We start from the raw sequence: 115343 nt of genomic DNA, 5'->3' as shown, positions 1-115343 counted from the left end.
GAACAACGGGAGCTGATACATGGCCGTGAAGCCGACGACCGAAACCGACGTCCTGATCGTCGGCGCCGGACCGACCGGACTGCTGCTGGCCGGCGACCTCGCCGCCGCCGGCGTCGGCGTCACCGTGCTGGAGAAGCGGGCCGCCGAGTCCAACCTCACCCGGGCCTTTGCCGTGCACGCCCGCAGCCTGGAGCTGCTGGACGCCCGCGGCCTCGCCGAGGACCTCATCGCCACCGGCCGCCCGCTCGGCGCGCTGAAGCTGTTCGACCGTTTCAAGATCGACCTCGGCTCGCTGCAGACCCGCTTCCCGTTCGTCCTGATCACCCCGCAGTACAACGTCGAACGGCTGCTGCTGGAGCGCGCGGAGAAGGCCGGCGCGACCCTGCTGCGCGGCGCCGAGGTCACCGGCCTGCGCCAGGACGCCGAGGGCGTGACGCTGGAGACCGCGGACGGTCACACCCACCGCGCCGCCTACGCGGTCGGCACCGACGGCGTCCACTCCTCCGTCCGCGACCTGCTCGGCATCCCGTTCCCCGGCGAGTCGGTGGTCGACTCCGTGGTGCTGGCCGACGTCCGGCTGGAGCGCGAGCCCGCCGAGGCGATCACCGTCGGCGCCAACGACACCGGCTTCGCCTTCATCGCCCCGTTCGGCGACGGCTGGTTCCGGATGATCGCCTGGGACCGCAACGAGCGCTTCCAGGACGGCACCACACCCACGCCCGAACAGCTCACCGCCCTCGCCCGGTCCATCCTCGGCGAGGACTTCGGGCTGCACGACGTGCGCTGGAGCTCGACCTTCCACAGCGACGAGCGTCAGGCCCCCAACTACCGCTCCGGGCGGGTCTTCCTGGCCGGCGACGCCGCCCACTGCCACTCCCCGGCCGGCGGCCAGGGCATGAACACCGGCCTGCAGGACGCCGCCAACCTCTCCTGGAAGCTCGCCGCCGCCCTCCGCGGCCGGGCCACCGACGCCCTGCTGGACACCTACCAGACCGAGCGGCACCCGGTCGGGAAGATGGTCCTGCGCACCTCCGGCACCCTGATCCGGCTCGCCCTCGCCGAGTCCGCCCCCACCCGCGCGCTGCGCGGGGCGCTCACCGCGCTGGGCAGCCACCTCGACCTGGTCACCGAGCGCGGCGCCCGGCTGGTCTCCGGCATCGGCATCTCCTACCCCGCCCCCAAGGACGCCCACCCGCAGGTCGGCAAGCGCGTCCCGGACCTGCGGCTGACCGCCCTCAGCAAGCCCGTCGAGGGCGCCCCCGCCGCCCCCGAGCGGCTCTACGAGGCGCTGCGCGCCGGAACGTTCGTCCTCGTCAGCAACGACGAGCTGGCCGCCGCCGAGCCCTGGACCGACCGCATGGTCTCGGCCGCCCCCGCCGACCCGCACGGCAAGCTGCGCGACACCGTCCTGCTGATCCGCCCGGACGGCTACGTCGCCTGGGCCGCCGTCGACCCCGGCCAGCACGAGCTCCGCACCGCCCTCACCACCTGGCTCGGCGACCCGGCCTGACCCCCGGTCCGGGCGGGCCCGCGCGCCCGCCCGGACCGCTCCGTTCGAACGCGGTTCTCCCGACCAGTCATTCGGTCGTCCGTTAACCCCGCGCCTTCTCGTAGTGCCGCGCCGCCTTCGCCCGATTCCCGCACACCGCCATCCGGCACCACCGCCGGCGCCCGTTCTGCGAGGTGTCGAAGAAATACAGGATGCACGCCTCGTGTGCGCACTGCTTGACCCGCTGCGCGCCCTGTCCGAGCAGCGTGAGGAAGTCGTCCGCGACCAGCCAGGGCGCCAGCCACTCCGGCCGGTCGGCCTCGACCAGGTCCTCGGCACCGCCCGGCCCGGCCGTCCGCCGGATCCGCCCGTGCGCCAGCACCGCGTCCAGGCCGTTCCGCGCCGCTGTGCTCAACTCGCCCTGTTCCAGGGCGTCTTGGGAGGCCAGCTGGATCGCCTCGCGGGCCTGCCGGATGGCCGCCAGCCCCGCATCGTCGGCCTCGCAGCGCCCGCCGAGCCCGGCTGAGGAGAGCCAGATCCCGTAGCCATCGACCCCGGCGAGCAGGTCGTTGACGGGCGTTCCGGCCCAGCGGGTGTTGAGCAGGTCGAGCGCGAGCGGCTCGCCGATCAGCGGTCGCGGGTCCCTCGGGTCTGCCTTCACGTCGGTCATCCTTCTCCCTCGGCTCGACCCGATTCTACGTCCGCGGCCCACCACGGTAATTGGTATGGACCGGCCCGGGAATTCGGGGCATTCACTGTATGGAATCACCGAGTTTCCAGCCCTCCACACTTGACTGTTTTTTAGCAACGAATTGCTTGACCATGAGCCAAATCGCACACCGGTTCTGTCATGTTCGAGCCAGCGTTCTCGACCCCGGAACGCCTGGCCCCTTGCCGGCCCCCACAGCCGGCCAGAGGAGGATCCGTTGCGCCCCCGCTCCCTTGCTCTCGCTGCGGCGATAGCCGTGCTGCCGCTGACCGCCGTCTCGCTCGGCGTCGCCACCGCACAGGCCGCCACCCCCAACGCCGCCCCGCGCGTCGCACTGCCGAACACCGTCAACCCGGCCGTGGCCCACTCGGAGAAGAAGGGGGACGTCCCGGCCGAGCAGCAGATCTCGGTGGCCGTCAGCCTGAAGCTGCGTGACACCGACGCCCTGGACCGCTTCCTCACCGCGGTCACCACGCCCGGCGCCCCCGAGTACGGCAAGTACCTGACGCCGGAGCAGTTCACCGCGCGGTTCGGCCCGACCCAGGCGTCCGTCGACCAGGTCAAGGCCTACCTGGCCCAGCAGGGCCTGACCGTCACCGACGTGAGCGCCAACCGCCAGGTCGTCAACGCCCACGGCACCGCCGCGCAGGTCTCGCAGGCCTTCGGCACGCACGAGAGCGCGTACGTCGACCCGCAGCTGCAGCGCGCCTTCTTCGCGAACGACGCCGCCGCCTCGATCCCGGCCGACCTGGCCGCCGTGGTCCAGGGCGTCAGCGGCCTGGACAACCACGCGGTGCGCAAGAACCGCCTGGCCAAGCCCAACGCGATCACCCCGAACGCCGCCACCGCGACCCCGAGCGGCATGTCCCCGGCGCAGTACACCGGCGCGTACAACCTGAACAAGACCGGCGCCGACGGCACCGGCGTGACGGTCGCGCTCTGGGAGTTCGACGGCTACAGCAAGACCAACCTGACCACCTACGACTCGCAGTTCGGCCTGACCGGCCCGGCCGTCTCCACGGTCTCGGTCGACGGTGCCAACTACGACGCCAAGCCCGGCCAGGGCCAGGGCGAGGTCGAGCTGGACAGCGAGATCGTCCGCGGCGCGGCGCCCAAGGCCACCCAGCTGGTCTACGAGGCCCCGAACAGCGACCAGGGCGAGATCGACATGGCCAACAAGATCGTGGCCGACAACCGCGCCTCGGTCATCTCGATCTCCTGGGGCTCCTGCGAGCCGGACACCACCGCCTCCTCGATGACGGCCGTGGACAACGCCTTCAAGCAGGCCGCCGCCCAGGGCATCTCGATCTTCTCCGCCTCCGGCGACGACGGCTCGCGCGACTGCACCCGCTCCACCAGCGGCTCGACCGTCAAGGCCGTCGACTTCCCGGCCTCCAGCCCGCACCAGACCGGTGTCGGCGGCACCAACCTCAAGGTGACCAGCAGCAACACCTACTCCTCGGAGAGCGCCTGGAGCACCGCCGGCGGCGGCGTCTCCACCGTGTTCGCCAAGCCGAGCTGGCAGACCGGCACCGGCATCAGCGGCACCATGCGGACCGTCCCGGACGTCGCCTCCAACGCCGACCCGGCCAGCGGCTTCTCGATCTACACGGCGGGCGGCTGGCAGGTCTACGGCGGCACCAGCGCCGCCGCGCCGCTCTGGTCCGGCTACGCGGCCCAGTTCAACCAGAAGGCCAAGGCCGCCGGGCAGCCGGTCCTCGGCGAGGCGAGCCCGCGGCTGTACACGCTCGCGAACAGCAGCAGCTACGGCAGCGTCTTCCACGACGTGACCACCGGCGCCAACCAGGACTTCTCCACCAAGGCCGGCTACGACCAGGTCACCGGCTGGGGCTCCCCGGTCGCCGACGCCCTGACCACCGCCCTGCTCGGCGGCGGCACCACCCCGCCGTCCGGCGGCTGCACCGCCGCCCAGCTGGTCGGCAACGGCGGCTTCGAGACCGGCACCGCCGCCCCGTGGACCACCTCCAGCGGCGTCGTCGACAACAGCTCCTCCCAGGCCGCCCACTCGGGCAGCTGGAAGGCCTGGATGAACGGCTACGGCTCGGCCCACACCGACACCGTGTCGCAGACCGTCTCGATCCCGGCCGGCTGCACCTCCGCGAAGCTGACCTTCTGGCTGCACATCGACACCGCGGAGACCGGCTCCACCGCGTACGACAAGCTGACCGTCCAGGCCAACAGCACCACGCTGGCGACCTACTCCAACGCGAACGCCGCCTCCGGCTACGTGCAGCGCACCCTGGACCTGACCTCCTTCGCCGGCCAGACCGTGACCATCAAGTTCACCGGCACCGAGGACGCGTCCCTGCAGACCAGCTTCGTGATCGACGACGTCGCGCTGAACGTCAACTGATCACCGACCGGTGATGCCCGCTGACCCCGGGTAGCACCCGGAACCCCCGCCGGGGCGGCGCCGAGAGGGCCCGCCCCGGCGGTGTCGCGTCCCGGATCCGCTCGCCCCGGTAAGGCCCGTGTTTCCGGACTGTTTCAAGATCGCTAACCATCCGGTCGACCTGCCGTGACCACTGTCATACGCACGACTGATGACGTAGCCTCTCGACCGTGCATAGGGTTCCCCAAAGCTCGGTGAAGCCGCTGACGGCGCGCCCCGGCGCCGGCCCGGTGCCATCGAACTCACCTGGTGGGGAGGGTCACCGCATGGCCGCACAGCAGCCTCAGGACGCCGCGCGGCTGCGGCTGGTCGGGTCGCACACGGAGCGCCCCGGACCACCCGCGCCCGCGCCTGCTCCCACGCCCGCGCCGCCCCCCGGCCGGCTCGCCCCGGTCGGCGGCTTCGCGGACACCCTGCACCTGGCCATCGAGGCCAGCGGCCTCAGCCTGGACCGGATCCGCGCGGCACTCGCCCAGCGCGGCGTCAGGGTCAGTGTCACGACGCTGAGTTACTGGCGGCGCGGGCGCAGCCAGCCCGAGCGCGCCAGCTCGCTGCGCGCCGTCCACCTGCTGGAGGAACTGCTCGGCCTGCCGCACAGCGCGCTCTCCTCCCTGCTCGGCCCGCCCCGCCCGCGCGGCCGCTGGGCCGCCACCGCCAACACCCTGCACCTCGGGCTGGAGGACGTCTGGCCGGGCGAGCAGGAGATCGCCTCGATCTTCGCCGAGCTGGACGCCCCGCCGGCCGGCGAGCTGGAGCGTCTGAGCATCCACGACTCGTACTACGTGGACGCCGAGCGCCGCGGCAACCTGCTCCGGATGCGCCAGGTGGTGCGCGCCACCGTCGGCGGCGTCGGCCGCTGCCTCGTCGTGCACAAGGCCGACGAGGAGGCCACCGGCTGCCCCGAGATCACCGCCGTGCGGCACGGCCGGCTGGGCCGGGTCCGCCGCCGCCCGGACGACGGGCTGACCGTCGCCGAGCTGATGCTGGACCGCCCGCTCGGCCTCGGCGACAGCACCGTCTTCGAGTACGAGGTGGAGATCCCGCCCGGCGGCCCGACGCTCGAGTACAGCCGCCGCTTCGCCACCCCGGTGCGCGAGTACGTACTGCAGGTGCACTTCGACCCGGCAGCCGTCCCGGCGCACTGCGAGCGCTACGACCGCGAGCCGGGCGCCGACGTCGACCACCGCCGCGAGCAGCTGTGGATCGGCGCCTCGGCGAGCGCCCACGTCCTGGCCCCGGACCAGCAGCCGGGCCACATCGGCATCCGCTGGGAATGGGCGTAAAACCCCGCCCCCCCCACACCCGTACAGAGCCCCGTCGGACCCGATCCGACGGGGCTCTTCGCATGCCCGGCCCTAACCCTCTCAACTCGATACGCCGGTTGACGACGCATCACATAACCCCTACTCTCATGAGCACCGGTTAGGCAGCAGCCTCGCCGGAAGCCCCAGCCTCCGGGAGTCCAGGCATGTCCAGCACCACCCTGCTCCGCACCCTGCAGACCGGCCACGTCGGCCTGAACGTCACCGACCTGGCCCGCTCGATCGACTTCTACCGCGCGGTCTTCGGCCTCGAAGTCACCCACGAGGGCACCGACCCCGAGCGCCGCTTCGCGCTGCTCGGCCGCGACGGCCGCCTGGTGGTGACCCTCTGGCAGCAGAGCACCGGCGCCTTCGCCACCACGAACCCCGGCCTGCACCACCTCTCCTTCGAGGTCGAGAGCCTCGACGAGGTCCGCGCCACCGAGGAGCTGCTGCGCGAGCTCGGCGCCGAGTTCGCCTACGACGGCGTCGTCCCGCACCGCGAGGGCTCGGCCTCCGGCGGCATCTTCTTCACCGACCCGGACGGCATCCGGCTGGAGATCTACACCCGCACCGGCGTCGACGAGACCGAGGCCGCCGCCCCCACCACCGGCGCCCCGACCTGCGGCTTCTTCTAAAACACCGCCCCCGAAGGAAGCCGACCATGACCACCACCAGCACGCCGTACCACCCCGGCGAGCGGGCCGCCCAGGCCCGGGCCGGCCGGACCGAACGGGCCGACCACGCCGGCCGGTCGATCCGCAGCACCATCCCGGCGGTCGCCGCCCGCTTCCTGACCGAGCGGCGGATGCTGGTCGTCGGCGCCGCCGACCCGGACGGCCGGGTCTGGGCCACCCAGCTGTCCGGCCCGGCGGGCTTCCTGCAGGCACCGGACGAGCGGACGATGTCGGTCGCCACCCGTCCGACCGGCGCCGACCCGCTGGCCGAGGCACTCGCCCGCCCCGCCCGGGTCGGCACCATCGCCCTGGACCCGGCCGGCCGGCGCCGGATGCGGCTCAACGGCGCCTCCGTCCCGGACGGCCGGGGCGGTGTTCTGGTCAGCGCCGACGAGGTGGTCTCCAACTGCCCGAAGTACATCCAGCGCCGCACCCCGACGGACCGTCCGGCCGCCGGCCCGCCCCGCGCGGTCGCTTCGGGCTCCCGGCTGACCACCGCCCAGCGCCTGGCCGCCGCCACCGCCGACACCTTCTTCATCGCCACCACCGGACCGGACGGCAGCGTGGACGCCTCCCACCGCGGCGGCTTCCCCGGTTTCCTTCAGGCGGTGGCACCGGACCGGCTGCGCTGGCCGGAGTACCCGGGCAACAGCATGTTCCTGACCCTCGGCAACCTGGAGCTGGACCCGCGGGCCGGCCTGCTGCTGCCCGACTGGGAGACCGGCGGGGCGCTGCTGGTCACCGGCGAGGCCCGCACCGACTGGTCCGAGGAGGCCCGGCAGGCCGTCCCCGGCGCCGAGCGGATGGTCGAACTGACCGTCACCGGCGTGGTCGAACTCGCCGATGCCACCCCGCTGACCTGGACCGCCCCCGAGTACTCGCCCGCCATCCCACACTGACCGCGCCTCAGGTTCGTACCGGCACTACCCGCTACCGGCCCTCCGTGCCACGCCCGGGAGCCGAACGGTGGTCACCCGCACGGCGCAACCCGCCGCGCCACACTCCGCCCCCAGCCCGGGCAACAGCACCGCCCAGCCGCAGACACCCCAGGGCGAGGTCAGCGGCCTCCACGGCCAGGAATCCGCCGGCGTCCGCGCCTACGCCACCCGACCGGCCACCCGCGCACAGATCATCCAGCGCGCACAGAGCTGGGTCGACCAGGGCGTGCCGTACAGCATGGGCCGCTACTGGTCCGACGGCTACCGCCAGGACTGCTCCGGCTTCGTCTCGATGGCCTGGGGCCTCGGCAGCAGCCAGACCACCTGGACCCTGCCGGACTTCGCCGAGCGGATCGGCAAGAACGACCTCCAGCCCGGTGACGTCCTCATCGACAACAACCCGGCCAACCCGCAGGCCGGCTCACACGCGACGATCTTCGGCGGCTGGACCGACTCCACCCGCACCAAGTACGTCGCCTACGAGCAGACGTCCCGCGCCTACGTCCCGTACCGCTACACCGGCCTGTCCGGCACCAGCAACGACAGCGGCAGTTCCACCGCCTTCCCCGGCGCCGACAACCCGTACGTCACCCAGCTCGGCCGACTCCTGGTGCAACGCGGCGGCGCCCGCTTCTACACCGACGTCCCCGGCCGTCCGGACACCTGGCGCCGTCTCTTCTCCTGACGCCGGGCGCGGTGCCTCACCGTTCCCCGGACTTCCCCGACTTCCAGTGGAACAGCCCCATCGCCACACTGGTCGCCAGATTGAAGCTGGACACCCCCGGCTGCATCGGCACCGCGACCAACCGGTCAGCCCGCGCCTTCAGCTCCGCCGAAACCCCGTGCCGCTCGGTGCCGAAGGCGAGCAGCGCATCGTCCGGAAACGGCAGGTCCCGGATGTCCACACCCTCCGGGTCCAGCACGTACAACGGCCCCGCGGGCAGCTCCGACAGCGCCAACCGCTCCACCGCGGTGGCGAAGTGCAGCCCCGCACTGCCCCGCAGCACGTTGGGATGCCACGGATCCAGATCCCCGGTGGTCACCACCCCGGCGGCACCGAACCCCGCCGCCAACCGGATCACCGCCCCGACGTTCCCCAGATTCCGCGGATTCTCCAACACCACCACCGGCGCCCGCCGCGGCCGCGCCCCCAACGCCGCCAGATTCGCTCCGGCCGAGGGTCGCACCGCCAGCGCGATCACCCCGGTCGGATGCAGCCGGGGCACCAGCGTCCGCAACACCGCCTCCGGCAACTCCACCGCAAGCCCCTCCAACGCCGGCACCACATCCCCCGCCAACTCGGCACCCAACGCCAGCAACGCCCCCCGGTCCGCCGTCAGCACCGACCGAACGTCCCCCCCGAAGCGCAGCGCGTGCTTCAACGCATGGAACCCGTCCAACAGCACCGCCCCCTGCTCCCGCTCAGCCGCCCGCCACGCCCGCACCAGCTCCTCGTCACCCATACCGCCACTCTGCCACCCCCACCGAAACACCCACCCCACCCGCACCACCCCACCCACCCGCACCACACCACCCCCTCCCCACCCTCCCCTCCCTTCCCCCTCCCCCTCCCCCCTCTGGCGAGAGGGACGTGCTGCGGGAGGGGGCGGCGCAGGGGGTGGTCCGGAGAGGGGCGTTGCGGGTGATTTTCAGACTGCCAACGGTCCAAACACCCCACCCACAGCACCGGCAGTCGGAAAATCATCCAGCCCCTCGGAGCGACCACCCCCGGAGCCGCCCCCGGCACCCCCCACCCTCCCGAAAGCCCCCACGCCCCCAGCACCACCCCACCCTCCCGAGAGCCCTCACCCCGAAGAACTCCCCCGCAGAGCCCGCTCCACCTCCCGCAAGGCCCTCCCCACCAACCGAACCCCCGCCCCCACCACATCCCGCTGCACCCCCGGCTCCGCCCCCGCCAACCGCTCCTCCAACCGCGCCTGCGCCTCCCGCACCGCCCCGAACTCCACCGGCCGCCCCGTCAGCAACGCCCCCGCCGCAAGCGCCGTCGCCAGCCGCAACTCCTCCGCGTACTCCCCCGCCCCCACCACCGGTTCGGCATCCGCCGCCGGCAGATGCGCCTCCAGCAGCACCGCCGCCCGTCCCAGGGCCCCGACCGCCGCCCGGGCCCGGTCGATCTGGCGCCGGCTCACCCCGGCCAGCCCGGACTCGTGGCGTCCCGGTTCGGCGTCGGCCCGCTCCATCGCCTGGATCAGCTCGGACCGCGCCTCCCGCGAGTCCAGCAGCGCGCCCCGCACGACCCGTCCGCGCGGCGCCGTCGGCTGCTCGTAGCAGGCGATCACCGCCCCCGCGTACCGCCCGGCCGCCGCCAGCCATTCGGCGAGCCGTTCCCCGAGCCGGGCGGTCTGCCAGGTGGGGAACAGCGCGTACGTGACGAGCGCGAGCGATCCGCCGAGCAGCGTGAGCCCGACCCGTTCGAAGGCCGTGTCCAGCGGGTTCCCCTCCTGCAGCCCGAGCAGGAAGACCACGTACGAGGAGATCCCGACGGTGGTCAGCGCGTAGCCGGTCCGGAACGCGAGGTACGCCCCGCCGATGCACACCACCGCCAGCGCCGCCAGCACCCACTCCCCGGGGTGCACGACCTGCACCACCAGGGTCGAGACCGCGACCCCGACGACCGTCCCGGCCAGCCGCGCGACGCCCCGGCTGTAGGTCTGCGCGAAGTCCGGCCGCATCACCATCGCGGCGGTCATCGGCGCCCAGTACCCGTGGTGGAACCCGACGAGCCGGGCCAGCAGGTAGGAGACGGTGACGACGGCGGCGAGCCGCACGGCGTGCTGGAAGATCGCCGAACGGGGCCGCAACTGCCGCCGTACGATCCGCACCGCGACGGGCAGCATCCGCCCGATCGACGGTTTGTGCAGCGCCCCGCCCGCCCCGATCACCGGTGTGGTGATGGTGTCCTCGTCGCTGCGGTCCAGCGCGTCCGAGGCCTTGCGCAGCAGCCCGCCCAGCCGCCGCGCGGAGCGCCGGGCGGCGCCCTGCAGTCTGGGGCCGTCGTCGTCCGGCCGGACCAGCGTGAGCGAGGGCGCGGACCGGGGGAGCCGGACGGGGTCGCCGGTGCGGATCGCCCGGGCGAGGGCGTCCATGACTTCCGCGGCGGCGGCCAGCACCTCCCGGGCCCGGTCCCGTTCGGGGCCTTCCTCGGGGGCGCCGACCTTGGGGTCGGCGAGCGCGGCGAGGGTGGGCCGGATCCGTTCGGCGATGCCGCGCAGGCCGCGCAGTTCGGGTGGCCGGTGGCGGTCCTGCCAGGGGGTGAGGGCGGCGGCGTGCCGGGCGGTCATGAACGGCGCCGGGTCCACGTGCGCGGTCGGGTCCTGCCGCAACCGGCGTGCGTAGTCGGCGAGTTCTGCGTAGGTGTCGGCGAGCGCGTCCCGCTGGGCGGTCCAACTGCCGATCGGCCAGAGGGTGATGACGGCGGCCTGGACGACTCCGCCGAGGGCTGCGACCAGTCCGTGGCCGAGCGCGGCGGCGGTGCTGACCGGCAGCTGGACGACGATCAGCATCACCGAGACCGTGTTGGTCGCGACGACTCCGGCGGTGGGCCCGATCGACCAGGCGAGCCCGGCGCCGAAGGCCCACACCGCGAGCAGCACCGGGAACAGCCCGTACACCCCGACGGCCAGGTAGCCGAGGAAGGTGCTGACCCCGAGTCCGGCGCCGGCCGCGACGGCGAGGCTGGCCCGGGGGCGGAAGCTGCGCTGGAAGGTCGCCGAGCCGGCGATGAACGCCCCCATCGCGGCGGAGGTGGCGAGCGCGACCCCGCCGAGCGCGAGCGTCGGGAAGAGCACCAGCGCGACGGCGAGGGCCCCGCGCACGGCCCGTTTGGGGTCGGTGAGCGCCCGGTCGAGGGTGAGTCCGGTCCGCGCGGTGTCACGAAGTGCGGCGAACCAGGACATAGCGACATCCTAGGGCGCGGCTTCCCGTCGGATCCGGCCGGTACGGATCCGGCTCGCCCGCGCCGCGAGCCACAGCAGCGCGCCGGTCGGCAGGAACACCGCGTCCGCCGCGATCATCGCGAGCGAGAACACCGGCAGCCCGAGCACCACCGCGATCCCGAGGTGCTCCAGCATCATGACGGCCAGCAGCACGTTCTTGACCCGCCGGTTGAGCAGCGTGAACGGGAAGGCCACCTGCAGGATCACGGTGCCGTAGGAGACCAGGAAGACCGGCAGCAGCGCCGAGCCGACCAGCGCGGACAGCCCGGGCCAGGGGGCGAAGTAGTCCAGGTGCAGCGGGTAGTACAGCGCGGTGCCGTCCTGCCAGCGCGAGCCCTGCACCTTGTACCAGCCGGCCGTGGCGTAGATCAGCACCACCTCGGCGGCGATCACCAGCATCGCGCAGTTGTGCACCATGTTCGCGAGCGCGTCGAGCACCGCCCGCGGTTCGCCGTCCGGCCGCAGCCGCCCGAGCACCCACCAGAGCCCGGCCACCGCCCAGAGCCCCCAGAACAGCGGGGACCAGCCGAGGTACGGGAAGGTCCGGCTGCTCCAGGTCAGGCTGTCGCCGGAGAAGCCGCCGAACTGACCGGCCGCCAGGAGGGCGCCGAGCACGGCCCAGAGCACCACCCCGGTCCGTCCGCCCCGCCCGGTCCGCACCCGGTGGGCGTCCAGCGACCAGACCTCGGCGCAGCGGGTGAAGACCAGGTACACCGCCATCAGGTGGATGACGTTGTCACCGCCGTCGCCGAGGAAGACGTCGCGGTTCTGCAGCGACAGCACGGTGACCAGGAACAGCACCGTGCTCGCCCTGGTCCGCCAGCCCAGCAGCACCGCGAGGGCCGCCAGCACCGCCAGGTGGTAGACCAGCTCGAACCAGAGCCGCCCGCCGAACCAGGGCAGCACGGTGAACGCCCCGTCGTCGCCCAGCAGCCGCTCGGCGAGCTCCATCGACCAGGGGGAGCGGTCGCCGTACAGCACCCGCCGGTTGGGCCACTCGCGCAGCAGGTGGGCGAGCCAGACCAGCCCGAAGCCGATCCGCACCACCGCGGCCTGGTGCCGTCCGAGCACCCGCCCGGTGAAGGCCTCGACGGCCCGCCCGACCAGCTCGACCGCCCCCGGCCCGCGCCGCTCCGCAGCGTCCGGCCCGGCACCGGCCTGCCGCGGGATGCCACCCGACGGCACCACCGCGTCCGGCAGCTCCACCGCGTCCGACCGCACGGAACGGTCCGGCAGCTCCACCTCGTCCAGCCGGGGATCCGACACCTCGCTCATCCGAGCAGCCCCCGGTAGTCCTCGTCCGCCACCGGCCACCACGGCAGCTCCCGCACCTTGGGCGCCGGCGGGGCGGCCTCGCCGCTCCAGGTCGGCGGCGGGACGGTGGCCGTGGTCACCCGGAACCGGATCTCCAGGATCCGCTCGCCGTCCGCCCCACGCCCGATCCGCTGCAGCGCGATCCGCTTCAGGTACTGCTCGGCGAGCTTGCCGCGCTGGTTGGTCGGCGTCTCGTCCTGCGGGTTGTGCGAGCCGTCGTAGAAGTCCCAGGCCCGGCGCAGCAGGTTCTGGTCGACGTGGCTGGGCGCCGGGTTGCCCCGTATCGCGGCGATGTCCCGCGCGGTCAGCCCGGTCCACTCCCGGGTGGTGGTCGCCCCGCCCGGGGCGACGGTCCGCACCTGGGCGTCCACGCTGACGTTCTGCTGCAGCGGGTTGGGCGCGAAGAGCTTCCAGTTCTGCTCGAACTCCGGGTACACCACGCCGTCGATCTCGTCCCGGTACTGCCGGGACAGCGAGTTGGCGGGCGCGACGTGCAGGAACACCGCGGCGAGGAACAGCCCGGTGCCGCCGATCAGGACCGCCCCGGCGAGGCCGAGGACGAGCTGCGCGGGCTTCGACCAGACCCTCCCGAGGGCCGGCCGGTCCGTCGTCTCCGTCATGGCCTCCCCAGCCCGGTCGGCGGGCAGCGCCCGGCCCGGGTACCGGCGCGCACGCGCGCGCCCATCCTGCCCTACCGGGCGGAAGAGACTAGAGGACGAAGGCCTCCTGGCCGGTGCTGCTCACCATCGGACGGCCGGCGTCCTGCCAGGCGTACATGCCGCCGTCCACGTTCACCGCGTCCCGGCCCTGCTGCACCAGGTACTGGACGACCTGCGCGGAGCGGCCGCCGACCCGGCAGAGCACGTACAGCTTCTCGTCGGGCAGCTCGCCGAGCCGGGCGATGACCTGGCCCAGCGGGATGTGCAGCGCACCGTCCACGTGGCCCGCGTCCCACTCGTCCTGCTCGCGCACGTCCAGCAGGACGGCGTCGGCGGGGACGGCGGCGGCGTCGGCGGTGGGGATCTGCGCGAACATCGTTTGGCTCTCCTGGGCGTGGTGGGGGTGGATCGGGTCCGTGCCATTGTCGCCCACCGGCACCGAACCGTCGCCGGCCGCCGGGCTGCCGCCGGCCACCGGACCGTGGGCGCCGAGCAGCCGTTCCAGCTCGGCCTGCCGGTCGGCGGCCTTGGCCAGCAGCTCCTCGGCGAGCTGCTCCAGCAGCCGGTCCGGGTCCTGCGGGGCGAGGGCGAGCAGCTGGCCCATCGGGGTCTGCTCCAGCCGGACCTGCTCGGTGGCGGTCTCGGCGATCTTGGCGGTCAGCCAGTCCAGCCGGCGCCGCAGCCAGTCCGACCGGTCGGGGGAGTCGACGGCGGGCGCGGCCTCCGGCGCGGTGGACCACTCGGCGGCCAGGCCCTCCAGGGCACCGGCGTCCCCGAAGGCGTAGGCCTCGTTGACCCGGACCAGGAAGGCGGCCCGGCGCTGCTGCTCGGCCGGGTCGGTGGTGAGGTCGGGGTGGGCGCGGCGGACCAGCTCGCGGTAGATCCGCTGGGCCTCCTTGCCGGGCCGCACCCGGGCCGGAGCGGCGGGCGGCGGCGGGGCCGCCTCCTCCCCCCGGCCGGAGCGCTCCCGCTGCTCCCGCTGCTCCTGCACCGAGTCGAAGAGCGCGTCCAGGTCCGGCAGCTCCTCGACCTGCTGCCGTGCCTCGGCGGCCCTGCGCAGGTCCTCGGGCAGACCGGTGCGGGCCGCGACCGCCTCGGCGACCAGCGCGTCCAGCTCGTCGAGCCGGGCGTAGAGCGGGCCGAGCAGCTGATGGTGGATCAGGGCGAAGTTGTCGATCTCGACGCGCAGCGTCTGCACGTCCACGTCCATGCTGAGCCAGGCGAGCTCGGCGGCGGCGACCCGTTCCTCCAGCCCTTGCTGCTCCGGGTCCGTCCAGCGGGCGGGGCTCTGCGCGCTCACTTCTCGCCTCTGTCTCGTCCGGCCGGATGCGTCCTGCGGGTCCGCCGCGCGGGCGGTCCGGCCTGCCACCCTACCGTCGCGGGCGAAAGCCCCGTCCGGGTGAACCGGAGGTACGGACCGGCGCGCGCCGCGCGACACGCAACCGATACTGAGGAATCTCCCCGTTTCGGTATCAAGCCCGGCCCGGTCCGTGCTTCGCTGGTATCCGCACAGCGCGCCTTCCTCCGGATAGACGGCCACCTCCAGGCGTGGCGGCCAGGCGGGAGCAGACCGAATCCATGGTGGCCGAGTCCAACTCCACACCGCGTCCGGCGGCCCACGGGTCCGCGCCGGGCGACCACCCGACGGGCGTGGCCGCCCTGGTCCGGCTCGCCCTCGTCCTGGTGGACCGGTCCGGCCGGATCGCACAGTGGGGCCGGGCCGCCGAGGAGCTGTTCGGACACCGCGCCGAGGTCACCCACGACCGTCCCGCCTCCGGCCTGCTGCCCGCCGTGGAGTCACGGGTGCTCGGCCGCTGCTCCGTCCGCCGCACCTGCGACGCGTTCGACACCCTCGCCGAGCTGACCGCCGCTGGCCGTCCCTGGGCCGGGCGGCTGACCGTCACCGACCGCGAGGAGCACCAGCGCGACGTGCTCTGGTGGGCCTACCCGCTGCCCGGCCCGTCCGCCGGGCTGCTCGCCCTGGCCGCCGACGCCCGCCCGCTGCGCACCACCGGTCCCCGGCTCGCGCTCGGCGAGCGGCTGCTGCCGTTCGCCGCCGCCCCTGCCGCCCGGGGCGGCTTCCACGGGCTGACCGCCACGCTCACCCCGCCCGCCGACCGGGTGCCCGAGCCACTGGCCCGGCTGCTGCCCGCCGCGCACCGCGCACCGGTGCTGGCCGCGATCGGCCCCGGCGGACTGCCCGCCCTGCGCGTGGACGCGGTCACCGTGCTCCCGGTGCTGCCCGCGGACGCCCAGACCGGGACGGCGCACGCGGCGGCGGGCCTCGGCCGCCGTTACCCGACGCCGCAGCAGCGCGCCGCCCGGCTCGGCCCGCCGCCGCAGCCCGAACAGACCGCACCCGGCCGCCGCCCCGCCGTCCCCCTGCCGACCCAGCGCGAAGCCGCCCAACGCGAAGCCGCCGAGCTCGAGGCCGCCGAGCTCGTCCACCCCGTCGCCCAGCCCGTCGCCGCCGTGAGCGGCCCCGCGGCGGGCGGCGGCCCATCCGTCCCTTCCCCCACCGGAGGAGGAGCCGCCATCGACCGCGCCGCCGTCGAGTCGTCCGCCAACGGCCACCCGCCGCTGCGCGCCGATCAGGCCCCGCCCGTCACCGCGCCCGTCCCGGTCCCCGCCCCCGCGCGCCCCGAGGTCCCGCCGGGCGGACGACTCGGCCCGTTCCTCACCAACGGGCAGGCCGGCGAGCAGCTGGCCCTGCTGAACGAGGTCGGCGGCAAGGTCGGCACCACCCTGGACCTCGGCTTCACCGCCCACGAGCTGTGCCAGGTGCTGGTCCCGCGGGTCGCCGACTTCGCCTGCGTGGACCTGGTGGACGGGCTGATCTCGGACTCCGAGCTGCCGGCCGGCCGGCCGGACGACGACACCATGCTGCGCCGGGTCGCCCTGGTCTACAACGAGACCGGCGGCGCCTGGGACCACGTGCTCGCCGAGGGCTCGCTGGTCAGCATGCCCCGCCGCACCCCGCCCGGGATGGCCCTGCAGCTGAACCAGCCGGTGCTGGTCCCGGTGATCAGCGCGGACGTCGCGGTGGACTACGCGATCGCCCTCGGCGGCGCCCGGCTGGCCCCGGTGGTCTCCGGCCGCTCGATGCTGGTCGTCCCGCTCTCCGCCCGCGGCACCGTCCTGGGCATCCTCAAGCTGCTCCGATTGCCCGACCGCGACCCCTTCGACGAGAGCGACGCCGCGACCCTCAAGGAGCTGGCCGTCCGCGCCGCGCTGTCGCTGGACAACGCCCGGCTGCACCGCGCCGAGGCGAGGGTCGCCACCACCCTGCAGCGCTCGATGATCCCGACCCGCCCACCGCAGATCCCCGGCGTGCAGATCGCCCACCGCTACCTGCCCGGCGACCCCAAGGCCGAGGTCGGCGGCGACTGGTTCGACGCGATCCAGCTGCCCGGCAGCCGGGTCGCCCTGGTGGTCGGCGACGTGATGGGCCACGGCCTGCACTCGGCGGCCGCGATGGGCCGCTTCCGCACCGCCATGCAGACCCTCGCCGCCCTCGACCTGCCGCCCGGACAGCTGCTGCGTCACCTGGACAACCTGGCCCACAAGCTCGGCGACGACCACCTCGCGACCTGCCTGTACGCGGTCTACGACCCGATCAACCGGACCTGCGAGCTGGCCAGCGCCGGCCACGTCCCGCCCGTCCTGGTGCACCCGGACGGCACCGGCGAACTGCTGGAGATCCCGGCCGGCGCCCCGATCGGCGTCGGTGGCGTCCCGTTCGTCGCCAAGACCATCGACGTCTTGGACGGCTCGATGCTGGTGCTGTGCACCGACGGCCTGGTCGAGGTCCGGGGCGGGGACATAGGAGCGGGCCTGGCCGCGCTCTGCGGCAACCTGATCGACCCGCAGCAGAGCCCCGAGCAGGCCTGCGACGAGGTGCTGCGGCGGCTGCACACGGACGACCGCAAGGACGACGTCGCCCTGCTGGTGGCCCGCTTCGACGGGGTCGCCCCGTCCGAGGTGGCCACCTGGGACCTCACCGTGGACCACCGCGAGGTCCGGCGGGCCCGCTCGCTGGTCCGCGAGCAGCTGGCCGGCTGGCACCTGGAGGCGCTCAGCGACACCACCGAGCTGCTGGTCAGCGAGCTGGTGACGAACGCCGTCCGGGTCGCCCGGGACCGCGTCCAGCTCCAGCTGATCCGGGTGGACAAACTGCTGGTCGAGGTCAGCGACGACAACCACAACCTGCCCTCGCTGGAGCCCGCCGAGCAGCTCGGCGAGACCGGCCGCGGCCTCACCCTGGTCACCAAGCTCGCCGAACGCTGGGGCACCGCCCGCAAGGCGGTGGGGAAGGTCGTCTGGTTCGAGCTCCCCCTGCCACCCGTGTGACGGCTGCGTACGGGCAACGCCCCGTACGCAGCCGGCCGAGCGCGGGCCGACAGGGTGTGGACAGCGTCCCTCAGGGGATGACGGCCCCGGCCGACCGGCGCCGCCGGGCCTCCACCGCGACCTCCCGCGACGCGGCCGCGGCCACCGAGGCGGCGGCGCCGACCCCGGCCAGCACCCGCGGCCAGAAGTCACCGAAGACCTCGACCGAGACGGCGATCAGCAGCGCGGTGATCACCGCGACCACGTGCTCCAGGCCCGCCAGGTTCGGCAGCACGACGGCCTCGCCGACCATCAGGGCGACCACCAGGCCGGCCGTGAACCAGGCCCGGCAGCGGAAGGCGATGCAGATCGCCAGCGCGACCACCGCGGCCGACGGCCCGGTGTCCCGCACGTAGGCGACCCACTTCGGGAAGCCGAACAGGTGGCCGGGCCCGATCGCCACGCCGACCCGGGCGAACAGCGTGCCCGCCAGGGTGCAGGTGTAGGCGACCACCAGGGTCAGCCGACGGCCGAGCACGATCTCGGCGATCGCGAAGACCACGAAGACCTGGGCCAGCGCCCCCCAGACCGGCAGGTCCAGCGCCGGGACGTACAGCGACAGCGGGGTCCGCAGCAGCGAGACCTCCAGCGGCAGCGCCGCCCGCACCACCCCGATGTGGTTGACGAAACGCTCACCGCCCGGCAGGTGCTGGACGATGCTGAACAGCAGGATCAGAAACGTCGCGATCGTCGCCATCGGAACAGCGGCGAACTTCTTTCGCACCACCGTGTTCCGAACCGTAGCGAACAACGTTCCCCACTCGGCGACAGCGGCCGCTCTGGCTACTGCCAGCGGCCCCTTTCGCGCGCCCCCCGCGCGGGTCCTGTGAATCACAACCGTTTCTCCGAATCCCCGAACTCTCGTCTACTCCAACATTAGAAGCCTCTTAACAAAGGCACATCGGCATGGATGTGGATATGGGTCATCCTCTGGGGGGAGGGGAAACCCCCATCTGACCCCCATCCGGCCGAGGGCCCCCCTCCGCCCCCCGGCGGAGGACTACCCCTTCCCGTCCCGGGCCGCCACCGGCACCCGGGGGGCCGCCGCCACGGCGGCCCGGGCGTGCCGGCGCCGGAACAGGGCGGGCAGGCTCGGCGCGACGATGAAACCCTCGGCGCGCGCGCTCGCGATACCGATCCGCGGAATCTCGCTGCTCTTCTCGAACAGCAGGTAGCGCGGCTCCCAGATCGGCCGGTACTTGGCATTCGCGCGGTACAGCGACTCGATCTGCCACCAGCGCGAGAAGAATCCCAGGATGGAACGCCACAGCCGCAGCACCGGGCCCGCACCCAGGCGCGATCCGCGCTCGAAAACGGAGCGGAACATCGCGAAGTTCAACGAAACCCGCTTCAGTCCGACCTCGTCGGCGCGCTGCAGCAGCTCGATCACCATGAACTCCATCAGGCCGTTCTCGGTGTCCCGGGCCCGGCGCATCAGGTCCAGCGAGAGCCCGTCCGGGCCCCACGGGACGAAGCTCAGCAGCGCCTTGAGCTCGCCCTCGCCGTCGCTGCACTCCAGCATCACGCAGCGCCCGTCGCCCGGGTCGCCGAGCCGGCCGAGCGCCATCGAGAAGCCGCGCTCGGTCGCCCCGTCGCGCCACTCGTCGGCCTTGGCCACCAGCTCGGCCATCTCCTCGTCGGAAATGGACTCGTGGCGGCGGATCCGCACCGTGTACCCGGCCCGCTTGACCCGGTTGTACGCCTGCCGGACCACCCGCATCGCGCGGCCGTCCAGCGAGAACTCGTCCAGCTCGACGATCGCCTCGTCGCCCAGCTCCAGCGCGTCCAGCCCGTGCCGGGCGTAGATCACCCCGGCCTCCTCGGAGGCACCCATCACGGCCGGCGCCCAGGCGTGCTCGCGGGCCTCGGACAGCCAGGCGTCGATCGCGCCCGGCCAGGCCTCCGGGTCCCCGATCGGGTCGCCCGAGGCGAGCGAGACGCCGCCGATCACCCGGTAGGTGACCGCCGCCTTGCCGCTGGGGGAGAAGATCACCGCCTTGTCCCGGCGCAGCGCGAAGTAGCCGAGCGAGTCCCGCTCGCCCTGCCTCTCCAGCAGGCCGCGCAGCTTGGCCTCGTCCTCCGGGTTCAGCAGCTCGGTGCCCCGCGGGCTGCGGAAGGCCACGTACAGCACCAGCAGGAAGAGCAGCCCGCCCATCGCGTTGATCGCGGCGTTCACCCAGGTCGGCGCGGCGATCACCGAGCGCAGGTGCTCGGAGGGGGTGATGGTGATCATCCGGCCGACCGAGTACCGGAAGAGGTCCCAGAAGCCCGCGCCGGACAGCTCGTTGGTCGCCCAGACCAGCAGCCCGCCGGCCAGCCCGCCGAACACCAGCCCGCCGAAGAAGGTCGCCACCGCGGTCTTCGGGTTGGAGCGGTCCCCCTTGGACGTGAACTCCTTGCGCCCGACCAGCAGCGCCACCACGAACAGGCAGGTCAGCACGGTGGAGAAGTAGTTGAACGGGTGCATGTGGAACCGCTCGTCCGGCAGCGCCATGGCCGTCAGGTACAGCAGCGCGAACAGGCCGCCGAGCGCCGCGTTGAAGATCCACGCGGCCCGCTTGCGCCGCCGCATCGCGATGGCGAGGAAGACCGACAGCACCGCGCTGGCCAGGCCCGAGGTCATCAGGTACGGGGTGAAGTACTCGCCCTCGTTGTGCTCGCTGACCTGGTCACGGAAGGGCACCAGCAGTACAGTCGCCACATTCAGCAACGCGATCAGGCGCAGGTACCAGACGGAGACCACGGCGGCCCTCGGGCGCCAGCGGTCGAGCACGCCGACGGGCCGGGGCCCGGAGGACGTGGCGGACGGCTCCGACTTCACAGTGGACGACACAGCTCAATTCCAAACGATCAGATGGTGGGGCGCATCCGCGTACGGCCCGGCGCCGGGCGCCCGCACGGGCCCGACGGACTGACCGCCGACTCCCGCCCGGCCCTCCGCCCGGGTGGGACGAGCAGGCCGGAAAGGGTCAGCCAACTCAATGGTTCCGCACCGAGCCTGAGAATTGCGTGAACCGGGTAGCGGATTCCCACCCCCGCCGAACGGCGGGGGTCGGCACCCCCGGGTGTTCGGCGGCCCGCCCCGGCTACCCCTACCCTCGGAAACGACCCACGCGGACCGCCCCCATCCGGCCGCCCGAACCGAGGAGGCACCATCACCACCACCCGCGTGCTGATCGTCGACGACGAGATCCTGGTCCGCTCCGGCCTCGGCCTGATCGTCGGGTCCGCCCCCGACCTCGAGGTGGTCGGCGACTGCTCCGGCGGGCAGGCCGAGGAGCACGTCCAGCGCCTGCGTCCGCACGTGGTGCTGCTCGACATCCGGATGCCCGACCTCGACGGCATCTCGGTGCTGCGCCGGCTGCGCGCCCTGCCCGACCCGCCCGCCGTGGCGATGCTCACCACCTTCGACACCGACGAGTACATCGGCACCGCGCTGCGGGCCGGCGCGTCCGGCTTCCTGCTCAAGGACACCGCCCCCGAGCAGCTGGTGCACGCCGTCCGGGTGCTCGCGGCCGGCGGCAACATCCTCTCCCCGACCGTCACCCGCACCGTGATCGGCGGCTACGTGGACGGCGGCGGCCCGGACGCCGAGGCCACCGCGCTGGCCCGTACCCTCACCGGCCGCGAGCTCGACGTGCTCGCGCTGCTCGGCGAGGGCCTGTCCAACGCCGAGATCGCCGACCGCCTCTTCCTCGGCACCGGCACCGTCAAGGACCACATCAGCGCGATCCTCGGCAAGCTCGGCGCCGCCAACCGGGTGCAGGCCGCCGTCGTCGCCCACCGGGCCGGCCTCGTCCGGCCCAAACCCGGCGACGGGGCATGACGGCCGCCGACCAACTGCCGTCCCGACGGCTGCCGGCCTGGTGCACCGCCACCTGGTTGATGCTGCTGCTGCCCGTCCTGTTCTCCCTGCTGGACGCGGCCCTGGTGGCCAGGGACGCCAGCGGGTGGCAGCTGGCCCTGTCCACGCTGGCCGCCCTCGCCCTGTTCTGGCGCCGCCGCTTCCCGGTCACGGTGCTGCTGCTCACCATGCCCGGCAGCTGGGTGGAGGAGATCTGGCTGGCTCCGATCGCCGCCGTCTACACGGTGGCCGCCGAACGCCCCCGGCCCCGGGTCCTGATCCCCTGCGGTGTCCTCTTCGCCCTGGTCGAGTTCTTCCACTGGCCGCTGCCCGACAACCTGATCGACCTGAGCCGGGCCACCGCCCTGGACGCCATCCAGGCCGTGATGCTGGCCGCCGGCCCGGCCGCCACCGGCCTGCTCGCCCGCACCCGCCGGGAGCTGGCCGCCCGCCTGGACGAGCTCACCCGGGGCCAGGAGCGGGAGAGCCGGCTGCTGGCCGAGCGGGTGCTGATCAGCGAGCGCGGACGCCTGGCCCGGGAGATGCACGACGTGGTCTCGCACCAGGTCAGCCTGATCAGCATCCAGGCCGGCGCGCTCCAGGTCAGCACCGCCGACCCGGCCGCCGTGACCACCGCCCGCACCATCCGCGAACTGTCCGTCCGGACCCTCGACGAGCTGCGCCAGATGGTCGGAGTGCTGCGCGGCACCGGCGGCGGACTGCCGGACGCCCCGCTCGCCCCGCAGCCCCGGCTGGCCGATCTGCCCCGGCTGATCGAGGAGAGCGGCCTGGCCGCCGACGCCGAGCTGAACCCCGGCGACCGCCCCTGGCCGGAGGCGGTGGAGCGGGCCGCCTACCGAACGGTGCAGGAGGCGCTCACCAACATCACCAAGTACGCCCCGGAGGCGGCGGTACACGTGAGGGTCCGGGCGAAGGGCCGCAGGCTGCGGGTCGAGGTGCGCAACGAGGCCCCGCCGGTCCACCCGGCCGAGACCCTCCCGGGCGGCGGCCACGGCCTGATCGGCCTGCGTGAGCGGGCCCAGATGCTGGGCGGCACCCTCACCGCCGGCCCCACCCAGGACGGCGGCTTCGAGGTCCGCGCCGAGCTGCCCGCCACCCGCTCCTGACCCACCGGCACCGGTCGGGGGCAACGCCCACGACAACGACCGGAGCAACAAAAAAGCCCCGCAGATCTTTCGATCTGCGGGGCTTCGCTGTGCGCGAGGGGGGAGTTGAACCCCCACGCCCTTGCGGGCACTGGAACCTGAATCCAGCGCGTCTGCCTATTCCGCCACCCGCGCATGGGTGTTGTCTTCTTTGCCGACCGATCTTCCGAACCGCTCGGTACCATGAGTACTTCGCGTTTCCTTGGACCGGCCTCCCTTCCGGGCGGCCCTTCCGACGTGGAAAACATTAGCACGACCCGGGGGGCAGCTCCGAATCGCTCGTCGGCGAGACGGACCGCATCCGAACGGATGCCCGACGAACGCGTGCACGAGGGACGGGCGGCCGCTCCGACCGGCACACCTGGCGTGCCGTACCCGACATGCGTCACCCTGTGTGTCCGAGCCCACCCCCGGGCACCACACGGTCCGGGAACCGTACGGAAGGGCCCGGCGTGGATACGATCAGTACGGAAGTACCGCAAGTAAGCGCGACCGGTTCCCGGGCGGGATCCGGCCGGCACGCAGGCGACCGAACCCTGGAAGGGGGTGCCCCATGGGAGTGCTGAAGAAGTTCGAGCAGCGACTTGAGGGTCTCGTCAACGGCACCTTCGCCAAGGTGTTCAAGTCCGAGGTCCAGCCCGTGGAGATCGCCGGAGCGCTGCAGCGCGAGTGCGACAACAACGCGAGCATCTGGAACCGCGACCGCACCGTCGTGCCGAACGACTTCATCGTCGAGCTGAGCCCGCACGACTACGAGCGCCTCAGCCCCTACTCCGGGCAGCTCGGCACCGAGCTGGCCGGCATGGTCCGCGAGTACGCGGAGGCCCAGCGGTACACCTTCATGGGCCCGCTCCAGGTGAACCTGGAGAAGGCCGACGACCTCGACACCGGCCTGTACCGGGTGCGCAGCCGCACCCTCGCCGCCGAGGAGCCCCAGCAGTACGCCCCGCCGCCGCAGCCGCAGCCCGGCTACGACCGCCCGCCGGCCGCCCCGGCCCCCGGTGCACCGTGGCAGCAGCCCGGCGCCGGCCAGTACGGCGCGCCGCCCCCGCCGCCGGCCGTGCCCCCCGCGATGCCCTCGGGCCCGCCCGCGACGGCGACCGCCGCCGGCAACGTCCGCAACCTCCCCGGCGCCGGCCACGGCGGTACCTCGGTCCGCCGCTGGGTCGAGGTGAACGGCGCCCGCCACCAGATCTCCGGTTCGGCCTGCGTGCTCGGCCGCTCCACCGAGGCGGACGTGCGGATCGACGACCCCGGGGTCTCCCGCAAGCACGCCGAGATCCGGCCCGGCAGCCCTTCGATGGTGCTCGACCTGGGGTCCACCAACGGCATCGTGGTGGACGGACAGCACACCCAGCGCGCTACGCTCCGCGACGGCTCCCGAATCGTCGTGGGCTCCACCACCATCGTCTACCGGCAGGTCGAAGGGTAGTGTCCGAATTGTTCGCTCGCCTCGCTCACCGACTGGCGGGACGGTCATGTCAGAACTGACCCTCACGGTCATGCGGCTGGGCTTCCTGGCCGTTCTGTGGCTGTTCGTCATCGTCGCGATCCAGGTGATCCGCAGCGACCTCTTCGGCACCAAGGTGAACCCGCGCCCGTCCCGCCGAGGCGCGTCCGCCACGGCGGGCGCCGGTGCGCCCACCCAGGCCGCGAGTCGCCCCGCACCCGCCCCGGCGGCAGCGGCCCAGACCCAGCCCGGCACCGGGCGCCGCCGAGGCGCCCCGACCCAGCTCGTCGTGGTGCAGGGCTCGCTGGCCGGCACCACGGTGGCGCTGCAGGGCCAGACGATCACGCTCGGCCGGGCGCACGACTCCACCATCGTCCTGGACGACGACTACGCGTCCTCCCGGCATGCCAGGATCTATCCGGATCAGACTGGGCAGTGGACGGTCGAGGATCTAGGCTCCACAAACGGCACCTATCTGGACCGGCAGCGCCTGACCGCGCCGACCCCGCTCCAGCCGGGCATGCCGATCCGTATCGGCAGGACCGTCATCGAACTGCGGAAGTAGTAGCGCATGAGGGACAGCATCCCGTCCATGACCCAGAGGGGGGCACAGGTCGCATGACCCTGGTGCTGCGCTTCGCCGCCGGCTCCCACAAGGGACTGATCCGGGAGGGGAACGAGGACTCCGGCTACGCCGGGCCGCGGCTGCTGGCCGTGGCCGACGGCATGGGCGGCGCCGCGGCCGGCGAGGTCGCTTCCTCCGAGGTGCTCGGCTCGATCGTCCGGCTGGACGAGGACGTGCCGGGCGCCGACCTGCTGACCCTGCTGGGCGACGCCGTCCAGGGCGCCAACGACCGGCTCCGGCAGATGGTCGAGGAGGACCCGCAGCTGGAGGGCATGGGCTGCACCCTGACCGCCATGCTCTGGACCGGCCAGCGGATGGGCCTGGTACACGTCGGCGACTCCCGCGCCTACCTGCTGCGCGACGGTTCGCTGGTGCAGATCACCCAGGACCACACCTGGGTGCAGCGCCTGGTCGACGAGGGCCGGATCACGCCGGAGGAGGCCGAGACCCACCCGCAGCGCTCGCTGCTGATGCGGGCGCTGGACGGCCGCGGCCAGGTCGAGCCCGACCTGTCGATCCGCGAGGTCCGGGCCGGCGACCGCTACCTGATCTGCTCCGACGGCCTCTCCGGCCCGGTCAGCCACCAGACCCTCCAGGACACCCTCGGCAGCTACTACTCGCCCGAGCAGACCGTGCAGGAGCTGATCCAGCTCGCGCTGCGCGGCGGCGGTCCGGACAACATCACCTGCATCGTGGCGGACGTCATCGACGTCGGCGCCACGGACACCATGAGCGGCCAGTTCAACGACGTCCCGGTGGTCGTCGGCGCGGTCGCCGAAGCCCCGCCGTCCTCGGCGGCCGCCGACCGCTCGATCGCGGACACCCCGGCCGGTCGCGCGGCGGGCCTCGGCCGCGGTCCGCAGGGCGCCTTCGGCCCGGCCGAGGGCTACGAGGGCGAGTACGGCGGCGAGCCGGGCGGCTTCGGTCCCGCCGAGGGCTACGAGGGTGGCGGGTACGGCTACGGCTCCGCCGAGCCCTCGGTCTACGGGACCGAGGACTTCGAGGAGGAGCCGCCCCGCAAGCGCAAGCGCAAGGGCCTGACCGTCTCGGTGGCCGTCCTGGTCGCCCTCGGCTTGCTCGGCGGCGGCGCCTTCTTCGGCTACCAGTGGACCCAGGACCAGTACTACATCGGCGAGGACGGCGACCACGTCGCGGTCTACCAGGGCATCAACCAGAACCTGGCCGGCCTGAGCCTGTCCTCGGTGCACGACTCGTACAGCAAGATCCAGCTGAAGTGGCTGCCCGAGGACCAGCAGGCCCACGTGAAGAAGACCATCTCGGTCGGCAGCATGAAGGACGCCCAGACGACCGTCAACGAGCTCGACGGCTGGGTCCAGCTCTGCCAGAAGGCCGCCTCCGTGAAGGCGGCGGCCCCGGCGCAGGCCACCCAGGCGACCCAGGCCGTCCACGCCGCGTTCCTGGCCACCGGTCCCACCCCGAGCGAGAAGAACCACGCTCCGGCCGCGGCGGCGCCGAGCACCGCGCCCTCGGCCACGGCGACCCCGACCGCCCCGGGCACGACTGCCCCCGGCACGACCGCCCCGAGCGCACCCGCCCAGACGCCGAACGCCACTCCTCCGGCGGCCGGCACGCAGGGCGGCGACCAGTTGACCGACGACGAACTCAACCGGGCCAACGCCTGCCCGAAGCAGTGACGTCCGTGAACCGACATAGCAGCGCCCCGAGCGGGCTTGCCGGCCGTCAGGGAGCGGTCACCACGTGAGCAGCTACAACGTGAGCGAAGACACCGGCCGGGCCGGCCGACGGCGGGGGATCGCCGAGCGCGCCGTCCCCCGTCGCCGGGGCAACACCACCATCTCTCCGCAGGAGACGCCCAACCGGCGCAACACCGAGCTGGCCCTACTGGTCTTCGCGATCCTGCTGCCGGTCCTCGCGTACGCGAACGTCGGCCTCGCCATGGACGACAAGCTGCCCGCCGGCATGCTCGGCTACGGGTTCGGCATGGGCGCCCTGGCGCTGGTCGCGCACCTGCTGATGCGCCGCTTCGCGCCGTACGCGGACCCGCTGATGCTGCCGATCGCCACCCTGCTCAACGGGCTCGGCGTGGTGATGATCTGGCGCCTGGACAAGGCCGGGAAGCTGCTGCACAACAACTACCCCGCGGCTGCCAACCAGCTGATGTGGTCCGGTCTCGGCGTGGCCTTCTTCATCGCCGTGATGGTCTTCCTGAAGGACCACCGGGTGCTCCAGCGCTACACCTACATCTCGATGGTGGCGGCCCTGGTCCTGCTCGCCGCGCCGGCCTTCTTCCCGTCCCGGGCGGAGGACTTCGGCGCCAAGATCTGGATCCGGTTCGGCAGCTTCTCCATCCAGCCCGGAGAGTTCGCCAAGATCATCCTGACGGTGTTCTTCGCCGGCTACCTGATGGTCAAGCGGGACGCCCTGGCGCTGGCCAGCCGCCGCTTCATGGGCCTGTACCTGCCGCGCGGCCGTGACCTCGGCCCGATCATCGTGATCTGGCTGCTCAGCCTGCTGATCCTGATCTTCGAGAACGACCTCGGCTCGTCCTTCCTGTTCTTCGGCCTGTTCGTGGTGATGCTCTACGTCGCCACCGAGCGGACCAGCTGGATCCTGTTCGGCCTGCTGATGTCGGTCGGCGGCGCGGTCGCGGTGGCCTCCACCGCCAGCCACGTCAAGGTGCGCATCAACGCCTGGCTCGACCCGATGGCGGCCTTCAGCCCGAAGCCCCCGCCGGGCGCCACCGAGCAGATCGGCCAGTCACTGATGGCCCTCGGCTCCGGCGGGGTCACCGGCTCCGGCCTCGGCCAGGGGCGCTCCTGGCTGATCGACTTCGCCGCGAAGAGCGACTTCATCCTCGGCTCCTTCGGCGAGGAGCTGGGCCTCACCGGCCTGATGGCGATCTTCATGCTCTACGCCCTGCTGATCCAGCGCGGCCTGCGCACCGCGATCGCCGCCCGCGACCCCTTCGGGAAGCTGTTCGCGGTCGGGCTCGCCTCGGCGATGGCGCTGCAGGTGTTCGTCGTCGCCGGCGGTGTGACCGGGCTGATCCCGCTGACCGGTATGACCATGCCGTTCCTCGCGCAGGGCGGTTCGTCCGTGGTCGCCAACTGGGCGCTGGTCGCGATCCTGCTGAAGATCAGCGACAGCGCCCGCCGCCCCGGGGTCGAGCCGACCCCGGCCACCGAGGGCCCGGGAGGACCCGCCCGATGAACAAGCCGATCCGCCGGGTCTCGATCTTCTGCCTCGTGCTGATACTGGCCCTGATGGTGCGCACCAACTGGGTGCAGGGCGTCCAGGCCGACTCCTGGGCGAGCAACAAGAACAACAAGCGCCAGCTGTACGACCGGTACGCGCACCCGCGCGGGAACATCATCGCGAGCGGGCAGCCGGTCACGAAGTCCGACTTCGTCAACGGCCTGCGCTTCAAGTACCAGCGCTCCTGGATCGACGGTCCGATGTGGGCCCCCGTCACCGGGTACGCCACCCAGTTCCAGAACGTCGGCCTGGAGGCGCTGGAGGACGGCGTCCTCTCCGGGACGGACGACCGGCTGTTCTTCCGCAACACCCTGGACATGCTGACCGGCGAGCCCAAGCGCGGCGGCGACGTCGTCACCACGGTCAACGCCAAGGTCCAGAAGGCGGCCTGGGACGCCATGGGCAACAAGAAGGGCGCCGTCGTCGCGCTCGACCCGAAGACCGGCGCCATCCTCGCCATGGTCTCAACGCCCTCCTTCGACCCGGGTAGCTTCGCCGGCTTCGACGGCGCCTCGACCAAGGCCTGGAACGACCTCAACGCCGATCCGAACAAGCCGCTGGACAACCGGGCGCTGAAGCGGACCTATCCGCCCGGCTCCACCTTCAAGCTGGTCACCGCGACCGCCGCGTTCGAGAACGGCATGTTCCAGGGCATCGACGACGCCACGACCACCCCAGAGCCGTACACCCTGCCGGGCACCAACACGCAGCTAAAGAACGAGAGCCCGAACGAGCGCTGCGAGAACGCCACCATCAAGTCCGGGATGGACCAGTCCTGCAACACGGTCTTCGCCAAGATCGGTGCCGACCTCGGCAAGGAGAAGATGCGGGCGCAGGCCGAGAAGTTCGGCTTCAACAGCACCATCGACACCCCGGTCCGCTCCGAGAAGAGCATCTTCCCGGACAGCGCCAGCCTGGACGGCACCGCCCAGGACTCGATCGGGCAGCATGACACCCGCGCCACGCCGCTGCAGATGGCCATGGTCTCCGCCGCGATCGCCAACAACGGCAGCCTGATGCAGCCCTACCTGGTCGACCAGGAGCGCTCGGCCTCGCTGACCACCATCTCCAAGCACACCGAGAAGCAGTTCTCCCAGGCCATGAGCCCGGCCACCGCGCAGAAGATGCAGGACCTGATGGTCTCGGTGGTCGAGAACGGCACCGGCACCAACGCCAAGATCCCCGGCCTGCAGGTCGGCGGGAAGACCGGCACCGCGCAGCACGGCGAGGACAACGCCGGACTGCCCTTCGCCTGGTTCACCTCCTGGGCCAAGACCCCGGACGGCCAGTCGGTCGCGGTCGCGGTGGTGGTCGAGGACGGTTCGCAGAACCGCGACGGCATCAGCGGCGGCCGGCTCGCGGCCCCGATCGCCAAGGCGGTGATGCAGGCCGCACTCGGCAAGTAGCGAACCGCTCCCGGGGTGAGGGGAATGTCACGATCGGCACCCCCGTCCGGATACCGGTCTGATATCGGCCGACGGCTGACTCCGGTCCGGTGGGGTGCGACCGGTAGCGTATCCGCCAGCAGCGGGTGTGCCCGTTGCCGCCCGCGAGGCACCGCACGGCCCGGCCGGAGAACCGGTCGCGGACCGCGCGGCGTCACCCAGAGCGTGCGGGGACACCTACGTCACAGCCTCACCGGCGGGTGAGGGAGAGGGTCGGACCTATGGAAGAGCCTCGTCGCCTAGGCGGCAGGTACGAGCTCGGCGGCGTCCTCGGACGCGGCGGCATGGCCGAGGTCTACCTCGCCCATGACACCCGGCTCGGCCGTTCCGTCGCCGTGAAGACGCTCCGGGCCGACATGGCCCGGGACCCGTCGTTCCAGGCCCGCTTCCGCCGCGAGGCACAGTCGGCGGCGTCCCTGAACCACCCCGCGATCGTCGCCGTGTACGACACCGGCGAGGACTACATCGACGGCATCTCCATCCCGTACATCGTGATGGAGTACGTCGAGGGGTCCACGCTGCGCGAGCTGCTGCACTCCGGCCGCCGGCTGCTGCCCGAGCGCGCGCTGGAGATGACCATCGGCATCCTCCAGGCCCTGGAGTACTCGCACCGGGCCGGCATCGTGCACCGCGACATCAAGCCCGCCAACGTGATGCTGACCCGGCAGGGCAACGTCAAGGTGATGGACTTCGGCATCGCCCGTGCGATGGGTGACGCCGGGATGACCATGACGCAGACCTCGGCCGTCATCGGCACCGCCCAGTACCTCTCCCCCGAGCAGGCCAAGGGCGAGCAGGTCGACGCCCGCTCCGACCTCTACTCCACCGGCTGCCTGCTCTACGAGCTGCTGACCGTCCGCCCGCCCTTCGTCGGCGACTCGCCGGTCGCGGTGGCCTACCAGCACGTCCGGGAGGAGCCGCAGCCGCCGTCGGTCTTCGACCCCGAGGTGCGCCCCGAGATCGACGCGATCGTGCTGAAGGCGCTCGCCAAGGAGCGCGACTACCGCTACCAGAGCGCCGATGAGATGCGCGACGACATCGAGCGCTTCCTCGACGGCCTGCCGGTGGCCGCCGCCCAGCAGGCCGCCTACGGCATGGGCGCGGCCGGCTACGGCTACGACCAGAACGGCTACCCGCAGCAGCACGACCCGTACGGCCAGACCAACGTGCTGCCGCAGCAGCCCGGCGGCGGCCCGACCACCCTCCTGCCGCAGGCCGCCGGGCAGCCGGGCTACGGCCAGCAGGGCGGCTACCCTGACGACGGCTACGGCCAGACCTACGCCGGCGGCGCGGGCGGCGACGACGGCTACGGCCAGGGCGGCGGCCGGCGCGGCGAGGACCGGCCGAAGAAGAGCAACACCTCCTGGATCGTGCTGGCGGTGGCCGCCGTACTGGTCCTGGTCGGCACCTTCTTCGTGGCCCAGGCGATGTTCAGCAACGGCGACAAGAAGGACGCCGTGAAGATCGCCGCACCGAACCTGGTCGGCAAGAGCCTGGCCGACGCCAAGACCGCAGCCGCCGCGGCCGGCGCCAAGCTCGTGGTGACCGAGGGCGAGAAGATCGCCTGCCCGGACGCGAACATCAAGAAGGACCAGGTCTGCACCCAGACCCCGACGGCCGGCAGCCAGGTCGCCGAGACCGCGACCATCACGGTGCAGGTCTCCTCCGGCCCGGCGAAGGCGACCGTGCCGCCCGTGGTCGGCAAGACCAAGGACCAGGCGCTGCAGGCCCTGGCCGCGGCCGGCTTCACCAACGTCGGCGCGCCCGAGTACAAGGACGACGACACCGCCCCGCAGGACACCGTCACGGCTCAGGATCCGGCGGCCAACGCGACCGCCGACCCGACCGCGCCGATCAAGCTGACGGTCTCCCAGGGCAAGTCCAAGCAGAACGTCCCGAGCGTGGTCGGCTCCCAGAAGGAGGACGCGCAGAACACGCTGCAGGCCCTCGGCTTCCAGGTCGACGCGTCGAAGACCACGCCGGCCCCCGACCCGAGCAAGGTCAACACCGTCGCCTCGCAGTCGGTCCCGGCCAACACCAAGGCCCCGACCAACAGCAAGATCACGCTGACGATCTACAAGGCGCCGGACAAGTCCCAGGTCCCGCCGCTGCAGAACCAGAAGCTGTCGGACGCCATCGCCGCGCTGACGAAGGCGGGCCTCGGCTACACCGTGGCCAGCGGCCCGTCGGACCCGAACGCGATCGTCCAGATGAGCAACCCGGGGGCCGGCACCATGCTGGACCCGAACACCCAGGTCCAGCTGTTCACGAGGCCCGCCGATCCGCCCAAAGGGGGCGAGCCCACCACCCCACCCGCCAAAGGAGACCACTAGGCCTCCGATATTCCCCTGGTTCGGCTGAACCGGGGCCCGGAGCCCGGTAGGACCGGAGCGTGACGCGAGAGGGCCCGCCGCATCGGATGCGGCGGGCCCTCTCGTGTCTGCCGTCCGGCCCGAGGTCTCGGTTCCGGACTTCAGGAGTGGCGCAGCTCCGGCGGCGGGGTGCGCTTGGCGTCCACGTCGTCCACCCGGACCAGGCTCCCCCAGACCGCCATCCGGTACCGGGAGGTGTACACCGGCGTGCAGGTGGTCAGCGTGATGTAGCGGCCGGGGCCCGGGTACCCGGCGCGGGCCGGGACGGGCGCCACGATGCCGGTGTCATACTTGGACGTCTCCGCCAGGGTGTCGTCGACCTTGTAGACGTACCACTTGTCCTTGGTCTCCACGACGACCGAGTCGCCCCGGTGGACGGCGTCCAGGTCGTGGAACTTGGCACCGTGGCCGTCCCGGTGGGCGGCCAGCGCGAAGTTGCCCGTCTGGTCCCAGGGCATCGCGGCCTTGTACGGCTGCTCGTAGACGCCCGCCACGCCCTCGTCCAGGACCTCGGTGGAGGTGCCCATCCGGATCAGCACCTGGTAGTCCCGGCCCATGGCCGGGACGTGCAGGAAGCCGACGTCGTCCCCCACCACGAACTGCTTCGCCGCCGGCGGCGCGCCGGCGGCGGCGGCGGTGGAGCCGGGCGCGGTCGGGGGCGCGGCGGTCGGGCCGGCGGCCCAGGAGCCGCGCAGCCGGTCGGCGGCCTCCGACGCCGAGCGGTCGGCCTGCACGTTGGTCCACCACAGCGAGTAGGCCACGAACAGGCCGAGCACCAGGCCCAGGGTGATCAGCAGCTCACCGAACACCCCGAGCACGGCCAGCGCCCGGCTCCGCCCCCGCCCGACCGGCTGCCCGACCGGCTGGGCGGTCTCCTCGTCCTGCATCTGCGGTGCTCCCCCTCCGGGCCGGGCGTCCGGGCGGCTACCCGCCCGTGATCGCGGCCGGCTTGCCTTGGCTGCGCGGCCGTTCCTCGATCATCTTCCCAAAGACGATGAGACGGAACTTGGAGGTGAATTCCGGGGTGCAGGTGGTCAGCGTGATGTAGCGGCCGGGGCCGGCGTACCCGGAGCCAGTCGGCACCGGCTTGATCACGCTCACGTTGCTGGGGGAGGTCTCCGGGATGCCCCCGGTGACCTCGTAGGTGTAGTAGCCGGCCGCGGTCTCCACCACGATCTTGTCGCCCTTGCCGAGCTCGTTGATGTACCGGAACGGCTCGCCGTGGGTGTTGCGGTGGGCGGCCAGCGCGAAGTTGCCCGCCTTGTCGCCCGGCATGCCGGTGCCGGGGTAGTGCCCGACCAGGCCCTTGTCGAGCACCGCCGACTTGGAGGTGCCCTCGGCGATCGGGAACTTCAGCCCCAGCTTGGGCAGGTAGACGATGGCGAAGCCCTTGCCGGGCTCGAACACCTCGGGCTTGTTCGGGTCCGGGGCCGGCTGCCCCGGCTGGGCGGGCGCCTGGGCCGCGTCGAACTGTTCCTCCAGCCGGTTTCGGGCCCCGTCGGCGGCCGCGTCGGCCTGCACGTTGGTCCACCAGAGCTGGTACGCGACGAAGAGCAGCATCACCACGCCGAGCGTGATGCACAGCTCGCCGGCGGCCCGGGCGGCCACCACGACCGCGGACTCCTTGGGGCGCGCCCCACCGGCGGCCCGGCCGCTCGCCCGGCGCCGCCCGCTGCCCGAGCGGATCGCCGTACGGCCCTGGGCGGCACGGCGACGCTCGGCCCGCCCGCCGGTGGGCGGGGCGGGCACATCGGCGGGCCCGCCGAGGCCGGCGTCCGCGGGCAGGCGCAGCTGGAGGGTCTGGTCGGGCAGCCAGGGGTACTCGGGTCCGTCCTGGAGGGGCTCCGCGGCCTGCTCGTAGACGCCCCAGGCGTCCTCGGGCACGGTCTGGACGGTCTGGACGGTCTGGACCGGGGACGGCTGCCGGTACGGGCCGCCGTCGTGCGGCGGCCCGTCCTGCCGGTACCCCCCGTAGTGCTGCGCGCCGCCGTACGGGTCCGCCTCCGGCTGGTAACGCCCCTCCGGACGCAGCGCGGTCACGCCGCTCAGCCCCGGCCGATCACCGGGGCGAGCCCGGCCGACCGGTCGACGGCCTGCGGGAAGCCGCACTCCGCGAGCCAGTTGGCGAGCATCCGGTGGCCGCCCTCGGTGAGCACCGACTCGGGGTGGAACTGCACGCCCTCGACCGGCAGTTCACGGTGCCTCAGGCCCATGACGACGCCGCTCTCGGTCCGTGCGGTGACCACCAACTCCTCCGGGATGGTGGCCGGTTCGACCGCGAGCGAGTGGTAGCGGGTCGCGGTCAGCGGCGAGGGCAGGCCCTCGAACACGCCGCCGTCCTCGTGCTCGACCAGCGAGGTCTTGCCGTGCAGCAGCTCCGGCGCCCGCCCGACCACCGCGCCGTACGCGACCGCGAGCGACTGCAGGCCCAGGCAGACGCCGAACACCGGCAGCCCGATCCGGGCGCAGTGGTGCACCATCTCGATGCAGACCCCGGCCTCCTCCGGCGCGCCGGGCCCGGGGGAGAGCAGCACCCCGTCGAAGCCCTCCTCGCCGGAGCGCCGGACGGCGTGCTCGACCGTCACCTCGTCGTTGCGCACCACCTCGCAGGTGGCGCCGAGTTGGTACAGGTACTGGACCAGGTTGAAGACGAAGCTGTCGTAGTTGTCCACCACCAGGATGCGGGGCGGGTTCGACTGGGTGCTCATGCGCGCGTGGTCTCCGTGGGATGCGGTGCTGGATGGAAGTTCCGAGCCGCCGGCTCAGCCGGCCGCGGCGCCGTCGCCGCCGTCCACTGTGACGTCGCCGAAGGGGAGCAACGGTTCCGCCCACGGGAAGACGTAGGTGAAGAGCAGGTAGACGATCCCCAGGACGAGGAGCAGCGAAATGACGGCCTTCACCAGGGTGTTACCCGGGAGGTGACGCCAGATGAAGCCGTACATGGTGCTCCCTCGTCGTAGCAGACTGGGTCAAGAGTAGACCCGCCTCCCACTGCCGCGAGGCCGGTCCGCTACTGCTGCCCGCCCGCCGATCGCAGCTCCGTGGTGCCCGAGTACCCCGGCAGGGTCAGGTCCCCGCTCTCCTGGACCTTCCAGCCCAGCCCGTACGCCTGGACGTACTGGAGGTACTTGTGGATCGTCGGGTCCGCGTCGACGGCCGAGCGCAGCGCGTCGGTCTTCCCGACCGCCTTGACCACGTACGGCGGGGAGTAGACCCGGCCCTGGAGCAGCAGGGTGTTGCCGACGCAGCGGACCGCGCTGGTGGAGATCAGCCGCTGGTCCATCACCTGCACGCCCTCCGCGCCGCCCCGCCACAGCGCGTTGACCACCGCCTGGATGTCCTGCTGGTGGATGACCAGGTCGTTGACGTCGGGCTCGCGGACGCCGGGGATGCGCGCGGTGGCGTTCGGCGGGGCGTCGTTGAGGGTGACGGTGAGGCCGCCGCCCTGCAGCGGCTCCAGGGCGGCGTCGAGCCGCAGGCCGTCCAGCTGCGCCGCGTCGGCGGGGCTGTGGCCCTGCTGCTCGGTGAGGTTCTGGGCGCGGTCCTGGAGGTCGGCGAGCTGGGACTGCGCCTGCTGGTTCTGCGCGCTGCGCTGGCGGATCACGTCGCCGAGGCTCAGCAGCGAGTTGTCGGTCCGCAGGTCGGTGCCGCGGGCGGTCTGCGCGCTGATGTAGAAGAGCAGACCGGCGAGCGCGAAGACGGCGCAGGTCAGGGCACGTCCGACAATTCGGGTACCGGACCGGCGGGTACGGACCGGCTCAGGGGGAATCGACAAATTAGTCACCGTACCCTTATCTCCTCAAGACCCGCCGAGCCACTACGCTAACGGACGCCGGTGGCACGTGCGGAGCGCCCCAGAGCGCTCTCCACGGCCGACCGCCGACCCGACCCACCCGCTGCACCTCTGCGCGGTCTCACAGCGCATCGACAGGAGAACCCCTCGTGCCGAAGTCTCGACTCCGCAAGAAGTCCGACTACACCCCGCCGACGACGGCCGCCGCGGTGAAGATCAGCTCGGGCCGCGGCTGGGTGGCACCGCTGATGCTGGCACTGTTCCTGATCGGCCTGGTGTGGATCGTCACCTACTACGTGACCAGCGGCACCTACCCGGTCGAGGGCTGGCGGAACTGGAACATCCTGGTCGGCTTCGGCTTCATCGCCGCGGGGTTCGGCGTCTCCACCCAGTGGAAGTGACGACCCGCTCGTCCTGAGGCCCGGAACCGGGCCGATTCCCGCCGCTCCGGATCGCTCGTCCCGGGGCGGCGGTCAGGCGTGCCCGGACTCTGCCGGGAATCCGGTCGGTCATCCACACCATCCGACTGTCGTGCTTATCCACATGGTTATCCACACTGGGGAAAAGTCCCCCCAGCCTGTGGATAACTTTCCCGGTCCCACCCGTCCACAGCTGTGCACAACTTCCCGGGAGCCGGAAAACCGCACAGCAGGACACGCGTAGAACAGCAGTCCACAGTCGCGGCACCGCACAGCCTGTGCACAGCCCCGCACCCGCTGTGGACAAACATCCGGAGCCTCAGACTCCGAGGCCCTCAGGCTCCGTAGAGGGACATCCCGACCAGCAGCATGACCGCCTCCACGGCCACCGCCCCCGCCACCGCCAGCCCCTGGACCAGGCCGCGGCGCTCGCGCGGGGCGTACATCAGACCGGCCGCGGTCAGGGCGCCCAGCACCAGGCCGCCGAGGTGCGCCCGCCAGTCGATGCCCGGGCGCGAGAAGGTGTAGACCAGGCTGAAGACCAGGTACGCCATCACCGGGGCGAGCGGGCCCTTGTTCCGCAGCTGCATCACGACCGTGGCGCCGATCAGCCCGAAGACCGCCCCGGACGCCCCCACCGAGTTCATCAGGTCCCCGGCCACCAGGAAGGCGAAGGTGCTGCCGCCCAGGCCGGCGAGCAGGTAGAGGACCAGGAAGCGGAGCCGACCGAGCGCCTCCTCCAGCGGCGGGCCGAGCCAGAACAGCACCAGCATGTTCATCCCGATGTGCCACCACTTCAGGTGCAGGAAGGCGGCGGTCAGCAGCCGGTACCACTGGTCCGGGCCGTCCGCGATGCCGGCCGGACCGCCGCGGTACTCCCGCCCGAGGCTGAACAGCGACCAGACCTGGCCCAGCCGCGGCGTGAGCACGTAGGCGGCCAGCAGCCAGACCACGATGTTGACGCCGACCAGCACCTTGGTGACCAGTCCGCCGTCGAGGGTCGGCGCCCCGCCGAACCGGGTGGTCGCCCGCCGTGCCCCGGCGTGCCCGTTGCCGACGCACTCGGGGCACTGGAAGCCCACCGAGGCCGCCACCATGCACTGCGGGCAGATCGGCCGCTCGCACCGGGTGCAGGAGATCCCGGTGGCCGTCTCGGGGTGCCGGTAGCAGCCGGGCACCCCGGCCTCCGGGGACCGATCGGCCGACGACCGCGGCTCGTCCGGGAGCATCAGCGGATCCCCTTCCGGTGCACGACCTCCGAAACAGCCAGCCTACTGCCGCACCCCCTCGGTACGGCCCGCTCCCCCACATCCCGTCGAGCCCGGCACACCCGCGCCCACACCCCGCAGGGGCCCGCGTACGGCCCACCCGGCGTGCCATCGGACAAATCAGCATGCATGATCAGCATTCAGGTGGATATGTGCATAAAGGACGCCACCTAGGAGGAGAGACTCGTGAGTTTTTCGGACTCGGCCCGTGAGACGGCCACCAGGACCCGGGACACCGCCGCACACTTCGCGGACGGCGCCAAGCAGCGCCTCGGCCCCACCTTGGACGCCCTCGGGCCGATGGCCACCCAGGCGGCCCACAACCTCCGCGTCCAATACGACAAGCACCTCGCCCCGCAGTTCGGCCACGCCTTCGCCAACCTGCCGCCGGAGGCCCAGCAGAACGTCCTGAAGGCCCTCCACCGGGCCCAGGAGGCCGCTCTGGCGGCCCGCCTGTCCGCCAACCGGGCCGCCGACCAGGCCCGCACCACGGTCGGCCCCAGGGTCGCCCAGGCGGTCGGTGACGCCCGTGCCGCGGTCATCCCGGTCGCCCAGGAGGCCCAGGCCCGCGGCGCGGCCGCGCTGACCGCTCTGCAGGGCAACGTCAGCTCGGCCGAGATCAGCAAGCTGGCCGCCCGGAACGCCAAGAAGGAGCGGTGCGGCGGCTGGGCCACCGGTCTCGCCGTGACCGGCCTGCTGGCGATCGGCAGCGGCCTCGTGGCCTGGCAGTGGTGGCGTCGGCACAGCAACCCGGAGTGGCTGGTCGAGCCCCCGACCGCGCAGGAGGCCCGGCCGGCCGGCGCGCACGCCGCGACCGCCCCGGTGAACGGCTCCGGTCCCGAGGCCGAGGCCGACGAGCCCGGCAAGCCCACCGACGACGGCGGTCCCGCGGCGGACTGACCGCCAGGAAGACGCGGAGCAGCCCGGAAACGCCGATCGGCCGCCGACCAGATCCCTGGTCAGCGGCCGATCGGCGACTGCTGTGAACTGTGGAGCATAGGAGACTCGAACTCCTGACATCTGCCTTGCAAAGGCAGCGCTCTACCAACTGAGCTAATGCCCCTCGACGGCACCGCGCGCGTGCCGACGGGCACTAGCGTACCGGGTTCCGGCGGGTTTCCCAGCGCCGTTGCCTGAAGGGAGCCGGCCGGTCCGGTCGGTCAACCGGGCCGGCCGGCCCGGGAGGCGCGGGTCGGCGCCTCCGAAGATCGTCGATCGTCAGATCGTCCGGGCTCAGCGACCGGCCGGGACCGGGTCGGTGGCCTCGGTCCACAGGTCCTGCTCGGCGCGGTCCGCCTGGACCTGACGGTAGACAAAGAAGCCGCCGAGGGCGACCAGGGCGACCAGGAGAAGCTTCTTCACCGCGGGACCTCGTCCTTCTTGCGTTGGTGGACTCAAGAGCCGGATCCGGCCGGACTGACCGGGCCGACGAGTCCAGTTGTGTTTCGAGCGCGAACGGGCGGCCGGGTGCCAGACTGCCCTTGCGGCCGATGATACACACCGGTGTCCCAATCGTGACCAGCCACCGGTGCGGCCAACCCGGCGGTCCGATCCGAGGATTGACGCCGCACCTCCTGCGGGGCGCTCCGTCCGCGTCCGCCGGCCCGGGGAATCCCCGGTCAGACCGGGTCTGCGGGGACCTGTTCCGCGCTCCGCGCCCCGGATCCCCGGGCGGGAACGTCGAAGGCCCCGGAGTGGATCACTCCAGGGCCTTCGGGGAGGTGGGCCTAACAGGACTTGAACCTGTGGCCTCTTCCTTATCAGGGAAGCGCTCTAACCGTCTGAGCTATAGGCCCTCGCCAGACAGAGATCGTACCGGAAGTCGGCCGATCCGCGAAAACGTCGAAGGCCCCGGAGTGGATCACTCCGGGGCCTTCGCGGTGGTGGGCCTAACAGGACTTGAACCTGTGGCCTCTTCCTTATCAGGGAAGCGCTCTAACCGTCTGAGCTATAGGCCCTTGCCGCACTGAAAGATTAGCGGACCGACGGCCGATCTCCCAAATCCGGACCGGCCGGGCCCGCGGCGGGGACCCCGGCGACCAGCCGCGGCGTGCCGGCGGCGGGGCGCAGCAGCCACTCCTCGCGGGACGGCGGGAGGCCTGCCACGCCCTCCTCGGTGCTGCGGACGGCGAGGACCTGGTTGATCCCGATCCGGTTCTGCTCGAAGGCGAGCGCGGAGGCCGCCATGTACAGCCGCCAGACCCGGGCCCGGCCGCGGCCGACCAACCGGACCGCCTCCGTCCAGTGCGCCTCGAGGTTGGCGACCCACTCGCGCAGGGTGAGCCCGTAGTGCTCGCGCAGCGACTCGACGTCCCTGACCTCGAAGCCGGCCTCCTCCAGCCGGGCCACGGTGGAACCGACGGGGGAGAGCTCGCCGTCGGGGAAGACGTAGCGGTCGATGAAGGGGCTGGTGCGGTGCGGTTCACCGGAGTGGTCGGGGCGGCGGGCGATCTGGTGGTTGAGCAGCCGGCCGCCGGGCGCCAGCAGCCGGTACAGGCTCTCGGCATAGACCCGGTACTGCTCGGAGCCCACGTGCTCGGCCATCCCGACACTGGAGATCGCGTCGAACGGCCCGTCGGGGACCTCCCGGTAGTCCTGGAGCCGGACCTCGACCCGGTCGGCCAGTCCGGCCTCCTCGACCCGCGCCCGGGCCAGCGCGACCTGCTCCTTGGAGATGGAGACCCCGACCGCGGTGACGCCGTAGTGCCTCGCCGCGTGCAGCAGCAGCGAGCCCCAGCCGCAGCCGACGTCCAGCAGCCGCATCCCGGGGCGCAGGCCGAGCTTGCGGCAGATCAGGTCCAGCTTGGCCTCCTGGGCGGCCTCCAGGCTCTTCGCCTCCGGCGTCCAGTAGGCGCACGAGTAGACCATCGAGGGGCCCAGCACGAGGCCGTAGAAGTCGTTCCCCACGTCGTAGTGGTGGCTGATGGCGGCGCGGTCCCGGCTGCGACTGTGCAGGCGGCCGCCGGCCTTCCGGACCTCCTCCCGGGGCGGGGCGGGCTCGGGGCCGATCGCCCCGGCGCGCAGGGCGGCCGCGAGGACCCGGCGGCCCCTGGCGCCGAGGACGGCCCGCGGCCCGAGGTCCAGCGTGCGGACCTCCGGCCGCTCGGCGAAGCGCCCGACCACCGAGAGCACGTCGTAGAGGTCCGAGCCGGGGGCGACCTCAAGGTCCCCGGAGACGTAGGCCCGGGCCAGGCCCAGCTCACCCGGCTGCCAGAGCAGGCGGCGCAGCGCCCGGCGGTTGCGCAGGACGAGGGTGGGCGCCTCCGGCGGCCCGGCGACGCTGCCGTCCCAGGCCTGTACCCGCAGCGGTACCGGGACCCCCAGCAGCCCGTCCAGGGCCTCGACCAGTTGACCTGCGAGCTTCGCCACCGCGTGCCTCCGTCCAGTCGTCCTGCTGAACCTCGCCCGACCCGGTCGGGCGGACCGGGGGCAGCCGCGGCACTCCCGGGCGCGGGACGGGCGTCCCCAGCCAATCCCACGCGGCCGGGCCGCTCCGGGACGGCGCGCCGCGGGGTGCCGACTGTCACCCGGAATGCCGACGGGCCCCACCGGCTGCAACAGCCCGTGGGGCCCGTGCATTCCGTCCGTGGACGGAAAGCTGAGCGGGGGTCAGGATCCGGCCGGGATCAGTCCTCCTCGGCCAGGGTCAGCTCGACGCCGCCGGTGAAGCCGGCCGCCGCGTTGTAGATGAACGCGGAGAGGGTGGACAGGGCGGTCAGCAGGACGACGTCGACCACGGCGATCAGCGTGGTGAAGGTCATCACCTTGCCGAAGCCGACGTAGTCCATCAGGTTGACGCCGCCGGCGCTGTCCGAGCCCGTGACGTCCTTGAGGGTCTTGCTCAGGGAGTCGAAGACGCCGAGCGAGTCCAGGGTCATCCACAGCACGGCCGAGGCCACGATGATGATGATGCCGACGGCCAGCGACAGCAGGAAGCTGACCTTCATCACGGACCACGGGTCGACCTTGGTCACCCGCAGCCGGGCCTTGCGGGTCCGGCCGAGGCCTGCGCCGGCGCCGGCGGGCGCGGGCGTCCCGGCGGGACGGCGGGCCGCCGCCCCGGGGACGGGCGTGCCGCCCGCCGGGGTGTTGCCGGAGGTCCGGGTGCCCCGGGCCGGGGTCGGCTGCCCCTTGGCGTACGTGGTCGGCTGGGAGAAGCCTCCCGAGCCGGGCGCCGGGGTGCCCGGCGGCGGGGGCGTCTGACCGCCGACCGACGGCATCAGCGAGGTGGACGCGGCCGAGTGCTCGGTCGGCGGCTGCGGCACGCCGTACGAACCCCCGCCCTGCGCGCCCGGACGGCCGCCGGAGGCTCCTCCCGCAGCACCCGTGGCTCCACTCACCTGGTCCTCCCGCACTTCCCGACAGGACGGCACCGCCGCCCTGCTTCGTCACTCGTCATCCAGCGCCCGGCGGGATTGCCCGGAACTGGTCGGCGTCCGATGCCGCCGCGCCCTCTCTGTGGACGCGGCGGCACCGGTCTGCGGTTCGGTTCAGGCCTCGACGTCTCCGCCGACCGCCGTCTCCGCACCCTCGGCCGTGTCGGTGGACTCGGTGCCCGCGACCTCGTCCTCCGCCGTCTCCTCGTCCTCGGCCTCCGCGTTGCGGGCCATGCCCACGACCGCGTCGCGCTTTCCGAGGTTGATCAGTTGGACGCCCATGGTGTCACGTCCGGTTTCACGAACCTCGGAAACCCTCGTGCGGATCACCCCACCCGAGAGGGTGATCGCCATGATCTCGTCGGTTTCGTCGACCACGAGTGCGCCGACGAGCGAGCCCCGGCCCTCGACGATCTTCGCCGCCTTGGTGCCGTAGCCGCCGCGTCCCTGGACACGGTACTCGTCCACACCGGTCCGCTTGGCGTACCCGCCGTCCGTGGCGGTGAAGACGTACGTCCCCGGACGGACGACGTTCATCGAGAGCAGCTCGTCGTCCTCGCGGAACGCCATGCCCTTGACGCCGGAGGTGGCGCGTCCGGTGGGCCGCAGGGCGTCGTCGGTCGCGGTGAAGCGGATCGACTGGGCCTTCTTGGAGACCAGCAGCAGGTCGTCCTCGGGGGAGACCAGCTCGGCGCCGATCAGCTCGTCGTCCCGGCCCTCCTCGTCCTGGCGCAGGTTGATCGCGATCAGGCCGCCGGAGCGCGGGGAGTCGTAGTCCTTCAGCGGGGACTTCTTCACCAGGCCGGCCCGGGTGGCGAGGACCAGGTACGGCTTGTCCTCGTAGGTCCGGACGGCCATCACCTGGGCGATGTGCTCCTCCGGCTGGAAGGCCAGCAGGTTGGCGACGTGCTGGCCGCGGGCGTCGCGCCCGGCGTCCGGCAGCTCGTAGCCCTTGGCGCGGTAGACCCGGCCCTTGTTGGTGAAGAACAGGATCCAGTTGTGGGTCGTCGTCACGAAGAAGTGGTCGACGATGTCGTCCTGCTTCAGCTGGGCACCGCGCACGCCCTTGCCGCCGCGCTTCTGCGAGCGGTAGAGGTCGGAGCGGGTCCGCTTGACGTAGCCGCCACGGGTGATCGTGACGACGATGTCCTCCTCGGCGATGAGGTCCTCGATGGAGAGGTCGCCGTCGGAGGGGATGAGGGTGGAGCGCCGCTCGTCGCCGTACTTCTCGACGAGCGCGGTGAGCTCCTCGGAGATGATCTCCCGCTGGCGGGTCGGCGAAGCCAGGATCGCGTTGTACTCGTCGATCTTGCGCTGCAGCTCGTCGTGCTCGTCCATGATCCGCTGGCGCTCGAGGGCGGCCAGGCGGCGCAGCTGCATCTCCAGGATGGCGTTGGCCTGGAGCTCGTCGATGTCGAGCAGGCCCATCAGGCCGGTGCGGGCGGCGTCGGCGCTCGCCGAGGCCCGGATCAGCGCGATGACCTCGTCGATCAGGTCCAGCGCCTTGAGCAGGGCGCGCAGGATGTGGGCGCGCTCCTCCGCCTTGCGCAGGCGGAAGGTGGTGCGCCGGACGATGACCTCGACCTGGTGGTTGACCCAGTGCCGGATGAAGGCGTCCAGCGACAGGGTGCGCGGCACGCCGTCGACCAGGGCCAGCATGTTGGCGCCGAAGTTGGTCTGCAGCTCGGTGTGCTTGTACAGGTTGTTCAGCACGACCTTGGCGACCGCGTCGCGCTTGAGCACGACCACCAGGCGGGTGCCGGTGCGGGACGAGGACTCGTCGCGGACGTCGGCGATGCCGGCGATCTTGCCGTCCTTGACCAGGTCGGCGATCTTCAGCGCGAGGTTGTCCGGGTTGACCTGGAACGGCAGCTCGGTGATCACCAGGCACTGGCGGCCCTGGATCTCCTCGACCTCGACCACGGCGCGCATGGTGACCGAGCCGCGGCCGGTGCGGTAGTAGTCGTCGATGCCGCGACGGCCGACGATCAGCGCGCCGGTGGGGAAGTCGGGGCCCTTGATCCGCTCGATCAGGGCCTCCAGCAGCTCCTCGTTGGAGGCCTCCGGGTTCTCCAGGTACCAGAGCGCGCCGGAGGCGACCTCGCGGAGGTTGTGCGGCGGGATGTTGGTGGCCATGCCGACCGCGATGCCGGTGGCACCGTTGACCAGCAGGTTGGGGAAGCGCGCGGGCAGGACGGTCGGCTCCTGCGAGCGGCCGTCGTAGTTGGGCGCGAAGTCGACGGTCTCCTCGTCGATGTCGCGCATCATCTCCATGGCCAGCGGCATCAGCTTGCACTCGGTGTAGCGCATGGCCGCGGCCGGGTCGTTGCCCGGGGAGCCGAAGTTGCCGTTGCCGTCCACCAGCGGCATCCGCAGCGACCACGGCTGGGCCAGGCGGACCACGGTGTCGTAGATCGAGGTGTCGCCGTGCGGGTGGTAGTTGCCCATGACGTCGCCGACGACGCGGGCGCACTTGTAGTAGCCCTTCTCGGGGCGGTACCCGCCGTCGTACATCGCGTAGAGCACGCGCCGGTGCACCGGCTTGAGGCCGTCGCGGACCTCGGGCAGCGCACGGCTGACGATCACGCTCATCGCGTAGTCGAGGTACGAGCGCTGCATCTCGGTCTCGAGCTCGACCGGCTCGATCCGCATCGTCGCCTGAGCGGTGGCCTCGGCGGCCTCGGGCGTCTCGGGCTGGTCGCCTTCGGGACGGTTGTCGTCGACCACTGGTGGTCAGTTTCCTTTCACGCGGACTGGTACGTGCGGGGCCTGGGGTGCAGGCGTCACACGTCCAGGAAGCGGACGTCCTTGGCGTTGCGCTGGATGAAGGAGCGGCGGGCCTCGACGTCCTCGCCCATCAGCACGGAGAACAGCTCGTCGGCGCGGGCGGCGTCCTCCAGGGTGACCTGGAGCAGCAGACGGTGCTCGGCGTCCATGGTGGTGACCCGGAGCTCCTCGGCGTTCATCTCGCCGAGACCCTTGAACCGCTGGATCGCGTCGTCCTTGGGCAGCCGGCGCCCGGCCTCCACCCCGGCGGCGATCAGCGCGTCGCGCTCGCGGTCGGAGTAGGCGTACTCGAAGTCGTCCTTGCCCCACTTGATCTTGTACAGCGGGGGCATGGCGAGGTAGACGTACCCGGACTCGACCAGCGGCCGCATGAAGCGGAACAGCAGGGTGAGCAGCAGGGTGCGGATGTGCTGTCCGTCGACGTCGGCGTCGGCCATCAGGACGATCTTGTGGTACCGGAGCTTGGCCTCGTCGTAGTCCTCCTGGATGCCGCAGCCGAAGGCCGAGATCAGCGCCTGGACCTCGGTGTTCTGCAGCACCTTGTCGATCCGGGCCTTCTCGACGTTCAGGATCTTGCCGCGGATCGGGAGGATGGCCTGGGTGCGCGGGTCGCGGCCCTGCTTGGCCGAGCCGCCTGCGGAGTCACCCTCGACGATGAAGATCTCGCACTCGGACGGGTCCTTGGACTGGCAGTCGGAGAGCTTGCCCGGCAGCGAGGCGGACTCCAGCAGGCCCTTGCGGCGCGTCAGGTCGCGGGCCTTGCGGGCGGCGACGCGCGCGGTGGCGGCCTGGATGGACTTGCGGATGATGTCCGCGGCCTCGTTGGGGTTGCGGTCCAGCCAGTCGTTGAGCTGCTCGTGGACGACCTTCTGGACGAAGGTCTTGGCCTCGGTGTTGCCGAGCTTGTCCTTGGTCTGGCCCTCGAACTGCGGCTCGCCGAGCTTGACCGAGATGATCGCGGTCAGACCCTCGCGGATGTCCTCGCCGGAGAGGTTGTCGTCCTTCTCGCGGAGCAGCTTCTTGTCCCGCGCGTAGCGGTTGACCAGGCCGGTCAGCGCGGCGCGGAAGCCCTCCTCGTGAGTGCCGCCGCCGTGGGTGTGGATGGTGTTGGCGAAGCTGTAGACGCCCTCCGTGTAGGAGGTGTTCCACTGCATCGCGATCTCCACCGAGATCGCCTTGTCCTTGTCCTCCGCCTCGAAGTCGATCACCGAGGGGTGGATGACCTCGCCCTTGCGGGAGTTGAGGTGGGCGACGAAGTCGGCGATGCCGCCGTCGTACTTGTACGTGACGGTGAGCGGCTCGCCGTTCTCGTCCACGTGCTCCGGGCGCTCGTCGGTCAGCGAGATCGACAGGCCCTTGTTGAGGAAGGCCATCTCCTGGAAGCGCCGGGAGAGCGTCTCGAAGGAGTAGACCGTGGTCTCGAAGATGTCGGGGTCGGCCCAGAAGGTGACCGTGGTGCCGGTCCGGTCGGTCGACTCGCCCTTGGCCAGCGGAGCCGCCGGGGCGCCCATCTTGTAGTCCTGGGTCCAGATGTTGCCGTCCTTGTGGATCTCCACGGAGAGCCTGGTGGACAGCGCGTTCACCACGGAGACGCCGACGCCGTGCAGACCGCCGGAGACGGCGTAGCCGCCGCCGCCGAACTTGCCGCCGGCGTGCAGGACGGTGAGCACGACCTCGACGGCCGGCTTGTCCTGACCGGGGACGATGTCCACCGGAATGCCTCGGCCGTTGTCCACGACGCGGATCGCGCCGTCGGCCATGATCGTGACGTCGATGGTGTCGGCGTACCCGGCCATCGCCTCGTCGACGGAGTTGTCCACGACCTCCTGCACCAGGTGGTGCAGGCCGCGCTCACCGGTGGAACCGATGTACATGCCGGGGCGCTTGCGGACGGCGTCGAGGCCTTCCAGCACCTGGATGTTGCTACCGGTGTAGGAAGCCTGGTCGGACTGGTCTGGGGTCTGGCTGGGGTTGCCGGAATCGGCCACGAAGCGCCCTCTCTGGCACAGCACGGGCCGCATCCCCGCCCCGTGCGGGCGGGCGTGCGACCACGGCGTTTCGACTCGGTTGCCACTAGCAACAGTGTTTGGCTCCCAGTCTACCGGTACGACTGACAGAGATGGGCGTTTGGCAGCCCTTGAAGGCAGATACGCCGCCCTGAAGCCCCTCTGCACATGTCCCGATACTCGCCCGGGGGCCCCAGAGCGCCTGGGAGGGCTGTCAGGGGTTCCGGAAGATCCCCATCCGATCCGTACGGCCGACGACCGGCCCGCCCCCCGATCACCCCCAGGTGTCGCCCGGCCCCTTGCTCCCCGGTGCGCGCAGCCGGCCGTAGCCGCGGGCCGGTGCCGCCGGGCCCAGCACCTTGATGGTCCGGACCGTGCCGTGGCCCAGCTCGTGGTTCAGACGTGCCACCAACTGCCGTGCCAGCCATCGGAGTTGGGTGGCCCAGGCGGTGGAGTCGCACTGCACGGTGAGCACCGCGGCGGCCTCGTCGTAGGAGGAGGGGTGACAGTGCGCGGCGATGTCCGGGCCGACGATCTGCGGCCAGCGGCCCATCACCCCGCCGACGGCGGCCGAGGACTCCCAGCCGCGCTCGGTCAGCAGCCGGTTCAGCGCGGCGCCCAACGGGACCGGGTCGCGGCCGTCCGAACGGGCACCGCTGCGCAGACCGTGCCGCTTCGCCTCGCGCTTCTCCCGGACCTGCTCGCCGCGCTGCCGCGCCTGGGCGCGGGCCGCCCGCAGCGCGGAGCGGGCGAGGTCGGCACCGGTCGGCTCGGGGGCGCCGGGCCCGGGGATGGAGGGTCCAGCCTCCGCCGGCTCGCTCACGGCGATCTCCTTTCCCCAGCCTGTGGACAACGGTCGCGGTCGCGCGCCCGCCGAGCCGTCCAGCCTACGGGAGCGCACGGACGGCGCGGATCGCGGCGGTGGTCCTCGGGACGGTCTCGGTAGTGGTCGCGCGGGTGTTCGTGGGGCGGGAGATCGTGGCGCGGGTGCGCGGTCAGGCGTCCACGCGGCGCACACTGCCGTCGGCGACCGCGAACCGGGCGCCCGCCAGCGCCTTCGGCACGTCCTCGGCGACCGCCGCGGTCACCAGCACCTGCTCGCCGTCGGCCACCAGCTCGGCCAGCCGGTCCCGGCGGGCGGCGTCCAGCTCGGCGAACACGTCGTCCAGGATCAGCACCGGCTCACCGCCGTCGGCACGCAACAGCTCGTACGAGGCCAGCCGCAGCGCCAGCGCGAAGGACCAGGACTCGCCGTGACTGGCGTAGCCCTTGGCGGGCAGCGGGCCGAGCTTGAGCACCAGCTCGTCGCGGTGCGGGCCGACCAGGGTGAGGCCGCGCTCGACCTCCTGCTTGCGGACCGCCTGCAGCGCCCGCAGCAGCTGCTCCTCGGCCTGCTCGCGGCTGGTCGGCAACTCGCCCTCGAAGGAACTGCGGTACTCCAGGGCGGTCTCGCCGCCACCGGGCGCCAACTGCCCGTACGCGGCCGCCACCAGCGGCTGCAGGGCGGCCACCAGCTGGATCCGGAAGGCCGTCAACTCGGCGCCGGCGCGCGCCAGATGACCGTCCCAGACCTCCAGGGTGGACAGGTCGGCGCCCTTGCCGCCGCCGGCCCGGCGGGCCATCGCGGCGGTCTTCAGCAGGGCGTTGCGCTGCTTGAGCACCCGCTCGTAGTCCTGCCGCACGCCGGCCAGCCGGGGTGCGCGGGCGGTCAGCAGCTCGTCCAGGAAACGCCGGCGCTCACCGGGGTCGCCCTTGACCAGGGTGAGGTCCTCGGGGGCGAACAGCACGGTGCGCAGCAGGCCCAGCACGTCGCGCGGGCGGACGTTGTCGGAGCGGTTGATCCGGGCCCGGTTGGCCTTACCCGGAGTCAGCTCCAGCTCGACCAGGGTGGAACGGCCACGGTCCACCACCGAGGTGCGGATCACCGCCCGCTCGGCGCCCAGCCGGATCAGCGGGGTGTCGGTGGCGACCCGGTGGCTGCCCAGCGTGGCGACGTAGCCGATCGCCTCGACCAGGTTGGTCTTGCCCTGCCCGTTGGGCCCCACGAAGGCCGTCACGCCCGGGTCGAGGGCCACCTCGGCCCGGGCGTACGAACGGAAGTCGGCGAGCGACAGGTGCGCGACGTGCATGGCTGTGGACTGCGCCCGCCTTCTGTGGATGACCCGGGGCGGAGTCCCCGTGGGGACTCCGCCCCGGTTGGGGACTACTTGGACTCGACCGCGTGGCCGCCGAACTGGTTGCGCAGCGCGGCGATCATCTTCATCTGCGGCGAGTCGTCCTGGCGGGAGGCGAAGCGGGCGAACAGCGAGGCGGTGATCGCCGGCAGCGGCACCGCGTGGTCGATCGCGGCCTCGACGGTCCAGCGGCCCTCGCCGGAGTCGGCGGCCCAGCCGCGCAGCTTCTCGAGGTGCTCGTCCTCGTCCAGGGCGCGGACGGCCAGGTCCAGCAGCCAGGAGCGGATGACGGTGCCCTCCTGCCAGCTGCGGAAGACCTCGCGCACGTCGGTGACCTCGGGGGCGGCCTCCAGCAGCTCCCAGCCCTCGGCGAAGGCCTGCATCATCGCGTACTCGATGCCGTTGTGGACCATCTTGGCGAAGTGGCCGGCGCCCACCGCGCCCGCGTGCACCGAGCCGAAGTCGCCCTCCGGCTTGAGCGCGTCGAAGACCGGCTGGACGCGCGCGACGTGCTCGGCGTCGCCGCCGTACATCAGCGCGTAGCCGTTCTCCAGGCCCCAGACGCCGCCGGAGACGCCGCAGTCCACGAAGCCGATGCCCTTGGCGGCCAGCACCTCGGCGTGCTTGATGTCGTCCGTCCAGCGGGAGTTGCCGCCGTCGACCACCACGTCGCCGGGGGAGAGCAGCTCGGCGAGCTCGTCGACGGTCGCCTGGGTGGCGGCACCGGCCGGGACCATCACCCAGACCACGCGCGGGCCCTGAAGCTTGGTGACGAGCTCCTGCAGGCTCTCGACGTCGGAGATGTCCGGGTTGCGGTCGTAGCCGATGACGGTGTGGCCGGCGCGGCGGATCCGCTCGCGCATGTTGCCACCCATCTTGCCGAGACCGATGAGACCGAGCTCCATGACCAAGTCCTTACCTGTGGGGACGTGCTGCCGGCGGCGCCGTTGCCGCACCCCCTTGAGCCTACGCGCTGAACCACCGGCGCCCGCCTGCGGTCGGGCCGACCGGGGGAGACGTCCACAGGCTGTGCACAGCGGGTGTGCACAGCCTGTGGACGGTCGCGACCGAAGCGATCAGCCGGAGCCGGATCAGCCGGAGAGGCGGACCGGCATGATCAGGTACTGGTAGGCCTTGTCCTCCTCGGCGTCCACCGAGACCTTGCCGCTGAGCAGCGCGGGCTTGGTCGGGGTGGTGAAGCTCAGCTGGGCGTAGGCGGAGTCGATGGCCTTGAGGCCCTCCTCCAGGTAGCCCGGGTTGAAGGCGATCGAGATGGCGTCGCCCTCCAGGGAGGCCTCGATCCGCTCGGTGGCCTGGGCGTCGTCGCCCGAACCGGCCTCCAGGGTCAGCACGCCCTCCTCGAAGTTGAGGCGGACCGGGGTGTTGCGCTCGGCGACCAGCGAGACGCGCTTGAGCGCCTCCAGGAAGGGCTGGGTCTGGATCGCCGCGACCGCGTTGAACTCGGTCGGGAAGAGGCTGCGGAACTTGGGGAACTCGCCCTCCAGCAGCCGGGTGGTGGTGCGGCGGCCGGCGCCCTCGAAGCCGATCAGGCCCTCGCCCGCGCCGCCCGAGGAGAGCGCGATGGACACGTTGTCGCCGCTGCCCAGGGACTTGGCGATGTCCTGCAGGGTCTTGGCGGGGACCAGGGCGACCGCGGAGATGTCCGACTGCTCGGGCTTCCACAGCAGCTCGCGGACGGCGAAGCGGTAGCGGTCGGTGGCGGCCAGGGTGATCCGGTCGCCCTCGATCTCGACCCGGACGCCGGTGAGCACCGGGAGGGTGTCGTCCCGGCCGGCGGCGACCGCGGCCTGGCTTACGGCGGAGGCGAAGACGTCACCGGAGACGGTGCCGGTGGCGGTCGGCATCTGGGGCAGGGCCGGGTACTCGTCCACCGGGAGGGTCGGGAGGGTGAAGCGGGAGCTGCCGCAGACCACGCTGACCCGCTGGCCGTCGGTGGAGATCTCCACAGGCCTGTTGGGAAGGTTGCGGGAGATGTCGTTCAGCAGACGACCGGAGACCAGGACGGTGCCGGCCTCCTCGACGTCCGCCTCCAGCTCGACCCGGGCCGAGACCTCGTAGTCGAAGCCTGACAGCGCCAGGCTGCCCTCCTGCGCGGTCAGCAGCAGGCCGGCCAGCACCGGCACCGGCGGCCGTGCCGGGAGGCTGCGGGCAGCCCAGGCCACCGCCTCCGCGAGGACGTCACGCTCCACCCGGAACTTCACCGGTAACCGCCTCCTGGATCGAGCGCTCCCGCTCGCACTCTGGTTCGTCTGATCTTGATCGTCGGTTCGGCTGTCCGCCGAGCTCTGCTCACTCCGCTTCCAGTCGCAAGGACAGTCTGACGTACTCCGCCGACAGACGGGGCAGACGGGCGGAAGCAACTCGAACAGATGTCGCAGAGCGGTTGTCCACAGATTTGGGGCCCACCCACTTTGAAAGCAAGTCCACGGTCTATCTGTGTAGTGGTAGTAGTAGGGCCTGTGGAAACCGTGGATAACCCCGTTTCCGCAGGTCAGGGCCCGAATTTTGTCCACAGTGGGTGTGGACGGCGGCTGTGGACGGACAGGCCGCGCTGTGGACAGCCGAGCGTTACCCACAGGGCACGCAGGGTATCCACAGGTTATCCCCAGGGCTATCCCCAGATCCGGGCCCGGTTATCCACGGGCGCCGGTCAACTTTTCGTGACGCCTTTCACACCAGGGTATGAACGCCGGCTCACGGTTGTCGAACTGTGGACGCCGCTGTGGACAACCTGGGGATAACCGCCCCGAGCCTGGGGACAACCGGTGGATAACCCGGATGGCCCACTGGCGGCCCGTCAATTGTCCACACCCTGTGGATAACCGTTGTGCACAAGTCCACAGGCACCTGACCTGCGCCGAAGAGCGTAGCGGTGACGAGCCTGTGGACGAATTCTGGATAACTTCGGACTCCCCGGCCTGTGGACGATGGGGAAGGGCCCCGCCCTGTGGACAACCGCCTTGCACGCCCCGGGTTTTCGAATCGCCGGTCAGTTGTTCGGCGCGGGCTGTGGACTGGTGGACCGTCCGTCGACCACAACCCTGCCCAGTCGGCGCCCGACGCACACCTGTGGATATGCGAAAAGGGCGCCAGGATCGCTCCTGACGCCCTCCGGGCCGCGGTGCGCCGGTATGGCTCCGGCTACCGCTGCAACCGCTTGCCGCGGCTAGCTCTTGATGCGGTTGGTGAGTTCGGTGACCTGGTTGTAGATCGAGCGCCGCTCGGCCATCAGCGAGCGGATCTTGCGGTCCGCGTGCATCACCGTGGTGTGGTCGCGGCCGCCGAACTGCGCGCCGATCTTCGGCAGCGAGAGGTCGGTGAGCTCCCGGCACAGGTACATCGCGATCTGGCGGGCCGTCACCAGCACACGGCTGCGCGAGGATCCGCAGAGGTCGTCCACACCCAGACCGAAGTACGCGGCGGTCTGCTGCATGATGACCTGCGCGGTGATCTCCGGGCCGGCGTCCTCGTCCCCGCCCGGGATCAGGTCCTTGAGGACGATCCCGGCCAACTCCAGGTCCACCGGTGCCCGGTTGAGGTTGGCGAAGGCGGTGACCCGGATCAGCGCGCCCTCCAACTCCCGGATGTTGCGCGTGATCCGGGACGCGATGAACTCCAACACGTCGGCGGGAGCGTTCAGTTGTTCCTGGATCGCCTTCTTGCGCAGGATCGCGATCCGGGTCTCCAGCTCCGGCGGGGTGACGTCGGTGATCAGCCCCCACTCGAAGCGGTTGCGCAGCCGGTCCTCCAGCGTGGTCAGCAGCTTGGGCGGCCGGTCCGACGAGAGGACGATCTGCTTGTTCGCGTTGTGGAGGGTGTTGAAGGTGTGGAAGAACTCCTCCTGCGTGGACTCCTTGCTCGCGAGGAACTGCACGTCGTCCACGAGCAGGATGTCCATGTCCCGGTAGCGGCGGCGGAAGGTGTCCGCCTTGCCGTCCCGGATCGAGTTGATGAACTCGTTGGTGAACTCCTCCGAGGACACGTAGCGCACCCGGGTGCCCGGGAAGAGGCTGCGCGAGTAGTGCCCGATGGCGTGCAGCAGGTGGGTCTTGCCCAGCCCGGACTCGCCGTAGATGAAGAGCGGGTTGTACGCCTTGGCCGGGGCCTCGGCGACCGCCACCGCCGCCGCGTGCGCGAAGCGGTTGCTGGCGCCGATGACGAAGGTGTCGAAGAGGTACTTGGGGTTCAGCCGGGCGGCCGGCTCGTCCTTGCGGGAGCCGCCGGCCGGGGGAGCACCGGGCGGGGCGGGCACGCCGGGAACGGCGGGGCGCTCGCCGGGCCGCTCCGGGGCGGACTTCTCCGCCGGGCGGCCGCCGGTGGGACGGGAGCCCGCGGAGCGGCGGCCGGCGCCGCCGCGGGGCTGCTCGTTCGGGCCGGGACCGTAGGCGCCGCCGAAGAGGTCGCCCTGGGTGGTCGCGGGCGGGCCGGGGAGGGGACGCGGCGCGGGCCGCCGCTCCGCGGGCTCCTCGGACTCGTAGCGGGCGGGCGGCTGCTCCTGGTAGCCCTGCCAGCCCTGCGGGCCGGAGGGGGGACCGCCGTACGGGGCCGGGCGCTGCTCGTAGCCGCCGGTGTCGTAGCGGGGGCGCTCGTAGTCCTGCTCGTACGGCTGGCCCTGCTCGTACGGCTGGCCCTGCTCGTAGGGCTGGCCGTGCTCGTACGGCTGCTGGTAGTCCTGACCGCCGTAGCCGCCGGTGTCCTCGGCCGGGCCCGGGTACGGCTCGGCGGGGGCCTGGGGGGAGGGTGCGGGGGTGGTCGGCACGGCGTTGGCGTCGACCATCACGGCGATCCGGACGGGACGGCTGAGCTCACGGCTGAGGGCCTCGGTCAGCTGCGGCAGCAGCCGACCCTCCAGCACCTGCTTGGCCCGCTCGTTCGGGGTCGCCAGCAGGGCGGTGTCGTGCATCATCCACATCGGCTGGGTGCGCTGCACCCACTGTTTGTCCATCTCCCCGACATCGGGGTCGCTGACCAGCCGCTCGACGACCCTGGCCCAGACCGGGACGAGGTCGCTGTTGACATCAGCCACTGGTGCACGCTTTCCAAGAACAAACCAGACAAGTCCTGCAACGGTAGTCAGCGAACAGAGCCGGATCAAGTCGTTGTCCACAGGCTGTGGGTAAAGCGGGCCATCGCGGGCTGGTTTGACCCTCGTGCCCCGTCCCGCGTACCGTAACCAGGTCGAGTTGTCGATGGCCGCTGCCGCATGTCCGCGGGTCCGCCCGCTCCATAAGGCGCGCAGCACGGGCGCCGTGGATTGCCTCAGACCCCAGCCGAACTGGGGCGATGGGCCGGATTTCCGAAATCAGGGGAGATCACGCGGACGCACGGTGACGGCCAAGCGACTCCCCGTCATCCTACGATTCACCTCAGGAGCCCCCGAGTGAGCAAGCGCACCTTCCAGCCGAACAACCGTCGTCGCGCGAAGACCCACGGCTTCCGGCTGCGTATGCGTACCCGCGCCGGCCGCGCCATCCTGGCTGCCCGCCGTGGCAAGGGCCGCGCCAGCCTGTCCGCCTGATCCGCGCCAGAGTCTGTTGTGCTGCCCTCCGAGAATCGGCTGCGGCGGCGCCAGGACTTCGCGACCGCGGTGAAACGCGGTCGCCGGGCCGGCCGGCCCCTTCTGGTCGTCCATCTCAGCAGAGAGGGTGACCCCCAGGGGCAGACCGACCGGACCAGCGACTCCCGCCCGCACGTCGCCGAGGGGACTCCTTCGGCGCGTGCGGGTTTCGTCGTGAGCAAGGCCGTCGGCCCGGCGGTCGTTCGCAACCTGGTCAAGCGCCGGTTGCGCCATCTCGTTCGTGATCGTCTGATCAGGCTGCCCGCCGGTAGCCTGATAGTGGTGCGTGCGCTGCCCCAGGCCGCGACCGCCTCGTACCAGGACCTCGAACGTGACCTGGACGCGGCGCTGAAGCGGTTGCTGAGGGCCGAGCCCGCCGCCACGGCGCCGACGGGAGCAGGGCGATGAAGTACCTGCTGATGGGTCTGATCAGGGTCTACCAGTGGACGATCAGCCCGCTGCTCGGTCCGGTGTGCCGTTACTACCCCTCCTGCTCGCACTACGGCTACGAGGCCGTGAAGGTGCACGGGGCGGTCAAGGGCGGCGGACTGACCGCGTGGCGCATCCTGCGCTGCAATCCGTGGACGCCCGGCGGGGTCGATCATGTCCCGCCGCGTAAGCACCCGGTGTGGCACCGGCGGTTGCGAGACTGGCTGAAGAGCCGGTCCGCCACCGGAGAACCGGTGACCGCACCCCCCGCCGGTCCGGACCCCGAGGGCCCGGCGACCATTGGCCCCGAGCGGCCAATCCACCTGTCCAAGGAGTCTGACCGGTGACCTTCGGTTTCCTTAGCCCCCTCTACACAGCGGTGTCCTGGATCATCGTCCAGTTCCACTCGCTGTACAGCCACATCTTCGACCCGGACGGTGGCTGGGCCTGGGGTCTCGCCATCGCCTCGATGGTGGTCGTCATCCGGATCTGCCTGATTCCGCTCTTCGTGAAGCAGATCAAGGCGACCCGGGCCATGCAGGCGATCCAGCCGAAGATGAAGGCGATCCAGGAGCGCTACAAGAACGACCGGCAGCGCCAGTCCGAAGAGATGATGAAGCTGTACAAGGAGGCGGGTACCAACCCGTTCTCCAGCTGCCTTCCCATCCTCGTGCAGGCGCCGTTCTTCACCGCCCTCTACGGCGTGCTCGCCAAGGTCGCCAAGGGCGAGGACATCGGCGTCATCCACGGTGACCTGCTGGTGAGCGCCGGCAAGGCGCACATCTTCGGTGCCCCGCTGTCCGCGACCTTCCTGGGTAGCGACGAGACCAACGTCAAGATCGTCACCGCGGTGATGATCATCCTGATGTCGCTGTCGCAGTTCATCACCCAGCGCCAGCTGATGACGAAGAACGTCGACCTCACGGTCAAGACGCCGTTCATGCAGCAGCAGAAGATGCTGATGTACGTCTTCCCGGTGATGTTCGCCGTGATGGGCATCAACTTCCCGGTGGGTGTCCTGGTCTACTGGCTGACCACCAACGTCTGGTCGATGGGCCAGCAGCTGATCGTCATCCACAACAACCCGACCCCGGGCAGCAAGGCCTTCGAGGAGCGCCAGGCGCGCCTGAAGAAGGCCGGCCGACTGCGTCCGGACGGTACGGAGATCAAGGGCGCACTCTGGGGCATGCTGCCCCCGTCCAAGGCGGCCATCAGCGAGGCGGCCTCCGCCGCGGCCGTGGTCGAGGAGTCGGTGCGGGCGAGCCGCCAGCAGCCCCGTCGGCAGACCAAGGCCCAGCGCCAGCACGGCGGTGCCGCGCAGGCGGCCGAGCCGGGCCAGGACGCCGCGGCCGAGGAGCCCGCGGACGCCGTCCCGGCCGACTCGGGTGCCAAGCCGGCGGCCGCCAAGCAGAGCGCGGCCAAGCCCGCCGGCACCAAGCAGGGCACCCGGCAGCAGCCGAAGCGCGGTGGCGGTCAGCGGCCGAAGAAGAGGTCCTGACCCGGCCTCCGGGCCCGTGGTGACAGCCGCGAAGAGCTTCGTTCCCGGCCCGGCAGACGGGCCCATCCCCGAAGGAGTCCATCAGTGACGGAAGGCACCACCTCCGCCGTCGAGACCGAGGCCGCCGCCAGCGCCGACGAGAACCTCATCTCCCGCCTGGAGCAGGAGGGCGACATCGCGGCCGACTACCTGGAGGGTCTGCTCGACATCGCGGACCTCGACGGTGACATCGACATGGACGTCGAGGGCGACCGCGCCCTGGTCTCCATCGTCAGCGACGGCAACGACCGCGCGCTGCAGCGCCTGGTCGGCCAGGACGGCGAGGTGCTGGAGGCCCTGCAGGAGCTGACCCGGTTGGCTGTCCACCGGGAGACCGGCGAGCGCAGCCGCCTCATGCTGGACATTGCCGGCTTCCGGGCCCGCAAGCGCTCCGAGCTGGCTGCGCTCGGTGCCAAGGCCGCCGAGCAGGCGAAGAGCAGCGGCGAGCAGGTCAAGCTGCGGCCGATGACGCCGTTCGAGCGCAAGGTCGTCCACGACGCGGTCGCCGCGGCCGGTCTGCGCAGCGAGTCCGAGGGCGAGGAGCCGCAGCGGTGCGTGGTCGTGCTGCCGGCCTGACGCCGGCAGGTCGATGACCGGTCGCCCTTGGCGGCCGGAGAGCTTCACCGGACGCGACCCCGTCCGCCTCGTGCGGGCGGGGTCGTCGTCCCTTCCGCGGGGAGCGCCCCGGCGGGAGACGTTTCACGTGAAACAGTGCGTTGAGCGGGTCGGTGGATCCGGGGATCGGAGAGGTCGAGATGGACACGGAGAACGCGGCTGCCGGCCGGCCGGGGGAGGACGTGGACCCGGCCGCGGAGGGGCGGGCCGACGAGGTGACTGTGCCGAGCGAGGCGGCCGATCCCGGCGAGGCGCCCGCCGTCGCCCGGGAGGTCTTCGGCGACCGCTTCGACGCGGCGGTCCGGTACACCGAGCTGCTGGCGACCGCGGGCGTCCAGCGCGGGCTGATCGGGCCGCGTGAGGTGCCCCGGCTCTGGGACCGCCACGTGCTCAACTGCGCGGTGCTGGCCGAGCTGCTGCCGGGCGGCACCACCCTGTGCGACGTCGGCTCCGGCGCCGGTCTGCCCGGCATCCCGGTGGCGCTGGCCCGTCCGGACGTCTCGGTGACGCTGCTGGAGCCGCTGCTGCGCCGGACCACCTTCCTGGAGGAGGTCGTCCGGGAGCTGGGGCTGGAGAACGTCACGGTGCTGCGCGGCCGCGCCGAGGAGATGGTCGGCAAGATCGCGGTGGACGTGGTGACCGCCCGGGCGGTGGCTCCGCTGGAGCGGCTGGCCGGTTGGGGCATGCCGCTGCTGCGTCCGCACGGACAGATGCTGGCGCTCAAGGGGGACAGCGCCGAGCAGGAGCTGGCCGACTCGCGTGCCGGGCTGGCCAAGCTGGGCGCGGTCGAGTGGAGCGTGATCTCGGTCGGCGAGGGCACTCTGGAGACCTCGACCCGGGTGGTCCAGGTCAAGGCGGGGGAGAGCCCCGGCGGGGTCAAGGCCGCGACCCGGCGGGCCAAGGCGGCCCGGGCCGGCCGCAACGCGAGCGCCCGGAACGGCGAGCGCGGTCGGGGCGGGCGGCGCCGCACCCGCTGAGCCGGGTGACGTCGGACACGCGTGGAGACGGGCGGACGGCCCTCCTGGACGGGAGGGGCGTCCGCCCGTCGTCGTTCAGGTGACGGATGGGCCGACCGGGAGGTACCCGCAGGGAACCGGAGTGTCGCACCATCAGATTTCCGGCAAAGCGGGCATGGTGTTTCACGTGAAACGTCGCTCCTTGCTCTCAGGAATCCTTGGTCGCGGCCGGGCGGCGACTGTTGCCGCTCCGGTTTCACGTGAAACACTGACCCCCATGCAGGACTCGGAGACCATCGACCAGATCGATGACACGCCCATCGCGCGGGCTGCCCAGGCTGCGGTACAGGCGATCGGCCGAGCGGGCGAGGGGCTGCCCCGGCCCGCCGCCACCCGGGTGATCGTGGTCGCCAACCAGAAGGGCGGGGTGGGCAAGACCACCACCACCGTGAACATGGCCGCCTCGCTGGCCATGCACGGGCTGCGCGTCCTGGTCGTCGACCTCGACCCGCAGGGCAACGCCTCCACGGCGCTGGGCATCGACCACCATGCCGAGGTGCCGTCCATTTATGACGTCCTGGTGGAGGGCAAGCCGCTGGCCGACGTCGTGCAGCCGGTGCGCGACGTCGAGGGACTGTTCTGCGTCCCCGCCACCATCGACCTGGCCGGCGCCGAGATCGAGCTGGTCTCCCTGGTGGCCCGGGAGAGCCGGCTCCAGCGCGCCATCGCGGCCTACGAGCAGCCGCTCGACTACATCCTGATCGACTGTCCGCCCTCCCTGGGCCTGCTGACGGTCAACGCCCTGGTCGCCGGCCAGGAGGTGCTGATCCCGATCCAGTGCGAGTACTACGCGCTGGAGGGCCTCGGCCAGCTGCTGCGGAACGTCGAGCTGGTGCGCGCGCACCTCAACCCCGCGCTGCACGTCTCGACCATCCTGCTCACCATGTACGACGCCCGGACCAGGCTGGCCGCCCAGGTGGCCGAGGAGGTCCGGACCCACTTCCAGCAAGAGGTGCTGAGCACGGCGATCCCTCGCTCGGTGCGCATCTCGGAGGCGCCCAGCTACGGGCAGACGGTGCTCACCTACGACCCGGGTTCGACCGGGGCGCTCTCCTACCTGGAGGCCGCCCGCGAGCTCGCGCTGCGTGCGGTGGGGCAGACCGGCTCGCTGGTGGGTCAGCAGCGGGACGGCCAGCAGGGGCACGGCGCCCCGGTGGCACAGCACGGCACGACGGAGGGTCATCAGTGAGTGGTCGCAGGGGTCTGGGTCGAGGGCTGGAGGCGCTGATCCGCCCCGCCGCGCCGGTGGACGGCGGGGCGGCGGCGAAGCCCGCGACAGCCGCGCCCGCTCCGGCCTCGGTGGCGGCGACCGGTGCGCCGTCGCCGGTCCCGGTGGCGACGCTGCCGAGCGGCCGGGGCACGGTGGCGGCCCGGGCGGCCGCCGAGAAGCAGGCCGGGCAGGCACAGCCGGCGGGTGCCTACTTCGCCGAGCTGCCGCTGGACTCGATCATCCCCAACCCGCGCCAGCCGCGTGAGGTCTTCGACGAGGACAAGCTGGCGGAGCTGGTCACCTCCATCAAGGAGGTCGGCCTGCTGCAGCCGATCGTGGTGCGCCAGACCGGGGCCGACGGCTTCGAGCTGATCATGGGCGAGCGCCGGTGGCGCGCCTCCCGGGAGGCCGGACTGGAGCGTATCCCGGCGATCGTCCGGGCCACCGAGGACGACAAGCTGCTGCTGGACGCCCTCCTGGAGAACCTGCACCGGGCCGAGCTGAACCCGCTGGAGGAAGCCGCGGCCTACGACCAGCTGCTGCGGGACTTCTCCTGCACCCACGAGGAGCTGGCCGACCGGATCGGCCGGTCCCGCGCGCACGTGTCCAACACGCTACGGCTGATGAAGCTCCCGCCGTCCGTCCAGTCCCGGCTGGTGGCCGGAACGCTGATGGCCGGGCACGCGCGGGCGCTGCTCGGGGTGCCGGACACCGAGCAGCAGGAGCGGCTGGCCGCGCGGATCATCGCCGAGGGCCTCACGGTGCGCAACGTCGAGGAGATCGTCGTGCTGATGCGCTCGGAGGAGGAGACGAAGCCCAAGCGTCAGACGCCCAAGGCGGGCAAGCTGCTCTCCCCGGCCTTCAACGACCTGGCGAGCCGGCTGTCGGACCGCTTCGACACCCGGGTGAAGGTCGAGGTGTCGCAGCGCGGCGGCAAGTTGGGCAAGGGCAAGGTGGTGCTGGAGTTCGGTTCGGTGGAGGACCTCAACCGGATCCTGGACAGCATGGCTCCCGGCGAGGACGGTCTGCGGCTGTCGCAGGGCTGAGCCGGACCGGGCCCATGGCACCGACCCGATGGGTGCATGCTTCACGTGAGCGCTGTTTCACGTGAAACATGCACCCATCGGTGTTCGTGGGGGAATGCTCGACCGTGACGTGGAGGAGGAGGTGCGGGCATGGGACGCCGGATCGCTCCGCTGACGCTGGACAACCTCGGGGACCTGCCGGACGGCTGCCGCTCCTGTGTGTTCTGGGAACTGGACCCGGTCAGCGCCAGGGAGGCGGTGGAGTCGGGGAAGCCGGAGCTGGAGAAGGAGGGGTGGATCTCCACGGTGCTGCTGGAGTGGGGCTCCTGCGGTCGGATCGTCTACGTGGACGACCGGCCCGCGGGTTTCGTGCTCTACGCCCCGCCCGCCTACGTCCCCCGCTCGCAGTCCTTCCCGACCAGTCCGGTCTCGCCGGACGCCGTCCAGCTGATGGTCAGCCGGGTGCTGCCGGGCTACCAGCGGCAGGGGCTCGGCCGGGTGCTGGTGCAGACCGTGGCCAAGGACCTGATCGGGCGCGGGGTGCGGGCGATCGAGGCCTTCGGTTCGGTCGGACGGCTGCCGACCAGCTGCGTGCTGCCGGCCGACCACCTGCTCGCGGTCGGCTTCAAGACCGTCCGGCCGCACCACCGCTACCCGCGGCTCCGGCTGGAGGCGCGGACCACGCTCTCCTGGCGGGGGGACGTGGAGGGAGCGCTGGAGCGGCTGCTCGGCGGCGGGCGCAAGGAGCCCGCGCTGCGGCCGTTCTGAGCGGGGTCCGCGCGCGGAGCAGCGGGGAGCGGCGGGACGGGAAACGGCGGGAACGGGAAACGGCGGCGGGGCTCCCCACCCGGGGAGCCCCGCCGCCGTACGGTCGTCGATCCGAGGACCTAGATGAGGCCGTCCAGCTCGCGGAGCAGCGCGGCCTTCGGACGGGCACCGGTGATCTGCTTCACCGGCTCGCCGCCCTTGTAGAGGATCAGGGTCGGGATCGAGATGACGCCGTACTGGGCGGCGGTCGCCTGGTTGGCGTCCACGTCGAGCTTGGCGATGGTCAGCTTGTCGGCGTGCTCGGCCGCGATCTCGTCCAGGACCGGGGCGACCTGGCGGCACGGGCCGCACCAGGTGGCCCAGAAGTCGACCAGCACGGGCTTGTCGCTCTCCAGGACGTCGGACTTGAAGGTCGCGTCGGTGACGGTGGTGGTGGCGCCGGCCACGGGAACTCCTCGGGTTCGGACGGTGGGGGCTGCTGCCAGGAGAACAACGGAGGGACCCGTTCTGTTTCTGCCCGGCCGGGGGCGGGGGTGTTTCACGTGGAACACCCCCGCGGGGTGGGTCGGTGGCCCGGGGGTCAGACCGCGACGGCGGCGGCCTTGGCCTCCAGGTCGTCCAGGGCGGCCAGGTAGCGCTCGGCGTCCAGCGCGGAGGAGCAGCCGGTGCCGGCGGCCGTGATGGCCTGGCGGTAGGTGTGGTCCACGACGTCGCCGGCGCCGAACACGCCGGGGATGTTGGTCCGGGTCGAGGGGGACTCGACCTTGAGGTAACCCTCGGCGTCGAGGTCCAGCTGGCCCTTGAACAGCTCGGTGCGCGGGTCGTGGCCGATCGCGATGAACAGGCCGGTGACGGCCAGCTCGCGGGTCTCACCGGTGGTGGTGTCGCGCAGGGTGACGCCGGTCAGCTTCGGGTCGCCGTGGATGGCCTCGACCGCGCTGTCCCACTCGAAGCGGATCTTCTCGTCGGCGAAGGCGCGCTCCTGCATCGCCTTGGAGGCGCGCAGGGTGTCCCGGCGGTGGATGATCGTGACGCTGCGGGCGAAGCGGGAGAGGAAGGTCGCCTCCTCCAGGGCGGTGTCGCCGCCGCCGACCACCGCGATGTCCTGGTCGCGGAAGAAGAAGCCGTCGCAGGTGGCGCACCAGGAGACGCCGCGCCCGGAGAGCTTGTCCTCGTTCGGCAGGTCGAGCTTGCGGTGCTGGGAGCCGGTGGTGACGATCACGGCGCGGGCCTTGTGCACGTTGCCCTCGGAGTCGGTGACGGTCTTGATGTCACCGGTGAGGTCGACCGCGACGATGTCGTCCGGGATCAGCTCGGCGCCGAAGCGCTCGGCCTGGGCCCGCATGTTGTCCATCAGCTCGGGGCCCATGATGCCGTCCCGGAAGCCCGGGAAGTTCTCGACCTCGGTGGTGTTCATGAGCGCACCACCGGCGGTGACGGCCCCCTCGAAGACCAGCGGCTTGAGGGAGGCACGGGCCGTGTAGAGCGCAGCCGTGTACCCGGCCGGGCCGGAACCGATGATGATCACGTTACGGACGTCGCTCACTGCTTCTCCTGGTTCGCATCGCGACCCGCGTTTGCTGCGGGGAGGGCGGTCCTGCTCCGCCGCCCGGGACAACGACTGACCAGTGTCCCGCATTCCCAGGCGGATCAGTACCAGGTGCCCGAACTCCGGAAGCGGCGTGGCGTGCTGGGCGTGGATCGCATGGGAACCGCCGGTCAGCGGCTGGGAACGCTCTGGTGCAGGACGACGGGGCCGCAGTCGGAGGAGCGCAGGTAGACGTCCACCAGATCGGTCCGGCCGGGCAGCGGGTACACCAGCACGTCCACCGGGGAGCCGTCGAAGCTGCCCCGGTCGGTGGCCAGCGGGACGCCGGGGGCGGGGGCCGGGCAGGAGGAGGGGGAAGCGGACGGGGAGGCGGGGGCGGAGGGCTCGGGCCGGGCGCCCTCGGCGGGCAGGACGCTCTCGGGCTTGGCCTGCCCGGTCGCCCGCAGCCCCGGCCCGCTCTCCGAGCGGGCCAGCAGCTGCTGGACCTGGGCGGCCAGTTGGTCGGCGCGGTAGACGGTGCCGGCGCTCGCGGCGTGCGGGGTGCGGGCGCTCTGCTCGGCGGCACCGGTGGCTGCCGGGGCACCCGCGCTGACCGCGGTGCCGCCGGTCCGGTCGTCCGGCTGCAGCAGCAGTGCCCCGCCGATCCCGAGGGCGGCGAGTGCGGCGGCGGTGCCGAGCAGCAGGGCGAAGCGCCGCCGGGGGCGGGACCGGCCGGGGCCGGTGGCGGTGGCGGGCCGGCCCGCGGGGCGGGAGGGCGGTGCTGAGGGCCCCGTGGCGGTGCGTGCGGGCGGAGCCGGGGCGGTGGACCGGCGGGCGGCGGCAGGGGCCTCCTGCGGTCGGTCGGCGGCCTCGCGGTCGCCCTCGGCAGCGGCGTCGGAGGTGTCGGTGGCCTCGGCCGCGGCTCGGGCCAGTGCAGCGTCCAGTCGGGCGGCGACGTCGGTGGGCATCGGCGGGGTCTCGACGGCGCCGAGCAGCGCCTGGACCTCGGCGAGCGCCTCGACGGTCTCGCGGCACTCGGCGCAGCCGTCCAGGTGCCGGTGCAGCGTCTCGACGGCTTCGGGGGAGTCGACCAGCCCTTCGGCGAGGTCGGCCAGCTGCTCGACCGGGGGGTGGTCCCCGGCGTGGTCGGGCGAGGAGGGGTGGGCGGTCATCGTGTGCTCGCGTCTCCTTCCAGCATCGTCCGACCGGTGCTCGGGCCTGTCCCTGTGACGGTGCGGGCGGCCGTCGGGTTCCCCCGGGCGTCCCGGCGCGGTGGCGCGGTGCCGCGGGTGCCCGGTGTTTCACGTGAAACATCCGGTCCGCCGTCGTCCTCGCGCAGGTGCCGCACCAGCGGGAGCAGCCGGGCCCGGCCGCGGGCGCAGCGGCTCTTCACGGTGCCCACCGGGACGCCCAGCAGCTCGGCCGCCTCGGCGACCGGGTAGCCCTGCATGTCGACCAGCACCAGCGCGGCCCGCTGCTCGGGGGGCAGCTCGTCGAGCGCGGCGGTCACCTCGCGGTGCAGCTCGGCCCGGACCACCGGGGAGTCGGCCGGTTCGGCGGCGCCGACCAGGGTGTCGAGCCGCTGCGGGTCCTCGTCGAGCGGGGTGGTGCGGCGGGTGGCGCTGCGCCGTGCGCGGTCCAGGCAGGCGTTGACCACGATCCGGTGCAGCCACGTGGTGACGGCCGAGCGGCCCTGGAAGCCGGAGGCGGCGCGGAAGGCGGAGACCAGGGCGTCCTGGAGCGCGTCGGCGGCCTCCTCGCGGTCGCCCAGGGTACGCAGGGCGACTGCCCAGAGCCGGTCACGGTGTCGGTTCACCAGCAGGCCGAAGGCCTCCGGGTCGCCCGCCACGTGCCGGGCGAGCAGTGCCGCGTCGTCGTCCGCCACTGTCACCCCTTGACCCCTAGCCGTCGTTCCGGTGCGCGGGCGGCGCGGTCAGCCGGAGACCTTGACCTCGGCGACGTGGCCGCGGTACTTGCCGTCGCCATCCTTCGTCAGACCGGTCAGCCAGATCAAGAGATATCGCGTGGTGACCGGGGAGTCGAGCGTGTACTCGACGTTGGTCCCCGACTTCTTGCCGACGACGGTGAAGCTCTCCGGCTTGGCCTGCATCGGATTGGTGGCGGCGGCCCCGGTGGGCACCCGCAACTCCGCCGCTTGCTCGCCGCCGGTGAACTGGACGTTCACCGAGGAGACCGACTGCTGCGAGCCGAGGTCGACCAGCAGTCCGGTGCCCGACTTCAGGGCGGGCGGCTTGGGGCCGAGCTGGTCGACGTACCAGCCGGTGGTCCAGGCGGTGCTCGGGTCGCCGTCGACGGCCTTCTCGAGGGTCTCGGTGCCCTCCGGCGCGTCGCCCAGCGGGTTGTACGACTGCGCGCCCTTGATGGCGATGGGCACCGGCGTGTGCGGGGTCGGGTGCGCGGGCGGCGTCGGCGCGGCGGTGCTGACCGACGGCAGCGGGGAGGCGACGGCACCGTGGTTGTTGCGCAGGTTGTCGACGAACTGCCAGGAGGCGACGCCGATCGCGCCCAGGGCGACCGTCCAGGCGGTGGCCTTGACCGCCCGGCGCAGCCGCCGCCGGGTGCGCCGGGAGGCGGTGGGGCGGGAGGAGGCGGGCAGCGGGTTGACCGTCGTCTCGGCCACCCGGGTCGGGTTGGGCGCGGTGGGAAGGGCGTGGGTGTTGTGCCGGGGCGGGACGGGGAAGGCGGGCAGCTCCGGCTCGGGCGGGCGGATCCGGGGGATCTGCGCGATCGCCCGGACCAGCTCCTCCGGGGTGGTGATCGGCTGGGCGTGGTGCGGCGGGTGGTCGAACAGGGCCCGCGCGGCGAGCTCCGACAGGCCCTTGTGGACCCCGGCGCGGACCTGGTCCGGTGCGGCGTTCTGGAGGCCCTTCGGCAGGCCCCGGAGGTCGTAGCGGTCCTCCGGGTACGGCCAGCGGTGGGTGAGCGCGGCGAACAGCAGGGCGCCGATCGCGCGGGTGTCGGTGCGCTGGGCGTCCTCGGCGGACTCCTCCGTGGTCAGCCCGCGCAGGGCGGCGTCCACCGCGATGCCGTTGATCCGGTACTGGCCGCTGTCGGTGCGCAGCACGCAGCGCGGGGTGAGCCGCAGGTGGGCCTGGCCGCGCCGGTGGGCGGCCGCGACCGCGTCGGCGACCTGGCGGACCATCTGGTACGCCTCGTGCGGCTCCATCGGGCCGTTCGCGAGCAGCCTGGCCAGGTCGGAGGAGTGCGGCAGCCACTCCCGTACGACGTAGACCAGCTCGCCCTCGTGGACGGCGTCCAGGACCTGGACGAAGCGCGGGTCGCCGAGCAGGGCGGCGGACTTGGCGGCGGCCAGCACCTTGCGGGCCCGCTGGTGTCCGGAGGCCATCAGGTGGACGCCGACGGCCCGGCGCAGCTTCTCGTCGACGGCGCGCCAGCTGCTGAAGGTGTCGGTCTGGGAGATGCACTCCTCCAACCGGTACCGGTGGCCGATCATGTCGCCGCTGCGGCGCTGGGGTGCGGGCAGGGTGCGCGGGAGGGTGGCGGTGTCGCGCGGGTCGACGGTGGGCTGCGGGTCGGTGGGGCGGCGCTTGGCGGGTGCGGGCGCGGGGGCGGGCTTCTTCCGGGGGGAGCCGGCGGCCAGTTCGGCGGCGATCTCCTGGACCGAGAGCGGTGCGGTGATCTCCGAGGTCTCCTCGCTGACGGAGGTCTCCGGGCCGACGGTCCGCCGGGCGTCCTCGTCCTCGTCCTCGTCGATCGCCGCGGCGAGCGCGGCCTCGTCCGCCGCCGCGTCAGCTGCTGACGTGTCGACGACCGCCTTGGTGCCATCAGCCACCGTGGTCCTGCCTCCCCTTGTGTCGCCCCGGCTGAGAGAGTCGCTGGAGCCCGCGGGTTGGCGGCCCTGTGCTCCAGGACAATTGTGCCCACTCTTCTCCACCGGGTACGACCGCTGAGGGGTCCGCTCGGTTGCCTGGTGGTGGAGAGATGTGGTGCAGATCGGACACCGCGTCGCCATCTCGTCGCCGGGCGGGCCCGGGGCGGGTGGCGGAGCAGCACTCGGCCGGACGAGCGGAGGAGCCGTGCGCTCCGGTTGACGCCCGGTCAGGGCGCCCGCTCGTCCGGCCGTCGAGTACGGTCAGCGACCCAGTCGACCGCGGACCATGCCCAGCATGGCGTTCAGCTCCTCGATCCGCAGGCGCTTCGCGATCAGCACGAAGACGCCCAGCTGCAGGCCGCCGGCCACGACGAGGGAGGCGACGCTGCCCGGCCAGCCGCCGAGCACCTGCTGGACCGCCAGGCTGGCGCCGAGGCCGACCAGTGCGGCCGGGACGCAGGCGGCGGCCAGTCGGCTGTACGTCCTGCCGATCCGCTTGGTGTCCAGCCCGCCGATCTTCTTCTTCAGCTTCGGCACGGCCACCATCACCCCGATGGCGTAGGCGAAGCCGTAGCCGAAGGCGATGCCGACCACGGTCCACTGGGCGGGCAGCAGCAGCCAGCACAGCAGGGAGAAGCCGGCCTGGCAGACCGCGACCCAGACGGTGTTGGAGAACGGCGTCCGGGTGTCCTCGTAGGCGTAGAAGCCGCGCAGCATCACGTACTGGGCCGAGTACGGGATCAGGCCCAGGGCGAAGGCGGAGAGCATCAGGCCGACGTTGGTGGCATCGTTCAGGACGGTCTCGTTGCCGCCGACCGCGTAGATCGAGCGGCCGATCACCGGGCCGAGCGACAGGAACAGGAACGCGGCCGGGACGACCGCCACCGCCGTGGTGCGCAGACCGTAGGAGATGTCGTCGCGGACGGCTCCGGCGTCCTCGTCGGCGGCCGCCCGGGAGAGCCGGGGGAGCACCGCGCTCATCATCGAGACGGTGATCACGGCCTGCGGGAGCTGCCAGATCAGCAGGGCGTTGGAGAACGCGGCCAGACCGACACCGCCGTGCCCGGCCGCCGAGGCCGCGTCGCCGGCCTTGGTGGACAGCTGGGTGATCACCAGGTAGCCGGCCTGGTTGGCGAGCACGAAGAAGAACGTCCACTTGGCCAGTCGGGCGGCCTTGCCCAGGCCGTGGCCGCGCCAGTCGAAGCGCGGCCGGAAGCGGAACTCCGCCGCCCGCAGGTACGGGATCATCGCCAGCGACTGGACGACCAGGCCGACCAGGGTGCCGATGCCGAGCAGCCGGACGCCCTCGGGCGAGATGGACTCCGGGGTGACGTGGGTGGAGCCGAACCCGCCGTAGACCCAGATGTAGGCGGAGAAGGTGAAGATCACCACGATGTTGTTCAGGACCGGGGTCCACATCATGGCGCCGAACCGGCCGCGGGCGTTGAGGATCTGGCCCATCACCACGTGGATGCCCATGAAGAAGATGGTGGGCAGGCAGTAGCGGGCCATCGCGACCGTGGTCTCGGCGCGCTCCGGGTTCGCCATCATCGGATGGGCGATCAGCTGGACCAGGACGGGTGCCCCGAGCACCGCCAGGAACACCACGCCGCCGAGGCCGACCATCACCAGGGTGAGCAGCCGGTTGGCGTACGCGGTGCCGCCGTCCTCGTCGTTCTTCATGCTGCGCACCAGCTGCGGCACGAAGACCGCGTTCAGCGCGCCGCCGCCGATCAGGATGTACAGCAGGGTCGGCAGGGTGTTCGCCGCGTTGTACGAGTCACCCATGACGCCGACGCCGATGGCGGCGGTGATCACCATGGTCCGGACGAAGCCGGTGCCGCGGGAGACCAGCGTGCCGGCCGCCATGATCGCGCTGGAGTTCAGCAGGCCGGCGACCTTGCCGCCGCCGGCCGCCGGGGCGGGCGCGGTCTCCGGCTGCGCGGCCTGCTCCTCGGCGAGGTCCGCCAGCGGCTCGACCGCCGGGGGCACCGCGACGGCGGCCACCTGCATGGTGGCCTCCTCCTCGGAGAGCGGCGGGTCGAACTCGATCGGCGGCACGAAGGGGCGCTGCCCGTCCGGTCCGTGCTGCGGATGGCCCGGGTGGCCGCCCGCCGGCGGGTACGGCGCGGGGCCGGCCGGCGGGGCTGTCGGCCGACCCGCCTGCGGGGCCGTCTGCGGAGCCGGGGCGGGCTGCGGCACCGGCGGCTGGGCCGCGGCCTGCGGCCGGTGGCCGCCGAAGAGCGCGTCCACCCCGACGTACTCGGTGGTCTCGGTGTCCCAGGCGGAGTGCGCCGGGCCGGGCTCCCACTGCTGCTGCGGCTGCCCGGCACCGCCCCACTGGCCGCCGGCCGGAGCCGGGGCCGGGGTGGGCTCCTGCTGCCAGTCGGCCTGCGCGGGGGTGTCCCAGCCGGGCTGTACCGGCGGTACGGGGGCCGAGAACCGGTCCGCCGCCGGGTAGGGGGCCGGCGGCACCGGCGTCGGGTAGCCGCCGGCCTGCGGCGGCAGCTGCGGCGGCACGTCGTACGCGGCGGCCGGCTGCTGCGGCGCGGTCGGCCGACCGGCCTGCAGACCGTACGGGTCCTGGCCGTCCTGCGCGGTCCCGTAGGCGTCGTCCGCGTACGGGTCCTGGGCGTAGGTGTCGGCCACGTACCAGTCGCCGGACGGCGACTCGGCACCCGGCCGGCTCTCACCGCGGCCCGGGGGCCGCTCCTCGCTGCGCCCGGTCATGTCACCTCTTCGCTGTCGTGGGGGAGGCCGGCCCGGGGAAGCGGGGGGTCGGCGGTATCAAGGACCAACCTTCTCATCACTGGAGGCCCGATCCCGGCCATCCGGGCTGCTGCCGCGCGGTGTCTGCGCAGGACCGTCACCAGCGGCATCGTCCGCCGCCCCGGTCCCGGCAGCCCCGTCCGGGCCGTCCGTCCGGTCCGCCTCGCCCGCGGGCTCCGCCGTCGTGGCCCCGTCCGTCGCCGGGTCGTCCCCGACCGGCTGGTCGCCGTCCTCGTGCGGCTGCCCGCCGCGCCGCTTGCGCTGGCGCATGAAGCGCAGCGCGGCCAGCAGCAGTAGCAGGCCGGCGCCCGCGAAGACGTACAGCACGCCGTTGGTCACCGAGGTGACCTCGACCGTGAACGCCCGGGCCTCGCCGTAGGGGCGCGGGTTGGGGCCGGTGGTCCACAGCTGGGCGGTCATGGAGACCGGCCCGTTGTTGTGGGCCTCGGCCTGGAAGCGGAGGGTGGCGCTCTGCGAGGCGGGGAGGACCAGCTCCTCCTCCTTGCTCACGTTCAGCCTGTTCGGCTGCGCCGAGGTGAGCACCAGCTTCAGGTTGGTGACCGTCTGGGTCAGGTCGTTGCGGACGCTGACCTGGAGCAGACCGGTGTCACCGGCCAGGGTGACCACCTTCTTCGGTGGCACCTGGACGGCGCCGGTCAGCTCCTTCAGGTACCCCGTGACGCCCTTGCGGTAGTCGTTGCCGGCCGACATGTGGCTGCGCCACTCGGTGGACAGCGAGCGGACCATGGCGGCGTTGAACGGGCCGCGCACCCGCTGGGGCAGGGTGAGCACCCGCATCAGCGTGTCCAGGTCGTACTGGATGCGGTCGGTGCTGTCCAGGTCGCTCGCCGACAGCTCCGAGGCGCGGGCCTGGGTGGGGTAGTCGGTGGCCGCCGGGACGCCGGTGTTGGCCTTCGGATCGGGTGAGGACTGGGCCACCGCGTCCAGCTTCACCGGGGCGATCCACTTGCCGGACGCCGCCTGCAGGGCGCTCGCCAGCACCTTGGCGGTGGTGATGCTCAGGTCGCGCGGCGGCATGATCAGCAGGCCGCGCTGGTTCTGCGGCTGCTCGTGGGTGATCGCGAAGGTCTCGGCGAGGAAGCGCTGGGTCGCGTCGGTCTGCTCCTTCGCGGTGCTCAGTTCCTTCTGGAAGAGCCCGGAGACCGTCTCGTCGGCGACCACGGCGTTCTGCCCGTTGCCGATCGGGCGCACCGCGTTCGGGGTGTAGTTCAGCGCGTCCGGCTCCGGCATGCTCGCCCCGTTGGCCAGCACCAGGCCGCTGCCCGCCTGCTGGGCGAGGGCGGCGATCTGCTGGTCGACGTAGCCCTGGTACGGCCAGGCGACGTCGGAGCGGGTGTCCACCGAGAGCCGGCCCTCGACGGTCAGCCGACCGGCCGTGGCCGCCTTGTTCAGCGCCGTCGGCATCCCGGACAGGTCGGCGCCGTTGTGGGCGATCGAGGCGATGTCCGGGTCGGCGTACGGCAGCGCGACCACCTGGCTGTCCGGCTTGGCGGCGGCGGCCCGCAGCTTGTCCAGCCAGGCGGTGGCGGCGGCCGAGCCGCCCCGCAGGACGGTGTTGTCGTCCCTGGCCGGCTTGCCCGCGGCCTCGGTGCCCGGGTTCTGCACGCGGTAGGGCCTGGTCATCGCGAACGCGGCGTCCAGCAGGTCCGGGTCGACCACCCAGGTCAGCCCGGGCAGCTTGGCGCCGGTGTCGACCAGCTCGTACAGCCGGCCGCCCGGGGCGAACTCGGTGGCCAGGCTGTCGTCGCGCAGCACCGGGATGGACTGGTCGTTGTCGGCGACGGTCTGCGCGGTCAGCACCGGCGCGTGCACCAGCGGCCAGATCGTGGCGACCTTGGTCGGCTGCGCCTCGGCGCCGCCCGGGTTGTACGGCAGGAAGCTCCGGGCGATGCCCAGGGCCCGGTCGTGCGAGTTGTCGGCCGTGGAGCCCCAGGCGTCCACCGCGAGCTCGTACACGCCGGTCGAGGACAGCCCGAGGTCGTTCACCGCGACGCTCAGGGTGTACGGCAGGGTCTGGCCCGGGTTCAGCTCCGGCAGGGCGTACTGCGGGCTGTCCAGCTCGATGCCGTCCCGGTCGATCGGCGTGGTGCGCCCGTCCACGTTGACCAGGTCGCTGCGCCGGTCCAGCGGCCTGCCGGACCACGGCTTGCGGACGGCCGCGTGGGCGCCCTTGAGGGCGGACTTGCCGGCGTTGGTGACGTGCCCGGTGATCGTCACGGTGCCGTTGGGGACGGCCACCTGCGGGGCCAGCGACTCGATGCTCAGGACCACCGGGTACTCGGTCGAGCTGAAGTCGCCGCCCTGCCGGGTGTTGCCGCCGGACGGCAGCGCACCGGCCGGGGCGGCCGAGAAGAGGGTCAGGGCGGCCGCGCAGGCGGCGGCGAGGCGCATGCCCGCCCGGCGGACCGGATGACGTCCCTCGGCGGGGCGTTCGGCCCGTCCAGGCTGTCGGTGCGCCCCCAGGCCCGAGTGCCGTGCCGGCTCACTCACTCGCTTCGCCCTCGCCGTTCTCGCTCGCTCGCTGCTGATGCTGTCCGTCCCGCCCGGCGCGGTCCGCCCGACGGTCTTCGGTGAAACTCTTGGAACTCTTGGAACTCTTGGAATTCTGAAACGCTTGGAACTCTTCGCCCGACGCCGTCACCGCACTGCCGCCGCGGGACCGCCCCAGGCGTGGGCGGCGCAGGCCGTGGCGGCACGCGACACCGCATCCCCTGTCCGGTGCCCGAGACTCGTCCACCGGCATGGTAACGATGCAGTCAGCGGTGCAGTGTTGCGGGCTGTGGGATGAGACGCCCAAAACGCGCGGGCGGTTGACCTGCCGGGGCACGTACCCTTGTGAGCCGTGTCCACTGCCAATGAGCCCACCACGCGCACCGACCGTCCCAGCACCGCCGCCCTGGTCGTACCAGGCCTGAGCGAGGCCCAGACCATGGGCCTGCAAGAGCTGCTGCGGGTGTCGCCGGTCGCCGACGAGATCGCCCGCCGCTTCCAGGCGGCCGGTCACCGGCTGGCGCTGGTCGGCGGCTCGGTCCGGGACGCGCTGCTCGGCCGGCTCGGCAACGACCTGGACTTCACCACCGACGCCCGCCCGCAGCAGGTGCTCAAGCTGGTCAAGGGCTGGGCGGACGCGGTCTGGGACGTCGGCATCGCCTTCGGCACCGTCGGCGCCCGCAAGGACACCCCCGAGGGCTCCTTCCTGATCGAGATCACCACCTACCGCTCCGAGGCGTACGACCGTACCTCCCGCAAGCCCGAGGTGACCTACGGCGAGACGATCGAGGAGGACCTGGTCCGCCGGGACTTCACGGTCAACGCGATGGCCGTCGACCTGCCCGGCCGCGGCTTCGTCGACCCGCACCACGGCCTGGAGGACCTGGAGGCCCGGGTGCTGCGCACCCCCGCCACCCCCGAGGAGTCCTTCTCCGACGACCCGCTGCGGATGATGCGGGCCGCCCGCTTCGCCGCCCAGCTCGACTTCGACCCGGCGCCCGAGGTGGTCGCCGCGATGACGGCGATGGCCGAGCGGATCACCATCGTCTCGGCGGAGCGGGTCCAGGCCGAGCTCAACAAGCTGCTGCTGGCCAAGCACCCGGTGAAGGGCCTGCGGCTGCTGGTCGACACCGGCCTGGCCGGGCACGTGCTGCCCGAGCTGCCCGCGCTGCGGCTGGAGCGCGACGAGCACCACCGGCACAAGGACGTCTACGAGCACTCGCTGACCGTCCTGGAGCAGGCCGTCGACCTGGAGCAGGACGGCCCCGACCTGACCCTGCGGCTGGCCGCGCTGCTGCACGACATCGGCAAGCCGCGCACCCGCCGCTTCGAGTCGGACGGCCGGGTCTCCTTCCACCACCACGAGGTGGTCGGCGCCAAGATGACCCGCAAGCGGATGCGCGAGCTCAAGTACTCCAAGGAGCTCACCGAGGACGTCTCGCGCCTGGTCGAGCTGCACCTGCGCTTCCACGGCTACGGCGGCGGCGAGTGGACCGACTCCGCGGTGCGCCGCTACATCACCGACGCCGGGCCGCTGCTGGAGCGCCTGCACAAGCTGACCCGCTCCGACTGCACCACCCGCAACAAGAAGAAGGCGGCCGCCCTCTCGCGCACCTACGACGGCCTGGAGGCGCGGATCTCCGAGCTGAAGGCGCAGGAGCAGCTGGACGCCATCCGCCCGGCGCTGGACGGCAACGAGATCATGGAGCTGCTCGGCCTCAAGCCCGGTCCGCAGGTCGGCAAGGCGTACAAGCACATGCTCGAACTCCGGCTGGAGCACGGCCCGATGGAGCACGAGGAGGCGGTCGCGGCGCTGCGGGCCTGGTGGACCGAGCAGCAGGGCTGACACGACGGCTGCGGCTTCCGACACGACGCGAGGGGTGGTCCCGGCACTCGGCCGGGGCCACCCCTCGCGCGTGCGGCGGGCTACTTGATCTTCTTGAGGCAGAGCACGTAGTTCAGCGCCGGGAAGTTGGTGTAGGTGCGGGTGTACCAGCTGTCCGCCTTCGGCTGCTTCTCGCAGACCTTCTCGTCGGAGGTGGCGACGTACTTGTAGATCACCTTGTACTGCGCCTTGGGGTCGGTGCAGGCCAGCACCGAGACCTTCGGATGGGTGTCGGTGGTCTCGCCGGCCGGACCGTTCTCGTTGTGCAGGCAGTCGCCGGCCTTGGCGGCGTCCACGGCGTCCGTGTCGTCGGCCGGGGCGCTCGGGGTGGTGACCGGGGGGAGGGTGATGCTCGGCACCGCCGGGATCGTGAAGGTCGGCGAGGGGAAGGCCGGCGGCGGGGAGGGCGCGAAGGTGACGGTGGAGGACGGCGACGGTGCCGCGGTGATCGGGCTGGACGGGGTGTCGTTCTTCGCCGGGCCGAGGACCCCGGTCGCGGCCAGGGCTATGGTGACCGCGAGCGAGGCGGGCACCGCCAGCATCGCGATGTGCGGGCGCCGGGTCAGCGGGACGCCCGGGTCGAGCTGCGGGCCGTGGCTGCCCGGGACGGGCGGCTGCAGCTGCTTGAACTTGTTGTGCGGGCCGAGGTTCAGCAGCAGGGTGATCGGGGTCAGCAGCCACGACACCAGGCTCCACCAGCCCTGGACCAGCGTCCGGGCGGACATGTCGCGCACGGTCGCCGTCCCGCAGGTGCGGCAGAACGGGCCGGACATCCGCAGCATCCGGTACGCCACGAGCAGGCCCTGGTGGCCGCGGACGGTGGCGTTCACCGCCGGGTAGCCGCCGCAGAACCGGCAGGTCACCCCGTCCGTCGGGCCCGGCGGCGGGTACCCGTAGCCGTAGCCCGGCGCCGGCTGCTGGTAGCCGTACGGCTGCTCGGGCGGCGGCGGGGCGCTCGGGTAGCCGTACCCGGGCTGTCCGGGCGGCGGTGGCGGTGCGCCGTAGCCTCCGCCGGAGGAGTAGGGGTTGCCGTCGCCCGGCGGCGGACCGTACGGCATCTGGGGCGGAGGCGGAACGGACAAGTGGTCCCCCGGAGACGGAGTGGCGGAAGGGTTCAGGACTTCTTCACCGGCGGGAGGCCGGTGGTGGCGGGCGTCATCGGACCGAGGCAGAGCACGTACCGCTTCTTGTTCCAGCGGCGGCCGCTCTTGCCCGAGACGGCGCTGGTGGTCTGCGGCGTCTGCTTGCAGCGGTTGACGTCGGTGGTTCCTTCGAACTTCGACAGTACGCGGTAATTCGCCTTGGAATCAGTGCACTTGACGATGTCGACGTCGCGGGAGCCGCTCACCTGCACACAGTCGCCGGGCTTGGCGCTGCTGACGCTCGGACCGGCGACGAAGTACCCGACCACCAGCGCGATGCCACCGCAGACCAGGCCGACGGCCTTCAGCTTGGACTTGAAGCCGAGCTTCTTCTTCGCGGGGGCGACCGGTGCCGGAGCGCCGGGCTGCGGGTAGCCGTACGCCCCGCCGGGCGGCTGCTGCCCGTACGGCGACGGCGCCTGCCCGTACGGCTGCTGCCCGTACGGGGGCTGCCCGTGCGGGGGCTGACCGTACGACGGCGGCGGTCCGTAGGCCGGCGGCGCTCCGTAGGGCGGCGGCGCTCCGTAGGGCGCGGCGGGCGGGGGGACGGGCGCGCCGTACGGCGCGGCGGGCGGTCCCACCGGAGCCGGCTGCGGCGGCCCGTAGGGGTTGGGTGGTGTGCTCATCAGTTCGTCCCCCGAGACAGAGTGCTGTCGCTCCGACAGGTCTGACACCTTAGCGACTCGGTCGGACGCAATTTGTCCCGAGTCCCGGGGGATTTGTGGAGAGCTGGTCAGGGAAGTGGGCGGCGGCGGGCGGCCCGCAGGTACAGGACAGCCGTGCCGGCGTACACCACGGCGACGCCGACGACCACCGCGACCGAGCGGCCGGACAGCGGCAGCACCAGCGCGGTGACCACGGCGGCGACCACGAAGGCGACGTTGAACAGCACGTCGTAGATGGCGAAGACGCGACCGCGGTACTCGTCCTCGACCGTCTCCTGCACCACGGTGTCGGCGCAGATCTTGGTGCCCTGGGTGACCACCCCGAGCAGCAGGGCGGCGATCAGGCAGGGCACCAGCGTGAAGCTCAGGCCGAGCGCCGGGACGAAGACCACCGGGGCGACCAGGCAGGCCGTCATCCAGCCGGCCAGGCCGAGCCGGCGGGTGCACCAGGGGCTGATCACCGCGGCGACGAAGAACCCGGCGGCCGAGAAGCCGACCGCCTGGCCGAGGGTGACCAGGCCCGCGGCGCTGTCGGCCGGGTCGTTGAAGGTGTAGCGGGCGAGCATCACCACGACGACGATCAGCACGCCGTAGCAGAACCGGGCCGCGGTGACGGCGGCCAGCGCGTGCACGGCGGGCCGGCAGTCCCGCACCAGGTGGCGCACCGCGGCGCCGAGTTCGACGGCGGTCCGGAGCAGCGCCTGGCGGAGCGGCGGGCGGTCCTCGTGCTGCTCCGGCCCGAGCAGGTCGCGGTCCATCCGGCGGGCGGCCAGCGCGGCCGACAGGTAGAGCACCGCGGCGACCGTGACCAGGGCGGCGTCCGCCTTCGGCCCGGGCGCCATCACCTGGTGCAGCAGGAAGCCGATGCCCCCGCCAGTGGCGGCGGCGACCGTTCCGAGGGTGGGGGAGAGGGCGTTGGCGGTGACCAGCCGGTCCTGCTCCACCACCCGGGGCAGGGCGGCGGAGAGGCCGGCCAGGATGAACCGGTTGAGCGCGGTGACCAGCAGGGCGGAGGCGATGAACAGCCAGCCCGGTGCCCTGGCCAGCAGCAGCGCGCCGGTGACCAGGCCCAGCCCGAAACGGGCCAGGTTGCCGAAGTACAGCACCTGGCGGCGGCGCCAGCGGTCCAGCAGCACCCCGGCGAACGGGCCGATCACCGAGAACGGCAGCAGCATCCCGGCCAGCACCGAGGCGATGTCGGCGGGGGAGGACTGCTTCTCGGGGGAGAAGACCACGTACGCGGCGACCGAGACCTGGAAGACGCCGTCCGAGAGCTGGGAGAGCACCCGGGCGGTCAGGAGCCGCCGGAAGTCGCGGCCCCTGAGCAGGGCGAGGAGCGTGGCGCGGTGCGCGGACTGGTGGATGCTGCCGTTCTCGGTGATCGCCACCCGCCCAGAGTGCCATGGAACCGGCTGACGTTTCACGTGAAACAAGGGGCCGGGAAAAGGCGAAGGGCCCACGATCCGGTGATCGTGGGCCCTTCCGGAGGGCTACGAGCTACGAATGCTCAGCGCTCGGAGCTCAGCGCTCGACCTCGCCGCGGATGAACTTCTCGACGTTCTCCTTGGCCTCGTCGTCGAAGTACTGGACCGGCGGGGACTTCATGAAGTACGAGGACGCCGACAGGATCGGGCCGCCGATGCCGCGGTCCTTGGCTATCTTCGCGGCGCGCACGGCGTCGATGATGACACCGGCGGAGTTCGGGGAGTCCCAGACCTCGAGCTTGTACTCCAGGTTCAGCGGGACGTCGCCGAACGCGCGGCCCTCGAGGCGGACGTACGCCCACTTGCGGTCGTCCAGCCAGGCCACGTAGTCCGAGGGGCCGATGTGGACGTTCTTGGCGCCCAGCTCGCGGTCGCGGATCTGCGAGGTGACGGCCTGGGTCTTGGAGATCTTCTTGGACTCCAGGCGCTCGCGCTCGAGCATGTTCTTGAAGTCCATGTTGCCGCCGACGTTCAGCTGCATGGTGCGCTCGAGGATGACACCGCGGTCCTCGAACAGCTTGGCCATCACGCGGTGCGTGATGGTGGCGCCGACCTGGGACTTGATGTCGTCACCGACGATCGGCACGCCGGCCTCGGTGAACTTGTCCGCCCACTCCTTGGTGCCCGCGATGAACACCGGCAGGGCGTTCACGAAGGCGACCTTGGCGTCGATGGCGCACTGGGCGTAGAACTTGGCGGCGGCCTCGGAACCCACCGGCAGGTAGCAGACCAGGACGTCGACCTGCTTGTCCTTGAGGACCTGGACGACGTCGACCGGGGCCTCGTCGGACTCCTCGATGGTCTCGAGGTAGTACTTGCCCAGGCCGTCGAGGGTGTGGCCGCGCTGCACGGTGACGCCGGTCGGCGGCACGTCGCAGATCTTGATGGTGTTGTTCTCGCTGTTGCCGATGGCGTCGGCCAGGTCGAAGCCGACCTTCTTGGCGTCGACGTCGAAGGCGGCGACGAACTCCACGTCACGGACGTGGTAGTCACCGAACTGGACGTGCATCAGCCCGGGGACCTTGCCCGCCGGGTCGGCGTCCTTGTAGTACTCGACACCCTGCACCAGCGACGCGGCGCAGTTGCCGACGCCCACGATTGCTACGCGAACCGAACCCATGATTCGGGCTCCCTGTGATCTCATGAGGACCGCCGGAATCGACGGCACTCTCGTGCTTCCTTCGATGACTGGTCGGAGTGGGCGCGAGGCGCCCGCTCCCGCCGCGCGGCACAGGGCTGGCGCGGTGTCAGCGCTCCTGGGCGGAGCGCCCCGGGCGGTCGTACGGTGGCCCGGACGGGTCCGAGGACCCGGTCTCCTGGCCACGGCCGTCCGAAGTGTTGGGGGGTCCGGCGGCGGAGTTCCCGCCGGTGGCGGGTCCCGTCCGGCCGGTGCGGTTGGACCGCTCGGTCTCGATCAGCTCGTTGAGCCAGCGGACCTCGCGCTCCACCGACTCCAGTCCGTGCCGCTGTAGTTCGACGGTGTAGTCGTCGAACCGTTCGCGGGCGCGGGCCAGCGAGTTGCGCATGCGCTCCAGACGCTCCTCGAGCCGGCCGCGGCGCCCTTCCAGGACGCGCATCCGCACGGCCCGGTCGGTCTGGCCGAAGAACGCGAAGTGGACGCCGAAGTGCTCGTCCTCCCAGGCGTCCGGGCCGGAGTCGGCGAGCAGCTCCTCGAACCGCTGCTTCCCCTCGGCGGACAGCCGGTAGACGATCTTGGACCGCTTGCCGTTGAGCGCGGTGGCCGGGACGTACTCGACGTCCGGGTTGTCCTCGACCAGGAAACCCTGGGCGACCAGGCTCTTCAGACAGGGGTAGAGCGTTCCGTAGGAGAGGGCCCGGAACGTGCCGAGCAGGATGTTGAGCCGCTTCCGCAGCTCGTAGCCGTGCATCGGAGCGTCATGGAGCAGGCCGAGAACGGCGAACTCCAGCACTCCTGAGCGCCTGCCCATTTGCTGTCGTCCTCCCCTCGCTCGGCCTCCGTCCGGCCGCTGCATCCGCAGTATTCCAGCGCGTCCGGCGGTATTCAGCTTCGATGTATCGGCTCGATATATCGAGAACAGTAAACCCGCCCCCCGGAACGGGCAAGTCCCGCTCCCCGGGAACGGGCGGGGGGTGCGCGTGAATGTGATCACAAGCCGACGCGCGGGTGGGCTTGGCAACGGGCGTGTAATGATCTGTCGCCGTTTTGCGGTTATTGGCGAATGATGCCCGATTAGTTGTATTTCCGTGCTGCGTACGCTGTCGCGTGTGCACGAAGACCACCTCCGGGTTTGGGCGGTTTGCGGGCATTGGACGTGAACCCCTGCCTTCAGGCTGGAGATGCCTGGCGAGGAGTACTGGAAGATGAGCGAGCGACGGCGAAGGACGCCCGACCCGGGCGGCGACGGGCAGCAGCCCGCGGGAGGCGGCGGCCGTCGGGGCGGGCCTGGGCCCGACGAGTTGAGCTCGGACGGGATCGCCCGCAAGCGCCCGCCCGGTGTCCGGGAGACCGCTCAGCAGCCCCGGATGACCCGTGCGGAGATGCGCAAGGCCGGACAGAAGAAGGCGAAGGGCGGCAGCGGCGGCAAGCGGGGCGCCGCTGCGGCTTCCGCCGCGGCCGCCGGGCCCGGCAAGAAGCGCTTCATCGACTACCCGCGGTTCGGCAAGACCGGGATCCGGCGCTGGCTGCCGTCCTGGAAGCAGTGGCTGAGCGGCTTCCTGCTGGTCTTCGGCTGCTTCGTGGGCCTGGTGTTCTACCTGTACCAGACCACCACGATCCCGGACATGAACAAGCTGGTGCAGGGCCAGAACACGATCTACTACTGGGCGGACGGCAGCGAGATGACCCGCAAGGGTCAGACGAACCGTCAGATCGTCCCGCTCGAGGACATCAGCCCCAACCTGCAGAACGCCGTGATCGCCGCGGAGAACCAGAGCTTCCGCGACGACAGCGGCATCGACCCCAAGGGCATGCTGCGCGCCGTCTACAACATGGCGAAGGGCGGTGAGACCCAGGGCGCCTCGACCATCACCCAGCAGTACGTCAAGAACGCCTACCTGAGCCAGGAGCAGACCCTCACCCGCAAGGTGCGGGAGTTCTTCATCACGCTGAAGATCAACCAGAAGCTCGAGAAGGACGAGATCCTCAAGGGCTACCTGAACACCAGCTGGTTCGGCCGCGGCGCCAACGGCGCCCAGGCCGCCGCCCAGGCGTACTACGGGATCAACGCCAAGGAGCTCAACGTCTGCCAGAGCGCCATGCTGGCCGGCCTGCTCAAGGGCGCGGCGTACTACGACCCCACCAACCCGAACAACAAGGAACGGGCCGTCGGGCGGTGGTCGTGGATCCTCGACCAGATGGTGAAGACCAAGGCCATCACCCCGGAGGACCGGGCCAAGTGCACCACGTTCCCGGATCCGGTCCCGCTGAAGCCCACCACCAACCTGACGGGTGAGATCAGCTACCTGGTCGACACGGCCAACAAGTACGTCATGAACAGCGACAAGACGATCACCCAGCGCGAGCTCGACAAGGGCGGCCTGAAGATCTACACGACCTTCGAGAAGGACAAGGTCGACGCCCTGAAGAAGGCCGTGGACGACGTCAAGGCCGAGAACCTCGACCCGCAGAAGCGCCCGGACAACGACACCAACATCCAGTTCGGCTCCGCCAGCATCCGCCCCGGCGACGGCGCGATCGTCGCCCTCTACGGCGGTGACGGCGTGGAGAACGGCCACTTCGACAACAACGCCGACGCCACCGGCGTCCAGGTCGGCTCGACCTTCAAGCCCTTCGTGCTGGCCACCGCCATGCAGGTCGGCGTGCAGACCGCGAAGGGCGACGACGGCAAGCCGAAGAAGATCAACGCCGACAGCCGTTACCTGGCCGACGACCTGTCCGAGATCCGCAAGCCGGACGGCTCGCTGGTGATCGGCGACGACGGCAAGCCGTACCACCAGAAGAACGAGGACTCCAGCAAGCACGGCTACGTCTCGCTGCGGCAGGCCATGCAGTACTCGTACAACGTGCCCTTCGTCCAGCTCAACCAGGACGTCGGCGGCCAGAACGTGGCCGACATCGCGGTGCAGATGGGCGTCCGCAAGGACAGCCTCGCCGACCCGAAGACCGCGACCTTCCCGCTCGGCACCTCCACCATCAGCCCGATCCGGATGGCCACCGCCTACGGCACCCTGGCGGCCAGCGGCAAGGAGGCCGAGCCGTACTCGGTCACCAAGGTCGAGGTGGACGGCCGGGAGCGCCCGGGCTTCGGCAAGAAGGACCCCAAGGTCGCGCTGGACGCGAACGTCGCCGACAACGTCACCGACGTGCTGGTGAACGTGGCGGCGAAGGGCACCGGCACCAAGACCACCGCGCTGGGCCGCCCGGTGGCGGGCAAGACCGGTACCACCGACGAGAACAAGTCGGCCTGGTGGGTCGGCTACACCCCGCAGCTGGTGACCAGCATCGCGATGTGGCGCGAGGACCCGGCCCAGCACCAGCGGCAGTCGCTCAAGGGCACCGGCGGCAAGGAGTCCATCCACGGTGGTGACATCCCGACCGACGTCTTCACCCGGTACATGAAGGTCGCGCTGGCCAACGACAAGAAGCTGGACTTCCCGAAGCCGCAGCCGATCGGCAGCGAGGTCGACTCCTCCGGTGCGCCGTCCACGGCCAGCTCGGTGCCGACGCCGACCACGAACGACACCCCGTCGACGCCGGCGCAGACCCAGCAGCCGACGCAGCCCACCCAGCCGCCGGCGCCGGTGCCCACCCCGACCTGCGTGCCGGGCGTGGACTGCCCCGGCGACCAGCCGACCCCGACGAAGACCAGGCCCCCGCGCCCGACGAGCACCTGCCTGCTGCCGGGACTGCCCGGCTGCCAGACGCAGCAGCCGACGCCCACGGGCACCTCGACACCGGGCGGTGGCGGCGGGCCGACCGGAGGCGGCGGTGGCAAGCCCACGCCGACCAACACCGGCGCGACCGGCGGGTAGCGGCCCGGCAGACCCGCAACGGCGGTGGCGGTCCTCCTCGGAGGGCCGCCACCGCCGTTTTCGTCGGGGCCCGCGGGCCGGGCACGCCGCGGACGGCCGCAGACCGTTGCGGGGTCCTCCTCGTCCCGGCGGAGCCGGTGCGGCAGGATGTCCGGCATGACGTCGAGCGATCGTGACGAAACCGCCGGCCCGGTCGGGTCCGGCGCCGCCGCAGGGCCCACCCCGGCAGCCGTCGCCACGGCCGCGCCGCCGGCCAACACCGTGGTCGTCCCGGCCGACGAGGACCCGGTGGCGGCGGCCGGCAGCGAGGTGTTCGGCGGGCCGCCCGGACGCCGGGCGCTGCTCGGCGTCTCCTGGTGGATCCCGGCGCGCTTCCTGGCACTCGCGGTGATCGTGGTCTCGGTGCTCGGCATGGTGCAGAAGCTGCCCTGCTACGAGCAGGCCTGGTTCCAGCCGGGCTCGCCGCAGTACATCCACGCCTGCTACAGCGACATCCCGCACCTGTTCTCCGGACGCGGCTTCGCGGCCGGGCTGCACCCGTACGTGGACCGCATCCCCGGCTCCTCGGGGGACCTGCAGTACCTCGAGTACCCGGTGCTGACCGGCCTGTTCATGCAGGTCGCGGCCTGGCTGACGCCCGGCGGGGGCGACCAGCAGAGCCAGGAGCAGTGGTTCTGGGCGATCAACGCCGGGCTGCTGATGGCCTGCGCGGTGGTCGCGGTCGTGGCGCTCGCCCGCACCCACCGCCGCCGCCCCTGGGACGCGCTGCTGTTCGCGCTCGCGCCCGTCCTGCTGCTCAACGGCACGGTCAACTGGGACCTGCTCGCGGTCGCGCTGGCCGCCGTGGCGATGGCCTGGTGGGCCGGCTCCCGACCGGGCTGGGCCGGCGTCTTCATCGGCCTGGCCACCGCCGCCAAGCTCTACCCGCTGCTGCTGCTCGGCCCGCTGCTGGTGCTCTGCTGGCGGGCCGGCAAGTGGCGCGAGTTCCGGGCGGTGCTGGGCGGCGCGGTGGGTTCCTGGCTGCTGGTCAACCTGCCGATCATGCTCGCCAACTGGCAGGGCTGGTCGACGTTCTACGTGTTCAGCAAGCACCGCGGCGAGGACTACGGCTCGGTCTGGCTGATCCTTATGCAGACCCGCGGCGTCGGGCTGGCCGACCTCGACGTCTACATCGGCGTGCTGATGGTGCTGGGCTGCCTGGCCACAGCGTGGCTCGGCTTCTCCGCGCCGCGCCGCCCGCGCTTCGCGCAGCTGGCCTTCCTGGTGGTCGCGCTGTTCGTGCTGGTCAACAAGGTGTACTCGCCGCAGTACGCGCTCTGGCTGCTGCCGCTCGCGGTGCTGGCCCGGCCGCGCTGGCGGGACTTCCTGATCTGGCAGGCCTGCGAGGTGCTCTACACCCTGGGCATCTGGTCCCACCTGGGCTTCGTCACCGGGCCCAAGCAACACGGCATCGGTGAGGCCTGGTACCACTTCGCGATCGGGCTGCACCTGATCGGCACGCTCTACCTGGTCACCCTGGTCGTCCGCGACATCCTCCACCCGGACCGCGACCCGGTCCGCTGGGACGGCAGCGACGACCCCTCCGGGGGGGTGCTCGACCACGCCCCGGACGTCTTCGTGCTGGGCGCCGCCCGGCGGCTGCACGAGGAGGAGAGCTACGCCGCGTACGCGCCGGCCGGCCCCGAGCAGTGGCTGCGAGAGCCGGAACTGCCGGAGCCGGCCGAGAAGCCGTGACCCGTGCCGCGTGACGTCTAGCGGTCCACCACGCGGTCGAAGTGCGTGGTGGTGTGGCGGACCTGGAGACCGAGCTCCTCGCCGATCGCGGGGGCCTTGGTCTCGCCGTCCAGGAACAGCAGGGAGACCTGCATGTGCGGCGGCTCGGCGAACCAGAGCTGCTTGCCCGCCCAGTGGAACGGCGACTTGGTCTTGTTGACGGTCGCCAGACCGGCCCGGGCGATGCCCTTGGCCCGCGCGCCCATGCTCGCCACGTACTTGGGCGCCTCCAGGCCGATGCCGTGCGCGGTGCCGCCGGCGACCACCAGGATGTGGCCGTCGGCCGGCGCCGGGTGCTGGCGGTAGCCGTAGCGGTCGCCCTTCTTCACCGGGGTGACGTCCAGGACGGTGGCCCGGACCTCCAGCGCGGCGTGGTCGCCCAGCCAGAGCCGGGTGCCGATCCGGGCCCGGAAGACGGTCCCGGGGTAGCGCTGGGTCAGCTGCTCCATGCCGGCCGCGCCGAGGTGGCTGACGAACACGGTGTGCACCGGGATCCCGGCCGCCCGGGCGGTGTCCACCCAGTACGCGACCTCCTCAACCGGGCTGGAGCCGTCCGGCCGGTCCATCGGCAGGTGCAGTGCCAGGCCCTCGAAGGAGACGCCCTCCAGCTCGGCGGCGACGGTGCGCAGGTCCTCGGCGCTCACGCCGTGCCGGCGCATGGTGGTCATGCACTCCACCACCACCCGGGTACCGTGCAGCGTCCGCAGCGCGTCCACGCTCGCCACCGTCCGGATCACCCGGGCGTGCGGCAGCGGGAGCACCTCCTCGCCGACCCGGTAGGGCGTGAGCACCAGCAGCTCGCCGCCGTACCACTCCGCGGCGTCGGCCGCCTCGTACGCGGTGCCGACGGCGAGCACACCGGTGCCCAGCAGCGTCGCCTCCTCGGCCAGCCGGTGGTTGCCCAGGCCGTAGCCGTTCCCCTTGGCGACCGGCACCAGGCCGGGGAACTCGGCGAGGACGGAGCGCTGGTGGGTGCGCCAGCGTTCGGTGTCGAGGTAGAGCGACAGCGTCATCGGGTCAGCCTCCTCAGCGGCGGGACATGTAGATGTCGAGGGCCTTGTGCAGCAGCTTGTTGAGCGGGAAGTCCCACTCGCCGAGGTACTCGGCCGCCTGACCGCCGGTGCCGACCTTGAACTGGATCAGGCCGAACAGGTGGTCGTTCTCGTCCAGGGTGTCACTGATGCCGCGCAGGTCGTACACGCCGCCGCCGAGGGCGTAGGCGTCGCGCATCATCCGCCACTGGACGGCGTTGGACGGCTTGACCTCGCGCTTGTGGTTGGCCGAGGCGCCGTAGGAGTACCAGACGTGCTCGCCGACCACGAGCATCGTGGTCGCGGCCAGCGGCTCGCCCTCGTGGTAGGCGATGTAGAGCCGCATGCGGTTCGGGTCCTCGGCGGTGAGGGCCTTCCACATCCGCTGGAAGTAGGACAGCGGGCGCGGGGTGAACTTGTCGCGCTCCGCGGTGACCAGGTAGAGCTGGTGGAAGATCGGCAGCTCGTCGTAGCCGCCCTGGAACACCTCGACGCCGCTCTTCTCGGCCTTCTTGATGTTGCGGCGCCACAGCTGGTTGAAGTTCTTGTGGATGTCGTCCAGCGAGCGGTTGGCCAGCGGCACCTGGAAGACATAGCGGGGCTGGACGTCGCCGAAGCCGGCGCCGCCGTCCTCGCCCTGCAGCCAGCCGGCCTTGCGCAGCCGGTCGACGATCTCGAAGGCGCGCGGCTCGTACCAGTCGGCCTCGACGTCGCGAAGCCGCTTGGCCTCCTTGCCGGCGATGGCCTCCTTGATGGTGGGGGCGTTCCAGCGGCGGATGACCACCGGCGGGCCCATCTTCACCGAGAACGCACCCTGCGACTTCAGGTGCGCCAGCATCGGGGAGAGCCAGCGGTCCAGGTCACGGTCGAACCAGTCGATGACCGGGCCCTCGGGCAGGTAGGCGAGGTAGCGCTTGAGCTTCGGGAGCTGGCGGTAGAGCACCAGGCCCGCGCCGACGAGCTGGTTGGCGTCGTCGAACCAGCCGATCGACTCGGACCGCCACTCGGCCTTCACGTCGCCCCACGACGGCACCTGCATGTGGCTGGCCGAGGCGCGGCTCCTGATGAAGGCGAGGTGCTCCTCGCGGGTGATCGTCCTCAGGCGCAGGCTCATTGCTCGGTGCTCCTCGTCGGTCGGGCTGCGGTGGGCCCCGGGTTCTCGGGCTGACCTTATCGTCCGGGGCCCGGGCGCCTGCCCGGGGCGGGCACGACGGCGCCCCCGTCGCGTACCTGTCTTCTTGCAGATACGCGACGGGGGCGCCGAGGGTTCCGTACGGGCGGTCCGACGGGCGCGGGCTCAGCCCCAGAGGCCGCCGCGGGCGATGCCGAGGTAGAAGCCGATCGCGGACGCGCCGAGGGTGATCATCAGGACGAAGCGCTCGGCGGTGGTGACCGAGACGAACATGCCCCAGAGCCCCGTGACGATGCCGGCCAGACCGGTCCACGAGGTCAGCACGTGCAGGTTGTAGAAGAACGAGGTGGTGAAGGCGATGACGCCCAGGACGGCGGTCAGGGCCACCAGGGTGTTCTCTCGGGGGTGCGGGTGGCCGTCGGTGTTCAGCGTGAGCGCGGGCATGCGGTGGACGGACTGGGCCATGAGTCCCACCTCCTGGCGTGGAGACGAACGGGCAGGAATCCCGTTCCGTCCAGATTGCGGCGGTTGGGTCGGTCTCACAACCCCTATGCGTTTTGTTCGGCCGTACGGGTGCGGGTAGGCTGTGCCGTCTGCACTGGTGTAGTTGTGCCCCCTTGCGCCCTCTTCCGGGTGACGCCCCCCTCCGGGTGGTGCGGGGCTCGACTGTCGGACCCGCCCGCTACGGTGGGCCGGAGTCGTCACTGCTCCGGTGCCGACGCTACGCACAACCCTCCTGCCACGGAGAGACCGTGGCCGCTGAGTCCAAAGGAGGTGGGTTACCCATGCGTCACTACGAGGTGATGGTCATCCTCGACCCGTCGGTCGAGGAGCGCGCTGTCTCCCCCCTGATCGAGAACTTCCTCACCGTCGTCCGCAACGCGGGCGGCAAGGTGGAGAAGGTCGACACCTGGGGTCGTCGCCGTCTGGCTTACGAGATCAACAAGCAGTCCGAGGGCATCTACTCGGTCATCGACCTGAAGGCCACGCCTGAGGTCGTCAAGGAGCTCGACCGCCAGATGGGCCTGAGCGAGTCGGTTCTGCGGACCAAGGTCCTGCGCCCGGACACCCACTGAGCCACCTCTGAGGCCTTCGGGTCTCGGGTAGCTCGCGTCCGCTGTTTCACGTGAAACAGCGGTGAACGGACATCTTCCCGAGAGGTCATCACCACCATGGCAGGCGAGACCGTCATCACCCTCGTCGGCAATCTCGTCGACGACCCCGAGCTGCGCTTCACCCCGTCGGGTGCGGCGGTCGCGAAGTTCCGCATCGCGTCCACCCCCCGCACCTTCGACCGTCAGACGAACGAGTGGAAGGACGGCGAGAGCCTCTTCCTCACGTGCAACGTCTGGCGGCAGCCGGCGGAGAACGTGGCCGAGTCGCTGCAGCGCGGCATGCGCGTCATCGTGCAGGGCCGACTGCGCCAGCGGTCTTACGAGACCAAGGAAGGCGAGAAGCGGACGGTCTTCGAGGTCGAGGTCGACGAGGTCGGCCCGAGCCTGCGGTCGGCGACCGCCAAGGTCACCCGGGCCAACCGGTCCGGCGCCCCCGGTGGCGGCTTCGGCGGCCAGCAGGGCGGCGGCCAGGGCGGCGGTGGCTGGGGCGGCGGCGGTGGCGGCCAGCAGGGCGGCGGCTGGGGTGGAAACTCCGGCGGCCAGTCCGGCCCCTCCGACGACCCCTGGGCCTCCAGCGCCCCGTCCGGTGGAAACCAGGGCGGTGGCTGGGGTGCCCCGTCCGGTGGTGGTGGCGGCGGCTACTCGGAAGAGCCCCCGTTCTAAGAGCTGACAGATTTCGTGCGGCCCGGCCGCGGCGTCCCCGGACGCCCGCCGGGTCGTGAACCCCAAATGGAGCACACAATGGCGAAGCCGCCTGCTCGCAAGCCGAAGAAGAAGGTTTGCGTCTTCTGCAAGGACAAGGTCAACTACGTTGACTACAAGGACACGAACCTGCTGCGGAAGTACATCTCCGACCGCGGCAAGATCCGTGCCCGCCGGGTCACCGGCAACTGCACCCAGCACCAGCGTGACGTCGCCACGGCCGTGAAGAACAGCCGTGAGATGGCGCTGCTGCCCTACACCAGCACCGCGCGCTAAGAGAGGGTGACCGAATAATGAAGATCATCCTCACGCACGAGGTGCCGGGTCTCGGCTCCGCCGGCGAGGTCGTCGAGGTCAAGGACGGCTACGCCCGCAACTACCTGGTCCCGCGTGGCTACGCCATCCGCTGGACCAAGGGTGGCCAGAAGGACGTCGACGCCATCCGTCGCGCCCGCAAGATCCACGCGATCCAGACCCTCGAGGCCGCCAACGAGGTCAAGGGTCAGCTGGAGGGCGTCCAGGTCAAGCTGGCCGTCCGCTCGGGTGACGCCGGCCGTCTCTTCGGCTCGGTGACCCAGGCCGACGTCGTCGAGGCCATCAAGGCCGCCGGCGGCCCGTCGGTGGACAAGCGCGCCGTCGCGATCGCCTCGCCGATCAAGACCGTGGGCACCCACAAGGTCTCGGTCAAGCTGCACTCCGACGTCCAGGCCAACCTGGACATCGCGGTCGTCGCTGCCTGAGTTCCGTAGCAGTGGCCTGAGGGCCGGACTCCTCCGGGAGTCCGGCCCTCGGTCGTTCCCGGGGTGCGCGGGCCCCGGGCTACCCGCGGACGGCTCCGGTGACCAGCCACTTGCCGCCGCGGGCGCGATGGACCAGGAACGCGGCGCGGACCAGCATGAACAGGTTCATCGCCCACCAGAGCCCGGCCAAACCGGCGCCGGTGGCCGGGACGGCGAAGGCGGTCGGGGCGAACACCGCCAGGGTCGCGAGCGCCGCCCAGGCCAGGTACGGGCCGTCCCCGGCGCCCATCAGCACCCCGTCCAGCACGAAGACCAGACCGGAGACCGGCTGGCTGAGCGCGAGCAGCAGCAGGGCGGTGTCCAGCTGGGCCCGTACGGCCGGATCGGGCGTGAACAGCGGGACGTACAGCGGGCGGGCGGCGACCACCAGCAGGCCGAGCACCACCCCCGAGCCGATGCCCCACTCGACCATCCGCCGGGTGGCGGCCTTCGCGCCCGGGACGTCCGAGGCGCCCAGGTAGCGGCCGATGATGGCCTGGCCGGCGATCGCGATGGCGTCCAGGGCGAAGGCCAGGAAGCTGAACAGCGTCATGGTGATCTGGTGCGCGGCCACCTGGTCGTCGCCCAGCCGGGCGGCCACCGCGGTGGCGATCATCAGCACCGCGCGCAGGCTGATCGTCCGGACCAGCAGCGGGCCGCCCGCCTTGGCACTGGCCCGGATGCCCGCCGCGTCCGGCCGCAGCGAGGCCCGCTCCCGGCGGGCGCCGCGGACCACCACGACCAGGTAGGCGGCGGCCATCCCGGTCTGCGCGAGCACGGTTCCCCAGGCCGAGCCGGCCACCCCGAGCCCGGCGCCGTACACCAGTCCGACGTTCAGGCCGATGTTGGCGGTGAAGCCCGCGACGGCCACCAGCAGGGGTGTACGGGTGTCCTGGAGTCCGCGCAGCACGCCGGTGGCGGCCAGCACCATCAGCATCGCCGGGATGCCCAGGGCACTGATCCGCAGATAGGTCACCGCGTGCGGTGCGGCGGTCGGCGAGGCGCCCAGGACCTCGGCCACCCAGGGAGCTGCCAGCAGGGTCAGCAGGACCACCGGGACGGCCAGGCCGAGGGCGAGCCAGATGCCGTCGATTCCCTGCTGCACGGCGCCCCGGCGGTCCCCGGCGCCGATCCGGCGGGCGACCGCCGCAGTGGTGGCGTAGGCGAGGAAGACGAACACGCCGGTCGCGGTGGTGAGCGCGGCGGAGGCGACGCCGACCCCGGCCAGCTGAGGGGTGCCGAGGTGGCCGACGATCGCCGAGTCGGCCATCAGGAAGAGGGGTTCGGCGACCAGCGCGCCGAAGGCGGGGACGGCCAGGGAGAGGATCTCCCGGTCGTGCCGGCGTCTGGAGGGCGTGGCGGTCATGGCGTCCAGGCTACTCATCCACAGGTAATGAGTGCCATGGGTATTCAGTCATTACTCGAAATCCTGAGCGACGCCGCTCGCACGCTCCGTGCCCACAGCCGTTCGGGGGTGTGTGAAGAATTTCTCATGCACAGGCCCGGGAAGAGGTAATCCCAGGTCAGCAGGTTGACGGTGGATCGATCGTCCGGTTATCCACAGGGACGTCCACAGGGGTGTCCACAGCTTTGCGGCAGTTCTCCACAGGTCGGGGCCGTTCATCCACACCCCCTGTGGATAACCGCCTTGGCGCAAGGGCACCCGGCGCCTTAGCGTGGGCTCTCCGCCCGACACTCCCACCCGCCCCGGCGTCCGATTTGTCGGTGCCGTGACGTACAAAGAGGAGCGGCTCCCGCTCCAACTCGCACCACTCGCTGATCGGGGAACACGCGTGACCGGCCCCCAGTACGACGACCACGACGCGCCGCCGCCGGAGGACGACTGGCAGACCGCCGAGGACCCCTTCCCGGCCGGCGCCTTCGACGACGCACCCTTCCCCGACGGTCCCGGCGACCGGCTCCCGGTCTCCCGCGGCCGAGGCGGCCAGGGCGGCCAGGGCGGCGGGTTCCAGAAGGGGAGCTTCCAGAAGGGCGGCGGCTTCCAGAAGGGCAAGCGCGACCGCCGCGACGACGAGGGCGAGGGCGGCGGCGGGGGCGGTGTGGACGGCTTCGAGCGCGTCCCCCCGCAGGACCTCGCCGCCGAGCAGTCCGTCCTCGGCGGCATGCTCCTCTCCAAGGACGCCATCGCCGACGTGGTCGAGGTGCTCAAGCCGGCCGACTACTACCGGCCCGCGCACGAGATGGTCCACGGCGCGATCCTCGACCTGTACGCCCGCGGCGAGCCGGCCGACCCGATCACGGTGGCCGGCGAGCTGACCAAGCGCGGCGAGCTGCAGCGGGTCGGCGGCGCCTCGTACCTGCACACCCTGGTCAACTCCGTCCCGACGGCGGCCAACGCCGAGTACTACGCCCAGATCGTCCACGAGCGCGCCGTGCTGCGCCGCCTGGTCGAGGCGGGCACCCGGATCGCCGGCATGGGCTACGCGGCCGAGGGCGACGTGGACGAGATCGTCAACGCCGCCCAGGCGGAGATCTACGCCGTCACCGAGCAGCGCACCAACGAGGACTACGCGCCGCTCGCCGACATCATGGAGGGCGCCCTCGACGAGATCGAGGCGATCGGCTCCCGCAACGGCCAGATGTCCGGTGTCCCGACCGGCTTCGCCGACTTCGACCAGCTCACCAACGGACTGCACCCCGGCCAGATGATCGTCATCGCGGCCCGCCCCGCCATGGGCAAGTCCACCCTCGCGCTGGACTTCGCGCGCGCCTGCTCGATCCACCACAAGCTGCCGAGCGTGATCTTCTCGCTCGAAATGGGGCGCAACGAGATCGCCATGCGTCTGCTCTCCGCCGAGGCCCGGGTCGCGCTGCACCACATGCGCTCCGGGAACATGACGGACGACGACTGGACCAGGGTCGCCCGCCGGATGCCCGACGTCAGCGAGGCGCCGCTGTTCATCGACGACTCGCCGAACCTGTCGATGATGGAGATCCGCGCCAAGTGCCGTCGGCTCAAGCAGCGCAACGACATCAAGCTGATCGTCATCGACTACCTCCAGCTGATGCAGTCCGGCGGCTCCCGCCGGGCCGAGAACCGTCAGCAGGAGGTCTCGGACATGTCCCGAAACCTCAAGCTGCTGGCCAAGGAGCTGGAAGTCCCGGTCATCGCGCTCTCCCAGCTGAACCGTGGCCCCGAGCAGCGCACCGACAAGCGGCCGATGGTCTCCGACCTGCGTGAGTCCGGCTCGATCGAGCAGGACGCCGACATGGTCATCCTGCTGCACCGCGAGGACGCCTACGAGAAGGAGTCCCCGCGCGCGGGCGAGGCCGACCTGATCGTCGCCAAGCACCGTAACGGCCCGACGGCCACCATCACCGTCGCCTTCCAGGGCCACTACTCGCGCTTCGTCGACATGACCCGGGACTGACCCGCCCCTGACCCGCCCTTGACCGGGGACTGACCCCGGCCGGGGGCGGGATCCCCCGGATGGGCTAGTGTCCGGCGGATGACGACCAAGGGATCACTGGCCCGGTGGGGAGCCCGGAGGGCCGGGCGGGGCGAACGCGCCGCCGCGCCGGGGAGCCGGCTCGGCTGGCTGGACGCGCTGCGCGGGATCGCCGCGCTGGCCGTGGCGGCCCATCACTTCGAAATCCTGAAGCTGATCCCGCATGGCGCCACCATCTCGGCCAACTTCGACCTCGGCTTCTACGGGGTCATCGCCTTCTTCGTCGTCAGCGGGTACATCATCCCGGCCTCGCTGGAGCGCCGCGGTGACATCCGGGCGTTCTGGATCAGCCGGGTCTTCCGGATCTACCCGGCACTGATCGTGTCGATGCTGTTCGCCGAGCTGGTCCTGCCGCACGACTACCAGGTCCTCACCTTCGACGGCTACCACCACGACAAGCTCTGGCTGGCGGGCAACGGCCTGATGCTGACGGACGTGCTGGGCGTGGTGAACGGGCTCAGCATCAGCTGGACGCTGACGTACGAGATGCTCTTCTACTTCTTCGTCAGCAGCCTCTTCACGTTCGGCTGGCACCGGCGCAGCGCACCGATCGCGGTCGGGGCGGCGGCGATCGCCCTCGCGCTGGGCGTCGTGATCCCGTCGTGGAGCCTGCAGACCAGCGCCGAGGCGATCACCAACCTCACGGTCGCCGCCGTGGCCATCGTGGGCATGGGCGTGTCCTGCATGCTCAGCGGCAACGCCTCGCTGGCCCGGACCGGCGGTCTGCTGCTGGGTGGGCTCGGCCTGGTACTGGTGTTCACCAACGGCCGGACGACCGCGTACGAGACCTTCACCATCTTCGCGACGATGTTCGCGGGCACGGTGATCTACCGGGCGCAGCACGGGCAGATCGCGCGGATCGAGGCCTGGATGTCCGTCGGTTTCGTCGTGGTGGCGGGCGCCCTGGTCGGGTGGATGTACAACCGGGGCGCGATGGGGGCGGCGACCTCGACCTTCACCTGGACGGCGTGGACCAACGCCTACCTGGCGGCCTGGGCGTCGTTCGGCTTCTTCTTCCTGCTGCGCAACCGGCGGATGCCGCGCGCGCTGGTCTGGCTGGGCGCGGTGAGCTTCTCGGTCTACCTGCTGCACTGGCCGGTCAAGACGTTCCTGCTGTGGCGGTTCGGCTGGGACCGGAACTACTACCCGGACAAGCTGGCCTCGCTGCCGTTCACGGAGCGGTGGGGTTGGGTGCTCGGGTACGTCGCGGTGCTGCTGGTGGCCTGCTGGCTGGTGTACCGGCTGGTGGAGCTGCCGTTCCAGAAGCTGGGCCGCAAGCTGACCACGGCGGCGAACCGGCGGTGGCCGCAGCAGTCCCCGGAGGCGCCGGGGCCGGTCGCGTCGGCGGGCGCCGTCCCGGCGCAGGCGTCGGGGGCGGCAGAGCCGGCGCTGGTGGGTACCGGCGTGGGCGTGGGGTCGGGTTCGGGCGCGGGCTCGGGTTCGGCCCAGCGGACCGACTGAGCAGGCCGAGGGGCCGGGAGGCAGGAACCGTTCCTGCCCCCGGCCCCTTCGGTTTTCGCGGCCCGTCAGGGGGTCAGATGGTCACCGTGGCACGGAAGAGCGTGCCGGCCGTGCCGGAGAGGCGGGTCGGGGTGCCGGTGGCGGGGAGGAAGGCCGACTGGCCGCGGGCGAGGTCCAGGACGGTGTCGTCGGCGGCGGTGAGGCGCGCGCCGCCCTCGGTGCAGAGCAGGATCTGCGGGGTGCGGCCGTCGATCGAGCGCTCGACACCGTCCAGCGTGAAGCGGGAGAGCCGGAACTCGTCGATCGGGACGGGGTAGAGCTCCTCGCCCGGGACGCCCTCGACCGGGGCGGGGGTCAGCACCTCGGGGGCGCCGGACTCGAAGACCACGACCTTCAGCAGCTCCGGGACGTCGATGTGCTTCGGGGTGAGGCCGGCCCGCAGCACGTTGTCGGAGTTGGCCTGCAGCTCGACGCAGACGCCGGACAGGTAGGCGTGCGGCACCCCGGCACCCAGGTAGAGGGCCTCGCCGGCCTCCAGCCGGACGTGGTTGAGCAGCATGCCGGCGATCAGGCCGCGGTCGTCCGGGAAGTCCTTGGCGATCCGGGCGTACGGGGCGTAGTACCAGTCCGGATCGCCGGTGTCGTACTCCGCCAGCGTCTCGGCGGTCTCCCGGGTGGTCTTCCGGGCGGTCTCGTCGTCCATGGTGAGGATGGCGGCGAGCGTGCCGCGCAGTGCCTCGGACTCGTCCTTCACGCCCAGCAGGTCGATCAGCGGGTCCAGCCCGGGCACCGAGAGCCGGGCCATCAGCTCGGCCGCCTCGGCGGTCCGGCGGAAGCCGCAAAGGCCCTCGAACTCGCCCAGTGCGCAGACCATTTCGGGCTTGTGGTTGGCGTCGCGGTAGCTGCGCTCGGGGGCGTCCAGCGGGATGCCGAGGGCGTTCTCGGCGGCGAAGCCGGCCCGGGCCTGCTCGATCGTGGGGTGGGCCTGGATCGACAGCGGGGTGCCCGCCGCGAGGACCTTGAAGAGGAACGGCAGGGTCGGGCCGAACCTGGCCACGCTCGCGGCGCCCAGTTCGCCCTCGGGGTCGGCCGCGATGAGTTCGTCCAGTCGGCGCGGGCCATCCCCGCGGTCGGCGCGGGACGGGTCGCCGGGGTGGGCGCCCATCCACAGCTCGGCCTGCGGTTCACCGGTCGGCTGCTGCCCGAGCAGCTCGGGCAGGGCCGTGAGCGACCCCCAGGCGTACGGGCGGACGGTGTTGATGAGCCTGTCCATGCGCGCGGTCCTACTCCTTCGCTGTCGGGCGGGTGTGCCGGATCGCCGGGGGCGGGCCCGGCGGTGCGGGCGGTCCGGGCACGGGCAAGGGCATCGACCCTAGCCCAACGGGGTCACCCGCGGGGAAACGACGGGCAACCGGTGGGAGTGCCGTGGGCGGACCGGCGGTTCCCGGGCGCGGTAGTAGGATGCCTGGACGCAGTAGTCTCCGCCCTGCGCGCAGTTCTCCACCGTGGTCGTCCCGTCGGAGGGTTGCCGGTGGAGCCGCGTTCCAGCGTGCGGGTGACGGTGCTCTGAGATTCCCCGCCATCGGCCGAGAGGTTTGTACGTGACCGTGAACCAGCAGAGTTTTGCTGATCTCGGCAGGGTCCTGGTGATCATCCCGACCTACAACGAGGCGGAGAACGTCGAGCGGATCGTCGGGCGGGTCCGGGCCTCGGTGCCCGAGGCCCACGTGCTGGTCGCCGACGACAACAGCCCCGACGGCACCGGCGAGCTGGCCGACAAGCTGGCCGTCGAGGACGCCCACGTGCACGTCATGCACCGCAAGGGCAAGGAGGGCCTCGGCGCCGCCTACCTCGCGGGTTTCCGCTGGGGCATCGACAACGGCTACGACGTCCTGGTCGAGATGGACGCCGACGGCTCGCACCAGCCCGAGGAGCTGGACCGGCTGCTGGGCGCGCTGCGCGGCGCCGACCTGGTGCTGGGCTCGCGCTGGGTGCCGGGCGGCCGGGTGGTGAACTGGCCGAAGTCGCGGCTGCTGCTCTCGCGCGGCGGCTCGACCTACTCCCGGCTGATGCTGGGCGTGCCGATCAAGGACGTCACCGGCGGCTACCGGGCGTTCCGCAAGGAGACCCTGCTGGGCCTGGGCATGGACGAGGTCGCCTCGGCCGGGTACTGCTTCCAGGTCGACCTGGCCTGGCGCACGGTGAAGGCCGGGTTCAAGGTCGCCGAGGTGCCGATCACCTTCGTCGAGCGCGAGCTGGGCGCGTCCAAGATGAGCCGCACCATCGTGGTCGAGGCGCTGTGGCGGGTGACCTCCTGGGGTCTCTCCGACCGGCTGGCCCGGCTGCGCGGCGCGAAGAAGCGCTGAGAATCCGCTCGCGCCGAGATTCCGCTTGATCGAAGGGCCCGTCCGCTGGTGACAGCGGGCGGGCCCTTCGGCATGTCCGGGGGACGGGCGGACGCCCCTTCCCGGGTCAGCAGCCGCCGTTCTTGAGGGCGCTCTCCGGCAGGTAGCGGTCGGCCCAGACGGCCAGCTCGTGCAGTGCGGGCCTGAGCGCGATGCCGCCTTCGGTGAGCCGGTAGCTGACCCGCAGCGGCGGGCCGGCGTCGACCTCGCGGACGACCAGCCCGGCCTCGGCCAGCTCGGTCAGCCGGTCGGAGAGCATCCGCTCGCTGATGCCCGGGACGGCGCGGCGCAGCTCGGAGAAGTAGGCCTGGCCGCCGTTGTTGAGCACGCCCAGCAGCATGCCGGTCCAGCGCTTGCCGAGCAGGATGAAGACCCGGCCGATCGCCGGGTCGACGTTCTGGCAGCCGCTGTGGGCGCCGGCCTCGCCCGCGTCGAGGGCGGTCGGGACTCCGTCGGTCACTACCTCGTGCTGGGCCATGGATCCAGCGTACTCGACCCTCACTAGTGACTGCAGAAAAGTAAGCTGCTACCTTAGTTGCAGCTGCAGGGAAATCAGCAGCTACTAATTTCTCTGGAGGTACGCCATGCCCACGCTCCTGCACATCGACTCGTCCGCGGTCACCGACGGCTCCGTCTCCCGCGAGGTCACGGCCGCCTTCCGGGCCGCCTGGGAGGCCGAGCACCCCGAGGGCACGGTGATCTACCGGGACCTCGCCGCCGACCCGATCCCGCACCTGGAGGTGCACGGCATCAGCGCGGGCTTCGCCCCGGCCGAGGTCCACAGCCCCGAGCAGGCCGCCGCCTTCGTGCTGCGCGACGAGCTGATGGCCGAGCTGGAGCGGGCCGACGCCGTGCTGATCGGCAGCCCGATGTACAACTTCACGATCCCCTCGACCCTCAAGGCCTGGCTGGACCAGGTGATCCTGATGGGCCGCACCGCCGGTGAGGCGCCCTCCGCCAAGGGCACCCCGGTCACCGTGGTCGCCGCCCGCGGCGGCTCGTACGCGCCGGGCGCCCCGCGCGAGCCCTTCGAGTTCGTCACCACCTACCTGGAGAAGGTGCTGACCGGGATGCTCGGGCTGGAGGTCGACTTCATCGTCCCGGAGTTCACCCTGGCTCCGGCCGTCCCCGCGATGGCCGACTTCATCCCGAACGCCGCCGAGTCCAAGGCCCAGGCCCTGGAGCAGGCCACCCGCCGGGCCAAGGAGCTCGCCGTCCGGGCCGCGGTGTGACGTGCCCCTGAAGGCGCGCCCCGCCGGGCGCGCCTTCCGCGCATTCGGGCACCGGTACTCCCATGCTGTAGGGCGCAGGAGATCCGACCGCCCACCAGAGGGAGCAAGCCCGTGACGTCGTCCCCGCCCGAGGAGAACGCCGGCGCGGAGCGTGCGGACGGCCCGGCGCCCGAGCACGCCGCGCACCCGGACGCCGAGCGGTTCGCCCGGCCGCTGGAGGTCGCCGTCTTCACCGGCCCCGAGTCGGCCTTCTTCGCCACCTCCACGCTGATCCTCGGCGAGCGGACCGCGATCCTGGTGGACGCCCAGCTGACCCGCAGCGCCGGGCGCGAACTGGCCGAGTGGGTCGCGGGCAAGGGCCGCCGACTGCTCGCCATCGTGGTCACCCACCAGCACCCGGACCACTACTTCGGCGCCGAGGAGGTGCTGAAGCTCTTCCCCGACGCGCAGCTGCTCGCCGCGCCCGCGGTGGTCGAGGGCATCCGGCGCACCGCCGCCGCCAAGGTCGCGCAGTGGAAGCCGGTGTACGGCGACGACATCCCGGACCACCCGCTGATCCCCGCCCCGCTGCTGCCGCAGCCGCTCATGCTGGACCGCCAGGTGATCCCCGTCCTGCTGCTCGGCCAGGCCGACTGCGCGGACTCCACCGTCGTCCACGTGCCGAGCATCCGGACCGTGATCGCCGGGGACTTCGTCTACAACGGCACCCACGTCTGGACCGCCGACACCACCCCGGCCCAGCGCACCACCTGGGGGCACAACCTCGGCCGGATCGCCGACCTCGGCGCGGACCGGGTGATCGCCGGACACCGCGCCCCCGATCAGGGCGACGAAGCCACCCGCGTGCTCGCCTTCACCGGCGAGTACCTGCAGGACTTCGACCGGCTGCTCGCCCGGCACCCGCACGACCCGGAGGCGTTGGTCACGGCGATGAACCAGCGGTACGGGGAGCTGACGCTGCCGGTCATCGTGGAGCTGGGGGCGGCGGCCAACACCGCCCGGGCGACGGAGGAGGACGGGATCGTCGACGCGGAGATCGTCGAGGACGACCCGGCCGAGTAGCACCCGGCCGGGCAGGGCCGCGGCCGAGCAGGGCCCGCCGCGCAAGGGCGGATACTGGCCGCATGACGCCGTACGACGTGATCGTTCCGGCGGGCGGGGCCGCACGGCGCCTCGGCGGGGCCGACAAGCCCGGCCTGACCGTCGGCGAGACCACCCTGCTCGACCGGGTGCTCGCCGCCTGCGCCGGCGCCCGCACCACCGTCGTGGTCGGCCCGGCCCGGCCCACCGCGCACACCGGCGTCCGCTGGACCAGGGAGCAGCCGCCCGGCGGCGGGCCGGTCGCCGCCGTCGCGGCCGGGCTCGACCTGGTCACGGCGGACACCGTGCTGCTGCTCGCCGCCGACCTGCCCTTCCTGGACCGGCGGACGGTGGAGCGGCTGGCCGCCGCCCTGGAGGAGGCCGGGCCGGGCGTGGCCGCCGCCGTGCTGGTCGACGCGGGCGGACGCGACCAGCCGCTCGCCGCCGCCTACCGCACCGCCCCGCTGCGCGCGGCGCTGACCGCCCTCGGCGACCCGGAGGGGCAGCCGCTGCGCCGCCTGGTCGGCGGGCTGGTGCAGCTGCGGGTCGCCGACACCGACAACGTCGCCTACGACTGCGACACCTGGGAGGACCTGGAGCAGGCCCGGGAACGCGACCGGACGTGACCCTCACCGCACCCGCCACCGGGCTGTGAGGGAAACGACGCGCCCCGCACACGGGGTGAACACCTTCGGGAAACCGCCGATCAGGCAGCATGGGCGCATGGAGCGCACGCTGGATGACTGGATCGCCGAGGTCAAGGCCGACCTGGGCATCGACCTGGACGTCGACGTCCGAGGTCTGCTCGACATGGCCCGGGTGGTCGCGCACGGAGTGGAGCGGCCGGCCGCGCCGCTGACCGCCTTCCTGATCGGCTACGCGGCCGCCCGGCGGGGCGGCGGCCCGGAGGCGGTCGCCGAGGCCACCCGGCGGACCGAGGCCCTCGCCGAGGGGTGGGTCGCGGCCGGCCGGCCGGGCGAGCAGTGAGCGCGGTCGGGCAGACCACCGTGGCCGCCCCGCCCACCGGCCCAGCCGTGCTGAGCTGGCCCCGCGCCCGCGAGACCGCGCGCCGGGCCGGGCTGCGCCCGTTGCCCGCGATCGGGCTGCCGCTGGCCGAGGCGCTCGGCCACACCCTCGCCGAACCGCTCCGCGCCCTCACCGACCTGCCCGCCTTCGACACCTCCGCGATGGACGGCTGGGCGGTGGCCGGGCCCGGCCCGTGGCGGGTCACCGGCCGGGTGCTGGCCGGAGCGGCCGAGTCGACGCCGCTGGCGGACGGCACCGCCGTGGAGATCGCCACCGGCGCCCAACTGCCCTCCGGCGCCACCGCCGTCCTGCGCCGCGAGCACGGGCGGACCGACGGCACCCTGCTGCGCGACCGCGGCCCCGACCGGTTGACCACCGGCCAGGACGTCCGACCGCGCGGCCAGGAGTGCCGCCGGGGTGAGGAGTTGCTGCCCACGGGCACCCCGGTCGGGCCGGCCGTACTCGGTCTGGCCGCCGCCTGCGGCCACGACCGGCTGGGCGTCCGCCGCCGCCCGGTGGTCCACCTGCTCGTCCTGGGCGACGAGTTGCTCGCCTCCGGGGTCCCCGGGCCGGGCTTGGTCCGGGACGCGCTCGGGCCGCTGCTGCCGCCCTGGCTGCGGGCCGCCGGTGCCGAGGTCGGCGAAGTCCGGTCCGTGCGCGACGACTTCGGACTGCTCCGGGACGCGCTGCGGCACTCCACCGCCGACGTTGTGGTCACCACCGGCGGGACGGCCGCCGGACCGGTCGACTTCCTGCACCGGGCACTCGCCGAGGCCGGTGGCCGGCTGCTGGTGGACGGCGTCGCCGTCCGCCCCGGACACCCGATGCTGCTGGCCGAACTCCCCGGTGGGCGCCACCTGGTCGGGCTGCCGGGCAACCCGCTGGCCGCCGTCGCCGGGACGGTCACGCTCGCCCTGCCGCTGCTGCACGCCCGCAGCGGGCGGACCGTCGGCGCCCCCGCCCTCGCGCCCGCCGCGGTCGCGCTGCCCGGGCACCCGACGGACACCCGGCTGCAGCCCGTCCGGCGGACGGCCGAGGGCGTCGTCCCGGTCGCCTTCGACGGGCCCGCGATGCTGCGCGGACTCGCCCGGGCCGAGGCGCTGGCCGTGCTCCCGCCCGGCGGGGCGGCAGCGGGGGAGACGGTCGAGCTGCTGGGGCTTCCGTGAGCGAGCACACCGTCGTGTTCGCCCGCACGCCGGGGCCGTGATGGAGGACCTGCTGACGTACGGCAACGGGCTGGACGTGGTGGAGCGGCCGGTGACCCGGGCCGAGGCCGGGCACAGCCCGCGCGAGTGCGAGGAGCTGGTGGTCGCGGTGGTGCGCGGCCGGCGGGTGCTCAACCACACCGAGCCGGAGGCCGCGGTGCTGCAGCTGACCGACCGGGTGATCGTCATCAGGTCGAGCGGCTGACGCGACGTCGATCACTTGCCGCGGCCCTGACCGGCCGACCGCCCTGACGCGCAGTAGGTTCGGGACATGCATGCGATGACGATTCCCGTACCCGGCGGTCCCGAGGCACTGGTCTGGGCCGAGGTGCCCGACCCGGTGCCCGCCGACGGCGAGGTCCTGGTCGAGGTGGCGGCCACCGCCGTCAACCGTGCCGACCTGCTCCAACGGCAGGGCTTCTACAACCCGCCGCCCGGCGCCTCGCCCTACCCCGGGCTGGAGTGCGCCGGGCGGATCGTCGCCCTCGGGCCCGGGGTGTCCGGCTGGGCGGTCGGCGACGAGGTGTGCGCGCTGCTGGCCGGCGGCGGCTACGCGCAGCGGGTCGCGGTGCCGAGCGGGCAGCTGCTGCCGCTGCCCAAGGGGCTGAGCCCGGAGCAGGCCGCGGCGCTGCCGGAGGTCGCCTGCACGGTGTGGTCCAACGTCTTCCTCACCGCGCACCTGCGGCCCGGTGAGACCGTGCTGCTGCACGGCGGCGCCAGCGGCATCGGGACCATGGCGATCCAGCTGGCCAAGGCGGTCGGCGCGCGGGTCGCGGTCACCGCGGGTAGCGCCGAGAAGCTGGCCCGGTGCGTGGAGCTGGGCGCGGACATCGTGATCGACTACCGCGAGCAGGACTTCGTCGAGGCCCTCAAGGAGGCCACCGGCGGGGTCGGGGCGGACGTGATCCTGGACATCATGGGTGCCAAGTACCTGCAGCGGAACGTGGACGCCCTGGCGGTCAACGGGCGACTGGTGATCATCGGGCTGCAGGGCGGGGTGAAGGGCGAGCTCGACCTCAACGCCCTGCTGCGCAAGCGGGCGGCGGTGGTCGCCACCAACCTGCGCGGGCGGCCGCTGGCGGAGAAGGCGGCGATCGTCGCGGCGGTGCGGGAGCACGTGTGGCCGCTGGTCGAGTCGGGGGTGGTGAAGCCGGTGGTGGACCGGGTGCTGCCGCTGACCGACGCGGGCGAGGGGCACCGGGTGCTGGAGGCCGGGGAGCAGGTCGGGAAGGTCGTGCTGCGGGCCTGAGGGCGGTGCGGCGGGCAGTCGGCTCGGTGTCCGGCTCGGTGGCTGGTCTGATGCTCGGCTTGGCGTCCGAAATGCCCGGATTGTCAGGCCGTGCGACGCTGGTCCGGAGCTGTCCCGCCGCCGCCTCGCCCCCGGGCGCGGGCGGCCGTCGGAAGGACTCCGACCGTGGCCGCATCACCGCACGCATGGCTCGGGCCGCTGCCCGTAGCGCCGCACCACCGTCGTACTCGTCGTGCCCGCCGTATCCCGTGCCCGGGCCGTGCCCAGCGGCTGTTCGCGGCGGCCGTGCTGGGGCTCACGCTCCCGCTGGCCGCCGCCTCGGCGGCGGTGGCGATGCCGTCGCCTTCGGCGGGGGTGTCCCCCTCCCCCCGGCCCTTCCCGATGCCGGGTGCCGGGTCGAGCGGTGCGGCGAGTGCGGCGGGGCCGGAGTCCTCGACCGCACCCAGGCCGTCGGCCCTGCCGCTGCGGCACCCGGTGCCGCGACCGCACCCGGACGGGGACTTCCCCCGGGCCCACCGGCACCACCCGGCGTCGCTGCCGGAGCGGCCCGGCGCCGCCGTGGAGCAGGTGCCGGAGCGGGTGCCGGACCAGGTGCCCGATCAGGCCGTCGACCAGGCTCCCGAGCAGGCCCAGGACCAGAGCGTCGAGATCGACCGACCGGAGGCCGACCCGGACGGCCCGGACCCGACCGCCCCCGGTGACGCCGTCGCGCCGGACACCGTCACCGCCGCCGCCGGCCAGCCCGTCGCGGCCGCCGCCATCCCCATCGTCCTCCCCGCCCGCTGGCAGGACGCCTCCACGACCCAGCTCCCGCTGGGGGTCGGGCTGGGGTTGATCGGCTGCGGGCTGGGGCTGGTCGGGCTGAGGCTGCGGAAGGACTGAGCCGGGGGGAAGGGGACCGGGTTGCTCGGGGTGGGCGAGGGGTTTCGGAGGGTGGTCGCGGAGGGGCGGTTCGGAGGTGGAGGTTCGGTGCGGGTTCGGTGGCCCGGGCGCGGTGTCGGGGAGTGGCCGGGGTGCGGGGCGCGGGATCTGAGTACCCGTACGGATTCCCGCGCGGCCCGCAGGGGCGTACCTTCGTCACGGGTGGCGCAGGACGGCGGGACGCACGGGGGCTTCCGCCCGACCAACCCCAGTGAGAGAGAATGTTGTTCATGACGAATCCGATGAACGAGCGCTCGTCGCAGGAGCCCTACCAGGCCGCCGGCGGGCAGCCGCAGGACGGCCAGAAGGTGCTGATCGTCGGACCGGACGGGCTGCCCGTGGGCCAGGGCTTCGGCGGCCCGGTGGGGGACGGGGACGACGACGACATGCCGCGTGAGCTCCCGGTGACCGAGATGGTCGAGCAGCCCGCCAAGGTCATGCGCATCGGCAGCATGATCAAGCAGCTGCTGGAGGAGGTCCGGGCGGCGCCCCTCGACGAGGCGAGCCGGGCCCGGTTGAAGGACATCCACGCGAGCTCGATCAAGGAGCTCGAACTCGGTCTGGCCCCGGAGCTGGTCGCCGAACTCGAGCGCCTGTCGCTGCCGTTCACCGAGGACAGCATCCCGACCGAGGCCGAGCTGCGGATCGCCCAGGCCCAGCTGGTCGGCTGGCTGGAGGGCCTGTTCCACGGCATCCAGACCGCGCTGTTCGCCCAGCAGATGGCGGCGCGGGCCCAGCTGGAGCAGATGCGGCGGGCGCTGCCGCCGGGCCTGCACGGCGGCGACCCGGACGAGGACGAGCCGGGCCAGGGCCGCGGCATCCGCTCCGGCCCGTACCTGTGACCCGGACCTGCCGCGGTACCCGCCGGTAGCCGGGCAGGCCCGCCGGACGGGACGTACCACGACCATCCGCCGCGGGCCGCACCGCCGGGATCCGGTGCCGACGGCCCGGGCCCAGGAACGGCCCTGGGCCGATCACCGTCGGCGCGAGCCGATACCCTGACCCCTGTCGCAGGCCGGTCGAACCGCCGCGACAGGGGTCCGCCAGGCCAGCGGGCCGGGCCCACCACGCACGGACGAGACCGAACGTCACGGTTGCGGCAAGCACGGCCGCGCCGAGGGGGAGCAGAGGACCATGAGCGAGCACGGCAACGCGGTCGAGGGCTTCTCCCTGGGCAACGGCCGCTATGTGCTGCAGCGGCTGCTGGGCGAGGGCGGCATGGCATCCGTGCACCTCGCCTACGACAGCGTGCTGGACCGGCAGGTCGCGCTGAAGAGCATGCACAGCGAGCTGGGCCGGGACGACTCGTTCAAGGAGCGGTTCCGCCGCGAGGCCCAGGCGGTGGCCCGGCTGGAGCACCCGAACATCGTCACGGTGTACGACAGCGGCGAGGACATCGCCCCGGACGGCTCCAGCACGCCGTACATCGTCATGCAGCTGATCGACGGCCAGGGCCTGCGCGAGGCGATCAACGAGGCGATCGGCCAGTACGGCGCGATGCCGACCGAGGCGGCCCTGAAGGTCACCGTCGGCGTGCTGAACGCGCTGGAGGCCTCGCACGACATGGGCCTGGTGCACCGCGACATCAAGCCCGGCAACGTCATGTTCGACCGCAAGGGCAATGTCAAGGTCATGGACTTCGGCATCGCCCGGGCGCTGGAATCCGGCGTCACGTCGATGACCCAGACCGGCATGGTGGTCGGCACCCCGCAATACCTGTCGCCCGAGCAGGCGCTCGGCAAGCCGGTGGACGCCCGCTCCGACCTGTACTCGGTCGGCGTGATGCTCTTCGAGATGCTCACCGGCCAGCTGGTCTTCGACGGCGACTCGGCGTTCTCGATCGCCTACAAGCACGTCCAGGAGGAGCCGCCGGCTCCCTCCACCCTCAACCGCTCGGTCACCCCCGAGGTGGACGCCTTCGTCGCCCAGGCACTGCGCAAGGACCCGGCGCACCGGTTCCAGAGCGCGGCCGCGATGCGGGATGAGGCGGAGCGGCTGATCGAGGCCGCGAAGGGCGGCGGCAACGGGCACAAGCTGCAGGCCAGCACCCCGCTGGTGATCAACGAGGGCCCGCGCTCGGTGCACGCCGCCCCGCAGACCCCGCCGCCGTTCCAGCCGCAGCAGCAGTACCGGACTCCGCCGCCGGCGTACCAGACGCCGGGTCCGCAGGCCCCGCACACGCCGCACCCGCAGTACCTCCAGCAAGGGGGACAGCAGCCGCCGCCGCAGTACCAGACCCCGCCGCCGGCCTACCAGACGCCGCGTCCGCAGGCCCCGCACACGCCGCACCCCTTCCAGCAGCAGGGGGGCCCGCAGCAGGCGCACACCCCGCCGCCGCAGCCGATGCCGCCGTACCAGCAGCCCAAGGCGCCCAGCGGCGGCGGCTGCTCGACGGCCGTGGTCGTGGTCGGGATCATCGTCGGCGTGCTCGTCCTGGCCGGCATCATCATCGCGATCGTGGTCAACAACGCCGACAAGAAGACCAACGGCAAGTTCGGCCACGCCGACCGCCCGGCGAACGTGCTGGTGGTCGACACCCCGGCCGACCGGAATGGCCTGCTCTGACGGTTTCCGGCCGGTTCGCGCGTGCCACGCTGCGCGCCGGAAGCGGTAGCGTTCGGGGATACGTAAGCGACAGGGCACCGCGATCCGAGCGACCGCCCGGGGCGAGGAGCGATGGCACAGACGCAGCAGCCGGACGACGACGCGGGTGCCCGAGCGGCCGGACGGACCGGCGGGACGCCGAGGATCCCCGAGCCCGGCAGCGACGCCGCGACCTCGGCGCTGCCGCCCGTCATCGGCGCCGGTGGCCCGCACACCCCCGGTCGCGGCACCGCCGCACCGCTGGGCACCGTCGGTGACGGCCGCTACCGGCTGACCCACCGGCTGGGGCGCGGCGGCATGGCCGAGGTGTTCGCCGCCGAGGACGTGCGGCTGGGCCGCACCGTCGCCGTCAAGCTGCTGCGCGGTGAGCTGGCCCAGGACGAGGTCGCCCGGCTGCGCTTCACCCGCGAGGCGCACGCCGTCGCGGCGCTCAACCACCACTCGATCGTCTCCGTCTACGACACCGGCGAGGAGTACGTCGGGGACGAGTCCACGCCGTACATCGTGATGGAGCTGGTCGAGGGCAGGACGGTCCGCGAGCTGCTCGCGGACGAGGACGCGCCGCCGGTCGACCAGGCGCTGATCATCATCGCCGGCGTGCTGGAGGCGCTCGCCTACAGCCACCGCAACGGCATCGTCCACCGCGACATCAAGCCCGCCAACGTGATCATCACCAACACCGGCGCGGTCAAGGTGATGGACTTCGGTATCGCCCGGGCGCTGACCGGCGGGGCCACCACGATGACCCAGACCGGCATGGTCATGGGCACCCCGCAGTACCTCTCGCCCGAGCAGGCGCTCGGCAAGCCGGTCGACCACCGCTCCGACCTGTACGCGGCCGGCTGCATGCTGTACGAACTGCTGGCCCTGCGCCCGCCGTTCACCGGTGACACCCCGCTCTCGGTGGTCTACCAGCACGTCCAGGACCTGCCGATGCCGCCCTCGCAGGCCAACGGCCGGGTGCCGGTCGGCCTCGACCCGCTGGTGCTGCGCTCGCTCGCCAAGAACCCGGACGACCGCTTCCAGGACGCCGACGAGTTCCGCGCCCACGTGCAGCACGCGCTGCGCGAGATGCACGGCGCGGCCGGGGCCGGCTGGGTCGGCGCCGCCGGGGCCCCGGGCGACACCGGTGCGACCCAGGTGCTCCGGCCGGACCAGACGGCGGCCACCGCGGCCTTCGGCGTGGTCCGCCCGGGCGACAAGACCTCCGCGCTGCCCTACCAGGGGACGGGCGACCAGCTGACCCCGTACACCCCGTACTCGGGGGGCGGCGGCTCGTACGGCGGTGGCGGCGAGGACGACGGCGGCGACGGGCGCGGCCGGCGGCGCGGACCGTGGGCCTGGGTGGCCGGCGGCATCGCCGTGCTGGTCGCGGCCGGGGCCGGCATCGCGATCGCGCTCACCGGGGGCGACGGCGGCAACAAGGACCACGGCGTGCCCTCCACGCCGGCGCCGGTGGTCAGCACGGCCGAGCCGACCACGCCGACCCAGAGCGGGCAGCCGAGCCCGCCGGCGTCGGTCTCCGGCAGCAAGAAGCCGCAGCAGCCGACCGACACCGGCAACAACAGCGGGAACAACTCCGGGAACAGCGGCAACAACATGTCGCCCTCGGCGAGTTCGAGCAAGCACGCGTCCCCGACGCCGACGACGACGGGGACGCCCACCCACACGTCGACGGGCAGCTCGTCGGCGACCCCGACGGGCGGGTCGACGGGCGGGTCGACGCCGACCTCGGGCGGCGGCACCCAGAACCCGCTGCCGACCAAGTCGCTCCCGCCGGTGACGGCGCCGGGCACGCCGGGCACGAACTGACCCGGCCGGTCGGCTCAGTTGGCGAAGGCGTCCAGGACCTGCTCGTACTCCTGGCACCACCACGCCAGCTGGCCCGCCGAGGCGGGGTAGAGCGGGTCGGCCCGGTGGTCGGCCCGCTGGTAGCGCCACTGCAGCATCCAGAAGTCGTTCAGCCGCTCCCACCAGACCCGGTGGGCTGCGGCGGCGAGGTGCTCGGCGGTGGCGGCGCCGGAGGCCCGGTAGGCCTGTGAGTACCGCCGGACCCGGACCAGGTCGAGGACGCCGGACGCGCGGTCGTTGAAGAGCAGCGTGGCGGCTCGGACGGCCTCCTCGGCGCGCGGCTGCGGGCCGAGCTTGTCCCAGTCCAGGACGGCCGCCACCCGGCCGCCCGCCGGGGCGTCGTCGTACAGCAGGTTGAGGCCGTGGAAGTCGCCGTGGGTCCAGCCGGTGGGCGGGGCGGCCTGCGGGACGGGGCGGCGGTGGGCGTGCTCGGCGAGCAGTTCCAGCCGTTCCGTGAGCCGTTGCTCGACCAGCGCGTCCAGCTCCCCGTACGGGCGGTGCTCGCGGGCGCTGCGCCGCAGGTCACGGGCGAGTCCGGCGCTGTCGGCGGGGTCGGCGCTGCGGTAGCCGGCGGGCGGGTCCAGGGGGGCGCAGACGTCGTCGAGCGCGCCGTGCAGTCGGCCGAGCAGCGCGCCGAGCTCATCGCACTGCGGGAGGTCGAGCTCGGTACCGTGCCGGTGTCGGCCATCCGTCCACGGGAACAGCGCGAACGTCCGGCCGCCCCAGCCGGCCACCGTGCCGGACCGTTCGGCGCAGGCCAGCGGGGGTGCGACGGGCAGTCCGAGGGTGTTCAGCGCGGCCATCGCGCGGTGGTGGGCGAGGACCTTCGGACGGCCGGCGGTGGCGGTGTCGACGTAGCACTTCAGGAAGTACGCGCCGGCTTCGGTGGTGACCCGGTACCCCCGGTTCAGCAGCCCTTCGGCGACCGGTTCGGCGCTCAGCAGCCGCCCCACCCGGTAGCGGGCCAGGACCTCGACGAGCGCGGTGTGCGGGACGGGCGGGCTGAGGGTCCCCATCGGCGGAGCGGAGAGGTCGGGGCGGGCCGGGGCGCAGGCGAGGGTCTGGCTGAAAGTCACAGCCAGAGGTTATGGCCCTCTGGCGGGGGCCCTTGACAAACCGTCAGTTCTGTGCCGTCGTCGGTCAGTACTGGTGGTCGGCCTGGTGCCGCGCCACGAAGGCGGCCGCTTGGGTGCGTCGCTCCATGCCCATCTTGGCGAGCAGACTGGAGACGTAGTTCTTCACCGTCTTCTCGGCCAGGTGCAACTCGTTGCCGATCTGACGATTGGTCATACCTTCGCCGATCAGATCGAGGATCCGCCGTTCCTGCTTGGTGAGTTGGGCCAGCCGTTCGTCCTCCTTCCCGCCGCCGTCGCGCAGTCGGGCGAGCACCCGGCTGGTGGCGACCGGGTCGAGCAGGGAGCGGCCGGCCGCGACGTCCCGGACCGCGGTGATCAGGTCGGTGCCGCGGATCGCCTTCAGGGCGTAGCCGGAGGCGCCGGCCATGATCGAGTCGAACAGCGCCTCGTCGTCCGAGAACGAGGTCAGCATCAGGCACTTGATCTCCGGCAGCCGGGACCGGATCTCGCGGCAGACCTCGACCCCGTTGCCGTCCGGCAGCCGGACGTCGAGCACCGCGACGTCGGGGTGGACCGCGGGGATCCGGGTGATCGCCTCGGCCGCCGTGCCGGCCTCGCCGACGACCTCGATGTCGTCCTCGACCGAGAGCAGATCGTGCACGCCCCGTCGGACGACTTCGTGGTCGTCGAGCAGGAATACCCTGATTTGTCCGTTATCAGTCACGTCCAAAGCCTCCCATATCACCGTACGAAAGACCTATCGCTCGCAAGGTCGTAAAGACGTGATCCGGCCGGAGCCATCCGAAACCGATATCGAGAACCCCCTTACGTACGGGCGTCTGCCCGGATAACGTGCGCTGGTGTCCTGAAGGCGCTCGAATTGAGAGCTGCGTCACGTCGTCCGTCACCCCCACCCTTCCGACGGCGGTCCGAGCGCGGCACCCTCGGGGTTGTAGGCCCTGAACAAGTAGGACGTCCTAGCGCAAGCGCGCCAAGGGCGGACGCTGGGTAACGTTCTCGTGAGGGACGCCGTCGGAACAGGATCACCACCTGCCCCGCAGTAGGTGCGCACACCCACGCGCGCCCCGCGAGGCGGTGACCGGACCGGTCACCGGCGACCCCGGGCGGCCGGACAGACCGAGGAGTGAACGTGACCGTCAAAAGCACGGCGAGGGCTCGCAAGAAGGCGGCCCCCGCTGTCCCTGACACCCTCCGCGCCACGGGTTCGGACGCCCAGCCGGAGCTCGTCCAGCTGCTCACGCCGGAAGGCGAGCGGGTCGAGCACCCGGACTACCCCCTCACCACCACCCCGGAGGAGCTGCGCTCGCTCTACCGCGACCTGGTGCTGGTGCGCCGGTTCGACGGCGAGGCCACCGCGTTGCAGCGCCAGGGCGAGCTGGGCCTGTGGGCCTCGCTGCTCGGCCAGGAGGCCGCCCAGGTCGGCTCCGGGCGCGCCATGCGCACCGGCGACTACGCCTTCCCCACCTACCGCGAGCACGGCGTGGCCTGGTGCCGCGACGTGGACCCGCTGAACCTGCTCGGCATGTTCCGCGGCGTGAACCACGGCGGCTGGGACCCGAACGAGAAGAACTTCCACCTGTACACCATCGTGATCGGCGCGCAGACCCTGCACGCCACCGGTTACGCGATGGGCATCAGCAAGGACGGCGCCGACGACGCGGTGATCGCGTACTTCGGCGACGGTGCCTCCAGCCAGGGCGACGTCAACGAGGCCTTCACCTTCGCCTCGGTCTACAACGCGCCGGTGGTGTTCTTCTGCCAGAACAACCAGTGGGCGATCTCCGAGCCCACCACCACCCAGACCAAGATCCCGCTGTACCGCCGCGCCTCCGGTTTCGGCTTCCCCGGCGTGCGGGTCGACGGCAACGACGTGCTGGCCTGCCTCGCGGTCACCCGCTGGGCGCTCGACCACGCCCGCAGCGGCAACGGCCCGGTGCTGATCGAGGCGTTCACCTACCGGATGGGCGCCCACACCACCTCCGACGACCCCACCCGCTACCGGCACGCCGAGGAGACCGAGGCCTGGAAGGCCAAGGACCCGATCACCCGGCTCCGCGCCCTCCTGGAGAAGGAGGGCCTGGCCGACGAGGAGTTCTTCGCCGCCGTCGACGCCGAGAGCGAGCAGCTGGGGCTGCGGGTGCGCGAGGGTGTGCGCAGCATGCCGGACCCGGACCCGACCCTGATCTTCGACCACGTGTACAGCGAGCCGCACGCGCTGGTCGATGAGGAACGGGCCGAGTACGTCGAGTACGCGGCCTCCTTCGAGGCGGGGGAGAACCTCTGATGGCCGGTCAGCTGAGCATCGCGAAGGCGCTGAACGGGGCGCTGCGCAAGTCGCTGGAGAACGACCCGAAGACCCTCCTCATGGGCGAGGACATCGGCAAGCTCGGTGGCGTCTTCCGGATCACCGACGGCCTGCAGAAGGACTTCGGCGAGGGCCGGGTGATCGACTCCCCGCTCGCCGAGTCCGGCATCGTCGGCACCGCGATCGGTCTGGCCCTGCGCGGCTACCGCCCGGTGGTGGAGATCCAGTTCGACGGCTTCGTCTACCCGGCCTTCGACCAGATCGTCTCCCAGCTGGCGAAGATGCACGCCCGTGCGCTCGGTCACGTCAAGATGCCGGTCACCATCCGCATCCCCTACGCGGGTGGCATCGGCGCGGTCGAGCACCACAGCGAGTCGCACGAGGCGTACTTCGCGCACACCGCCGGTCTGCGCGTGGTCACCCCGTCCAACGCGCACGACGCGCACTGGATGCTGCGGCAGGCGATCGAGTCGGACGACCCGGTCATCTTCCTGGAGCCCAAGCGCCGCTACTGGGACAAGGGCGAGGTCGGCGACGCGCCCGACCTGGGCCTGCACGACGCCCGGATCGTCCGGCCCGGCACCGACGCGACGCTGATCGCGTACGGTCCGATGGTCAAGGTCTGCCTGGAGGCCGCCGCGGCCGCCGAGGAGGACGGCCGCCGGTTGGAGGTCGTCGACATGCGCTCGCTCTCCCCGGTGGACTTCACCACCCTGGAGGAGTCGGTCAAGCGCACCGGACGGGCCGTCGTGGTGCACGAGGCACCGGTCTTCCTGGGCATGGGCGCCGAGCTGGCCGCCCGGCTCACGGAGAAGTGCTTCTACCACCTGGAGGCACCGGTCCTTCGGGTCGGCGGCTACTACGCGCCGTACCCGCCGTCCCGCGTCGAGGAGGCCTTCCTCCCCGACCTGGACCGCGTGCTCGACGCCGTCGACCGCGCGCTCGCGTACTGATACCGGGGAGCGAAGATGACCACCGAAGTTCGCTCGCTCCGCGAGTTCAAGATGCCCGACGTGGGCGAGGGCCTCACCGAGGCCGAGATCCTCAGCTGGTACGTCAAGCCCGGTGACACCGTCACCGACGGGCAGGTCGTCTGCGAGGTGGAGACCGCCAAGGCGGCGGTGGAGCTGCCCATCCCGTTCAACGGGGTGGTCGAGCAGCTGCACTTCCCCGAGGGCACGACGGTCGACGTCGGCACCGTGATCATTTCCGTCGCGGTCGCCGGGGAGACGGGGGCCGCGGCTCCGGCCGCCCCTGCCGCTGCGGCTCCGGCCGCTCCGGCTCCCGCCGAGGAGCCCGAGCCGGAGCGCCGCGAGGTGCTGGTCGGGTACGGCCCGCGCACCGGCGGCAGCCAGCGCCGGGCCCGGCGGACGACCACCACCACGGTCGCCGCGACGAAGCCGGCTGCGGCTCCGGTCGCGCCCGCCCCGGTTGCTCCGGCTGCTCCGGCGCCGGTGGCCGAAGCCCCCGCCGGGGAGCGGCCGCTGGCGAAGCCGCCGGTGCGCAAGCTGGCCAAGGACCTGGGCGTCGACCTGCGCGCGGTGGCCCCGACCGGTCCGGGCGGTGTGATCACCCGCGAGGACGTGCACGCGTACGCCACGGCCCAGGCCGCTCCCGCCGCTCCCGCCGCCCCGGTGACGGAGGCCGCCGTGGCCGTCGCGGCCGAGCCGGTCGCGGTGCCGGTGTCCGTCGCGGGCGACGTCCGGGTGCCGATCAAGGGCGTCCGCAAGGCGACCGCGCAGGCGATGGTGGCCTCGGCCTTCACCGCCCCGCACGTCACCGAGTTCGTCCAGGTCGACGTGACCCGCACGATGAAGTTCGTCCGCCGCCTCAAGGAGAGCGGCGAGCTGGGCCGGGACGTCCGGGTGAGCCCGTTGCTGCTGGTCGCCAAGGCGCTGCTCACCGCGGTCAAGCGGCACCCCGAGATCAACGCGCAGTGGGACGAGGCGGCCCAGGAGATCGTCATCAGGGGCCACGTGAACCTCGGCATCGCCGCGGCCACCCCGCGCGGCCTGATCGTCCCGAACATCAAGGACGCCGGGTCCAAGACCCTGTCGGGGCTGGCCGTTTCGCTCGGCGAGCTGGTCGAGACCGCCCGCCAGGGCAAGACCTCGCCGGCTGACATGCAGGGCGGGACGATCACCATCACCAACGTCGGCGTCTTCGGCGTCGACACCGGCACCCCGATCCTCAACCCGGGCGAGGCCGCCATCCTCGCCTTCGGCGCGGTCCGGGAACTGCCGTGGGTGCACAAGGGCAAGGTGGTCCCGCGTCAGGTGACCACGCTGGCGCTCTCCTTCGACCACCGCCTGGTGGACGGGGAGCTGGGCTCCAAGGTGCTGGCCGACGTGGCCGCGCTGCTGGAGCACCCGAAGCGCCTGATCACCTGGGGCTGACGCCCGGGAAGTCCTGAGAACGAAGAAGGGGCCCTCCTCCTCCGCACCGGCGTGCGGAGGAGGAGGGCCCTTCTTTCGTGCCCGTCCGTCGGTCAGCGCCGGGGACGGAGTCGACGGACGGCGATCAGGACGCCCGCGCCGAGAGCGAGGAGCGCGGCGGAGGAGAGGGCGAGGAAGGTGTTGGTGGACGAGGCGCCGGTCTGCGCCAGCTCGGGGGTGCCGGCGGGCGCGGTGGTGGCCGGAGCGGTGCCGGGCGCGGCGACGGGGGCGGCGGCGGGCGTGGCCGGCGCGGCGGCGGGCGCCTTGACGGGCTCGGCGGCCTTGGCGGGGGTCCTGTCGGCGGCGGGCTCGGCCTTCTTGGTCTCCTTGGCCGGCGCGGTCGGCTTGGCTGGCGTGGTCGGCTTCGCGGGGGCGGCGGTGTGGGCCACGTGGAAGGTGTGCTGCTCGCCGGACTCGTCCGGGAAACCGGGGGCCCCGGCGAGCGTGCCGATCTGGAGCTCGGTCATGTCCTTCGGCGCCTTCGCGGAGAGGCCCACCCGGAACATGACGTTGGCGGCCCGGCCGTTCTCCAGGCGCGCGGTGGTGGTGGCGGGGGAGTTGACGGTGAAGAGCGTCGGGTCGCAGCCGTGCCGGAGGGCGACCGGCTTCCAGGCGCCGCCGCTCATGACCTCGACCGTGAGGTCCTGGGTCCGGAGGCCGCCGGACTTCGGGTTGAACAGCGCGAGCGCCGCGGAGACGTTCTGGTACGGGGCGCCGGTGAAGTTGGTGACGCCGACGCCGATCTCGACCTTGGGGCCGCCCGCGGTGATGGTCTGGCCGTCCGGGGTCATGTGGAAGCCGGACTGGTAGGTGCCGTTGTGCTTGGCCGGTGTGGTGGCCGGGGCGGTGACGGCGGCGGTGTCGCCGACCGCGTCGCCGCAGGCCCAGGCGTCGGCGGTGCCGAGGACCTGGACGCCGCCGGCGAGGACGACGGTGGTGGCGAGGGCAGCGAGGCCGCGGCGGGCGGTGAAAGCGCGGTCGTTCTTCGCAAAACGGGTGATAACGGACGTGCGCATGACGTGACTCCCCAGGGTCATGTGACTGACGGTGTGTTTGGTGAAGACGACCGGCCCCGCTCCTCCTGAGGGGAAGCGCCCCCCGGCTCTGCCGGTCTCGCTCTCCGTGCCTTCATCCGTATAGACGCGCATCCCCGCAGGGGGTTGCAGGTGGTTTCAAAACTTTTTTCGGGAGTCTTCGGAGGGTTGCTTCGGGATACTGCCGGGATGACGGATGAGCTGACGATCAGACCGGAGACGACACCGGTCAGGGGCGGGGAGCATCGGTCCCTGCGGCGGGACGCATCGGGCCCGGCGCTGCTGGCGGGGCTGGTGTGCGTCGCGGTGTCCTTCTCGGGACCGCTGGTGGTGGTGCTCGCGGCGGCCGCCGCCGGACGGCTGGACACCGCGCACACCGCGTCCTGGATCTGGGCGGTGGCGATCGGCAGCGGGGTGAGCGGCTTCGCGCTGAGCTGGTGGACCCGGACGCCGGTGATCACCGCCTGGTCCACCCCGGGCGCCGCGCTGCTGGTGACCAGCCTGGGCGACTACCCGTACCGGGAGGCGGTCGGGGCGTTCCTGGTGAGCGCGGTGGTGGTGACGCTGTTCGGGGTCACCGGCTGGTTCGGGCGGCTGATCGCGGCGGTGCCGGTGGGGATCGTGAACGCGATGCTCGCGGGCATCCTGTTCTCCTTCGGCGCCGGGATCTTCGGCGCCGTGCACAGCGCGCCGGTGCTCGTGGTGGGCAGCTTCGCGGCCTTCCTGCTGGCCAAGCGCCTCGCGCCGCGGTACGCCGTACCGGTCGCGCTGCTGGTCGGCGGGGTGCTGGCGGCGCTGACCGTCGGACTGCCGCTGCACCTGGGTACGGGCGGGCCCACCGTGCCGGTGCTGACGGTGCCGGCGTTCTCCGGGTCGGCCCTGGTGGGGCTGGCCCTGCCGCTCACGATCGTCGCGCTGGCCTCGCAGAACGCCCCCGGCCTCGGGGTGATGCGGGCCTCCGGCTACCGGGCGGACGACCGGCTGCTGATCGGCTCGACCGGCGTGGTGTCGATGCTGATGGCACCGTTCGGCTCGCCCGGGGTGAACCTGGCGGCGATCACCGCGGCGATCTGCGCGGGCCCGGAGGCCCACCCGGACCCGCGCCGCCGGTACGTCGCGGGGATGTCCTCGGGCGTGCTGTACGTCCTGGTGGGCAGCTTCGGCGGGGTGCTGGTGAGCCTGTTCACCGGGCTGCCGAAGGAGCTGATCGCGGTGATCGCCGGGGTCGCGCTGCTGGCCTCGCTGCAGGGCAGCCTGGCGGCGGCGGTCGCGGAGGAGCGCGGACGGGACGCCGCGGTGGTGACCTTCCTGGCGAGCGCCTCGGGGATGAGCCTGTTCGGGATCGGCTCCGCCTTCTGGGGACTGCTCTTCGGTCTCGGCACCCATCTGGTGCTGGGTTTCCGGAGGACCTGAGCGGGGGCGTGGTTGGTATGACATGTATGACCCGCATGACAGGGAGGATGTGGATCGTTCGGCCAGGTCGGTGACATTTGCGTCCGCCCGTGGGGGCGACACGCCGGTCCGGGTACGTCTCCGCTCCACCACCCGGGCGACGCCGGGTGACCGGAGCCCCGAGGACGCACCCGTATGCCGCCTGGCAACCCTGGCCGTCTCGTCCGGAGTCTGGCCGCGCTCGTGCT

At 72.2% G+C, this 115343-nt stretch carries 95 protein-coding genes, 4 tRNA genes and 1 pseudogene (1 of these 100 running past the window's edge); 51 read left to right on the top strand and 49 right to left on the bottom strand.

Features of this window, described 5'->3' with window-relative positions; translation table 11 throughout:
* Window positions 1–19 precede the first annotated feature (19 nt).
* Window positions 20–1510: an FAD-dependent monooxygenase gene (locus ACZ3TI_RS11985; RefSeq protein WP_465726030.1), complete on the top strand. Its 1491-nt coding sequence runs from the start codon at window positions 20–22 to the stop codon at window positions 1508–1510.
* 82 nt (window positions 1511–1592) lie between these two features.
* On the opposite strand, the gene ACZ3TI_RS11980 is transcribed toward ACZ3TI_RS11985, so the two are convergent.
* On the bottom strand, window positions 1593–2159 hold the full coding sequence (locus tag ACZ3TI_RS11980; protein WP_465726029.1) for a CGNR zinc finger domain-containing protein: 567 nt from the start codon (window positions 2157–2159) through the stop codon (window positions 1593–1595).
* 256 nt (window positions 2160–2415) lie between these two features.
* On the opposite strand from ACZ3TI_RS11980, the gene ACZ3TI_RS11975 reads away from it, so the two are divergent.
* The 5 genes from ACZ3TI_RS11975 to ACZ3TI_RS11955 all read left to right on the top strand — a co-directional run bounded on the left by ACZ3TI_RS11975 (window position 2416) and on the right by ACZ3TI_RS11955 (window position 8212).
* Window positions 2416–4572, top strand: a complete 2157-nt coding sequence (locus ACZ3TI_RS11975; protein ID WP_465726027.1) for a S53 family peptidase — start codon at window positions 2416–2418, stop codon at window positions 4570–4572.
* Window positions 4573–4877: 305 nt separating this feature from the next.
* Entirely contained in the window at window positions 4878–5894 is a 1017-nt protein-coding gene (locus tag ACZ3TI_RS11970) for an XRE family transcriptional regulator (RefSeq protein ID WP_465726025.1), read from the top strand.
* Between the two features lie 185 nt (window positions 5895–6079).
* Window positions 6080–6550 carry a VOC family protein gene (locus ACZ3TI_RS11965; protein ID WP_465726023.1) on the top strand — a complete coding sequence of 157 codons (471 nt, stop codon included), beginning with the start codon at window positions 6080–6082 and terminating at the stop codon, window positions 6548–6550.
* A 26-nt stretch (window positions 6551–6576) separates the two neighbouring features.
* Window positions 6577–7488, top strand: coding sequence for a pyridoxamine 5'-phosphate oxidase family protein (locus tag ACZ3TI_RS11960; protein ID WP_465726021.1), 912 nt, complete (start codon window positions 6577–6579; stop codon window positions 7486–7488).
* Window positions 7489–7555: 67 nt separating this feature from the next.
* The gene (locus tag ACZ3TI_RS11955) at window positions 7556–8212 is read left to right on the top strand and encodes a hypothetical protein (RefSeq protein WP_465726019.1); all 657 of its coding nucleotides are present in this window, start codon (window positions 7556–7558) and stop codon (window positions 8210–8212) included.
* A 16-nt stretch (window positions 8213–8228) separates the two neighbouring features.
* Here the strand turns inward: ACZ3TI_RS11955 and ACZ3TI_RS11950 are convergent, their stop codons facing one another.
* From ACZ3TI_RS11950 to ACZ3TI_RS11930, 5 genes are all read right to left on the bottom strand, one after another.
* Window positions 8229–8990 (bottom strand): TrmH family RNA methyltransferase, encoded by a 762-nt coding sequence (locus tag ACZ3TI_RS11950; protein WP_465726017.1) that lies wholly within the window; start codon window positions 8988–8990, stop codon window positions 8229–8231.
* A gap of 342 nt (window positions 8991–9332) precedes the next feature.
* The gene (locus ACZ3TI_RS11945; protein WP_465726015.1) at window positions 9333–11444 is read right to left on the bottom strand and encodes an FUSC family protein; all 2112 of its coding nucleotides are present in this window, start codon (window positions 11442–11444) and stop codon (window positions 9333–9335) included.
* Window positions 11445–11453: 9 nt separating this feature from the next.
* Window positions 11454–12758, bottom strand: coding sequence for an HTTM domain-containing protein (locus ACZ3TI_RS11940; protein ID WP_465726013.1), 1305 nt, complete (start codon window positions 12756–12758; stop codon window positions 11454–11456).
* Complete coding sequence (locus ACZ3TI_RS11935) at window positions 12755–13417, bottom strand: DUF5819 family protein (RefSeq protein WP_465726011.1); 663 nt, start codon at window positions 13415–13417, stop codon at window positions 12755–12757. The genes ACZ3TI_RS11940 and ACZ3TI_RS11935 overlap by 4 nt, the downstream gene beginning before the upstream one ends.
* An 88-nt stretch (window positions 13418–13505) precedes the next feature.
* Complete coding sequence (locus ACZ3TI_RS11930) at window positions 13506–14756, bottom strand: rhodanese-like domain-containing protein (protein ID WP_465726009.1); 1251 nt, start codon at window positions 14754–14756, stop codon at window positions 13506–13508.
* Window positions 14757–15034: 278 nt separating this feature from the next.
* On the opposite strand from ACZ3TI_RS11930, the gene ACZ3TI_RS11925 reads away from it, so the two are divergent.
* Entirely contained in the window at window positions 15035–17806 is a 2772-nt protein-coding gene (locus tag ACZ3TI_RS11925; RefSeq protein ID WP_465726005.1) for an ATP-binding SpoIIE family protein phosphatase, read from the top strand.
* A gap of 70 nt (window positions 17807–17876) precedes the next feature.
* Here the strand turns inward: ACZ3TI_RS11925 and ACZ3TI_RS11920 are convergent, their stop codons facing one another.
* Both ACZ3TI_RS11920 and ACZ3TI_RS11915 read right to left on the bottom strand, forming a co-directional pair.
* Window positions 17877–18572, bottom strand: a complete 696-nt coding sequence (locus ACZ3TI_RS11920) for a hypothetical protein (protein ID WP_465726003.1) — start codon at window positions 18570–18572, stop codon at window positions 17877–17879.
* A gap of 273 nt (window positions 18573–18845) precedes the next feature.
* Entirely contained in the window at window positions 18846–20678 is a 1833-nt protein-coding gene (locus ACZ3TI_RS11915; RefSeq protein WP_465726001.1) for a phosphatidylglycerol lysyltransferase domain-containing protein, read from the bottom strand.
* A gap of 342 nt (window positions 20679–21020) precedes the next feature.
* Here ACZ3TI_RS11915 and ACZ3TI_RS11910 point away from each other — a divergent pair, with 342 nt between their 5' ends.
* Entirely contained in the window at window positions 21021–21671 is a 651-nt protein-coding gene (locus tag ACZ3TI_RS11910) for a response regulator transcription factor (RefSeq protein WP_360258875.1), read from the top strand.
* A complete protein-coding gene (locus ACZ3TI_RS11905; RefSeq protein ID WP_465725999.1) occupies window positions 21668–22816 on the top strand; it encodes a sensor histidine kinase in 1149 nt (382 codons plus the stop codon). Before ACZ3TI_RS11910 ends, ACZ3TI_RS11905 begins: the two co-directional genes overlap by 4 nt.
* A 90-nt stretch (window positions 22817–22906) precedes the next feature.
* On the opposite strand, the gene ACZ3TI_RS11900 is transcribed toward ACZ3TI_RS11905, so the two are convergent.
* Window positions 22907–22990: transfer RNA gene (locus ACZ3TI_RS11900), tRNA-Leu, on the bottom strand.
* Between the two features lie 418 nt (window positions 22991–23408).
* On the opposite strand from ACZ3TI_RS11900, the gene ACZ3TI_RS11895 reads away from it, so the two are divergent.
* From ACZ3TI_RS11895 to pknB, 6 genes are all read left to right on the top strand, one after another.
* Window positions 23409–24287: an FhaA domain-containing protein gene (locus ACZ3TI_RS11895; protein ID WP_465725997.1), complete on the top strand. Its 879-nt coding sequence runs from the start codon at window positions 23409–23411 to the stop codon at window positions 24285–24287.
* A 46-nt stretch (window positions 24288–24333) separates the two neighbouring features.
* Window positions 24334–24870, top strand: coding sequence for an FHA domain-containing protein FhaB/FipA (locus ACZ3TI_RS11890; protein WP_465725995.1), 537 nt, complete (start codon window positions 24334–24336; stop codon window positions 24868–24870).
* Window positions 24871–24923: 53 nt separating this feature from the next.
* Window positions 24924–26585 (top strand): PP2C family protein-serine/threonine phosphatase, encoded by a 1662-nt coding sequence (locus ACZ3TI_RS11885; protein WP_465725993.1) that lies wholly within the window; start codon window positions 24924–24926, stop codon window positions 26583–26585.
* A gap of 118 nt (window positions 26586–26703) precedes the next feature.
* A complete protein-coding gene (locus ACZ3TI_RS11880) occupies window positions 26704–28122 on the top strand; it encodes an FtsW/RodA/SpoVE family cell cycle protein (protein ID WP_465726060.1) in 1419 nt (472 codons plus the stop codon).
* Entirely contained in the window at window positions 28119–29573 is a 1455-nt protein-coding gene (locus ACZ3TI_RS11875) for a peptidoglycan D,D-transpeptidase FtsI family protein (protein WP_465725991.1), read from the top strand. Before ACZ3TI_RS11880 ends, ACZ3TI_RS11875 begins: the two co-directional genes overlap by 4 nt.
* Before the next feature lie 260 nt (window positions 29574–29833).
* The gene (pknB, locus tag ACZ3TI_RS11870) at window positions 29834–31945 is read left to right on the top strand and encodes a Stk1 family PASTA domain-containing Ser/Thr kinase (protein WP_465725989.1); all 2112 of its coding nucleotides are present in this window, start codon (window positions 29834–29836) and stop codon (window positions 31943–31945) included.
* Between the two features lie 140 nt (window positions 31946–32085).
* Here pknB and ACZ3TI_RS11865 read toward each other — a convergent pair whose 3' ends face one another.
* The 5 genes from ACZ3TI_RS11865 to ACZ3TI_RS11845 form a co-directional block, all read right to left on the bottom strand.
* Window positions 32086–32871, bottom strand: coding sequence for a class E sortase (locus ACZ3TI_RS11865; RefSeq protein ID WP_465725987.1), 786 nt, complete (start codon window positions 32869–32871; stop codon window positions 32086–32088).
* Window positions 32872–32908: 37 nt separating this feature from the next.
* Complete coding sequence (locus ACZ3TI_RS11860; RefSeq protein ID WP_465725985.1) at window positions 32909–34024, bottom strand: class E sortase; 1116 nt, start codon at window positions 34022–34024, stop codon at window positions 32909–32911.
* A 5-nt stretch (window positions 34025–34029) separates the two neighbouring features.
* Complete coding sequence (locus ACZ3TI_RS11855; protein ID WP_465725983.1) at window positions 34030–34692, bottom strand: aminodeoxychorismate/anthranilate synthase component II; 663 nt, start codon at window positions 34690–34692, stop codon at window positions 34030–34032.
* A 54-nt stretch (window positions 34693–34746) separates the two neighbouring features.
* Window positions 34747–34926, bottom strand: coding sequence for a hypothetical protein (locus ACZ3TI_RS11850; RefSeq protein ID WP_465725981.1), 180 nt, complete (start codon window positions 34924–34926; stop codon window positions 34747–34749).
* Between the two features lie 68 nt (window positions 34927–34994).
* Window positions 34995–35759 (bottom strand): DUF881 domain-containing protein, encoded by a 765-nt coding sequence (locus tag ACZ3TI_RS11845; RefSeq protein WP_465725979.1) that lies wholly within the window; start codon window positions 35757–35759, stop codon window positions 34995–34997.
* A gap of 167 nt (window positions 35760–35926) precedes the next feature.
* Here ACZ3TI_RS11845 and crgA point away from each other — a divergent pair, with 167 nt between their 5' ends.
* Entirely contained in the window at window positions 35927–36178 is a 252-nt protein-coding gene (gene crgA, locus ACZ3TI_RS11840) for a cell division protein CrgA (protein ID WP_465725977.1), read from the top strand.
* A gap of 353 nt (window positions 36179–36531) precedes the next feature.
* On the opposite strand, the gene ACZ3TI_RS11835 is transcribed toward crgA, so the two are convergent.
* Complete coding sequence (locus ACZ3TI_RS11835; protein ID WP_465725975.1) at window positions 36532–37425, bottom strand: rhomboid family intramembrane serine protease; 894 nt, start codon at window positions 37423–37425, stop codon at window positions 36532–36534.
* 225 nt (window positions 37426–37650) lie between these two features.
* On the opposite strand from ACZ3TI_RS11835, the gene ACZ3TI_RS11830 reads away from it, so the two are divergent.
* Window positions 37651–38364 (top strand): DUF5324 family protein, encoded by a 714-nt coding sequence (locus ACZ3TI_RS11830; RefSeq protein WP_465725973.1) that lies wholly within the window; start codon window positions 37651–37653, stop codon window positions 38362–38364.
* Between the two features lie 90 nt (window positions 38365–38454).
* Here the strand turns inward: ACZ3TI_RS11830 and ACZ3TI_RS11825 are convergent.
* The 13 genes from ACZ3TI_RS11825 to dnaA form a co-directional block, all read right to left on the bottom strand.
* Window positions 38455–38527 (bottom strand) — tRNA-Ala (locus tag ACZ3TI_RS11825).
* A gap of 170 nt (window positions 38528–38697) precedes the next feature.
* Window positions 38698–38826, bottom strand: a complete 129-nt coding sequence (locus ACZ3TI_RS11820) for a DLW-39 family protein (protein ID WP_014137031.1) — start codon at window positions 38824–38826, stop codon at window positions 38698–38700.
* A gap of 360 nt (window positions 38827–39186) precedes the next feature.
* Window positions 39187–39260 (bottom strand) — tRNA-Ile (locus tag ACZ3TI_RS11815).
* An 85-nt stretch (window positions 39261–39345) separates the two neighbouring features.
* Window positions 39346–39422 (bottom strand) — tRNA-Ile (locus tag ACZ3TI_RS11810).
* Window positions 39423–39438: 16 nt separating this feature from the next.
* On the bottom strand, window positions 39439–40833 hold the full coding sequence (locus tag ACZ3TI_RS11805; protein WP_465725971.1) for a class I SAM-dependent methyltransferase: 1395 nt from the start codon (window positions 40831–40833) through the stop codon (window positions 39439–39441).
* Window positions 40834–41090: 257 nt separating this feature from the next.
* Window positions 41091–41804 (bottom strand): DUF3566 domain-containing protein, encoded by a 714-nt coding sequence (locus ACZ3TI_RS11800; RefSeq protein WP_465725969.1) that lies wholly within the window; start codon window positions 41802–41804, stop codon window positions 41091–41093.
* Between the two features lie 150 nt (window positions 41805–41954).
* A complete protein-coding gene (gene gyrA, locus ACZ3TI_RS11795) occupies window positions 41955–44492 on the bottom strand; it encodes a DNA gyrase subunit A (RefSeq protein ID WP_465726058.1) in 2538 nt (845 codons plus the stop codon).
* Window positions 44493–44623: 131 nt separating this feature from the next.
* On the bottom strand, window positions 44624–46639 hold the full coding sequence (gyrB, locus tag ACZ3TI_RS11790; protein ID WP_465725967.1) for a DNA topoisomerase (ATP-hydrolyzing) subunit B: 2016 nt from the start codon (window positions 46637–46639) through the stop codon (window positions 44624–44626).
* A 268-nt stretch (window positions 46640–46907) separates the two neighbouring features.
* On the bottom strand, window positions 46908–47456 hold the full coding sequence (locus ACZ3TI_RS11785) for a DciA family protein (protein ID WP_465725965.1): 549 nt from the start codon (window positions 47454–47456) through the stop codon (window positions 46908–46910).
* Window positions 47457–47628: 172 nt separating this feature from the next.
* Window positions 47629–48762, bottom strand: a complete 1134-nt coding sequence (recF, locus tag ACZ3TI_RS11780) for a DNA replication/repair protein RecF (protein ID WP_465725963.1) — start codon at window positions 48760–48762, stop codon at window positions 47629–47631.
* A 74-nt stretch (window positions 48763–48836) separates the two neighbouring features.
* On the bottom strand, window positions 48837–49763 hold the full coding sequence (gene gnd, locus ACZ3TI_RS11775) for a phosphogluconate dehydrogenase (NAD(+)-dependent, decarboxylating) (RefSeq protein ID WP_465725961.1): 927 nt from the start codon (window positions 49761–49763) through the stop codon (window positions 48837–48839).
* 135 nt (window positions 49764–49898) lie between these two features.
* A complete protein-coding gene (gene dnaN, locus ACZ3TI_RS11770) occupies window positions 49899–51029 on the bottom strand; it encodes a DNA polymerase III subunit beta (RefSeq protein WP_465725959.1) in 1131 nt (376 codons plus the stop codon).
* A gap of 965 nt (window positions 51030–51994) precedes the next feature.
* Complete coding sequence (gene dnaA, locus ACZ3TI_RS11765) at window positions 51995–53854, bottom strand: chromosomal replication initiator protein DnaA (RefSeq protein WP_465725957.1); 1860 nt, start codon at window positions 53852–53854, stop codon at window positions 51995–51997.
* 354 nt (window positions 53855–54208) lie between these two features.
* Here dnaA and rpmH point away from each other — a divergent pair, with 354 nt between their 5' ends.
* From rpmH to ACZ3TI_RS11720, 9 genes are all read left to right on the top strand, one after another.
* Window positions 54209–54346 (top strand): 50S ribosomal protein L34, encoded by a 138-nt coding sequence (gene rpmH, locus ACZ3TI_RS11760; protein ID WP_030059672.1) that lies wholly within the window; start codon window positions 54209–54211, stop codon window positions 54344–54346.
* Window positions 54347–54364: 18 nt separating this feature from the next.
* The gene (gene rnpA, locus ACZ3TI_RS11755; RefSeq protein ID WP_465725955.1) at window positions 54365–54793 is read left to right on the top strand and encodes a ribonuclease P protein component; all 429 of its coding nucleotides are present in this window, start codon (window positions 54365–54367) and stop codon (window positions 54791–54793) included.
* On the top strand, window positions 54790–55161 hold the full coding sequence (gene yidD, locus ACZ3TI_RS11750; protein WP_465725953.1) for a membrane protein insertion efficiency factor YidD: 372 nt from the start codon (window positions 54790–54792) through the stop codon (window positions 55159–55161). Before rnpA ends, yidD begins: the two co-directional genes overlap by 4 nt.
* The gene (yidC, locus tag ACZ3TI_RS11745; RefSeq protein WP_465725951.1) at window positions 55158–56312 is read left to right on the top strand and encodes a membrane protein insertase YidC; all 1155 of its coding nucleotides are present in this window, start codon (window positions 55158–55160) and stop codon (window positions 56310–56312) included. The genes yidD and yidC overlap by 4 nt, the downstream gene beginning before the upstream one ends.
* Before the next feature lie 84 nt (window positions 56313–56396).
* Window positions 56397–56927 carry a Jag family protein gene (locus ACZ3TI_RS11740; RefSeq protein WP_465725949.1) on the top strand — a complete coding sequence of 177 codons (531 nt, stop codon included), beginning with the start codon at window positions 56397–56399 and terminating at the stop codon, window positions 56925–56927.
* A gap of 179 nt (window positions 56928–57106) precedes the next feature.
* Window positions 57107–57943: a 16S rRNA (guanine(527)-N(7))-methyltransferase RsmG gene (rsmG, locus tag ACZ3TI_RS11735; RefSeq protein ID WP_465725947.1), complete on the top strand. Its 837-nt coding sequence runs from the start codon at window positions 57107–57109 to the stop codon at window positions 57941–57943.
* A gap of 256 nt (window positions 57944–58199) precedes the next feature.
* Window positions 58200–59171: a ParA family protein gene (locus ACZ3TI_RS11730; protein WP_465725945.1), complete on the top strand. Its 972-nt coding sequence runs from the start codon at window positions 58200–58202 to the stop codon at window positions 59169–59171.
* Window positions 59168–60238, top strand: coding sequence for a ParB/RepB/Spo0J family partition protein (locus ACZ3TI_RS11725; protein ID WP_465725943.1), 1071 nt, complete (start codon window positions 59168–59170; stop codon window positions 60236–60238). Before ACZ3TI_RS11730 ends, ACZ3TI_RS11725 begins: the two co-directional genes overlap by 4 nt.
* Window positions 60239–60367: 129 nt before the next feature.
* Window positions 60368–60985, top strand: a complete 618-nt coding sequence (locus ACZ3TI_RS11720) for a GNAT family N-acetyltransferase (protein ID WP_465725941.1) — start codon at window positions 60368–60370, stop codon at window positions 60983–60985.
* A 119-nt stretch (window positions 60986–61104) separates the two neighbouring features.
* On the opposite strand, the gene trxA is transcribed toward ACZ3TI_RS11720, so the two are convergent.
* The 7 genes from trxA to ACZ3TI_RS11685 form a co-directional block, all read right to left on the bottom strand.
* A complete protein-coding gene (trxA, locus tag ACZ3TI_RS11715) occupies window positions 61105–61431 on the bottom strand; it encodes a thioredoxin (protein WP_465725939.1) in 327 nt (108 codons plus the stop codon).
* A gap of 134 nt (window positions 61432–61565) precedes the next feature.
* Window positions 61566–62531: a thioredoxin-disulfide reductase gene (trxB, locus tag ACZ3TI_RS11710; protein ID WP_465725937.1), complete on the bottom strand. Its 966-nt coding sequence runs from the start codon at window positions 62529–62531 to the stop codon at window positions 61566–61568.
* 173 nt (window positions 62532–62704) lie between these two features.
* Window positions 62705–63685 (bottom strand): hypothetical protein, encoded by a 981-nt coding sequence (locus ACZ3TI_RS11705; protein ID WP_465725935.1) that lies wholly within the window; start codon window positions 63683–63685, stop codon window positions 62705–62707.
* Complete coding sequence (gene sigM / locus ACZ3TI_RS11700) at window positions 63682–64404, bottom strand: RNA polymerase sigma factor SigM (protein WP_465725933.1); 723 nt, start codon at window positions 64402–64404, stop codon at window positions 63682–63684. Before sigM ends, ACZ3TI_RS11705 begins: the two co-directional genes overlap by 4 nt.
* Window positions 64405–64446: 42 nt before the next feature.
* Window positions 64447–66327: a protein kinase family protein gene (locus ACZ3TI_RS11695; protein WP_465725931.1), complete on the bottom strand. Its 1881-nt coding sequence runs from the start codon at window positions 66325–66327 to the stop codon at window positions 64447–64449.
* A 300-nt stretch (window positions 66328–66627) separates the two neighbouring features.
* On the bottom strand, window positions 66628–69096 hold the full coding sequence (gene murJ, locus ACZ3TI_RS11690; protein ID WP_465725929.1) for a murein biosynthesis integral membrane protein MurJ: 2469 nt from the start codon (window positions 69094–69096) through the stop codon (window positions 66628–66630).
* A 57-nt stretch (window positions 69097–69153) separates the two neighbouring features.
* Window positions 69154–71547, bottom strand: coding sequence for a DUF6049 family protein (locus ACZ3TI_RS11685; protein WP_465725927.1), 2394 nt, complete (start codon window positions 71545–71547; stop codon window positions 69154–69156).
* A 538-nt stretch (window positions 71548–72085) separates the two neighbouring features.
* On the opposite strand from ACZ3TI_RS11685, the gene ACZ3TI_RS11680 reads away from it, so the two are divergent.
* Window positions 72086–73492, top strand: coding sequence for a CCA tRNA nucleotidyltransferase (locus tag ACZ3TI_RS11680; protein ID WP_465726056.1), 1407 nt, complete (start codon window positions 72086–72088; stop codon window positions 73490–73492).
* A gap of 80 nt (window positions 73493–73572) precedes the next feature.
* Here ACZ3TI_RS11680 and ACZ3TI_RS11675 read toward each other — a convergent pair whose 3' ends face one another.
* The 5 genes from ACZ3TI_RS11675 to ACZ3TI_RS11655 all read right to left on the bottom strand — a co-directional run bounded on the left by ACZ3TI_RS11675 (window position 73573) and on the right by ACZ3TI_RS11655 (window position 78771).
* Window positions 73573–74613, bottom strand: coding sequence for an LppU/SCO3897 family protein (locus ACZ3TI_RS11675; RefSeq protein ID WP_465725925.1), 1041 nt, complete (start codon window positions 74611–74613; stop codon window positions 73573–73575).
* Window positions 74614–74645: 32 nt separating this feature from the next.
* A complete protein-coding gene (locus ACZ3TI_RS11670; RefSeq protein WP_465725924.1) occupies window positions 74646–75299 on the bottom strand; it encodes an LppU/SCO3897 family protein in 654 nt (217 codons plus the stop codon).
* Window positions 75300–75406: 107 nt separating this feature from the next.
* A complete protein-coding gene (locus ACZ3TI_RS11665) occupies window positions 75407–76726 on the bottom strand; it encodes an MFS transporter (RefSeq protein ID WP_465725922.1) in 1320 nt (439 codons plus the stop codon).
* A gap of 133 nt (window positions 76727–76859) precedes the next feature.
* Entirely contained in the window at window positions 76860–77942 is a 1083-nt protein-coding gene (locus tag ACZ3TI_RS11660) for an inositol-3-phosphate synthase (protein ID WP_263104417.1), read from the bottom strand.
* A gap of 127 nt (window positions 77943–78069) precedes the next feature.
* Window positions 78070–78771, bottom strand: coding sequence for a PadR family transcriptional regulator (locus ACZ3TI_RS11655; RefSeq protein ID WP_465725919.1), 702 nt, complete (start codon window positions 78769–78771; stop codon window positions 78070–78072).
* Between the two features lie 394 nt (window positions 78772–79165).
* Here ACZ3TI_RS11655 and ACZ3TI_RS11650 point away from each other — a divergent pair, with 394 nt between their 5' ends.
* Together ACZ3TI_RS11650 and ACZ3TI_RS11645 are read left to right on the top strand one after the other, a co-directional pair.
* The gene (locus ACZ3TI_RS11650) at window positions 79166–81796 is read left to right on the top strand and encodes a transglycosylase domain-containing protein (RefSeq protein ID WP_465725917.1); all 2631 of its coding nucleotides are present in this window, start codon (window positions 79166–79168) and stop codon (window positions 81794–81796) included.
* 156 nt (window positions 81797–81952) lie between these two features.
* Complete coding sequence (locus ACZ3TI_RS11645) at window positions 81953–83530, top strand: glycosyltransferase family 87 protein (protein WP_465725915.1); 1578 nt, start codon at window positions 81953–81955, stop codon at window positions 83528–83530.
* 17 nt (window positions 83531–83547) lie between these two features.
* On the opposite strand, the gene ACZ3TI_RS11640 is transcribed toward ACZ3TI_RS11645, so the two are convergent.
* The 3 genes from ACZ3TI_RS11640 to ACZ3TI_RS11630 form a co-directional block, all read right to left on the bottom strand.
* Entirely contained in the window at window positions 83548–84582 is a 1035-nt protein-coding gene (locus ACZ3TI_RS11640; RefSeq protein ID WP_465725913.1) for an alanine racemase, read from the bottom strand.
* Window positions 84583–84595: 13 nt separating this feature from the next.
* Window positions 84596–85714, bottom strand: coding sequence for a lipid II:glycine glycyltransferase FemX (locus ACZ3TI_RS11635; protein WP_465725911.1), 1119 nt, complete (start codon window positions 85712–85714; stop codon window positions 84596–84598).
* Between the two features lie 183 nt (window positions 85715–85897).
* Window positions 85898–86197 carry a hypothetical protein gene (locus tag ACZ3TI_RS11630; RefSeq protein WP_465725910.1) on the bottom strand — a complete coding sequence of 100 codons (300 nt, stop codon included), beginning with the start codon at window positions 86195–86197 and terminating at the stop codon, window positions 85898–85900.
* Between the two features lie 320 nt (window positions 86198–86517).
* On the opposite strand from ACZ3TI_RS11630, the gene rpsF reads away from it, so the two are divergent.
* The 4 genes from rpsF (at window position 86518) to rplI (ending at window position 88289) form a co-directional block, all read left to right on the top strand.
* The gene (rpsF, locus tag ACZ3TI_RS11625; RefSeq protein WP_063348486.1) at window positions 86518–86808 is read left to right on the top strand and encodes a 30S ribosomal protein S6; all 291 of its coding nucleotides are present in this window, start codon (window positions 86518–86520) and stop codon (window positions 86806–86808) included.
* Between the two features lie 96 nt (window positions 86809–86904).
* Entirely contained in the window at window positions 86905–87510 is a 606-nt protein-coding gene (locus ACZ3TI_RS11620) for a single-stranded DNA-binding protein (RefSeq protein WP_465725908.1), read from the top strand.
* A gap of 78 nt (window positions 87511–87588) precedes the next feature.
* Entirely contained in the window at window positions 87589–87825 is a 237-nt protein-coding gene (rpsR, locus tag ACZ3TI_RS11615; protein ID WP_030059640.1) for a 30S ribosomal protein S18, read from the top strand.
* Between the two features lie 17 nt (window positions 87826–87842).
* Window positions 87843–88289, top strand: a complete 447-nt coding sequence (gene rplI, locus ACZ3TI_RS11610) for a 50S ribosomal protein L9 (protein ID WP_465725906.1) — start codon at window positions 87843–87845, stop codon at window positions 88287–88289.
* Between the two features lie 79 nt (window positions 88290–88368).
* On the opposite strand, the gene ACZ3TI_RS11605 is transcribed toward rplI, so the two are convergent.
* Window positions 88369–89694, bottom strand: a complete 1326-nt coding sequence (locus ACZ3TI_RS11605; protein ID WP_465725904.1) for an MATE family efflux transporter — start codon at window positions 89692–89694, stop codon at window positions 88369–88371.
* A gap of 427 nt (window positions 89695–90121) precedes the next feature.
* On the opposite strand from ACZ3TI_RS11605, the gene dnaB reads away from it, so the two are divergent.
* Together dnaB and ACZ3TI_RS11595 are read left to right on the top strand one after the other, a co-directional pair.
* A complete protein-coding gene (gene dnaB / locus ACZ3TI_RS11600; protein WP_465725902.1) occupies window positions 90122–91720 on the top strand; it encodes a replicative DNA helicase in 1599 nt (532 codons plus the stop codon).
* Between the two features lie 78 nt (window positions 91721–91798).
* Entirely contained in the window at window positions 91799–93259 is a 1461-nt protein-coding gene (locus ACZ3TI_RS11595; RefSeq protein ID WP_465725900.1) for an acyltransferase family protein, read from the top strand.
* Between the two features lie 73 nt (window positions 93260–93332).
* On the opposite strand, the gene manA is transcribed toward ACZ3TI_RS11595, so the two are convergent.
* Window positions 93333–94532, bottom strand: a complete 1200-nt coding sequence (gene manA / locus ACZ3TI_RS11590; protein WP_465725898.1) for a mannose-6-phosphate isomerase, class I — start codon at window positions 94530–94532, stop codon at window positions 93333–93335.
* Window positions 94533–94860: 328 nt separating this feature from the next.
* Here manA and ACZ3TI_RS11585 point away from each other — a divergent pair, with 328 nt between their 5' ends.
* The gene (locus ACZ3TI_RS11585) at window positions 94861–95625 is read left to right on the top strand and encodes a polyprenol monophosphomannose synthase (RefSeq protein WP_465725896.1); all 765 of its coding nucleotides are present in this window, start codon (window positions 94861–94863) and stop codon (window positions 95623–95625) included.
* Between the two features lie 106 nt (window positions 95626–95731).
* Here ACZ3TI_RS11585 and ACZ3TI_RS11580 read toward each other — a convergent pair whose 3' ends face one another.
* Window positions 95732–96142, bottom strand: a complete 411-nt coding sequence (locus tag ACZ3TI_RS11580; RefSeq protein ID WP_465725894.1) for a winged helix-turn-helix transcriptional regulator — start codon at window positions 96140–96142, stop codon at window positions 95732–95734.
* Window positions 96143–96248: 106 nt separating this feature from the next.
* Between ACZ3TI_RS11580 and ACZ3TI_RS11575 the strand changes: the two genes are divergently transcribed.
* From ACZ3TI_RS11575 to ACZ3TI_RS11530, 10 genes and pseudogenes are all read left to right on the top strand, one after another.
* Entirely contained in the window at window positions 96249–96896 is a 648-nt protein-coding gene (locus ACZ3TI_RS11575) for an FMN-dependent NADH-azoreductase (RefSeq protein WP_465725892.1), read from the top strand.
* A 111-nt stretch (window positions 96897–97007) separates the two neighbouring features.
* Entirely contained in the window at window positions 97008–97958 is a 951-nt protein-coding gene (locus ACZ3TI_RS11570; RefSeq protein WP_465725890.1) for an MBL fold metallo-hydrolase, read from the top strand.
* A 62-nt stretch (window positions 97959–98020) separates the two neighbouring features.
* Window positions 98021–98963: pseudogene (locus ACZ3TI_RS11565) on the top strand (NTP transferase domain-containing protein).
* A complete protein-coding gene (locus ACZ3TI_RS11560; protein ID WP_465725888.1) occupies window positions 98960–100168 on the top strand; it encodes a molybdopterin molybdotransferase MoeA in 1209 nt (402 codons plus the stop codon). Before ACZ3TI_RS11565 ends, ACZ3TI_RS11560 begins: the two are co-directional and overlap by 4 nt.
* Window positions 100169–100205: 37 nt before the next feature.
* Window positions 100206–100412 carry a hypothetical protein gene (locus ACZ3TI_RS11555; RefSeq protein ID WP_465725886.1) on the top strand — a complete coding sequence of 69 codons (207 nt, stop codon included), beginning with the start codon at window positions 100206–100208 and terminating at the stop codon, window positions 100410–100412.
* Window positions 100413–100478: 66 nt separating this feature from the next.
* Window positions 100479–101456, top strand: coding sequence for an NAD(P)H-quinone oxidoreductase (locus tag ACZ3TI_RS11550; RefSeq protein WP_465725884.1), 978 nt, complete (start codon window positions 100479–100481; stop codon window positions 101454–101456).
* 165 nt (window positions 101457–101621) lie between these two features.
* A complete protein-coding gene (locus tag ACZ3TI_RS11545; protein ID WP_465725882.1) occupies window positions 101622–102338 on the top strand; it encodes a hypothetical protein in 717 nt (238 codons plus the stop codon).
* Between the two features lie 269 nt (window positions 102339–102607).
* The gene (locus ACZ3TI_RS11540; RefSeq protein ID WP_465725880.1) at window positions 102608–103219 is read left to right on the top strand and encodes a bacterial proteasome activator family protein; all 612 of its coding nucleotides are present in this window, start codon (window positions 102608–102610) and stop codon (window positions 103217–103219) included.
* A gap of 292 nt (window positions 103220–103511) precedes the next feature.
* Window positions 103512–104942, top strand: coding sequence for a protein kinase domain-containing protein (locus ACZ3TI_RS11535; protein ID WP_465725879.1), 1431 nt, complete (start codon window positions 103512–103514; stop codon window positions 104940–104942).
* A 111-nt stretch (window positions 104943–105053) separates the two neighbouring features.
* On the top strand, window positions 105054–106793 hold the full coding sequence (locus ACZ3TI_RS11530) for a protein kinase domain-containing protein (protein WP_465725877.1): 1740 nt from the start codon (window positions 105054–105056) through the stop codon (window positions 106791–106793).
* A 14-nt stretch (window positions 106794–106807) separates the two neighbouring features.
* On the opposite strand, the gene ACZ3TI_RS11525 is transcribed toward ACZ3TI_RS11530, so the two are convergent.
* Window positions 106808–107848, bottom strand: a complete 1041-nt coding sequence (locus tag ACZ3TI_RS11525) for a phosphotransferase (RefSeq protein WP_465726054.1) — start codon at window positions 107846–107848, stop codon at window positions 106808–106810.
* Between the two features lie 124 nt (window positions 107849–107972).
* Complete coding sequence (locus ACZ3TI_RS11520) at window positions 107973–108632, bottom strand: response regulator (protein WP_465725875.1); 660 nt, start codon at window positions 108630–108632, stop codon at window positions 107973–107975.
* Window positions 108633–109058: 426 nt separating this feature from the next.
* Here ACZ3TI_RS11520 and pdhA point away from each other — a divergent pair, with 426 nt between their 5' ends.
* Genes pdhA through ACZ3TI_RS11505 form a run of 3 tightly spaced genes read left to right on the top strand, consistent with a single transcriptional unit; the run spans window position 109059 to window position 112630 of the window.
* Window positions 109059–110213 (top strand): pyruvate dehydrogenase (acetyl-transferring) E1 component subunit alpha, encoded by a 1155-nt coding sequence (pdhA, locus tag ACZ3TI_RS11515; RefSeq protein ID WP_465725873.1) that lies wholly within the window; start codon window positions 109059–109061, stop codon window positions 110211–110213.
* Window positions 110213–111187 carry an alpha-ketoacid dehydrogenase subunit beta gene (locus ACZ3TI_RS11510; RefSeq protein ID WP_465725871.1) on the top strand — a complete coding sequence of 325 codons (975 nt, stop codon included), beginning with the start codon at window positions 110213–110215 and terminating at the stop codon, window positions 111185–111187. Before pdhA ends, ACZ3TI_RS11510 begins: the two co-directional genes overlap by 1 nt.
* A gap of 15 nt (window positions 111188–111202) precedes the next feature.
* A complete protein-coding gene (locus ACZ3TI_RS11505) occupies window positions 111203–112630 on the top strand; it encodes a dihydrolipoamide acetyltransferase family protein (RefSeq protein ID WP_465725869.1) in 1428 nt (475 codons plus the stop codon).
* A gap of 92 nt (window positions 112631–112722) precedes the next feature.
* Here ACZ3TI_RS11505 and ACZ3TI_RS11500 read toward each other — a convergent pair whose 3' ends face one another.
* Complete coding sequence (locus tag ACZ3TI_RS11500) at window positions 112723–113685, bottom strand: LPXTG cell wall anchor domain-containing protein (RefSeq protein ID WP_465725867.1); 963 nt, start codon at window positions 113683–113685, stop codon at window positions 112723–112725.
* A gap of 207 nt (window positions 113686–113892) precedes the next feature.
* On the opposite strand from ACZ3TI_RS11500, the gene ACZ3TI_RS11495 reads away from it, so the two are divergent.
* A complete protein-coding gene (locus tag ACZ3TI_RS11495; protein WP_465725865.1) occupies window positions 113893–115116 on the top strand; it encodes a benzoate/H(+) symporter BenE family transporter in 1224 nt (407 codons plus the stop codon).
* A gap of 174 nt (window positions 115117–115290) precedes the next feature.
* Window positions 115291–115343 carry the 5' end (the start) of a M64 family metallopeptidase gene (locus tag ACZ3TI_RS11490; RefSeq protein WP_465725863.1) on the top strand. The gene runs 1180 nt beyond the window's last position, so only the first 53 of its 1233 coding nucleotides appear in the window; the start codon lies at window positions 115291–115293; its stop codon lies off the right edge, out of view.

The organism is Kitasatospora sp. NPDC023120 (assembly GCF_055560835.1).
Note: the sequence above shows the minus strand (reverse complement) of the source record. Positions and strands in the feature narration are given on the sequence as shown.

Bases quoted from the DNA above. Each gene is read 5' to 3' on its own strand.
- ACZ3TI_RS11505 (WP_465725869.1), top strand. From the start codon at position 111,203: ATGACCACCGAAGTTCGCTCGCTCCGCGAGTTCAAGATGCCCGACGTG.
- pknB (WP_465725989.1), top strand. From the start codon at position 29,834: ATGGAAGAGCCTCGTCGCCTAGGCGGCAGGTACGAGCTCGGCGGCGTC.
- ACZ3TI_RS11885 (WP_465725993.1), top strand. From the start codon at position 24,924: ATGACCCTGGTGCTGCGCTTCGCCGCCGGCTCCCACAAGGGACTGATC.
- ACZ3TI_RS11685 (WP_465725927.1), bottom strand. From the start codon at position 71,547: ATGCGCCTCGCCGCCGCCTGCGCGGCCGCCCTGACCCTCTTCTCGGCC.
- ACZ3TI_RS11935 (WP_465726011.1), bottom strand. From the start codon at position 13,417: ATGACGGAGACGACGGACCGGCCGGCCCTCGGGAGGGTCTGGTCGAAG.
- yidD (WP_465725953.1), top strand. From the start codon at position 54,790: ATGAAGTACCTGCTGATGGGTCTGATCAGGGTCTACCAGTGGACGATC.
- ACZ3TI_RS11850 (WP_465725981.1), bottom strand. From the start codon at position 34,926: ATGTACGGCTTCATCTGGCGTCACCTCCCGGGTAACACCCTGGTGAAG.
- murJ (WP_465725929.1), bottom strand. From the start codon at position 69,096: ATGACCGGGCGCAGCGAGGAGCGGCCCCCGGGCCGCGGTGAGAGCCGG.
- ACZ3TI_RS11650 (WP_465725917.1), top strand. From the start codon at position 79,166: ATGAGCGAGCGACGGCGAAGGACGCCCGACCCGGGCGGCGACGGGCAG.
- ACZ3TI_RS11635 (WP_465725911.1), bottom strand. From the start codon at position 85,714: ATGAGCCTGCGCCTGAGGACGATCACCCGCGAGGAGCACCTCGCCTTC.
- ACZ3TI_RS11945 (WP_465726015.1), bottom strand. From the start codon at position 11,444: ATGTCCTGGTTCGCCGCACTTCGTGACACCGCGCGGACCGGACTCACC.
- ACZ3TI_RS11595 (WP_465725900.1), top strand. From the start codon at position 91,799: ATGACGACCAAGGGATCACTGGCCCGGTGGGGAGCCCGGAGGGCCGGG.
- ACZ3TI_RS11940 (WP_465726013.1), bottom strand. From the start codon at position 12,758: ATGAGCGAGGTGTCGGATCCCCGGCTGGACGAGGTGGAGCTGCCGGAC.
- ACZ3TI_RS11855 (WP_465725983.1), bottom strand. From the start codon at position 34,692: ATGAGCACCCAGTCGAACCCGCCCCGCATCCTGGTGGTGGACAACTAC.
- ACZ3TI_RS11620 (WP_465725908.1), top strand. From the start codon at position 86,905: ATGGCAGGCGAGACCGTCATCACCCTCGTCGGCAATCTCGTCGACGAC.
- ACZ3TI_RS11960 (WP_465726021.1), top strand. From the start codon at position 6,577: ATGACCACCACCAGCACGCCGTACCACCCCGGCGAGCGGGCCGCCCAG.
- ACZ3TI_RS11510 (WP_465725871.1), top strand. From the start codon at position 110,213: ATGGCCGGTCAGCTGAGCATCGCGAAGGCGCTGAACGGGGCGCTGCGC.
- ACZ3TI_RS11730 (WP_465725945.1), top strand. From the start codon at position 58,200: ATGCAGGACTCGGAGACCATCGACCAGATCGATGACACGCCCATCGCG.
- ACZ3TI_RS11630 (WP_465725910.1), bottom strand. From the start codon at position 86,197: ATGGCCCAGTCCGTCCACCGCATGCCCGCGCTCACGCTGAACACCGAC.
- ACZ3TI_RS11705 (WP_465725935.1), bottom strand. From the start codon at position 63,685: ATGACCGCCCACCCCTCCTCGCCCGACCACGCCGGGGACCACCCCCCG.
- rpsF (WP_063348486.1), top strand. From the start codon at position 86,518: ATGCGTCACTACGAGGTGATGGTCATCCTCGACCCGTCGGTCGAGGAG.
- ACZ3TI_RS11500 (WP_465725867.1), bottom strand. From the start codon at position 113,685: ATGCGCACGTCCGTTATCACCCGTTTTGCGAAGAACGACCGCGCTTTC.
- ACZ3TI_RS11950 (WP_465726017.1), bottom strand. From the start codon at position 8,990: ATGGGTGACGAGGAGCTGGTGCGGGCGTGGCGGGCGGCTGAGCGGGAG.
- ACZ3TI_RS11575 (WP_465725892.1), top strand. From the start codon at position 96,249: ATGCCCACGCTCCTGCACATCGACTCGTCCGCGGTCACCGACGGCTCC.
- ACZ3TI_RS11865 (WP_465725987.1), bottom strand. From the start codon at position 32,871: ATGCAGGACGAGGAGACCGCCCAGCCGGTCGGGCAGCCGGTCGGGCGG.
- ACZ3TI_RS11720 (WP_465725941.1), top strand. From the start codon at position 60,368: ATGGGACGCCGGATCGCTCCGCTGACGCTGGACAACCTCGGGGACCTG.
- rpsR (WP_030059640.1), top strand. From the start codon at position 87,589: ATGGCGAAGCCGCCTGCTCGCAAGCCGAAGAAGAAGGTTTGCGTCTTC.
- rplI (WP_465725906.1), top strand. From the start codon at position 87,843: ATGAAGATCATCCTCACGCACGAGGTGCCGGGTCTCGGCTCCGCCGGC.
- ACZ3TI_RS11895 (WP_465725997.1), top strand. From the start codon at position 23,409: ATGGGAGTGCTGAAGAAGTTCGAGCAGCGACTTGAGGGTCTCGTCAAC.
- ACZ3TI_RS11680 (WP_465726056.1), top strand. From the start codon at position 72,086: ATGGGCCTGCAAGAGCTGCTGCGGGTGTCGCCGGTCGCCGACGAGATC.
- ACZ3TI_RS11605 (WP_465725904.1), bottom strand. From the start codon at position 89,694: ATGACCGCCACGCCCTCCAGACGCCGGCACGACCGGGAGATCCTCTCC.
- ACZ3TI_RS11640 (WP_465725913.1), bottom strand. From the start codon at position 84,582: ATGACGCTGTCGCTCTACCTCGACACCGAACGCTGGCGCACCCACCAG.
- ACZ3TI_RS11985 (WP_465726030.1), top strand. From the start codon at position 20: ATGGCCGTGAAGCCGACGACCGAAACCGACGTCCTGATCGTCGGCGCC.
- ACZ3TI_RS11645 (WP_465725915.1), top strand. From the start codon at position 81,953: ATGACGTCGAGCGATCGTGACGAAACCGCCGGCCCGGTCGGGTCCGGC.
- recF (WP_465725963.1), bottom strand. From the start codon at position 48,762: ATGCACGTCGCGCACCTGTCGCTCGCCGACTTCCGTTCGTACGCCCGG.
- ACZ3TI_RS11890 (WP_465725995.1), top strand. From the start codon at position 24,334: ATGTCAGAACTGACCCTCACGGTCATGCGGCTGGGCTTCCTGGCCGTT.
- ACZ3TI_RS11965 (WP_465726023.1), top strand. From the start codon at position 6,080: ATGTCCAGCACCACCCTGCTCCGCACCCTGCAGACCGGCCACGTCGGC.
- ACZ3TI_RS11525 (WP_465726054.1), bottom strand. From the start codon at position 107,848: ATGGGGACCCTCAGCCCGCCCGTCCCGCACACCGCGCTCGTCGAGGTC.
- ACZ3TI_RS11835 (WP_465725975.1), bottom strand. From the start codon at position 37,425: ATGCTCCCGGACGAGCCGCGGTCGTCGGCCGATCGGTCCCCGGAGGCC.
- ACZ3TI_RS11970 (WP_465726025.1), top strand. From the start codon at position 4,878: ATGGCCGCACAGCAGCCTCAGGACGCCGCGCGGCTGCGGCTGGTCGGG.
- gyrA (WP_465726058.1), bottom strand. From the start codon at position 44,492: ATGCGGATCGAGCCGGTCGAGCTCGAGACCGAGATGCAGCGCTCGTAC.
- ACZ3TI_RS11925 (WP_465726005.1), top strand. From the start codon at position 15,035: ATGGTGGCCGAGTCCAACTCCACACCGCGTCCGGCGGCCCACGGGTCC.
- ACZ3TI_RS11550 (WP_465725884.1), top strand. From the start codon at position 100,479: ATGCATGCGATGACGATTCCCGTACCCGGCGGTCCCGAGGCACTGGTC.
- manA (WP_465725898.1), bottom strand. From the start codon at position 94,532: ATGGACAGGCTCATCAACACCGTCCGCCCGTACGCCTGGGGGTCGCTC.
- ACZ3TI_RS11905 (WP_465725999.1), top strand. From the start codon at position 21,668: ATGACGGCCGCCGACCAACTGCCGTCCCGACGGCTGCCGGCCTGGTGC.
- ACZ3TI_RS11580 (WP_465725894.1), bottom strand. From the start codon at position 96,142: ATGGCCCAGCACGAGGTAGTGACCGACGGAGTCCCGACCGCCCTCGAC.
- ACZ3TI_RS11540 (WP_465725880.1), top strand. From the start codon at position 102,608: ATGACGAATCCGATGAACGAGCGCTCGTCGCAGGAGCCCTACCAGGCC.
- ACZ3TI_RS11875 (WP_465725991.1), top strand. From the start codon at position 28,119: ATGAACAAGCCGATCCGCCGGGTCTCGATCTTCTGCCTCGTGCTGATA.
- ACZ3TI_RS11980 (WP_465726029.1), bottom strand. From the start codon at position 2,159: ATGACCGACGTGAAGGCAGACCCGAGGGACCCGCGACCGCTGATCGGC.
- ACZ3TI_RS11660 (WP_263104417.1), bottom strand. From the start codon at position 77,942: ATGGGTTCGGTTCGCGTAGCAATCGTGGGCGTCGGCAACTGCGCCGCG.
- ACZ3TI_RS11530 (WP_465725877.1), top strand. From the start codon at position 105,054: ATGGCACAGACGCAGCAGCCGGACGACGACGCGGGTGCCCGAGCGGCC.
- ACZ3TI_RS11655 (WP_465725919.1), bottom strand. From the start codon at position 78,771: ATGGGCAGGCGCTCAGGAGTGCTGGAGTTCGCCGTTCTCGGCCTGCTC.
- ACZ3TI_RS11535 (WP_465725879.1), top strand. From the start codon at position 103,512: ATGAGCGAGCACGGCAACGCGGTCGAGGGCTTCTCCCTGGGCAACGGC.
- rsmG (WP_465725947.1), top strand. From the start codon at position 57,107: ATGGACACGGAGAACGCGGCTGCCGGCCGGCCGGGGGAGGACGTGGAC.
- ACZ3TI_RS11670 (WP_465725924.1), bottom strand. From the start codon at position 75,299: ATGAGCACACCACCCAACCCCTACGGGCCGCCGCAGCCGGCTCCGGTG.
- ACZ3TI_RS11495 (WP_465725865.1), top strand. From the start codon at position 113,893: ATGACGGATGAGCTGACGATCAGACCGGAGACGACACCGGTCAGGGGC.